The sequence below is a fragment of the Rhizobium sullae genome, from assembly GCF_900169785.1.
Classification (GTDB): Bacteria; Pseudomonadota; Alphaproteobacteria; order Rhizobiales; family Rhizobiaceae; genus Rhizobium; species Rhizobium sullae.
Map to the genome: position 1 here is coordinate 1 of NZ_FWER01000001.1, position 113,180 is coordinate 113,180.

Sequence of the window (113,180 nt, forward strand, 5' to 3'; positions counted from 1 at the left end):
GCGCTACGTCGAGACGTACTGGCGCGCGTCTGCCCTGCGGTCCGCACTCACAGACGCCGGCTGGATCGTCAGCGAGGTCCGTCGGTGCGTCGGAAAGCCCCATGATCGGTGGCTGAGCGTTCGGGCGAGTCGGGCGTGACGCACACAGAACTTGTGGGCGTGGCCGGTTGTGTGAAGGGTTTCGGATGCCGGCTATCCACGTGTTGGCCTGGCGCCGGGCCGGCGTCCGAAAGCCTTCACAACACCGGCCATTGAACGTCAGAAGGAAATGATGATTTCACCCATCGGGCGGCTTTTAAGAAGGACCGCGTGATTGCCTGGCGCGTTGCCTTCGGCCAACTTGAACTTCAAGAGCTTCCCGGTCTGTCGCACGTCAATATTCTCAGACCTATACGAAACGAAACAATTCCCTACCCCACAAGAGACGATCGGACGGACGAAAGCACCGTCATCGCTGCTGAGTGAACGATTAAAGTCGGGTGCTTTGTGATTGAGCAATTGGCATGGATATCCACCTCGCCGTAAATTGGCTCTTGTTGATTGATGAGGATGGCGTACCGAAACGTTCTGGCGAGAGCAGTCTCTTCGGCAGAAGCCACACCTCCGGTGACCACCATGCCTGCGCACAGCAGAAATGCGTTACGAGGCATGGGACAATCTCCGACTAGCCGGATTTCTGATTTCATGAAGATTCAACAAAAATATGGCTTTCGTAGAGAGGGATGTGCGGAACGGCCGGCGGTCCGAGAGCTTGCGGCCGGAAAGCTGACGGGCAACCGAATGAATCATCGAGACCTCGAGAAGCTCGACAGCCGAAAGCGGCGGCAGAATGGAGGGCAGTCGCGCAGCAAGCATCGATTTTCCGGAACCGGGCGGACCAACATCAGCGAGTGGAGCCGCCGCCATGGTTCTAAATGACTGTAGTGGACGGGGAGCGGAAGTTCGCGCCACGCCGCGAGTGCTGACACCACCTTGTCAGAACCAGCCTATATATTATTTTCAGTGGTGTTGTTGAGCGTCTCGTCTAATACCTTTTGCGTGCCGTGCTTCAATGCAGATCGCGGGCACCCCTCGGTCGTCAGCGCATGATAGAGCCACGTCGACAGCGGCCCCGTCTCGAATACGACGCGCCTAGCGTGCGGGGCATGCTTGCGGATCATCTGCGCCAGAACCTTCGAATCCGAGGGACACTTTCCCCGCCAGATCCGCTTCCCGTCCTCTCGGATCGAGATCGCGGTATCTTTCAATGAACCATCAAGCCCGATATATTGGTCCATGTTGCCTCCATTCGATGTTTGGGCCCGGTTCCAATCGTGAGCCCGTTTTTCCATCTTATCGGGGCAACCACCCCAGCCAGCCATCATCGTGTAAAAAAGTGGCCTGGGACGATCGCGCCGCGATCAGCTCATGTTTTGGAAAAACGAGTGCGCGGAGGAGCCGAGCATGACCAGATCGTTCCTTTTCTGGCATCGGACAGATTTCGAGGGCCTTGAGCGTCTGGAACTTCTTGTTGAGCCTGAGGGAGTGACGGCCGACTCAACCGTGATATGCCTGGAAGCTGGCGGCTTTCGCCTCGACCACCGCTGGCGGCTCGACTCGGATTGGCACGCGCAGTCCGTTGTGGTTGAGCGCTGGAATGCGCAAGGCCGCGGGATGCTGAGCCTGGAGCGTGCCGGGACCGGCTGGCGGGTGAACGGCGAACCGCGGCTAGACCTCGAAGGCGCGGAAGAGCCGGACCTGTCGGTCACGCCCTTCTCCAACACNCGGCGAACCGCGGCTAGACCTCGAAGGCGCGGAAGAGCCGGACCTGTCGGTCACGCCCTTCTCCAACACCTTTCCCATCCGCAGGACGCCCACTGCCGCCGGGGAAAGCCTTACGCTCGACACCGCTTTCATCGATGGGCCAGCGCTGACGGTCGCCCGTTCGAAGCAGCGCTACGACCGGCAGGGTCCCGGGCGAGTACGTTACGTCGACCTGGGCCTTTCCGCCGGTTTTCAAGCTGACCTAGCGGTCGATGAGGAGGGATTGGTGCTGCAATACGAACACCTTTTCGAGCGGTTGCCGGTGCCTGCCTGACACTGCGCCGAGTCCTACTGGAGAAGGGGTTCAGGGATCATAGCACCACCACATGGCCGCGCTCGTTCTTAAGAAGCGTATATCCCAAACGGTCTCGAAGTTCCGGTTTGGTGTAGGTTTTTCGATGCGGGCGGCGGCGCGAGGGTTCGGACTGGAGGCTTGCCCGTTCAATGGGAGTCAAACACGCCGCAGACCTATATGGATTAATGTCCCCGCAACCTTTTACATGCCCCTTTGCGACTTCTCATCGTCGCCAATTGCAATCTTGCGTAGAAAAAGAGTAAAACAAGAGCAATAAAGGAACAGATTCACGCCGCCGCTGCAGTTGCAGCGGGTTGCAAAGCGTGAACGAAGAGGAACAGAAGCCGGAACGCTTAAGGCCGTTTGCGCTCGATTGCATCCCAGAGAAGGCTTGCGATATCCGCGCCGCCGAACTTGCGAACCTCACGAAGTCCGGTCGGCGAGGTAACGTTGATCTCGGTCATATAGTCGCCGATGACATCGATGCCCACGAGCAGGAAGCCACGTTCCCTGAGCGCCGGACCGATGCGCTTGCAGATTTCCTTTTCGCGCGCAGTCAACTCAGTCGCTTCCGCGCGGCCGCCGACATGCATGTTGGAGCGGCTGTCGTGCTCCGCCGGCACGCGGTTGATTGCACCCGCCGGTTCGCCGTCGACGAGGATAATGCGTTTGTCGCCCTTGCGGACATCCGGGAGATACTGCTGGGCGATGAAGGGTTCGCGGAAGAGCTGGCCGAACATTTCGAGTAGCGAGGAGAGGTTGCGGTCATCCCTCGTCGAGTGAAAGACGCCGGCACCGCCGTTTCCGTAAAGCGGCTTCAGGATGATATCGCCCATCTCGTCGCGGAAGCGACGGACTTCGGCAGCGTCCTTGGTGATCAACGTCTTCGGCATGAGGTCGGCGAATTCGGTGACGAAGATCTTTTCCGGCGAATTGCGCACCCAGGCAGGATCGTTGACAACGAGCGTCTTCGGGTGAATGCGCTCCAAAAGATGCGTCGAGGTGATGTATGCCATGTCGAAGGGCGGGTCCTGGCGGAGCAGCACGACATCCATGGTCGAAAGGTCGACACGCTCGGGCGCACCGAGCTCGAAATGATCGCCCTTCACGTCGCGCAGCAGCATCGGCTCGACGGAGGCATAAAGCTTGCCGTCGCGGAGGCTCAGCCGCTCAGGAGTATAATGGAAAAGCTTGTAGCCCCGGGCCTGCGCTTCGAGGCTCATGGCGAAGGTGGAATCGCCTGCGATATTGATGCCCGCGACATGGTCCATCTGGACCGCTACGTTCTTGATCTTGGCCATTTCCGTCCCTCAGTGAGTGCCGGACAGATGTAGGTCGCAAGCAGAGCAAACGCAACGGCCAACCAAGGCCTTCCGAGCGCTGGCATCAAGGATTTTTCAGGCCGCGAGCCCCTGCTGGCCGCCGCTGCGCAACAGGTTGCGAAGACGGTAGAGGATTGCCACCGGCTTGGGGAAGGGCTTGCGCAGAAACGCTACCTTCCGGACGTAGTTGTCCACCCGCCAGCTCGCCCATGTGCCGCCTGCGAAGAAGGCAACATCGCCGGCTCGTAGCATGCGCTCCGTTCCATCTTCGGCCGTGATGTGAACCTCGCCTTCGAGGATCATCACCGTCTCGTCCCAGCCGAAGAACCAGCGGAATTCGCCGGCTGTGCAATCCCAGATCGCCGTCAGCGACGCGTCGTCATGGCCGCGGGAATGTTCCGCCGTGCGCGCCTGCGGGTCGCCGCCGACGATCCAGTCAGGATTGATCGGCGTCGATTTCATCGGCAGATGGTCGCTGGAGTGCGCAACGAAATTCTTGCCGCGCGTTGGCGCAATGGCATACGGCACCGAACGCGCAGCCATTGCGACCGCGCTTGCGAGCATGAGCTTCATGGCCATGGACCCCCCAATTTGCTACCCCAATCATTGCGAAATAGCAGAGAGTCGTAACGGAGGCGTTCAAGCGGCCGCTAAAATTTTAACGACGCGTTTCAAACCTTTACGACATCAGCAACTGTCGAATGATGGGCAGTGACCACAGCACCGGCACCGATTCGTTTGCCTGTGTCGTGCGCGAAGAAATGCAGCTTCTCCGGCGGGATCACGAAACGCAACTCCGATGGCAGCGCTGTTTCCGGGGTAACGACAGCCGTCAGCGGCTGATCGCCCAAAAGACCATGCACGAGGCGCTGCGAGCCGAGTTCTTCAACATATTCCACCGTCAATGGCATCGCATATTCATTTGAACCCGCCAGCCGCAGATCCTCGGCGCGAATGCCGATAGTCACAGGGCCGGAGGCAGGCGCGTTACCTGCGAGACCGATCAAGGTCGGGCCGAGCGCCAGCTTGTCGCCATGCAGTTCGCCCTTCAAGAGGTTCATGGCTGGCGAGCCGATGAAGCTTGCAACGAAGGTGGAGGCAGGCGTGTGATAGACATCGAGCGGCGCGCCGATCTGCTCGATCCTGCCGCCATTCAGCACGACAAGGCGATCGGCCAGCGTCATCGCCTCCAGCTGGTCGTGGGTGACGTAGATCGAGGTGGTGCCGAGACGGCGCTGCAGGCGTTTGATCTCGCCGCGCATCGAAACACGGAGCTTGGCATCGAGGTTCGACAGCGGCTCGTCGAAGAGGAAGACAGCCGGCTTACGGACGATAGCTCGGCCCATGGCAACGCGCTGGCGCTGGCCGCCGGAAAGCGCCTTGGGCTTGCGCTGCAGATAGGGCTCGATCTGCAGCATGCGGGCAGCTTCCGCAACGCGCGCTTCGATTTCCTCCTTTGGCGTGCCGCGGTTCCTCAGGCCATAGGCGAGATTGTCATAGACAGACATATGCGGATAGAGCGCATAATTCTGGAAGACCATGGCGATGTCGCGGTCGGCAGGCTCGACATTGTTGACGACGCGATCGCCAATCTTTACCCGGCCTTCCGAAATGGTCTCAAGACCCGCGATCATGCGCAGCAGCGTGGACTTGCCGCAGCCCGACGGACCGACCAGCACGATGAATTCACCATCCCTGATATTGATGCCGACGCCGGAAACGGCCTTAACGCCACCGTGGTAGATCTTGCCGACGCTTTCGACCTCGATGGAAGCCATTGTCATTTCTCCGTTTCGACCAGGCCTTTAACGAAGAGGCGCTGCATGACGATGATGACGAGAACCGGCGGCAGGGTGGCCAGGATGACACCGGCCATCACCAGGTTCCATTGGGTATCGCCGTCGAGCACCGAGGCGAGGCGCTTGATGCCCATGACGGCCGTGTAATATTGCGGATCGGTGGTGATCAGCATCGGCCAGAGATACTGGTTCCAGCCGTAGATGAAGAGGATGATGAAGAGCGCTGCAATATTGGTGCGCGACAGCGGCAGCAGGATATCGCGGAAGAATTTCATCGCGCCGGCACCATCAACGCGGGCCGCTTCCATCAGTTCCTCAGGGATGGTCAGAAAGAACTGGCGGAACAGGAAGGTCGCGGTCGCGGATGCGATCAGCGGAATGACAAGACCGGGATAGGAGTTCAGCATGCCGAGATCGGCAACGACCTTGTAGGTTGGCAGGATGCGGACTTCGACCGGCAGCATCAGCGTCAGGAAAATGATCCAGAAGGCCACTAGGCGCAGCGGAAAGCGGAAATAGACGATCGCGAAGGCCGAGATGATCGAAATTGCGATTTTGCCGACGGCGATCAATATCGCCATCAGCAGGCTGTTTGCGAGCATCAGTGCGAAGGGTGGAGCGCCTGCCACCGAATTGCCGACGTTCAACAACTGGCTGAAATTCGACGCCAATTGATCGCCCGGAAGCATCGGCACGAGGCCGCTCATGAAATCGCTCGCACCGTGGGTGGAAGCAATGAAGGCAAGGTAGACCGGGAATACCACGGTTGCGGCGCCAATGATGAGGATCAGATGTGTGAAGAAATTCAGATAGGGACGATTTTCGACCATCGCATGAGCCTCAGTACTGCACTTTGTTTTCGATCCAGCGGAACTGGACGACAGTGAGCGCGACGACAATCAGCATCAGCACGACGGATTGGGCGGCGGACGGCCCCAGGTTCAGCCCGACGAAACCGTCGGCATAGACCTTGTAGACCAGCGTGTTGGTCGATTGCGAAGGGCCGCCGGAGGTCGTCGAATCGACAATTGGAAAGGTGTCGAAGAGCGCATAGGTGATGTTAATGACCGCCAGGAAGAACGTCGTCGGGGAGAGCAGCGGGAAAATCACCGTCCAGAAGCGCTTGAAGGGACCAGCGCCATCGATCGCTGCCGCCTCGATCACCGATTGCGGCACGGACTGCAGGCCGGCGACGAAGAACAGGAAGTTGTAGGAAATCTGCTTCCAGGCCGAGGCAACGACGATCAGCACCATGGCATCGCCTTCATGCAGCCGATAATTCCAGTCATAGCCGAAATAACGCAGCCCATAAGGCAGGATACCAATGCTGGGGTTGAACATGAACCACCAGAGCAGACCGGCGGCGGCCGGAGCAACCGCATAAGGCCAGACGAGCAACGTCGTATAGAACCGGCCACTCCGCAGCACGCGGTTGACACAGACGGCAAAGAGCAGCGACAGGCTCATGGACAGTGCCGTCACCGAGACAGCGAAGATGAGCGTCACCCATAGCGCATTCAGATAATCCGCATTCTCGAAGAGCCTGGTGTAGTTGCTGAACCAGACGAAAGTGGTCTTCATGCCGAAGGGATCTTCGCGCAGGAACGATTGCCGAAAAGCCTGGAATGCGGGCCAGATGAAGAAAATGAGAGTAATCGCGAGCTGCGGCGCCAAAAGAACGTATGGCAAGACGCGGTTCGAAAAAATGGTGCGTTTTGTCTGCATGGCTCGCTCGCATGGAAAGGTCCTCCCCGTGTGGGGAGGACTCAGGGGTCAGCTCGCGAACCTAGTTCGAATTTGCGGCTTCGAATTCGCGCAGCATGGCGTTGCCCTCCTTGACGGCTGCGTCGAGCGCCTGCTTTGCCGTCTGCTTGCCTGAGAGCACGGTTTCGAACTGCTGGTCGACAACGTCGCGGATCTGCGTGAAGTTGCCGAAACGAACGCCTTTGGAATTGTCGGACGGCGTGCCACGGGTGATTTGCTTGATGCCGACGTCGGAGCCCGGGTTCTTTTCGTAGTAACCCTGCGACTTGCCGAGATCGTAAGCAGCATTGGTAATCGGCAGGTAGCCGGAGAACTGATGCCAGTCAGCCTGAACTTCAGGCTGGCTGAGATAGGTGAAGAACTTGGCAACACCCTTGTAAACCTCCGGCTTCTGACCGTTCAGCGTCCACAGCGTTGCGCCGCCGATGATCGAGTTCTTCGGATCCTTGGTGACGTCGTCGTAGTAAGGGAGCGTCGAGAAGCCGACCTGGAAGTTCTTGGCGTTGGCGATGACGCCGGCGCGCGAGCCCGAGGAGCCCATGTAGATGGCGCATTCCTGCGAATAGAACTTCGGAGCAGAGTCAGGACCACCGCCCGGACCGCCGTACTGGAAGTAGCCGGCGTCCTGCCACTTCTTCAGGTCGTCCCAGAGACGAACCTGGGTCGGGCCGTTGAAGGTGAATTCGGCAGCCGGACCGCCGAAGCCGTTCTGAAGCGTGCCGTAAGGCAGGTCATGGATGGCCGAGAAGTTTTCGAGGCCGATCCAGGTTGCAGCGTAGGTGATCGTAAAGCCGCACTTTGCAGCACCGGAGGAAACGATCTTCTTGGAGAAGTCTGCAAGTTCTGCATAGGTCTTCGGGGCAACGTCCGGATCAAGGCCGGCCTTCTTGAAGACGTCCTTGTTGTAATAGAGGATCGGCGTCGAGGAATTGAACGGGAAGGACAAGATGTTGCCTTCCGGATCGGAATAGTAGCCGACGACGGGAGCGATGAACTTCGACGGATCCCACGGCTCGCCTTCATCGGCCATAAGCTTATAGACAGGGTAAATAGCGCCTTTAGCGGCCATCATCGTGCCTGTGCCGACTTCGAAGACCTGAACGATGGCAGGCTGCTGACCGGCGCGGAAAGCGGCGATCGCGGACGTCAGCGTTTCCGGATAGGTGCCCTTGAAAACCGGAGTGACGTGATAATCAGACTGGCTGTCATTGAATTTCTGGACGATCTGCTCGAGCTTCTTGCCGAGTTCGCCACCCATGGCGTGCCACCAGGTGACTTCGGTCGCAGCAAAGGACGTGGATGCAGACAATGCGACCGCAGCGGCGGCCAAAGAAAGCTTTTTGAACATGGATAAAATCCTCTCCACCAGTCGTTGGGGTGAGGACACGCAATAGAGGCCTTGTATGACGCCTCCTTAACAGTTCAGTGACAGAAAGATTACAAAAACCGGACGTTTTGCACGCCTATGCAAAGCAATCAAAAAGCGTCCGGAAAATGCCGGGGCAGACGGTCGGGCATTACTGCTACAATATCATCTCGTTGCGACAAACGGCCATCATCCGGCTGGTGCGAAAGCCAGAGATCGCTGGCGTCACGGATGCGTTTTTGGGCAGCGTAACGAACCGCATCTATGGCGCCTATTTCGTCGCGCCGGGCCTTTACCTCGACGAAGGCTGCCAGGTCGCGCTTCCCGGCGATGATATCAATCTCGCCGAGGTTGATGCGATGGCGGAGCGCCACGATGCGATAGCCCTTCAGCATCAAAACGAGTGTCGCGATATATTCCGAGACGTGGCCGCGGCGCTGCGCGCCTTTCGCCGGCTAATGATCGCGCCGGCTATGACTCATTCCTGACCTTCATATCGAGCAGACGCTGGTAGAGTTCCTTGCGTGGCAGACCGGTGAGGCGTGCGGCTTCCGCGGCCGCCTTTGCCGTCGGCATGGACGTGACGAGGTCAGCAAGGATGGCCGCGACATCCGCTTCGTCCGCCGGCCGCTCTTCCGGAGGGCCTATGACGAGCACGATCTCGCCCTTCACGTTGTCGTTTTCGGCATAATGCGCCGCAAGCTCCGCGAGCGTGCCACGGCGGAATTCCTCATAGGTCTTCGTCAACTCGCGGCAAACGGACGCCCTGCGGGTAGACCCGAGCACGTCGGCAGCGGCAGCCAGCGTCGCGCCGATCCGGTGCGGCGATTCAAAGAAGAGGAGCGTCGCCGGCGCGACGGCAAATTCCGCCAGCCGGTCACGCCGCGCCTTGTCCTTCGCCGGGAGGAACCCCGCGAACAAAAAGGCGTCGTTCGGCAGACCCGAGCCGACGAGCGCGGCAAGCGGCGCCGATGCTCCAGGAATGGGAACGACGCGGTAACCGGCTTCGATCGCCGACTGTGCAAGGCGATAGCCGGGATCGGAGACAAGCGGGGTCCCGGCGTCAGAGACGAGTGCGACAGACTTGCCTGCTTCCAAGGCCTGTAGCAATCGCGGACCCGCCTCATCCGCATTGTGTTCGTGATAAGCAAAGGGGCGGTTATGGATACCGTATCGATCGAGCAGAACGCGGGTCACGCGCGTGTCCTCGCAGGCGAGCACATCGGCACCCGCCAGCGTTTCCAGCGCCCGCAAGGTGATATCGCCAAGGTTACCGATCGGCGTCGCGACAAGATAAAGTGCCGCTTCCAGCGGGCGGGCCGGGATGGCGACATTGTGCAGGCGATAGCTGTGCCGGCTATCCCCGGGTGATGCTTCCCTGACGGTCACCGTTCTTATTCCCTCGTTGCTGTCTGGCTGGAAACTTTGACGTTTCGGAATGCCGTCGTCACCTCGCAGCTTGCTAGGCTATGAGCGGTACCGCCCTGCCGTTCACTACTTTCAAAGCATCCCGCGGCGCAAGACGCACCTGCAATCCGCGCTGACCGCCATTCATGTAAACCAAAAGTTCATTGAGTGCTGCTTCCTCCAGCGCCGTGGGAACCAGCTTTCTCTGGCCGAATGGACTGATGCCGCCGACATGATATCCGGTCAGCCGCTCGGCGTCCGCCGGCTTCATCATATTTGCCGACTTGCCGCCGAAGGCGCTCGCAAGCTTCTTCATGCTGACTTCACGATCGGACGGTACAACGACGCAGACCGGCTTACCATCCACTTCCGCCATTAATGTTTTCAGCACGCGATGCGGCTCCTCGCGCAGCGCTTCGGCGGCTTGGAGACCGACACGGTCTGCATTCGGATCATAGTCGTAGTTATGTACCGTGAAACCGACGCCGGCTTTGAAAAGAACCTGTGTGGCGCGCGTCGTTTTTGACATCTTATGTTCCGAATTCTGTCCCGTAATTCTCAGGCTTGAAGCCGATCAGCAGCTTGTCGCCCGCTTCAAGAACCGGCCGCTTGATCATCGACGGCTGGTCAAGCATCAGGGAAATCGCTTTTTCTCGTGTGAGGTTTTCGCGGTCGGCGTCCGGCAGTTTGCGGAATGTTGTGCCGGCACGGTTGAGCACGATGTCCCATCCGGCTCTGTCGACCCATTGCTCCAGATGGGCGCGGTCGATACCCACGGCCTTGTAGTCGTGAAAATCATAGGCAATGCCATGCTCCTCCAGCCAGGCGCGCGCCTTCTTCATCGTGTCGCAATTCTTGATACCATAAATGATGGCAGTCATCTTAGTGCTCGAGGGTTCCGGCTTTGCGTACTATGCCACTGGGCTGGCTGCAGGCGATCTTCATCAGGTCGGCGCGTCGGCGCACCAGCCGGTCGGATGTGCGGGTGACGATAAGGCCGGCTTGCGGCGCACGAATTTCAATGCTGCCGTGCGCCATGCCGGGACGCGTGATAATCGTTGCCAGCAGATCGCCTTCGGTAACCTCTTCACCGATATTGCAGTGAAAGAGGACCGTGCCGGACTCCGGCGAGCGGATCATCTCGATATTGTCCAGCGGCACGGCCGGACCAGCGAACGTGCTCGGCGATATGCTCTCGTCTCTGATGATCCCGCGTGCCGCGAGGAAGCGCCACAGGCCTTCTGCATCCGCTTTGGCCATATGCGGATAGACATCGCGTTGGCCGCGAAGCTCCACGGTGACAGAAAGCTTGCCAGGAAGACGGGCGTGCCTCTCGCCGGGCACTTCATATTTCCAGGCAAAGCCAATTGCCTCCTCAAACGCCGAGCTCTCGCCGTCTGAAAGCAGCACCGCGTCCATCGCCAAGGCGGCGGCAAGGTCGCTTGCCTCCGGCCAGAACGCCTCATCGATATAGGCGTATTGCAGGGATTCGTCGTCGCAATGCAGATCGAGCACGAGATCGGCGCCAAGCGCCACATGCATCAGCTGCCGCTTCAGCTGGTCGGTTGCCGGGTAACGATCGAGATCTTCGATTAGGCTGTTGCGGTCCCGCAGCGAAATCAGCGGGAAATCCCGGTTGAAATTGGTCCGTGAGCCGAGATCGAAACGGCCCTGCAGTTCGCCGAAATGCGACTGCGCTGCGCCAATCGGATTGGCCTGCGGCGCGATGGTGATGTCGCCCGCGATGCTGCCGGTACTTTCTGCATCACGTAGCTTCTCGCACAGGAAGTGCAGAAGCGCTGTGCCCGGAACCTCGTCGGCATGGAGAGCCGCCTGGATATAAACCTTCGGCGCCGCCGGGTCGTCACCCTTGAACCGAAAAACCGGCAGACGCCACTCGATGCCGGGTGTGTCGCCGGGAATGATGATTTCGGAAACATTCATGCTACGTCGCTCCGCAAATTCTGCTCAACGGAGCTTTATGCGAGTCCGGCGGACAAGTGCAAGGCGGCAGAGCGCCGCTCTTCGCTTGAGGTAGGCTTTCCCATTGCCGACGCGATACAGCGAAACATGAAGCAGATCGCGCGGTCGCGGCCGCCCCTGTAAACCAAATCTATTTTGAAGATCTGACGCAATGCTGGCGGCACGAACGCCAATTGCCAGTCAGGCAAAATCGCAAAATGCAGGTTGGAGCTTCCGTTCCGAATGTCCCCGCGAGGCGGCGGACGTCCGGTTCCTACGTGGGCGAAAGGAAGTTCGAATTGTTCCGGGACAGGCATGCGTCGCGGTCGCCTCCTTCTTTCCTGGATCTCGAAGTCTACCGAACTGAAGTCGAAAACAAGAACAGAAATAGAACATCGATCTCTTGGCCAACGTTGCACGAAATGGCAAACTACGGCAAGAATCGGGTTGAATTGTCGGTGCGGCTGCACGATTTTCAGGTGAAGTAAAAAGCACGGAGGCGATATCATGGCTGAGAAAGCGCACCAGTATCTGATCTTCGAAACGGCTGCCGGCTTCTGTGGAATTGCCTGGAACGATGTCGGCGTCACACGTTTCCAGTTGCCAACAAAAGCCGCGGATGCGACGGAGCGGCTGCTGTTGCGCCGCCTTCCGGCGGCCGAACCAGGCATGCCGACGCCTGAGGTTGACGAGGTGATCGCTGCTGTAAAGCGCTACTTCAACGGCGAAAAAACAGATTTTTCAGGCGTAAAGCTCGACCTTGAGGGACAGGATGCATTCTTTAAGAGCATCTATGCTGCTGCGCGCCACGTCGGCTGGGGCCGAACGACTACCTATGGCGCGCTGGCGAAGGAGCTTGGCGCCGGCCCGGAAGCGGCGAAGGATGTGGGTCAAGCGATGGCAAAGAATCCAATTGCCCTCATCATCCCGTGCCACCGGGTGCTCGCCGCAGGCGGCAAGATCGGCGGATTTTCGGCGCCGGGCGGCTCGAATTCCAAACTCAGAATGCTCGAACTGGAAGGTGTCCGCCTCGCCCCGCCGGAGCCGGCGCAGCAATCGCTGGGATTTTAAGCAGTGGGAATGAAAAGTCATTCCCATTCGACTGTTTTGAGCGATCCTAACACTTTGATATAACAGCGCATTTTTTCGAACGCCACGAAGAACCGACTCTACGATCCGTCAGAAATTTCCGCTCTTGATTTCAAACGGGAATTTCTGCGATTCGCGATCTGCTTGGTTCAGCGATTATCGGCATCGATCGGACGATTTTCGAAGTCTCGAGCGATAAGAGCGCCTTTGGCCTGGAGCACAAAAGACCGTCAGCTTCGCATCCGTGTTATCACTATCAAGCTTACTACGATGACTTTGGCTCAGAATTGCAAGCGTGTTGTCGCACCCGCAATGACTTCGACGGGCAGACAAATACTGCTTGGAACTCTGGAACCTCTGATGCGCGCCAGCAGGTTGCGTGCCCCCATTACGCCCATCAATCTGCGTGGGGTGGAAACGGTCGTTATCGGCACGGATAGCACTTTCGTTAACCCGAGCGCGTTGAAGCCGACTACTCCTATGTCCCGCGGAATCTGCAATCCAAGCGCTTGGCAAGCCGTTGACCCGCCGAACGCAAGATGGTCATTGAGATAAAAGATGACGTCCGGCTTATACTCGCTCGATTCAGCGAGCAACGTTAGCGTGCCAGTGCGACCGGCCTCAAATGCATTTGTCTCGACGGGACGCGCTATCGAAGCCTCTCTCCTTGAAGTAGTTCCGAAGGCTGCCATGAAGCCAGCCAGGCGCTCTTCGGCTCGCGGATCCCGAAATTCCGGGGCGCCGACGAAAGCGGGCCGCCGATAGCCAAGCCTGAAAACGTGCCTCCCTATCGCAAGGCCGGCGGCATAGTGGTCGATGCCCACGCAAATATCGATAGGATCGTCTGTGTATTGCCACAACTCGAGAGTGGGCACGCCTCGTACTTTCAGGCAATCGCGAAGTTGTGGATCGGAGTGGGCGCCCGTGAGAATCATAGCAGCCGGTCGCCAGGACAGGACCCGTTCAACCCATGCCAGCTCGGCTGCCGGACTGTAGTCGGTTGTATCGATTACTGTCTCGTAGCCAGCGGACTGGAAAGTGCTGCGCATTCCCTCCAGTATTTCCGCGAAGACGTCATTGAACAATGTCGGAACGGAAATACCAATCAAGTTCGAGCAAGGTTGGCTGAGCGCCCGTGCCGTGCTGTCGGGAACGTAATTCATCGCTTCGGCCATGCGCAAGATTGCGGACCGGGTGCTCTCTGACACGCCTTCGATGCCTCGCAGCGCGCGTGATACACTCATTGTGCTCACCCCGAGTGCCCTCGCTATATCAACTGTCGTACAACCACGCTTTCTTCGCACCGGCGCCCCCCCAGCAACGTTATCGGTAACGCTGATTCCCCAGATCAAAATCTTCCTCGTGTTCAAAATATACGCCATTGGTATCGATAACAAAACTGCTGGGGGAGCGCTGTGCCGCAGATCGTATTTGAACACGTCACTAAGCGATTTGGGTCGCTTGAAGTTCTGCCGCCAATCGACCTAACCCTGGAGAACGGCGAGTTTACCGTTCTCGTCGGGCCCTCCGGTTGTGGAAAGTCGACCACCTTGCGGATTCTTGCCGGATTAGAACAGTTGAGTGGCGGCGAGATCTATTTTGATGATCGCGCCATCGGTCGGCTGGAGCCGAAGGAACGCGACATCGCGATGGTGTTCCAGGACTACGCGCTGTATCCGCACATGAATGTCGCGCGAAATATGTCTTTTGGTCTGCGCCTGGCACGCGTACCCAGGCCTGAGATCGACGCCCGCGTCCAACGGGTAGCTAAGATGCTGAGCATCACGCACCTGCTCGAGCGCAAGCCGGCGGAACTCTCTGGGGGGCAGCGTCAGCGCGTGGCGATGGGGAGAGCCTTGGTGCGCGATGCGTCGACTTTTCTCTTTGACGAACCTCTGTCTAACCTCGACGCCAAATTACGGGCCCAGATGCGAACTGAGCTCGGCGAAATGCGCGACCGGCTGGAAAAGAACATGGTCTATGTCACGCATGACCAAGTCGAAGCAATGACGCTTGGCGATCGCATTGTTGTGATGAACGAAGGAGTCGTTCAGCAACAGGGAACGCCCGAAGAGCTCTTCAAGCGGCCGAACAACAAGTTCGTGGCGGGTTTTATCGGCAGTCCGGCGATCAATTTCATCGATGGCATGCTCGTCGAGGAAAAGGGCCGCCTTTGGGCTCGCGGAGCCGGGTTCCTTCTGCCTTTGTCCCAGGAGACTGCAAATCGGGTCCGCCCTCACAAGGCAAGCGACGTCACACTCGGCATTCGGCCCTCTTCTATCAACTTGGACACCGACTCCGGCGCACCCATCGAGTTGCAGGTGGTCGTTTCCGAATATCTCGGAGCGCAGACGACCCTCGTTACCAAGTTGCCGAGCGGCGAGGAAGTACTTGTCGAATTGCCGTCTGCCGTGTCCCCACGACCAGGGACCTTGGCGGCGTTCGGAGTCGTGACCGACGACATCTTGATCTTCGACCGCACGACCACATTGAGACTTTGATGACTGCAAAGGGAGGACGAACATGCGCAGACTACCCATTCTAGCAGGGGCATTCGCCGGTTTCTTGCTACAAACCATAGCGGCCAGTGCGAACCCGTATGAGGCATACAAAGGCACCACGCTCGTGGTGAATTTCCCTGCCCACCCACACTACGACGCCGTGGTGAAGATCCTGCCGCAGTTCACGGCCGAGACCGGGATCGAGGTCGAGGTCGATCAACTCGAGTATCTCAAGATGCGCGAGAAGCAGACGCTTGAGCTCACCAAAGCCGAGGGTGATTACGACCTGATTTCCTATGTCGTGTTCTCGAAGGCCGACTATGTGTATGCCGATCAGCTTGAGAACCTCGCAAGATATTTCATGAACCCGAGGCTTGCCGATCCGACCTATGATGCTGCCGACATCATAGACGGCTATATACAGAACATCGGTATCGCAGGTGGCATCAAGGGATATTTGCCAGGGCCGACGGGTTCGCTGTTCGGGCTCCCGTTCGGCGCGGAGACCTCAATTCTTGGCTATCGCAAGGATATTTTCGAGAAGCACGGCCTGAAGGTGCCAGAGACTTACGAGGAGCTCCTCGAGCTGGCTTGCCGAATTCCCCAGCTTGAGCCAGGCATGGGCGGACTCGCCAGCCGTGCGGCATCCGGGCAGCATGCGAGTCATGCCTTCCTGTTGCACCTGGCGCCGCTGGGAGGCCGCATCTTCGATGAAAACTGGAACCCGGTCGTCAACAACGAGAAGGGCATAGCTGCGGCCAATGCTTTGAAGAAAATCGTCGACTGCGGACCAGAGGGGGCCAAGACCTTCGGCTTCGCTGAAGCGGGTACGGCTTTTCTACAGGGCAAAACTGCGATGTATTTGGACAGCACTGTTTTCGCGGGACAGGTCAACGATCCGACGAAAAGCCAAGTCGTCGGCAAAGTGGGTTGGGCGCTGCATCCGAAGAGTGTGCGAAGAGGTTCCCAGACGGGCGGCTTCGGTCTGGCTATTCCAAAGAATGCCGCTCACAAGGAAGCGGCGTTCCTGCTCCTACAGTGGCTCACCTCCAAACATGCCGACAAGCTAATTGCGCTGGAGGGCGGAAACCCGATTCGCCGATCGACTCACGATGACCCGGACGTCAACGCCACGTTTCCCTACATGGCAACATTCGGCGAGGCGCTCACCTACGCGGATCCCGACTGGCGACCCATCATCCCAACCTGGGGAAAGATCAATGGTGATCTCGGAACGGCACTGAGCAAGGTGCTCACGGAGGGACTTGACGCAAAGACCGCTCTCGACGGGGTTGCCGAACGCGCCCGGTCTTCCATGCAGGAGGCCGGCTATTACAGCTGGCAGTAATCGCCGATTTCGCGCTGCGCGGGCCGGGTGCCGGCCCGCTTAGAATCTACCTGGAGGACATGATGCAGGCTGCCAACGTGAATCGGCTGACCCCTTACTTATTTCTCGCGCCAGCTACGCTCATTCTTGGCGCTGCGTTGCTCTACCCGATCGGCTACATGATCTATGCCAGCTTCTTGAACTGGAATCCCAGTCAACGGATCGGTGAGGCGGACTGGGTAGGGCTCGGCAACTATGTGAAGCTTCTCAGCGACGCACAGTTTCACGAGAGCGTCGCAGTTACCATCACTTTCGCCGGGGTAGTCGTGGCTGCCGAGATGGTGCTGGGCGTAGGCCTCGCACTTCTGCTGGATCGCAATATCCGCGGATTGTCGATATTGAAAACCTTGTTCATCCTGCCGATGATGATCGCGCCAATCGTTGTTGGATTGATGTGGCGGTACATGTACCATCCGACAGTCGGCGTCTTCAACCGAGCGTTGGTGTCTCTCGGCTTCGAGCCGGCCCCCTGGCTGTCCGAGAGCCGATGGGCTCTTACCTCTGTCATCATTGCAGACATATGGCAGTGGACTCCGTTCATCTTCATTCTATCGCTCGCTGCCCTTCAATCACTGCCCCGCTCCACATTGGAAGCTGCCAGGATCGATGGTGCGACCGGCTGGCAGCAAGTGCTCTATATCAAGCTGCCGCTGATGCTTCCTGTCTTGGTTGTTGCGACGTTGCTTCGGCTGATCGATGCGTTCAAGGTTCTCGAAGTGATCCTGGTACTGACGAACGGAGGGCCAGGTCTGTCCACCGAAATCCTTTCGCTGCGCATTTCTCGAACAGCGTCAGAGTTTCGCGAGCTTGGGCTGGCGGCTGCAATGTCGAACCTGTTGCTTGTCCTCCTCCTCGGGCTGACGCTTGGGATGTTCACTTACAACAAGATGATTGAAGGCCGTGCGGCGCGACTGCGGTCCGCAGCCCTGAAAGGCGAATAATAGATGATCGCGCGTGACCAGAAAACGAACCCCTCTTTTTATGCTCTTCTGGCAGTCCTGGTGATGATGGCTGTCGGGCCGATCGCGCTGATGCTTCTTACTTCACTGCGGCTGAACGTCGATATCATGTCCGACGGCGCTAGCCTGTTTTTCTTACCGACATTACACAACTACGAGAAGGTGTTGTGCGACGTGCTCTGGTTTTCGCCGCAGAATGTAGGTCGTTGTGACCCGACCTTCGCGCGTTCGCTCGGAAATTCCCTGATCGTCGGCTTGGCGTCGACCGCCCTGACGCTCATTATCGGTTGCATGGCAGCGTACGCGCTCGTCCGCTTTCGGTTCATGGGCCGCGACGTCGTTTCTTTGACGACGTTGATCATGCGCATGGTGCCGCCAGCGGTACTCCTCGTTCCGGTGTTTGGAATATGGACCTACCAATTCGGGCTCGATGGAACCCTCACCGGACTTGTTCTGGTCTACGTCGCGATGAATCTTCCCTTCGTGATATGGATCCTGCAGAGTTTCATCGTGCAGGTTCCGATCCAGCTCGAAGAAGCGGCCCGGATGGACGGCGCTGGCCCATTGCAGGTGTTTTTCCTGGTGGTGTTGCCGGTCATCCGGCCAGGACTTGCAGCAGCGGCGATATTCACTTTCCGCATCGCCTGGAATGAATTCCTCCTTGGCAACGCGTTGACCAATAGGCACACCCGAACCGTGCCGGTGACGATCGTCAACTCGCTTACCGAATACGATATCGATTGGGGCGTCGTCATGGCTACCGGCATGTTGCTAGCGATCCCTCCGATCATCTTCACCTTCGTCGCTTCAAGACAAATCATTACAGGCATGACCGCCGGCGCTGTGAAAGGGTGACAATGTTCGAGTGGCTGCTCGCGCCCTGCGATCCGACAAGAGTTCATGAAGTCGGAATGCACCTGTCATGGCACGCGCGATCAATGGTGATGGCCTGGTCGGTACTCGTCCCCATCGGCGTGATCGCAGCGCGATTCTTCAAGATCTTCCCTGGCCAGGACTGGCCTCGTGTGTTGGACGATCGCCGATGGTGGCACCTTCATCGTGGCGCCCAGTACGCCGCGTTGGCGCTGATGCTGATTGGCTTGCTCCTGATACTTTCCGCTCCCGCGGCAACCAAATCGATTACCGCCTCGTCTTGGGCGCATCAGCTGACAGGATGGGTGGCCCTGGCACTCGGCGGCATGCAGTATCTTACGGGATGGCTCAGAGGAACGAAGGGCGGCCCGTCGGCACCGACCGCAGACGGCAGCTGGAGCGGCGATCACTACGATATGACACGCCGCCGCCGTCTCTTTGAGCGCATTCATAAGTCAATGGGATATCTGGTGCTGCTGGTCTCCATGGCCGCCGTTTCAACAGGTCTGTGGCAGGCGAACGCCCCGCGGTGGATGCTCCTGTTCATCGGCACATGGTATCTGATGGTGGCGGTGGTGTTTGCCATGCTGCAGCGGAGCGGGATGGCGTATGACACGTATCAAGCCATCTGGGGTCCAGATCCGCGCCATCCGGGCAACAGCCTTCGGCCGATCGGCCTGGGTGTCAGAAAGCTACCGTCTGAAGTCGAATAGTCTAAGGACGCGAGACGTCTCAGGCGTCTCGCCCACGCGGCATCATCATCCAGTTCAGCCTCGGCGACATGAGCCTGCCGATGAGGCGATCACCGCCAAGGAGCTCGAACTACAACCGGCGTCGAGCTGATGCAGAAGTCCGCTGACTTCTCGAATTCGGAAAGGCCGTTGCCATAGCCGCGTTCGAGAAGCCTGCGGCCCCAGCTTGGCGTTCTTGAGGACTTGACTCATTGGAACTCAATTGGTATTTCGATTGGGTAATCGATAACCCAAGGCGAACCCCTGTGACCGCTTCCCTCAGCGACATAGCCGAACGTGCCGGCGTTTCGGTCAAGACGGTGTCAGGCGCATTGCATGGCGGCTCGGCGCGGATGTCGGAGCAGACCAAGCAGCGCATCAAGGAGATTGCCGAGGAGCTCGGCTATGTCACCAATCTGGCCGCGCGCAGCATGCGCCAGGGCTGGATGCCGCTGATCGGCGTTGTCGCCGACGAATTGATCACCTCGCCATTTGCGACTGAAATTATTCGCGGGCTCGATGGCGCCGCGCGGACGGCACAGATGGCCGTCTTCGCGATGACGTTGAGCGGGCGGCGCGACGTGGCCTCGGTGATCGAGGAGGTTCGGCGCTTCCGACCGCGGGCGATCGCCTATGCCGCCATGTACCATAAGGTCGTGGCGTTGCCGGAGGCGTTTGTCGATACGGTCGGCGTGATGATCAATTGCCGCGAGGCAAACGACCGGGTAACCGCGCTGGTGCCGGACGAAACAGGCGCTGCGCACGAGATCGCCAGTTACTTGATCGGTGCCGGCCGGCGCAACATCGCCTTCGTCAATCTACCGGGCCTGCTCGCCGGAGATCTACGCGAGGCGGGTTTTCGCCAAGCGTTGACCGAAGCAGGCCTCGACGGCGCCGGCGCAAGAGTCTTGCCGGCCGTGCGCCGTGGCATATACAGCGACAGGGCGCCGAGCCTCGTTCTGTCGCATATCACCGAACTGATAGGCGGCCCCGAGCGCCCCGACGCCATCCTGTGCGGCAACGACCGGGTTGCGATGGAGGTCTACGCGGCGCTGCGCCGGGTCGGCGCCAAGATTCCGGACGATGTCGCCGTCGCCAGCTTTGACAATCAGATCGAAATCGCCTCGCGCCTCGATCCGCCGCTGACGACCATGGCGCTGCCGCATCGCGCCATGGGTCGCATGGCCGCCGAGATCTTGCTTGTGGGCGATGCGACACCCGGCGACGTGCGAAAGCTGCCGTTCCAACTTGTGGAGCGATCATCCGTATAAATGCAATTGGAAGTAGAACCTATTGAGGAGGAGTGAAGCAAATGGGTAATCGTTTACTTTCTATGCTCGTAGCATCCGCGGCGCTGGGATTCGCCATAAGTCCGGCCGAATCAAAGACCGTCATCCAGGTCATGCATCAGGGCGATCCCGATACGGTCTCGGCCTATGGCGCGGTGGCCAAACGCTTCGAAGATGCCAATCCGGACGTGGATATCGAACTGATCTACGCGCCGCACGACGCCTATAACGAGAAGTTCAGCGCCGCCGTCATGTCCGAGCAGATGCCTGACATCATGGAGCTCGACGCGCCGTTTCTCGCAAACTACGTCTGGTCCGGCTACCTGCAGAAAATCAAACCTTTGATCGATCCGGGTGTCCTCGACGACATGACAGACTCCAACATCGCCCAGGGCACCTACCCCGTCGACGAGGACCTCTATGCGCTCGGCCTGACGGACTCCTCGGTCGTCCTTTACGGCAACAAAAAGTATCTCAAAGCGATTGGCGCCCGGATTCCAAAATCCGTCGACGACGCCTGGACGCGAGAGGAGTTCGAAGGCTACCTCGAAAAGCTGTCGAAGCTCGAAGGCGTCAAATGGCCGATCGACACGTTTCGCGGCTACGGCATCAAGACCGAATGGATCACCTATGCCTATAGCCCGATCCTGCAATCGGCAGGCTGCGACCTGATCGACCGGAAGACCTGGAAATCCGTGGGAACGCTCGACAGCGAACCTTGCGTCGATGCGCTGACGTTGATGCAGACTTGGGTCAAGAACGGCTGGGTCGTGCCGCAATCCTCCGGTACCAACCAGTTCTACGCTGAAGGGCATCCGGCTGCTCTCGCGCTGGGCGGCCATTGGGTCTACGCGGAAGCCGCCGCCTCGATGAAGGACGACATCGTCGTCATGCCGCTGCCCAAATTCGGACCGAAGGGCGCAAGTCCGAACGGCACCTGGATCTGGGCCATCACCACTGCCTCCAAGCATCCTGATATCGCCGGCAAGTTCGTAAGCTTCATGCTCAAGGACAGGCAGTTTCGCGAACATGCGCGCGATACGTCTGCCTATCCGGGATTGAAGAGCTTTGCCGCGGAATCTCCGCTCTACGCCACTGGCGGCCAGATGGCCATTGCCTTCGAGCAGGCCTCAAAGACGGCGATCGCCAGGCCGCCGCATCCCGCTTATCCGACGATCACCTCCACCTTCATGCAGGCGGTAGATGAGATCTTCAATGGCGGCGACGTCAAGGCGGCGCTGACCGCCGCGGCCGAGAAGATAGACGAGGACATCGAAGACAACGACGGCTACCCGCCCTTCAACGGACAATAATGACGCGATGAGGCCACCGCGCGGTGCCAATCCGCGCGGCCACCCGATGCGGTCGCCGCATGGCGATCGACCGGTCCGCGATCGAGTGAGGAGGAGGAGATCATGACCTTGCAGCAACCAGCGCCCATGACGCGTCCCGTGGGGCGCGGAGACAGAGTCCGAATGTTCCAGGAGATCGGCATGCTGGCGCCCGCGCTCGTGTTGCTGACGATCTTCCTGGTCGTGCCGTTCCTTCTGTCGTTCTGGACGGCAATGACCAATCAACCTTTGGTACCGCGCCCGACACCGGTCCGCTTCGTCGGCTTCACCAATTTCCTGCGCATCTTCAAGGACGATCTCTTCTGGATCTCGCTTTGGAACGTGTCGCGCTTCACCTTCTGGATCCTGCCCGCTCAATGCGGCCTGGCATTTGCCACCGCATTGCTGCTGCACCAGAAGCTACCGTTCCGAAATTTCTTCCGTGGCCTCTTCTTCCTGCCCGCGATCACCTCGATCGTTGTCGTCTGCGTCGTCTGGGGCACATTATTCCAGTATCCCACCGGACCGCTTAACCAGATCCTCGGCTTCGCCTCGGGCGGATATATCCAGCCGATCGATTGGCTCGGCGATCCGCAATGGGCGATGTTCTCGATCGTCCTGCTTTCGGCATGGCAGGCCTATGGCTTCCAGATGATCGTCTACCTCGCTGGTTTGCAGGGCATTCCCGACGAACTCTACGACGCAGCCAAGATCGACGGCGCCAATGTCCTTCAGCGCTTCTGGCACGTGACCATGCCGGGTCTCAGGCCGACGCACATCTTCGTGTTGGTCATCACCACCATTCAGGCCTTCAAGCTCTACACCCAGGTCGCGATCCTGACCCAAGGGGGTCCGAAGAGCAGTACCGAAACCGTGGTGCATTACATGGTGCGCGCCGGCTTCGAGGAACAAAAGCTTGGATATGCGTCCGCCGTATCGGTCATCCTCTTTCTGATCGTTCTCGTCATCGCGCTCGTGCAGCGCCAGCTCCTGAGGCGTTACGATGTCTGATCTCGCTCTTTCCGCAATGAATGCCGAGGCAAAGCGTGAGCGCTCGGCGGCCGGTTCCCTGCGCATCGTGCAGACCGCCTGCATCTTCGTCATCGCGCTGGTCATCATCTCGCCACTGTTCATGCTCGTCATCGCCAGCCTGAAGGACGACCGGTTCCAGATTCTGGCCGACATGGGCAGCTTCAGGGCCTTCTGGGTATCGAATCCGACGCTCTCGAATTTCGCGGAGGTCGGAAACCTCTCAGGCGAACTCGCCTTCGGCCGCTATCTCGTCAATTCGCTAATCATTCTGGCGTCGACCGTGAGCGCCGGCCTCATCGTCAATTCGATGGCCGGCTTCGTGCTGGCCTGGGGCTCGCTGCGCGGGCGGGCGCTGATCCTGTCCCTAGTGATCGCTCTCTATGTCATCCCGCAGGAGAGCATCATCATGCCGCTCGTCATCATGGTGTCGCGCGCCGGCATGACCGACACCTTCGCCGTCCAGATCGTGCCGTGGATCGCGAGCCCGCTCTATATCTACCTCTTCTACCAGTTCTTCGCGCAATTGCCCAAGGAACTGTTCGAAGCGGCCCAGATCGATGGCGCCTCGGTATTCCGTATCTACCGGTCGATCTTCCTGCCCCTGAGCCTCCCGGCGCTTGCCACCGTCTCGATCCTCATGGGGATCGAGACTTGGAATCAGTATCTCTGGCCGATCCTGGTGACGCAGACCGACTATGCACGGCCGATCTCCGTCGCCATCGCGACGTTCTTCGGCCAGGACAGTATCTACTGGGATCGCGCCATGGCCGCCTCCGTCCTTATGATGCTCCCGATCCTCGCCCTCTATCTCGTTTTCCAGCGTTGGTTCGTCAGTTCCTTCGTGGGCTCCGCCGTGAAAGGTTGATAAATGACACCTCATGCAAACCCCGCTTCGCTTGTCGATGGCACCACCGAGACGCTGAGCGCTGTGCTGCCTGCCGGTACCATGCTGCATGCGTGGCTCAAGGCCGCCCATCCGGGCAGGCCCGCGGAGCTGAAGGTAGCTCAGGGGGAACGCGAGCTCGCTTGTCTCATAGCCAAAAACGCCGAGGAGTTCGAGCTCCTGACGCTGGCGGTCGAAACAGGCGGTGAAATGTTATTCAGTTATGACACCGCCACCACTGTCATCTCGATCATCTATGCCTACGCGCCGGCCGACGTCCTGGATACGGGCATGACCGTACTTTACAGCGCTGACGCCAATGCGGCACCTGACGTCCCCGACGGCTATCATTTCCGGCCGCCCTTCGGCTGGATGAACGACCCGAACGGCTTTGGTCGCTTCGGCGACAAGGTGCACCTGTTTTATCAGCACTATCCGCATAGTCTGCGCTGGAACACGATGCATTGGGGCCACGCCGTCTCCGACGACCTCCTCCACTGGACGCATCTACCGATCTTCCTCTTTCCCTCGGCGGAGCTTTCGGCGCGGGCCGATGGGCGTGGCGGCGCCTTTTCCGGCACTGCAATTCCGCTCGGAGAAGACGCACCCGGCGTCCGCGTCTTCTTCACCGAGCAGGTCAGGGATCGCGTGCCCGAGGAGCAAATCCAGCTGACAGCGGTCAGCAATGACATGGTCACTGCAAACCCGCCGGAGGTCATCCTCCCGGACCGTCCAGCAGGCCTCGAGCTGACGCTCGATTTTCGCGATCCCTATGTCGTTAAAGGTCCGGATGGGCGCTGGAAAATGCTGCTCGGAAGCCGAGACCATGCCGGCGGCGTCATCCTGCTCTACGAAACCAACGATCCAGGGGCTGCGGGCAGCTGGACGTTCGTGGGCATTCTTCACCGCGAGGATCGTTTCGGCATGACGGCGGCCGAATGCCCTTGCCTCGTGCCGCTCGATGGCCCGGCGAACGACCCTCAAACCCGTTGGGCACTGACTTTTGGACTTCTCACGAGCCGTGATCCGGCAACCGGCCGGCGCAATATCACCATTGCCACTGTCGGCCGTTTCGACGGCCGGAACTTCATCAAGGAATTCGAACAGGAACTTGATTTCGGAACCGACGCCTATGCCTTCCAGGCCTTCGTGGACGGCTCCGGCCCGGTTGGTATCGCCTGGCTGGCCAATTGGACTGATGTCTCTAACAAGGCGAATTTTCCCTCGGCGATGACGCTGCCACGACAGGTCCTTCTTCGGGACGGCGCGCTTCTCACACCACCGGTCGCGGCTGTCGAGCGTCTGCGCCAACGACCTGTCGACGACATCATGCTGCGTTCCGGCGAAACGGTCGGTCTCGGCAATGGCGCCGTCGAGATCGTGATCGATCTCGCAGCGCCCGGCGCGGTGTTCGATCTCGAGCTTGATCATCCCGATGTCGAGCTCGGTTTAAGGGTCGGTCAGGAAGGCTTGAGCATCATCTACGACATCCGCAACGGCAAATCGCCGCCGCGCTACATCGCGGCCGGCGCGCGTCCTTCGACGCTTCGGGTCTTTCTGGACGTTGGCTCCATCGAGGTCTTCGCCGACGGTGGCCGCTGGACCGGGACGAAACGACTGCCGGGGTCGGGCGCTGTTCGCTCGGCGCGCCTCGTCGCCCCCCAAGACAATGTCGCAACCGCGCGCATCTGGCAGCTCAAGCTCTGACCGAACCGAGGAGGAAATCATGGCATCCATATCGATCGAAGAGGTTCGCAAGCAATATGGCGCGGTGCCCGTAATCCACGGCGTTTCCGTCGACATCCAAGACGGTGAATTCGTTACCCTCGTCGGCCCCTCCGGCTGTGGCAAGTCCACGCTGTTGCGCATGCTTGCGGGGCTCGAGGATATCAGCGCCGGCGAAATCCGCATCGGCGGCCGCATCGTCAACGATGTCGCGCCGAAAGAGCGCGACATCGCCATGGTATTCCAGAGTTATGCGCTCTACCCGCACATGACGGTCGCGGAAAACATGGGATTTGCACTCAAGCTGAAAGGTCAGGACAGGGCGACGATCCGAAAACGTGTTGGAGAGGCCGCTGATATTCTGGCGCTTGAACCGCTGCTCGATCGGCTGCCCAGGCAACTGTCAGGCGGCCAACGTCAACGCGTTGCGATGGGGCGAGCCATCGTTCGTCATCCGCAGGTGTTTCTCTTCGACGAACCGCTTTCGAATCTCGACGCCAAGCTCCGCGTCACGATGCGTGCGGAGATCAAGGAACTTCATCAGCGGCTGAAGACCACGACCGTCTATGTCACCCACGACCAGATCGAAGCCATGACCATGGCCGACAAGATCGTGGTGATGCGGAATGGTCGCGTCGAGCAGATCGGCAAACCGCTCGAATTGTTCGATCGTCCGGTAAACACCTTCGTGGCAACATTCATCGGCTCGCCCTCGATGAATCTCTTTGAGGGCAAGGTTTCGGCGGGCAAATTCGTCACAGGCGGCGCAGCATTGCCGCTGCCGCCTGGTCAGGACGGTGCTGCTGCCAAAGCCTATGGCATTCGGCCAGAGCATCTCTCCATCCACGAAGGCGGAGCATCCGCGACCGTGGTCGTCGTGGAACCGACCGGGTCCGAAACGCAAGTCATTGTCAGGCTCGGAGATGTGGATGTGACCTTGCTATTCAGGGATCGTGTCGAGCTTCGTCCGGGACAGACGATATCGATCGCTCCGGATCTGACCAAGGTTCATCTGTTTGGTGGGGATGGAAGGCGCGTGAATTGAGGTCCGTGCGGGACGGAGGTTGCACTCAAGGTGTCTCGAATGATGGTTGTCGTGCGTGCTCCGAGAGGGAGCTATTTGGTGGAGCGGAATGTCTCCAGACTGCCGGCCTGAGCAGCGTGTGGAACACAGCTCTTGATCGTTTTAAGCTCGGCCAAAAGCGCAGCTTCGGGCCAGTCAGACGACCAAGAGCAGCAACCTGCGCTACAATCGAAATCCCCTGTTCGGAAGCAGGGGCCGTCGGGAGCTTCGACGACACTCTCGCTTTGCGGAAACGGGTCTTCCTTCCCGAGTCTGTCGAAATGGAGAAGACGAACGAGCGCTGGGTGAAGAAGAAGACAGCCGAGCCGGAAAACGCCACCTTGTTTTGAGGCTTTCCGGCTCCGCATCAGTCGGCGCGTGCAAAAAGCTGGCGATCGCGCGCGCGTACCGGATCGGTCCAGTCACGCTCGAACCAGGCCGCTTCGCCCGCCTGCGGCGGCAATCGCAGCTCAAGGGGCTGTCCTGTTTCTTCCCCATCTTCGGATGCCACGCGGAATCGATAATGGTCGTACATGCGCAGCGCTTCGATCATGTAGCTGGTCGCCACCGTGCGATCGCGGACGAGCACCAGATTTTCGCCGTTCTTGAGGTCGGCCGGTTCCGAGAAATTGTAGGAGCCGAGGTAAACCCGCGCCGTCGGCTTGTCGAAATCCAGCACGACAAATTTGTGGTGCATCCTCGTCCCGCGCTGATTTCCATGGACACCGGCAAGACCGGACGGTTCCGTCAGGAACGGCGGAGGGACGTTGCCCGTCAGTGCTGCGGCCCGCACGACGCGGCGGCGATTGTCGGGACTAAACACGGTCAGTCCGAGGTTTTCCGCTTCGACCCGGCCGTCTGCAATGCCCATGACATGCACATCCGGCTTTCGCATCGCCCGCCCCAAGGCCGGACCGATCGGCCCTCTGGTGGTCTGGCCGAGGAAAGCAAGTGAGAAGAACACGCTCGACCCGGCCACGTCGATGTCGGCGCCGATCTCGTTGAGGAGGCCATTGGCTTCGCTGTGCGGAGAAAAGGCGACCTTGGCGTCGACGCCGTCCAGCCCCAGGTCATGCCAGCCGACGGAACTGGCCGAGGCGATGAAATCCGCAGCGCCTCCCGCCGTGAAGTAATTCTCGAAGGCGGCAAAATAATCTTCCACCGCGCTTGCGCTGTGAACGACAAGGCTATTGTTCGACTGAACATAAAAGCCCCGCCAACTGTGGTTCGTCGAACCGTAGACGACCGTATCGATATCGCCGCCGCGGACCGCGATCGACTTATGGTGCTGCAGGTTTGCCATGTTCTGGCGCTTCACGTTTGCCGCGCCCGCCGAGTCGATCAGGCGTTCGGCCGCATGGGTCTCGGGGGAGTCCGGTCGTCCGTGTCCCTTGGTTCGCGCGCTGTCATCGATAATGATCTTGAGATTTGGCCCAAGCGCTTCCAGCCGTTCGACCACTTCCGGCAGGTTGAGGTCGTAAGCAATGATGCGGACCTCCGCGCCTTCATCGCCTGCGCGTTCGAGCAGCGAAAGCGTTTCCGCGCGCGCTTCGAACCCCATCCAGGCGAGAGCTCTGTCGGCATCGGCGTGGGTGGGCACGAAGTCCAAGCCCTCATCCCCATCGGGCGGCACTAGCGTGATCAATGGCCCGCCGGCTGCGAAGTTGCGCACGAATGCCTGCGATGAGACAAAGCCCCGGGTGAAGGCGACGTTGAGCTTACCGGGAATGGTTTCGCGCATCAGCGCGAGTTCCGCTTCCTGCGCCTCGCCGGCGGTCAGCGCGCCATCGGCATCCATGAACATCGGCATCACTCGATAGACAAAGGCGCCCGGCAGATCTGCATTGAAGGGAAAATGCACCCAGCGAAATTTTTGGATCGGCGCATCAGTGGTGCGAATGCCGTCATCAGGGACATCCTGGCCAGGGAAACCGATGCGATTTCGAACGTTCTTGAAGAAGTCGGTTCCAGGCTCACGATACTGGATCGCAAAGCCGACGAAACTGGCCGGGGGCCGGCCGTCCTTCCAGTCCATTCCCAGAAGCAGCATGCCATCGCCGCGATGGATGGTGAGAGAAAATACCGCCGCCGCATTCTTGCCAGTGACCCGATAGTTCGTATCCACACCCGCCTCCCTCCGTTGACTGGCCGAAATCTACCACGGTTGTGCGACAGTATGGAGATGCGCGATAAAGTTTCAGTCCGAAAATAGTACGGTTGAGAGCAAATGGATTCTGGCGATGCGGTTCATAAAGCAAGTGCGAGCTGCGGTTCGTCTTTCTCATCATCATGGTCGAGGGACGAGAGGGTCACGCCCCAGCGGTCGGAACAGGAAAGATCGGAAAGAGCAACAGCTTCGCAATGGCAGCGATTTCGGCCGCGTTCGTAGCCGGTACGGCTGCGGTCTCACTCCTAGTAATCTGCGTGAAATCTCCCCACTTCACCTTCAGCGTCACGGTCTTGCGCTGGCGGCCTTCACATCACTGCGCGCCAAATGAATGCTTCGAGGACGACAACAACGAAAGATACCGAACAGCGCTAGCACTCTGTGATTGGCTCCGGCACGGAACCGGATTTCGCTAGCGCTGATCACCTTCGAGCGTCGGGTCGCAGCGGCAGTTAGTCGTGTCGTGCGACGACATCCGCATTTTGCATCACCCTACCTGCTCGACGTGCAGCATGCCGGGCGAAAGCGGCTTTATCAGTGACTTTGCCGGAACGGACGGGTCGAGCCAGTCAGCCCATGCGTCGCGAGCGAGAATGACGATCTGCCGATCATGGTATGGCGCAATGTCAGGCCCGGGCTCCATGGTCAGCATCGTGAAGGCTTCCCCGACATCCTTGGTCTCACGCCAGATGCCCGCGATGCAGAAAATCGGCTCGTCCTTCTTCGTGAACAGCCATTTGTCCTTGCGCTTCTTTTCCTTCTCGGTGGGATCGGTAAACTCGTAGAAGCCGTCCGCCACGATCAGGCAGCGGTTCGACGTGAACTCACGACCGTCCGAGCGGAAGTTGTAGACAGGCCGCTTGTTCTGCCCGGGCCAGCTCCAACGCCGCTGGACCAGTTCGCCTTCACCGCGAACGTCGTCGACCGTTCGGACGATCGGCCCCATATCGGTAATTTTGATGTCGTCGCGGGGCTCGAGGTTAGGCGCGCCCTCCCCAAACCGGATCTTGATCTTCAGGTCAGCGAAGTCCTCGACGATCGTCGCGACATCGACCTTCAAGCGATAGTCATTGCACATCGGACCTCCTTCTCGATCACGGTTGCCTCTCGACAAGGTTCTTGTTATGTTCGCATGCTATGAGCGCGAAGGTTTTCGATCCCGACGCAGAGCTCGACGAACGCCGCGTCATCATAAGGCGCGAAGGCAGCAATGTTGAGATGGTCGAGCTACCTTGGGGCCTTCAGCCCCGTGAGGCTGGCGGCAAGCCCTTCGCTGTGATCCCTTCGGAAGGCCGCACGTTTCCAAGCCACCGTTGCCTCGTTCCAGTCTCGGAATTTCGTCGTCGCAGGCACGGCAAGCTCTTGAGGTTCTCGCTGTCGGACGGGGACTGGTTCTATTTTGCTGGCATTTGGAGACCTGCGACCCGGGATTGGCCGGAGGCCTATGCCATCCTGACGATCAGGGCGAATGAGGACATTGTCCCCTATCACGATCGCCAGATGGCGGTGCTTCGCCGGGATCAGCGAATGGAATGGCTCGACCTGACCAAGCCGGAAGCCGAGTTACTACAGCCGTTGCCGATAGGTACTTTTCGTGTCTTCACCCATGAGCCCAAGTCCGACCAGATGATGCTGATCCTCTGATCGCATGGAGGAACAACAGTGCCGGTACAGTGCGCAATTGATTAGCATCGGGAGGCCATTGCGTTCAGCGTGTCCGATCGAAAATTTCTCTCGCGCGGTGCACCCCACTCGACGTCCGCCGATTTTTCGGTATGATATGATATGTTATAACATTGCATTGAGTCGAATAATCGGTGGAAGCGTCCTTGGCGTCAAAATTTACAAATGATCGGAGACCGACTGAGCGGCCTCCCCGCATCACTATCCTTCAACGATCTGCCTTCGACAGAATCGCGATGGCCTTCGTAGTCTGCGCGCCGCTTTGGCTCGTCGTCGGTTGGGCGCTGGACTGGTGGGTGCGCGCATGATGAAAGCACCTTCTGTCTGCATCCACGATCTGACGCTAACCTATCGTCGGCACCCGGCTATCCATCATCTGAGCGGAGCTTTCGAGGCCGGTTCATTGACGGCTATTGTCGGACCCAATGGCGCCGGGAAGTCGACCTTGCTCAAAGGCATCGTCGGCGCGCTGCGGCCGGATAGCGGACGCATCCACCTCGACGGCGTCAAACGGCACGATATCGGCTACCTACCGCAGCTCAGCGAACTCGACCGGAGCTTCCCCATTACGGTTCTCGATCTCGTCTCACTTGGCGCCTGGCGTCAGATCGGGACGTTCCGGCGGCTCACCGGTCCTGGTCGTGACAGGACACTCGCCTGTATCGCGGCGGTCGGATTGACGGGCTTTGAACAGCGCACAATCAGCACATTGTCGGGTGGTCAGCTACAGCGCGCGCTCTTTGCCCGCCTGATGCTCCAGAACGCGCGCCTTCTGCTGCTCGATGAACCATTCACCGGGATCGACACACGCACGACGGCGGATCTGATCACACTTATCAAGGAATGGCACGGCGAGGGCCGCACGATCATCGCGGTCCTGCACGACATGGCGCTGGTCCGCGATCACTTCCCATCCACCCTGCTCATCGCCCGCAAGCAGATTGCTTGGGGTGCGACCATCGACGCTCTCGCTCCTGGGAATCTGGAAGCGAGCCGTCGGCTCAGCGAGCGATGGGATGACGACGCCGAGCTCTGCGAGGTCGTTGCCGCATGACGTTCGCCGACTATCTGATCGCCCCGTTCCTGGACTACAGCTTCATGCGCCGTGGGCTTGCCGGCTGCTTAGCGCTGTCGATCGGCTGCTGCCCGCTTGGCGTCGTTCTCGTTCTTCGCCGCATCAGCCTGATGGGCGACGCCATGTCCCATGCCATCCTGCCTGGCGCCGCCATCGGCTTCCTGATTGCGGGCTTCTCACTTACCGCGATGACCATCGGTGGGTTTGCGGCTGGCCTGATTGTTGCGGTCCTGGCGGGATTGGTCACGCGCTTCACCGCCTTGCGCGAAGACGCGAGCTTCGCTGCTTTCTACCTAGCCTCGCTCGGCCTCGGGGTCCTGCTGATCTCGATGCACGGGTCGAATATCGACCTTCTCAACATTCTCTTCGGCACCGTCCTTTCCCTGAGCGACCCGGCGCTACTCCTGATGGCGACGATCGCGAGCCTGACTATGTTCTCGCTCGCGCTCCTCTTTCGGCCGCTCGTCGCGGAATGCCTCGACTCCGGATTCCTCCGCTCGGTGAGCGGCGCGGGCGGGTTCATCCATCTCGCATTCCTGATTCTCGTCGTCCTCAATCTCGTCGGCGGCTTCCATGCGCTCGGCACCCTGATGGTGGTCGGCATCATGATGCTGCCGGCAGCCTCGGCGCGCTTCTGGGCCGAAACCGTGGCCGGCCAAATGCTGGTCGCCGTAACCTTCGGCATCGCCTCATCCATCGTCGGGCTCCTCATTTCCTATCACGACGACCTTCCCGCTTCGCCCGCGATCATCCTCTCGGCAAGCGCGATCTATGTCTTCTCGTTCCTTGCCGGCCCGCAGGACAGCATCGGCGCACGCGCGCTGCGCCGCCGCCACTTCAAACGCTAACCCCCAAACCAAAGGCTAGAACATCATGATAAACCGCCGCAAACTCCTCGCACTCTCTCTCGGAGCAACGCTCCTCTCGCTGCCATTCACCGCAACGCTTATCGCCCACTCAAGCCCCGCACGGGCCGCCGAGAGGGTGAAGGTCGTGACCAGCTTCTCCATTCTCGGCGATATGGTGCGGGAGGTCGGCGGAGACCGGGTGGATCTGACGACGCTGGTGGGTCCTAACGCTGACGCCCACACATTCGAGCCAAGGCCGACCCACTCGCGCGCTGTGGGCGCCGCCGACATCATCTTCATCAATGGTCTTGGCTTCGAGCCATGGTTCGCGCGCCTCGCAGCATCAGCCGGCGCGAAAGGCAAAATCGTGACCGCATCGGAAGGCGTGAAAGCCCTCGCATTCCAAGGTGACGAAGGTGATGGCCACCAGCAAGACCCGCATGCCTGGCAGAACCTGGAGAACGGCAAGCTCTATGTCCGCAACATCGCCGCAGGCCTTGCCTCGGTCGACCCGGACCATGCGGCCGAGTACAAGAGCCGAGCCGATGCCTATTCCGCCCAGATCGAGTCCTTGCACGCTTCGATCAAGGCAGAACTTGACGCCATTCCCGCCGACCAGCGCAAGGTCGTGACCTCCCACGACGCGTTCGGCTATTTCGCCGCGGCCTACGGCATCGAGTTCATCGCGCCGCAGGGGGTGTCGACCGAAGGCGAAGCGTCCGCCAGCGACGTCGCGAAGATCATCGACCAGATCCGCGCACAAGGTATCCGCGCCGTCTTCCTTGAGAACATCGCAAATTCGCGCCTTGTTGAGCGTATCGCCAAGGAGACCAGCGCAAGGGTCGGAGGCACGTTGTTCTCCGACGCGCTTTCCGATCCGAGCGGCCCCGCGCCGACCTATGTGAAAATGTTCGAGCACAATGCCCACGAGCTCGTGACGGCGCTGAAGCCGAGCTGATCAGACGGCACTGGAAGATCGGCGACGGGTGCGATTGCCGATCTTCCATAGGCAGGGGGCCACTGTTTCCGTATCCACGCCTCTCAGGCTTTCCGGATTCCTCCTTGGCGACGTAAAAGAGGAAGAGTGCGGATGGGTTTTCCGTGACGGGTTTGAAGGCTGGGAGAGAGGCTTCCGGCGCCCGTCGCGGAGAACTGCGATGTCGAGGAAAGACCACCCGAGGGCTGCCGGAAGCGACTGGAAGCTACGATGAAATAATCGACAAGGTCATTGCTCGAAGCTGGGCGCGTGCCGTCGACCCTGGGGAAGCACAGCGGCGAAGGAACCGCTCGCCATGCCGAGGAACGCCGCGACCAGCCGGCAGTATTCTGGAATCAATGTCCTGATCCTTTGGGGCGCCGTCATCGAGCACGGCTTCCCGAGCCAAAGTTGGCTCACCTTTCGCCAAGCCGTCTCGCTTGGCTGATATGCGCAAAGGGGCGAGCGCGGCACGAGCGCATGGTGGACACGTTGCCCTTCCCTCTGCTTGTTGTGTTGACCGCGCCCGTTCTATCTGCATAGATAGAATGCATGATGCATGATGCATCAAGTAGTATCTGGAATATAGATAGATGCACGTTTCTATGGATCAATTGGAAGCCTTCGTTGCGGTCGCCGAACACGGGTCGTTCTCCGCCGCAGGCCGGGCTTTGCGAAAAGCGCAGTCGGCCGTCAGCACGCAGGTTGCAAATCTTGAGGAGGACCTCGGTCTCGCGCTGTTCAGCCGATCAGGACGCAATCCGGTACTGACTTCGGCCGGAGAACGGCTCCTGCTTGAGGCCAAGGTGATCCTGGATCGCCGCGAGCACCTGATCGGTGTCGCCAGCAGCTTCGAAGCCGGTGCCGAGACGCGTCTGGTCGCCGCGATCGATGAGCTCTACCCGGATCGGGAATTGGGCGCAGTTTTCTCGGAGTTTGTGTCTCACTTTCCGCACGTCGAGCTCGAGCTCTTGTTTCCGATGATGGAAGATGTCAGCCGCCTTGTGTTGGATGGAAAGGCCGACGTGGGTGTTACGTGGCGTCAGTACTCTCGGCCCGCTGAACTTGGATTCCAAATCCTTGGATCGGTTCCGCTCAAAATGGTGTGCTCAAAAGATCACCCGCTGGCGAAGGCTGATGTCGGCTGGGAGGAACTCAAGCGCCACCGGCAGATCATGGTTGCCATGAGGAGCGAAGGGCGAGCAAAACAACGATTGCGAATGGCTGCGGAAGTCTGGTGGGTCGAAAGTCAATGGGTCATATTGCGGTTGGTCAGGCAAGGGATCGGTTGGGCGCTTGTTCCCGACCACATCATAGAACACTCGCGGTGTGCCGCCGATCTTGTTACTCCCGCGCTGCAGTTTGGCGACGGCCAGTTTCCCGTCGTACTGGAAATGGTCTGGCACAAGCAACGGCCTTGCGGGTCAGCTGCGAGGTGGCTTCGCAAGCGCCTCGCCGCCACAAAACTCAATGCCTCCACGCGGATGGCACTCAGTTGCAGTCCGAAGACTAATCTGGCTGGCTGAGGCCCTGGCGGCCATCGCCGTTCATCTAGCACTCTTGCGCGCCCCATCCGCCCTTCCCGCCATTTGCCGGTGCCGTAGCAGCCTTCGACGCGATCCGGTCTGCTGGCACCGCCGCGCCATGTAGGCGTTCGTACCGAAGACACCGACGAGCAGGTCCAGGATCGAATGGGCGACATCCACAGCCTCCCAATGCAGGCCGCAGCCGCGACCAAGAATTTCGATCGCTGCAAGCTGATCGTCCGTCGCTTTCTCCAGCCCCTGCGGCAGACGCGGCGGAACGCGGAGGTGCAGCCATGCGATCGCGCTGCTTCTCGTAGCGTTCCCGACGCCGCGCGGTTCCGTCTCGCGGCTGCGCCTCATCGCGTCATCCGTCAGTTCAATCATGGATTTCCCCCCATCTGTCGAGGAAGAGCCGTTGCTGCTCGGGGTAAGGCGGCCTCACCTGGAGCAAGCCACGACCTTATCCCTCTCGGCGATGACGCTCCGCCGGTGGGTGATCGCGAGCACAGTCACATCCGTGGCGAGCACGCGAATATGCTCCATGATGTCGCGTTCAGTCGCCTCATCGAGCGCTGAGCTGGCCTCGTCGAGAAAGAGGATCGCCGGATCGCCGTAAAGCGCGCGGGCGATGGCGATGCGCTGACGTTCGCCGCCCGACAGCTTCAAGCCCCGTTCGCCTACGGTCGTCTCGAGGCCCTCGGGCAGAGCCTCGATGAAGGGCAAAATCGCCGCCTTCTCCGCCGCCCGGCGCAAGCGCTTCTCATCGCGCGGCCGGCCGAGAAGGATGTTGTCGGCCAGGCTCTCGTTGAGCAGCACGACGTCCTGAGGCACGACGGCAACCGCACTGTACCAGTCGGCCCGGTCGATGGTCGCTAGATCGACGCCATCGACAAGGATGCGACCCTGATCCGGCTCGACCGATTTCAGCGCCAGCTTGAAGATGGTCGACTTGCCGGAGCCGGTCTCGCCGACGAGGAAGGTGATCCCGCCGCGCTCGGCCGTGAAGTCGATATCCTTCACGCCACGCCCGTTGCCATAGACGTAGCCGACACCCTCGGCGACGATGCGCCCCTCGCTCGGCACGAAGGCCGGCGCATGCGAGACCTGCCGCTCCTCGGGCGCCGCCCACATGGTTGCGAGCGGGACGAGGGTCGCCCGCGAGCGCGCCACGTCGTCGATGGCGTGGGCGATCATCTCGAACGGCATGTTGAGCTGCAGCAGCAGTGTGTTGAACAGCACGATGTCGCCGATGGTCAGCGCGCCGGCCTCATAGCGCGGCACGAGCAGCAGGAACGTGACGGCGAACTGGACGGTGAGACCGAGCCCGAGGAGCGCGATGTAGCCGACACGCTGCAGCACATAGGCACGCCAGTTGTCGCGTACCTCTTCGGCCTTCGCCGTGAAGCGCCGACTCATCCAGCCATGGCTGCCGAAATGCCTCAGCGTCTCCATGGCGTTCATGGCGTTGCCGACGAAGCGGGCATTCTCCTGGCCGGCCTCAATGGCCTTGTCGAGGAAGACGCGGGCCCGACGGGCGGAGATCAGCGTGAATGTGACGGCGGCGACGCCATAAATCACGACGACCGCAGCCACCTCAATATTGATCAACGCGCCAAGGGTGATGAGCGTGAGCAGGATCTGCGTCGCGCCGGGGATGAAGACGATGAGGCCAAGCTGCACTAGCGTTGTTAGCGCCTCGCGCCCACGCGAACTCGCATTCTGGATCTCTGCCGGATTGTGCTCGACGAAGAACGCGCTGGTCTTCCTCAGGATGCGTTCAAAGAAGCGCGTGCCGCTGATGAAGCCGAGATTCTCCGCGCTCATGAAGGAGAGGTACTGCATCATGTCCTGTAACGCCGACGAGAGCCCCAAGAGCACCGCATAGCCCACGAAGCCCCAGGCCAGCACGGCAACCGCACCTTCCTGTGGCAGGCGATCGACGAGACGCGAGAAGAGATAGGGTGCAGCGACACTGGCGACACTGGAGAGCAAGACGACGACCGCCACGACGAGCAGCATCCAGCGGTCGGACTTCCAGTAGGCACGGAGGATTTCGGAGATCGGAGCGAGAACGGCAGGTTCGGTCATCGGTCGGCACGGATCGGGTTCGGGGACAGCCAGACTCTCGACCGCCGAACGACGCGGGGCCTAGCGGTGGCGGGCATACCTTAATGGACTGTGCTCTCCGGCCGTTGAGTATATCAAGTTAGGTGGTATCTGGAATTTAGATAGATTTCCGTGTCCATGGATAAGTTGGAAGCCTTCGTTGCGGCCGCCGAACGGTCGTTCTCAGCCGCGGATGGAAGTTAGCGGTTTCTATTGACGTGATGTCCGGCGCCGCGCGCCAGATAGCGCGGGCCCCGTGGCTACCGCTTGCGTCATTTGACCCGCACAACAGCGAGTACAGTACATCGCTCCTATATGTGAGCTTTGAGAGCGGTTCTTAAAGCGCCAGGACTCGTTTCCGGTTGCGACAATCTTGCAGTGATGGGTCAGAAGGAATGGCGACGATTTCATTGGACTCTGCGCCACCTTGGCCTGCCCGAGCACCAGGCGCTGACGGGCGGCGAAGCCCGAGACCATGTGAATGGGGTTCAGGCCGCCTTCTTGACGGATACTGTAACGTAGGATGGCGGGCACGAGAAATTCCAACATTCGTCGACGATGTAATCAAAGCGGGGTTGTTACATCTGCGCCGTCGGTCACGACATGTACACCTATTAGGAGATGCTGACCTCCCGCCCGGCCCGCCAGCAAGTGCGCTTAACCGGCCGCGATCTATCTATTCTGCAGATACTTCCTAACTTGAAAGCAGCACCAGAAGCGTCGAGAAAGCGCGCTTAACGGGTGAAAAAGGACGGGTGTCAGAGATGCGCCATTTTCGCGGTCACATGCGCCGGAACAACATAAATACGAGCGCGGGTTCAGAAGATGTTCTGCTGCGCTCGCGCTTCTTGCTGGCGGAGAGCCGGAAGGACCGGCTGGCTGGTAGACATTGTCGAACGCTTTGGACTCCCGCAACCGCTCGAGCGGCTGGATAGAGAATACAACCCTTGACTTGCCGGCACAGGACTCCTGCTGTCCGGCGGTCGTCAAAGTCATGTGGCGGGAATTGGTTCCGTTGCAAACTCTTCAGTAGTGCACCGATATTTCAGGACCGATTATTTGACGACGCCGCTTGTTCGCCTGGTAGTACTCACGGCCTTTCTGCCCTTGATGCCAGCGTGTGTAGCCGTTGGTCCCGACTATCAAAAGCCTGTCGTGTTGACGCCGTCCAAATGGAACAGCAAGGTCAGCGCCGCAACACCGCGTCTCGGCGACTGGTGGAAGAATCTCGACGATCCTGTACTCAATCAGTTGATCGCGGATGGCATTGCAACAAGTCCCAATGTTGCCACCGCAAAGGCGAGGGTGCGGAAGGCCAGGGCCAATTATGCGTCCGCAGGCGGCATGTTTTATCCCTCGCTCGACGGTAGTGGGAGCTATACGCGCTCCGATGCGTCGAGCCGGTCGAACCTCGGCTTCAAGACTCAGTGGGAACTCGATCTGTTCGGCGCCAATCATCGAGGCGCGGAGGCTGCTTACTACAGTATGGAAGCGGCCAGTGAGCAGCTTCGCGGGGCACTCGTCACACTTATAGGCGATATTGCGACGAATTATGCGCAATTGCGCGGTGTGCAGTCGAACATCGCAATAGCGCAGCGCAACGCGGCATCGCAACGCCAGACCGTCGAGTTAACACGCACTCAACTGGAGGCTGGTCACGTATCGCAGGTCGATCTGCTCAGGGCAGAAACGCAAGCCGGATCCACGGAAGCTCGGATACCCAGCCAGCGCATCACCTATGCGAAGTATCTCAACACCCTTTCTGTTTTGACTGGCAGTTCCTCGTCCGCTCTTGCGGCCATGCTCGACAAAACTCGCCCCATTCCTTCCGTGCCGCGCAGTGTCTCCGTCGGATTACCCGCCGGAGTACTAGCGAGTAGGCCAGATATTCGTGCGGCCGAACGTGAATATGCGAGTTCGACAGCAGGCGTCGGACAGAAGCAAGCCGCTCTTTATCCCAGCATTTCGTTGAGTGGTGATATCAATGCGGACGGCACAGACTTCGGCGATCTGGCTCTGCGATCAACGATCGGGTGGAGTTTCGGTCCAAGTCTCAGCGTACCGCTTTTCCAAGGCGGCAAGCTGAATGCCGCTGTCGATGTGGCCAGGGCCACACGCGACCAGTCATTTATCGCCTATCGCAAGGCAGTATTGACGGCGCTGAGCGAAGTTGAAAACGCAAGCGTATCGCTCAACCAGAACCGTTTGCGTGTGGCGCAGCTGCAGAAGATCATGAGCAACAGCTGGAAAATCAACGAACTAACGTTGAGTCAATACAAAGCTGGCAAGAAGAGCTTTATCGACGTGCTGACGGCGCAGCGTGACCTCTTTGACGCGGAGACAAGTCTTGCTGAAGCCAGAACGGATCTTGTGACCGATTACGTCGCCTTGCACAAAGCACTTGGAGGCGGCTGGAATGGCCGCGTCGATGTCAGCGAACCGGAAGTCGTTGACGGTTACACAGGACCGCATTTCGTCAGGCCAACCATACCGGCCTCGCCGACACCAGAAAAGAGGCCGCTGTGAAACCCAGATCGAGACGACGTTTCCGCTGGCGTCTTTGGTTCGCCGTTGTGGCGGCATTGCTGATCGTGGCCTATTTCGCAGTCCGTCACTGGACGAAAGGAGCGCCGCTTCCGAGCACGACGACCATCCGGCGTGGCGACATAGAAAGCTCGGTTCTTGCTACCGGAACCTTGAGACCGAAAAGCCTCGTCGCCATCGGCGCGCAGGCGACAGGCCGGATCCTGTCACTCAACGTGAAGCCAGGACATCAGGTTAAGGCTGGTGATGTCATTGCACTCATCGACTCGACCAACCAGCAGAATAAGCTCAACAAGGCCCAGGCGACCTTGCTGCAAAATCAGGCTACTCGCGATCAGTGTATCGCGGATCTGGAACTGGCGCGGCAAGACCTTGCCCGCTATCAAATGATGATCGACAAGAACGCTGTCGCCAGATCCGAGTATGACAAGGCTGTCGCCACGCTGAAGGCGAAGGAAGCGCAGCTTGCCAACAGTGAAGCGGCCATCGCTGCTTCCAAAATTGATGTGCAAATTGCCGAGACCGACCTCGGCTATACGCGTATCACCGCTCCCATCGACGGGACCATTCTCGCCACGGTGGTCCAGGAAGGCCAGACCGTCAATGCGGAACAAAGCGCGCCGACGATCGCAATTCTGGGTCAGGTGGACATGATGACCGTCGAGGCGGCTATCTCCGAAGCGGACATTACGCAGGTGCACGAAGGCCTGCCGCTTTATTTCACCATTCCCGGTCAGAATTCAACGCGTTACGAAGCGACGCTGGAAAAGATCGAGCCCGCGCCGGGCTCCATCGTCAACGATAAGAGCTTCAGTTCGAGCCGCGGCAGCAGCAGCGCATCTTCATCGAACGGGGAGACGGCTTCGGCTATTTACTACAAGGGCATATTCAGCGTGCCAAACCCGGGCGGGCTGCTGAGAACCTATATGACGACTGAAATTCACATTCTGCTTGCCCAGGCTAGGAATGTGCTTCTGGCTCCTGTGTCGGCACAGCGGATATCGGATGATCCAAACAAGGCGACCGTTCGCGTTGTTACGAGTAGCGGCACTATCGAAGAGCGAACCGTTGAGACTGGCATCACAGACAAGATCAATGTGGAAATTCGTTCGGGCTTGAAGGAAGGCGACAAGATTGTCACCGACAATCATACACCCGTTCCAACCCCTGCCGGAACGTGACAATGAGCGAAGCGCCCCTGATATCGCTCAAAGGCGTCACCCGACGATATCCGTCGGGTGACGCCGTGACCACAGTCCTGCATCATATCGACCTCACCATTCATCGCGGAGAGATGGTGGCCATTATCGGCGCTTCCGGGTCGGGCAAGTCTACGCTGATGAACATTCTCGGATGTCTGGACCGACCTTCCGAGGGAGAATATCAGATCTCGGGACGACCGACCTCGGAGCTTGAGGCCGATGAACTGGCGGAACTGCGGCGTGAACATTTCGGCTTCATTTTCCAGCGCTATCATCTGCTGAACGAACTCGACGCCGTCGGCAACGTCGAAATCCCGGCGATCTATGCCGGACGAAGCCGCGACGAGCGGCGCGAAAAGGCCGAAGCAATTCTGCACCGCCTTGGGATGGGAGAGCGCACGCATCATCGACCAAACCAGCTTTCAGGCGGTCAGCAGCAGCGTGTTTCCATTGCGCGCGCGCTGATCAATGACGCCGATGTCATACTTGCCGACGAACCGACCGGCGCACTGGACAGCCATAGCGGGGAAGAGGTCCTCGGGATACTTCAGCAACTGAACCGCGATGGCCGGACGATCATCATCGTTACCCATGACCGCTATGTGGCGACGCGCGCGCAGCGGATTATAGAGATCAGAGATGGTGAAATTATCGCTGATATGCGGAACGACGCTGCCGCAGATGCGCGCGCAAGCAATGATCTCCCGATAGATAGAAAGCCAGAAAAGCCTAAATTGTTCAACGGAATGCGGGATCGCTTCAACGAAGCCTTTGCAATGGCGTTGCGATCCTTGAATGCGCATCGTATGCGGACATTCCTCACCATGCTGGGTGTCATCATCGGGACGGCGTCGGTGGTCTGCGTGGTAGCACTCGGCCAGGGTTCGCAGAAACAGATTCTCGATCAGATCAGCGATCTCGGCACCAACTCACTCGATATCCGTCCCGGCCGCAGTTTCGGCGACCTGAAGGCCGCACAGATTACCACGCTGACGGTGGGCGATGCGAACGAACTCGCCAAACTGCCCTATGTGGTAGCAGCTACGCCCATGAGTTCATCGCCATCGACGGTACGGGTTGGCGACAAGGAAGTCAGCGTAATAGTGAGCGGGGTCGGTTATCAGCATTTTGTCACGCGCAACAGCAAACTGCTGGAGGGGCGCTTCTTCGACGAGAAGAGCGTCGACGATCTGGCGCAGGATGCGGTTATTGATGCGAATGCGAAGAAGACCCTTTTCCCACACGAATACGGTTCGGTCATTGGGAAGATCGTGCTTCTGAAAGACATGCCCGTGCGCATCATCGGCGTCGTCAAGGAAATGGGAGAAGCACAAAATCTGGAAGTGCTCCTGCCATATACGACGGTGCAAACGCGGATGACAGGTTCGCGCTCACTGCAATCCATCGTGGTGCGTGTCAACGATACGATGGACGCCGCCGAAGCGGAGAAGATGGTAACGACGTTTCTAACAAAACGTCATGGCGAGCAAGACTTCGTCATCTTCAATATCGCCAGTTGGCAGAATAGCATTCAAGTGACGACGGAAACCCTTGCTCTGCTGATCGCCTGCATTGCCGGCATATCTCTGTTCGTCGGCGGTATCGGCGTTATGAATATCATGCTCGTCGCGGTCTCGGAAAGAACCAACGAGATCGGCGTGCGCATGGCGATCGGCGCACGCCAGAGCGATATCCTGCAGCAATTCCTTATCGAAGCCGTTCTGGTCTGCCTGATAGGTGGCCTGCTCGGCCTTTTCATCGCCGCCGTGTTCGGGGTGCTGTTCGCGCAATTCAACACCATGTTTCCTCTTATCTACTCGTCGGCTTCCATTGTCCTGGCGCTGGTGTGTTCGAGCCTGATCGGAATCGGGTTCGGCTTTATCCCCGCCCGCAACGCCTCTAAACTCGATCCTGTTGTGGCGCTGGCACGTGATTAGGCGGCGGTTCCTGTAGATGACCGGGATGGTCATCGCTCTGGTGCATGTCTTCGAGTCTCTCGTCGTGATCGCGGTCTGGGCCTCGCTTCACGATAGTCCTCTCCGCTGCTTGGGGGAGTGGTTGAACTTGCTTCGCTGAGTGCCTTGCGCCGTAAGCCCGGAGCGGTCCCGGTGTGGAGGATGACGGGCAAGGGCGGCGAAGTCGGCGCAACGGACAGGACGCTATCCAGCATTGACTTCGGCTGGAGAACAACTCCTGCTTGAAGCCAAGGTGATTCTGGATCGTCTATGAACTTGTTCTCGAACCGTCAAATACCCGCAACGATCCGCGTTGCCTTACCGTCCGATGCCACGGCTATAGCCACGGTGCATGTAGCGTCGTGGAAAGAAACGTATGATGGCCTCATGCCTGAGGCGATACTCGCCGGCCTCTCCGTCACCGAACGTACACTAAGATGGCAGAAAATCCTTGATCAAGCCGAGCCCACTCTCGGAACAACATTTGTGGCCGAGCATGATGGATCGATCGTCGGATTTGCACACGGCGCGGACCAACGGTCACCATCCCTGCGGGATCTTGGCTTTACCGGTGAGATCACCGGCATTTACATGCTGAAATCCTTCCAACAACAGGGAATTGGCACCGCCCTGATGAGAGCAACGGCTGAAATGCTACAAGCTCGCCGTCACCGCGCAGCGAGTTTATGGGTGCTGCGCGAAAATGCGGTGGCGCGCAGGTTTTATGAGAGGCTCGGCGGAGAATTAGTCAGCGAGAAAGAAGATCGCAGAGACACGATGACACTGGTCGAGGTCGCGTATGGTTGGCGCGATCTAAGCCCACTTTTATAGGAGGTCTTTCTGTTTCGCATACTGGAATAGATTTAATGCTATCGAGACCTCCTCCGAGCCCATTCTTTGGACCGCTGGAGGCTGGAGTTTTCTGGCTTCTCTTGGAAAGCCCGATCTTTTCGAGATGGGAACCGTCATCCAGTCGGCCGCGAAGCCTGTAATCGACAGTGAAGCCCCGGCGCTGATAGAGCGGCAGTCCGGTGTGCCTAGTCGTCGTCACGAGCCTCACGTCCAGAAGGTCATTTATGGCCGCCAGCTTCTCGGCTGTGTCAAGCAGGCGGTCTCCGATCCCGCGCCCCCTATGATCTGCGTCCACCCAGAGCTTTTCGATATGCATCCATCCGAACCGGCAGGACGTGACGCAGCCGCCAAGGCGCTCGTCATGATCGTTGCTTCGGGCCACGAAAATATGTTGCGCGGCCACAACTGGGCCGAACGCTGTAGCTTGATCGAACTCCGACAGGCGCTGCGATATCCAGACATAATCCTTCATGTCTTCGCGCAGGATGGCGTAGCCCTCGACACTAAATTCCATCGGAATTTCGGGTCTCGACGTCATCGTCCGGCACATATTCGAGGATGTCGCCGGGCTGGCAGGACAGGTGCTTGCAGATCGCGTCCAGCGTCGAGAAACGCATCGCACGAACGCGACCGGATCTCAGGAGGGAGATATTGCTTTCCGTGATGCCTACGGCTTCCGCAAGATCCTTTGACCGGACCTTTCGCTGCGCCAGCATCACATCAAGTCGAACGACAATTGCCATACCATCAAACCGTGAGTGACTGCTCTTCTTCCAGCTTGCGTGCCTCTTCCATAACCCAGGCGATCACGACCACGACGAATCCGACACCCAGGGCCACGGCTGCGCCGGAGCTGAACGAGATGCTGATGGTGCGCTCACCCGGAGAGCCGAATCCTGCTGAGGCCAGCGACGAAAGCGGAAAATAGGCCAACTGCGTGAGGCCGAACAACAGGAGCGCCGATCCGAATTTACCGATCCGCGCGACGTTCTCCCTTCCGAACATCTCGCCTTCGCCGAAAAGGGCGAACAGGCGCCGAAGATGAACGAGCCCCAGCACGAGCGGCCCGCCCGCGAGAAGAACGACAGCGAGTTGAAGGAAATGGGGGCTAAGGTTGCCCCTGTTCGCCGGCGGCAGCGTCAAGTACCAATGCGCGACGATCAGGATGGGAACGATGCAGGCCAGCACCCCCCAGAGCGTGGAGAAGAGGCGCCCCACCCGTCGGATTCTCCAGAGATTGTCGTCTGTCTTCAAGGCGCTCATGACAAGTCCTTCAGGTGCTCATTTGCTTGTTGTAGGTCAGCAATTTATTGTTGGCAAACAGATAACCTTGCGTGAGACTGGTGCCGAATGCGCGTCTTCCCAGAGTGCCGCTATGGTATCTTTCCCTGTCCAATCGGCGGCGCACGGTCCCCTACGGTCGAGATCGTCTGCGATCTCTGGGACGAAGCGATCAGTGAAGGATGCGACCGTCTTTCATCGAGACCATCCGATATGCCCGGCTGGCCTGTCGATCGTCATGGGTTACCATGATGACCGTTTTTCCGGTCGCGGCGATATTCTCCAGCATGTCCAGGACCTGCTCGCCATTTCCGCTGTCGAGGTTCCCGGTGGGCTCGTCAGCTAGAACGATGGCGGGATCGCCAACGAGAGCCCTCGCGATCGCTGCCCGTTGCTGCTGGCCGCCCGAGAGCTGCGCCGGATAGTGGCGGGCGCGGGCGTCGAGCCCTACCGCTTTCAGGACGCTCATACTGCGATCACGGCGTTCGGCCCTGGCGATACCGCGATATTTCAATCCCAACTCCACATTCCGCTCGACGCTGAGATGGGGGATGAGGTTGAATGCCTGGAAAACGAAGCCAATATGCTTTCGGCGTAGATCGGTCAGCAAGCGATCGTTGCCGTCACTGATGTCGATGTCGGCGAACTGCATGATCCCCTCGCTTGGCGCGTCCAACAATCCCATAATGCTTAGCAAGGTTGACTTTCCCGAGCCGGAGGGTCCCATGATAGAGAGAAATTCGCCCCTTCCGACATCGAGATTAATATCGGCCAGCGCCCGTGTTTCGAGATCTTCGGTGCGGTAGGTTTTTCCGACTTTTCTCAGCTTGATCATGTTGGTGGTTCCTAGTTGATAGAGAGGCTTTGGTAGTCCCCAAAGCCTTGGTAGCTTGAGGTGATGACGCGATCGCCTTCCTTCAGACCGCCGACGATTTCGACGCTTTCGACCGTCCGACGACCGACCTGAATATTCCTGCGCTCGGCGGTCGAGCCGTTGACGACGAAGATCCAGTTGCCCCCTGTCGTTTCCCAGAAGGCCCCGAGAGGAATCGTCAGGACGTCGGTTTCCCGCTGCGCCAGATCAAGCCGGCCGGTGATCGCCTGCCCCCTAGTGACGTTCGACATCGGAACCGATGGGTCAAACTCCGCCTCAATCTTGAATTTTCCATCGGTGATCCGGGGCGAAATGCTCGCCACGGAAAGCGTGACGGCCACGCCATCTACAGTACCGGAAGCGTGCTGCCCAACACGGACTCGGCCGAGGTAGAATTCGTCAAGCATGGCCTCAACCTTGAAGCCCTCGTTGTCGTCGATCTGCCCGATCGATTGCCCTGTCGCGAGATGCCGGCCAAGGCTCACGTCGAGATGGGTGAGATAGCCAGTGATCGGCGCCCGTATCACGAGCGCATCGAGCTGAGACCGGGCGGCGGCGATGGTTTCCTGAAGCCGGCTGGAGGTCTCACTGACCGAACGTTCGATGCTTTCGGCCTGAGAATTTACTCGATCTAGGGTGCGGCGCCGTATCTCAAAGATCGACTTCCAGTAGGCCAGATCCTCATTGAGGCGCTGTTCCTCGGCCGCAGGACCAACCCCGCGCACCACGAGCCGCGACTGCATGGTGTGCTGACGCTGTAGCTGCTCGACGCGATACCGCGCCTCTTCGAGGGCCGCTTCCGCGCCGGTCATCGTCTGCGAAACATTCAGCCGGAGCGCCATCTGACTGTTGAGATGATCGATGGCGCTGGATTCCTGCGTAGCGATCGACAGTTCCAGGTTGGGATTGGAGATCCTGACCAGGGGCGCTCCCGCCGCAACATGATCTCCGGCCCGATGGAAGATCTCTTCAACCCGGCCATCCTGTACCATGTCCAGAAAGACCGTTTCCTGCGGAAGGATACGGCCCCTCAGTGGGATGAACTCAGTAAATGCGCCTTTCGTGGCGGTCGCGATCGTCAGGCCCTCGGTCGGGACTGAGAGCGTGAAAGCGGTTCGGGCGGATATGATGTAGAGCGCCACTAGCGCGGCAGCCAGGAGTGCGATCCCCGTCGCGAGCGCATAGGGCCACACCCGCCGTCGGCTGATGGGACGATCAGTCGCGAGCAGGACAACCTTGCTCGGATCGCCTTCCAAAAACTGATCGTGCGAGAATGAATGACGCATCGCGCGGCCTTATGTCCGTAGAACCGCTGCCGGCTCGGTTCGAGCCAACTGGATCGTGTGCTGCAAGACAGCCAGCATTCCGACTGCCACCATGCCGACGGCGGTCGCCAGAAACGGATAAGGGCTCAGGGCGATGCGGTGGCTGTAACCACTGAGCCAGTACACCGCGATGAAAGCCGATGCGGGAAGACCGAGCAGAACCCCAGCAAGGATCGGCATGAAGAACCGCATTGAGACATAGGTTGTGACATTGCCGCGCGTGGCGCCCAACGCCCGCCGAATACCGATCTCCCGGCGCTGCCGTACAGACAGAAGAGAGGTGAGCGCATAGATGCCGAGGCATGACGTGACGATCGCGACGATGCTAAGTGCGACGAGAACGCGTCTGGACTGCTCAAGGGGCCGATAGAGGTCAGCAAGCCTGTCGTCGAGAAAGCGCCCATTCATTGCCCTCTCGTTGGTCACTTCCAGCCAGACTGAATTGATCTGGTCGATCACCGCCGGGTCCCTTGGATTGTCGATCGCAATCGATACGAACCGGCCGCGCTCGGCCACCGGGAAGTAGACAATGGGCTCGGGCGGCAGATCGACGGATTTCATGGTGATATCGGGCACCACGCCCAGGACCTCGAACGGAACCGGCCCTTGGGGTCCAATCATGGCGATCGACGTGCCGATCGCGGATCGAGCGTCGCGGAAGCCCAGAACGGGAAGCGCCGCTTCGCTGAGAACTGTGACCTGTCCTCCTGCCTGCGCGGCATCGGTATCGGGGAAGAGCCTGCCGGCAACAGGGGCGAGGCCATAGGTGTCGAAGAACGCCGAATCGACCGCGTTGGACGGGAAACCGCTCGGCGCTGCCTGGCCCAACTCCTGGTTCATCAGGCCGACCATCGAAGTCGTGAAGTTTGTCGGAACGATCTGCGAGACGGATGCGGCCCGTACCCCTGGTATTCTGGACGCCTCATCCCGGAATGTCGCAAGCACGGAAGGCGACAACGCCGCGGTGCCGCTCTCGATGATGTACACGCCGGTTCCGATCGCTTGAAGGCTCTTGCGGACAGCGAAAGTCGTCTGCCCCGCGACAATGAAAGAGAGAACCACGATTACCGTCGAAAGACCGAACTGCACGACGATAGGAATCGACTCCCAGGCCGCCTTCCGCTTTGGCATCTCCTGTTTGAGGGCGACGACCGGCGGCATGCGCGCGACCGCACCCGCTGGCAGCATCGTGGCGGCGGTGGCGCCCAGGGCCACGATGACAGGCGGTGCAAGGAGGAACAGGAGATCCGGCGCGGTCACCAGAATTGTGACGCCCAGCACGGCCGAGATTATCGGATGGGCAGCCAGAATGAGCGAGGCTGCAAGCGTCATCGACGCAACTGTTATGGCCGCGCCCTCACGCAGGTTCCCGAGCATGATCTGAAGCCGCGTTGCTCCGAACGACCGGCGAACGCCGTATTCGAGTGTCCGAGCCTCGGCCCTCGAAATCATCAGCACCGAGAAGTTGATGCAGACGATGACAACAATCATCGTAGCGATGGCAACCAGAACGCCGATCATCGTCCGGCTTCCCCCCGGCTTCAGCTCGCCAGACGGGAAATTGTTCAGGTGGATCTCCGTGACGGGCATCATCCCAAGGACCGGATTCACCACGGACGCCTGTTCTGGCGGCATGATAGGCGTCGTCACAAGCAGATTGGAGAGCTGCACCGCTACCTCTTTCGCCGCGATGCCGTCATCCAGCCAGAAATAGGTGTACGCGATGCTCTCGCCAGGGCCTGCGGATTGGAACTGCCGGTTCAGAATGGTGAAAGGCGATGCACTGCTAACAAGCAGATTGAGATTGAGATGGGTGTTCTCTGGCACCGATCGCAACACGCCTGTCACCTGGAGGCTGTCGCCCGTGTCAAGCTCAAGCGTCTGGCCGATCGGGTTGGCCGTGCCGAAGTATTTCTGCGCAGCCTGCTGCGAAAGCACAGCGTTACCCGGTGCCTGAAGTGCGTGTGCGAGGCTCCCCGCGCGCAACTCCAGACCGAACGCCTCCAGGAAATTCTCGTCTACGACCTGCACGGTTTCGGAAAACCTTTCCCCGTTTCGCGAGATGACCATGTTCTCTCGCGAAAGGCGGGTGACCGCTTCAACGCCCGGCAAACCCTTCAGCGAATCGGCCAGCCGGGGGCTGATGGCGGGCAGAGATATCTTTCCCGCGCCGGGCGGCGAGATCGTTACGAAGAGCCGATACGCTTGGCCGCTGTTGCGAACCCAACTGTCGTAAGAGAGATCGGTCCTGACAATCAGGATGCACAGTCCGACGGCCACAAACGCAACCGTCGTGCCAATGAAATTGACGATGATCGGGACGAAATCCTTTGCCGTCCTTATGCCGAAGAATTCCCGGAATCGATGCTGCATCCCAACCTCGCAGTCTCATGCTGCGCCGAAGAGTCCCTGGGCGCGGGCTGAACTCACCTCGGCAAACGTTCATAAGATAGTATTATTCAGCAATTTCTTTCTGTCAAACAGAAACTCTCCTCGGGTTGGCCGCGCCCGAGGAGAGCTGAATCGCGTGGTTCACGTGAAGATGCCTATGAATTTGGCCGCCCGTCGGCGGGATCAGATTTGGTATTTCCAGATGTTGAAGATCCACATTGTCGGCGCGGTGCCGTCACGGAAGGCTTCATCGAACTGCGCATCGACCATATCGGGCTCGAGCTTCGTCGGCTCGATGGGCAGGCGGTCCAGCGCGGTTTGAAGCATCCGCGAGACCAGCTCCTGCTGACGAGGCGAAAGGCTCTTGCTGTGGTCGCGAACGCGCTTCGCCATATCCTGGCGCGCGTCAAGAAGTGCAGCGTCCATGCTGTCTCTCCTTTTCTGGGCGGGGTTCCATAGATCGCGGAACGTGTCGTCGGACGCCCAGAATCCGGCGGCTCCGCGATTCAAATGAGCTAAGGCAGGCAAATGGTGCCGCGCGCAGTGTCCTTTTCCATGAGGGACAGCAGCGGCCCAAGCCCGCAGCAGCCGGACGTGTCGTTCAGGAGCCTGCGCGAGGTTTTACGATCGTGCGGACAACCGCCCGTGCAGACCGAGTACCATTGGCATTGCGAGGATCCTGTCTTGTAGCCGTCCAGTTCGGCCTTCGCTCGCTTGAGATTTTGCGATCCCGCCAACGACCGGTTCAAACTGCCTTTGAAGATGTTGCCGTAAAGATAGTTGTCATCGCCGACATATTTGTCGCAAGCGGCAATATTGCCATTGCTTTCGATCGTCAGATATTTGCCCTGGCAATCACCGGCGAAAATGCACAGACCATGTTCCCTGTTGGCGACTTTGTTCAACAGTGAGATGAAGGTGCGTATCTCAAGCCTGTCCTGATACTCATCCCGCCAGACTTCATAGAGGCGGCACATGAATTTCACGTATTCAGGCCAGGGGATATAGGTGCCGATAACATTGCAAGATTCGTCGTTCTCCGGCAGGGCATTTAGGATGTCGAGGGATCTGGCGCCGGTCAGGACAAAGTAGTCCAGGAGCTCTCGCGGCGGCATGGCGGCGACCTCGGAATCGATCACGGCAAGCAAGCCATGCTTGATGCCGTTCTGCCGGAGCTGTCGCAGCGTAGCAAGTATACGCTGTGAGGTGCCGGCCCCGTTCACATCGACCCGGCGCGTATCATTGATAGCGGGAGGACCGTCAATGCTCACACCGATAGAAATGCTGTAGTCCCGAAGGAACTTCAGCATGTCATCCGAGATGTCCACGGCATTGGTCTGGATCGCATTCGAGAAACTGACACCCTTGGACGTATATCGCTGTTGAAGCCACAGGGCCTTGCGATAGAACTTGACGCCCAGAAGGGTGGCTTCCCCACCATGCCAGACGAACTCAATATGCCGCGCGCCGGGCGCCTGCAGCGCGTCCCGTATCGTGCGGGCCAGGACGGCGAACGACATCACATGGCCCGGCCCCTCTCGCCAGGCGTGGCAATAGGTGCAGCGCAGGTTGCACAGCCGGGTCGCCTTCATGACGATGATCATGCTCGACGACTGCGCTGGCGTCTTATCCACCGGGATTTGTTCGATCTGGCGGAGCATGGCGCGCTCGCGCCTGTTCAGAACCGCTTCCTCGGGCAGGCTCAAGCGCTGGTGAAGCGTAGGCTTTGGATCGGCGAAGAGCAGGCTTCCGAAGATCGATTTCTCGTCATCGTTCAGCGTGTCCATGAAGCTCTTCAGGCCCGCGCGCAGCGCCACGACATCATCGCGGCTGGTGATAGTGAGGCCGGTAGGCTCGACACCATTGGCCGGGCTTGCGTCGCTTGCCCCTTTCTGAAGCTGCGAGTCCAGGCGCACAGCGCTTACCCTCCGAGACATATTGACTGTGCATATCCTATCTGCAACTTGGAGCGCATCAAGTTAGACACTATCTGGAATGCAGATAGGTGCGCCGTTTGCATGGATCAAATGGAAGTCAAATCTTGAGGAGGATCTTGGTCTCGATCTGGTCAACCGATCGGGGACGCAGGGTTCCACTCAAAAATCGTGTGCGCGAAGGATCACCCGCTGGCGAGCACTGATGTCGGCCGGAGGAACTTGAGCGCCATGGCAGATCATGGCTGCCCTTCGGAGCGGAGGGCGGGCTCAAACGATCACCTCAAGGTATGCACCTTGCAGCGACACGCATTGCACTGAGCATCACGTGGAAGCGTTGACCGGCGCGTGGTCACTCCAGTGTCAGTCACGTTGTCTCCCAAGCTGCCACGACACCGATCCTCCTTGCACTGCACTGCGCCCGTGACGTCGCGGCAGAACTGGCGGTCAATGACAGGACGCCAGGGACAAGGGTGAACTCATGGCCTTTCTCGACGATGGCGAACTTGCCGCTCGATAGCTGGACCGTGCCGGTGAACTTGCCGCTTACGGTTTCACCCTCTGCGGTCCCCGAAACGGCATGGGGCTTGCTAGCCGCCAACTCCGTACCCGGCGCGGGCGACCTCGCGCTCGCGTAACCCAGCAAAATTGCCCGCACATGCGCAAATTTGGCTGAACGAGGATCCAGCTTAGCCGCAAGCGCTCAATCGGCCGCGATCTATCTATTCTGCAGATACTTCCTAACTTGAACGCAGCACCAGAAGCGTAGAGAAAGCGCGCTCAACGGGTGAAAAAGGACGGCCTCAAGGTGTCAGAGATGCACCATTTTCCCGGTCACATGCGCCGGAACAATGTAAATACTGTCGCAGGTTTGAACGTTGATCTTCGTTTCACGCATACATCTGAATTCTCAGAAGATGTTCTGCTCTTTCCGCGCTTTCAGGGTGCCACGATGCGTGCGAGGCTATATTGCTTTAGGTCGACAAGGACCATAGTAAAGCTTGCGAAAGACCGTGCGAGTCGGATGGCAAATGCACCAGAAACGTCGCTTGATGATATTGCCTGCTTGATTGTGGCATACAACCGCTTGAAAGCCCTCCGCCTATTCCCTCTAAGTTGCGTTCTGGACTCTTTGGCTTGTCTATTCTTCTTCGCCGAAGAGGGATGTAGCGCAAATCTTGTGATTGGCGTGAAAGAAGCCCCCTTCGCGACTCGCACCTGGCTCGAAATAAATGGAGTGGTAGCGAATGACGACGATGCACTCGTCTTAAGCTACCTCCCGGTTCTGCAAACGAACAGCGAAAGCGATCGACATCAGGCTTTGGGAGGGACCGCTGCTGGCACATGCATTGGATCAAAGACCAAGGATGCTCCGGCCAAGCGACGGCTGAGGCATCATCCGCAAATTGGAGCGTTTTCAATCGGAGCGACCCAGGCGCTCATCTCGTCCTGGCGTCGATTTTCGTAGTGGCAAGGCGCTTGCAAAGCCATTTTGCAGCCGCCCCGCAAGGCCGTTGCTTGTGCCAGATCATTCCCAATGCGACCTGAAACTGACCGTCGCCAAACTGCAGCGAGGGCTAGTAAGGTCCGGCTCACATGGGGGGTATGCAATGACATGGTCGGGGGCAAAGGCTCAGCCGATCCCGTGCTTGACCAGGGTGGGTATACAAATACGCGAGAAGAAGTTGATAGGTTGGCGAGTTCGCCGAAATGCTGCTCAGGCATGGTCTGGGCGGAAAGGTCGTCCAGATGGCAGCGGGCCGCGGCCGCGATGCCCTGATCGTCCTCGCCGGCGTATTCATCGATCCAAACGCGATAGAGGTGCCCATCGAGGACCCAGACGCCGTGCGGTGCCAGGGCACGGCCAAGTTCAGCATATCCGACGGCGCAAGGGGCGAGAGCGACATGCAGGTCGAGCAGATCGGCGGCCGCCCCGCAGTCCAGCACGAAACAGGTATAGGCGATGGTCGCCTGGTGCTCGGGCGCGGCCTCAATATCCTGCGGCGACGGGCCCCCTCGCCCGTGTAACCGCACATGGAGTTCGGTCGCGTCGAGGATGGCGGCAAGGGCCAGCTGCGCCGCGCGGATGTCGGCAACGGTGCGGCTCTTGTAGGCGGCGAGGGCATAGGCGCCGGCGAGCTGCCTGAGGAACTGGCGGTCCAGCACCAGATAGGCGCGGAAGGTCGCCGCGGGCAGCGTTCCCGCGCCGAGCCGGCGCACGAAAGGCTAGGCGCTGCACGACGTGGAACCGCACCCGTCCTTTGAGCCTGTTCGCAGTCGAAGAGCGCGGGCATTGGCATCACGCGTCATTTGCAGGAAGATGCCTCCGGAAAGGATCGAGCAATATGAACCTGCGCTTCGTCGAAACGTTCCTCTGGATCGTCCGCCTCGGCAGTTTTAGTGCCGCTGCGGAGAAATTGAATACAACTCAGGCTTCGATTTCCAACCGCATCGCTACACTCGAGCGCGAGCTTGGTGTTCAGCTGTTTGATCGCGATATGCGCACTGTCAAACTTACACCGGTCGGGCAGCAAGCGGTCTCCAAAGCGGAAGAGATCGTGAAGGCGGTTGGAGAATTTCGCGAGACGATAGCCGATCCGACCAGCCTAAAAGGTTCAGTCAGTATCGGCACGATCGACTCCATTGTTCACTCGTTTCTGCCACGCCTTGTCGAGCGGGTGCAGGAGCGCTATCCGGGGATCGCCATCGATCTCAATGTCGACACGAGCCTCAACATGGCGCGGGAAATCATTGAACGGAAAATCGACCTAGCGTTGATCATGGGCCCAGCGCTTGATCATGGATTGGTCAACATCAATCTTGGGACGTATGGCTGCGTCTGGGTGGCAAGCCCGAAATACGGCTTGGCAGGCAAAAAACTGACACTTGCGGACCTTGCAAGCTACCCATTGCTGGCCTTTTCAAAAGGAAGCGTTCCTCATCATGGGCTGTTGCAGCAGTTTCGCGAAGCAGGGCTTGAGGTGCCGGCGATCTCGAATTCCAACTCGCTTGCCACCATCATGCGCCTTGCCAAAGATGGTCTTGGTGTCGCGCCTCTGCCGCGCGTCATCCTGGGCGAATATATTGACGCAGGTGCATTGGAGATTCTTGACGTTGCACCGGCATTTCATCCGCTTACCTTCCATGCGGTCTATGCCGATCACCCGGACAGTCTTCTGCCGTCGATCATTGCCCAGATGGCAGCTGAAGTATCACTCTGCATGGCGGATGCCTGAGAGTCATTTCGATCGAATGCAACAGCCAGCCACGAATGCATAAGAAAATTCTATAGGACTGCTCAATTATTTCGAGTTTGTCTCACCACGATATTTTGCGCACGATCCCTTCACCGCAATGGAGGTATGAGCGTGAAAGTCAGCCTGGTGCAAATGAACTCGCAAGACAGCAAGGCCGCAAATCTGGAAATCGCGGCACGTTTGATCAACGAAGCCGTTGAGAATGATGCCCCTGATCTCGTCGTGTTGCCCGAATACTATGCCTTCCTTGGCGAGGGCCGGGACAATATCTACGCCAATGCCGAGACGTTTCCGGATGGCGACGGCTACCGGCTGATGTCGGGACTGGCCGCAAAGCATAGTGTTACGATTCATGCTGGCAGCATCGTCGAACAGGATGGCAACAAATATTACAACACGACGATCGTCTTTGGCCCTGACGGCAAGGAACTGGCGAAATACCGCAAGATTCACTTGTTCGATGTGGATACGCCAGGCGGCACGGTCTACCGCGAGTCAGATACGATCAGCCGCGGCGATGAGGTCGTCACATATCAAGTTGGCAGCACAAAAGTCGGTTGCGCTATTTGCTATGATGTGCGCTTCCCCGAATTGTTCCGCAAACTGCGCGACGAGGGTGCCGAAGTCATCGTTCTTCCTGCAGCGTTCACGCTGATGACCGGCAAGGACCATTGGGAAGTGCTTGCCCGCGCCCGCGCCATCGAAACGCAGACCTATTTTCTTGCGGTGGGGCAGACACTTTCCCACGCCGAGGGACGCAAATGGTGCTGGGGTCATTCCATGGTCATCGACCCATGGGGGCATATAGTAGCGCAGTGCTCAGATGGCGTCGGAACCACCAGTTCCAAACTGGATCTCGGCTATGTCACAAAAGTACGCGGCGATGTTCCCGTTGCCCGTCACCATGTCCTTTGAGAGGTCAGCCCATGTTTGAAGTCAACGAAATGCCGCGTCAGATCGATGCTGATTTGATCAAGCTCATGGAACAGGTCGAGACAGCCACGATTGGACATTTCCTGCATTCGGGTTTCGTCGATCGGGAAATTCGAGCTGTTCTGCCGGAAAAACGTGTCGCTGGAACTGCTGTCACTATTCGCATTCCGCATGCGGATTCGACTATCCTGCATTACTTGACCAAGATTGTCCGTCCTGGCGATTTCGTTGCAATCGAACGGTGTGGCGATGATCGCCATGCCTGCTGGGGCGGCGTTGTGACGCACGCCATGAAGCTGGCCGGCGTTGTCGGCGCGGTAATCGATGGTCCCGCGACGGATTTCTCCGAGATACGCAAGGTGCAAATGCCAATGTGGTGCCGCGGACCGTCACCGATAACAACCAAAATTCTGGGTCTGGAAGGGGCGATCAACGTCTCGGTCACGGTCGGCGGTCAAGTCATCAACCCAGGTGATGCTATCATCGCCGATGAAAGTGGCGTCGTTGTCCTGGCACCATCCCAAGCCCAGGCTGCCGCTGAGAAAGCGCTCGGCATGCAGGAAAACGAAATCGTATTGCTCGAACGCTTGCGTAAAGGTGAATTCCTTCCCGACATTTCGGGGGCAACGAAAATCGTGGAGGGCCAGAAGCGCCAAGTCGCCTGATCGATAACATTCAACTCATAAAAAACAGGGAACGAGATGATGTTTGCAAGACTTTCAATTGCTGTTTCAGCGCTTACGATCGCCGCGGTCACCAGCGCATCGGCGGAGACCGTAACGCTGACGGCCTATAGCGGGATCTTTCAAGAACACTATACGAAGGCCGTCATCGAGCCGTTCATGAAAAAATATCCTGATATCATCGTGCAGTTCTATGGGATGCCGAACTCGGCGCAGATGCTCGGGACCTTGCGTGCGCAAAAGAGCAGTCCGCAAGTAGATGTGGCGATACTTGATGTGAGCGTGGCGAAGGCGGGCACGGATGAGGGCCTGTTCGACAAGGTCGATGAAAGTGTGTCTGCAAACGTCAAGGATCTTTATCCGAACGCTCACGCCGAAGGTGTTGCAGGCGTCGGCGTTACCTTCGACAATCTGGTGATCATCTACAACACTGACCAGGTGAAGACAGCCCCGACCTCATGGAACGCCCTTTGGGACAAGCAGTATGAAGGGAAGGTGATCATACAGGCTGCTCCGGATATTCAAGGAACAACATTTACGATCATTTCAAACAAGCTTGCCGGCGGCGGAGATTACAAGACCGACGTTTCGGCAGGCATCGCCAAGATTGGTGAACTCGCTCCGGGCGTGCAGACCTGGGATCCGAAGCCGGATGTCTATGCTCCAATCGCCAATGGACAGGCCGCCTTGGGTATCGGCTGGAATGCGCGCGCTCAGATCTACTCCGGAACCTCTGGTGGCAAACTGGGCGTTGCCCTGCCGCAAGAAGGCAGCGGTTTCCAGATCAATACGATCAATCTAGTGAAGAATGCTCCGGCGAGCGATGCGGCGAAGAAATTCATAGATTACGCACTCAGCCCTGAAGCCCAGGCGGCTTTCACCGGCGAAATGTTCTATGCTCCAACGAATTCCAAAACTGTCATCGCACCAGATGCTTTGAAGCGCACCGCCGCAGACGATATGGACAAGATGATCGATATTGACTGGCTGGCAGTGGCGAAAGTCCGTGATGGCATCACCGAGCAATGGCGTCGTCGCATCATTCCGCTCAGCCGCTAAACTTCAAGCCGTGAAAATTTGGAGGCTACCATGATGCATCAGACCATCAAACGCGATGACGTTGAAACGATTGGCGATCCGTATCTCAGGCTGGAAGGTATCAAGAAGAAATATGGTCCTGTCGAAGTTATCTCAAATCTGAATCTCGAGGTCCGCAAGGGCGAGCTGATCGCTCTGCTTGGCCCTTCTGGATGCGGCAAAACGACAACTCTGCGTATGATTGCGGGATTGATTTCTCCCTCTGCCGGAAAGATCGCTGTCGAGGGACGCGACATTACCCAAATCGCACCTCATGGCAGGGACATGGGGCTTGTCTTTCAAAGCTATGCCCTGTTTCCGCATATGACCGTGGCGAAGAATGTCGCTTTTGGTCTCGAAATGCGCGGCCTGTCGCGTTCCGATATTGCCAACAAGGTGGCCAAGGCGCTGGCCATGGTCCAGCTTGGCCATCTTGCCGAGCGAAAACCACGCGAGCTGTCCGGTGGTCAACAGCAACGCGTTGCCTTGGCTCGCGCGCTTGTTATCGAACCGTCCATTCTGCTGCTCGATGAACCACTCTCGAATCTCGACGCAAAACTGCGCGATGAAATGCGCACTCAGATCCGGGACATACAGCAGCAGCTGGGCATCACAACAGTTTTTGTGACGCATGATCAGGTGGAAGCCTTGAGCATGTGTGATCGTATCGTGGTCATGAAAGGCGGACTGATTGAACAGGTCGGCACGCCGCATGAGATCTACGAGCGGCCGGCGACGCCGTTCGTGGCCTCCTTTGTCGGTCGCACGAACCGCGTCAAAGGCAAGCGCACGGCAGACGGTTCTATACGAATTGGTTCAACGGCCATTCGGTCGACAAAACCGGCGGCGCAGGACGACGTTGTGGTGATGGTGCGCCCACACCGCCTTCATATCGATTGGAACGCAACGTCACCGGAACAAGATGAAACGGCAAACCGAACGGCCGCTATGCTTTCGCGTATTACTTTTGTCGGCGACGTCATCCAGTATCATTTTGATGTCGACGGTTCCGAGTTTATCGTCGAAGAATCGACCAAAAAAACTCAAATCAGCCGTCGCCAGGGTGACAAAGCCGTTCTCTGCTGGAGCGTCGAGGACACGCTCGTCTTCGGAGCGGATCAATGACGACGGCAACTCTTGATATACCTCTCAGCGACCAGAAATCATCCAGCGCTGCCGGCATCGCTATTACCTTGCTGTTGCCAATCGCTCTGGTCAACGCCATCGGATTTATTCTTCCGGTTCTCAATCTGGCAAGAATGTCCTTTAACGAAGCTCTGCCTGGCGGCGGGATTGCAGAGGCGTTCACTGCAGCCAACTGGACGGGATTGCTTGAGGATAGTTTCTATATCGAGCTGATCACGAACTCGATCGTGGTCAGTTTGGGGATTACCCTCGCGACCCTGTTGGTGAGCTATCCCATCGCCCTATATCTTCATCGCGCGTCCGGTGCGTGGCGGACATTCTTGACGGTTCTCGTCATCTCACCGCTCCTCACCTCAGCGGTCGTGCGGACCTATGGCTGGATCGCCCTACTGGCCGAACAGGGGCCGGTTGCCAATGTGATTGCGTCGATGGGGTTTGAGCCGCCGCGTATGATGTTCAACACCACCGGCGTCGTCATTGGACTGACCGAGATCCTGATGCCCTACATGATCTTGTCGTTGATGGCTGGATTTGGGCGGCTCGACCCCAAGGTAGAGGAGGCAGCACGAACTCTCGGTGCGCCACCATTCAGGACGTTCTGGCGTGTGATCCTGCCTCTCACTCTACCAGGTATCGCCCTTGGCTGCCTTCTTTGCTTTGTCCTCGCCATCTCTTCCTTCATTACGCCGAAGCTGATGGGCGGCGGACGGGTATTCTTGCTTGCGACGGAAATCTACGATCAGGCAATCGTAACATTGAACTGGCCGCTGGCTGCGACGTTGTCGATGCTGGTGCTCGTCATTTTCGGTGCTGCATTGGCTGTCTACTCGCGCATCCTGCATGTAATCGAAGGGTAACGGTATGGAAGAAAATCCCACCTCCTGGTTTATGCGTATAGCCGTTACCATCCTGTTCCTGTTTCTTCTGGCGCCGGTCCTGCTCGTGTTTCCGATCTCTTTCAGCGGCGATCAGATCCTCGCCTTTCCGCCGAGCTCGTGGTCGCTGCGATGGTATGAGGCCCTGCTCGGAAACAACGTTATGATGTCGGCGTTTCTGACAAGTCTCGGGCTTGCAACGGTTGTTACCGTTTTGTCGTTGATTATCGCGATTCCCGCGTCTTATGCGATCGTCCGGTTAAAGGTCACAGGGTCGGAATTCCTGTTCAACCTTTTCACCGCCCCATTGCTGTTGCCGACAATCGTTCTCGGGTTGGCCATACTGATTATTTTTGCATCGATGGGTCTGCTGGCGACATTCACAGGTCTTGTTATTGGCCATCTGGTGATCACACTTCCCTATGCGTTGCGGGTGCTCTCCGTCTCTCTCGGCAACCTTAACCTTGCGTGTGAAGAGGCGGCTTCGTCGCTAGGAGCCAAGCCCCTAGCCGTTTTCGGGAAGGTCACCCTGCCGATGATGGCACCGGGTATCGTTGCGGCTACTGCGCTCTGTTTCCTCGTTTCATTTGATGAAGTGGTCATCACGCTGTTTCTGACAGGACCGAGAATGACCACGCTGCCCGTTGAGCTATTCCATCATGTCGAGAGTCAGGCGGATCCGTTAGTGGCAAGTGTCTCAGTTCTGTTGATCCTGATGACGCTGGCAGTGGTTATTATCGTGGACCGGACAATGGGTCTGACGAAGGCCTTCGTGAAGTAGTGGATTTCTCACGCGTGACTTGCCCGCCGCGAGGGCGGAGCCCTTAGCGACTTGGCTGGGCGTGAGCGCCAACGGGAGCCGAACCCAAAACTGGATCAGGATATAAGGGATCGGAAAGCTAGCCGGTGCGGCATCCAGATCGCCGTATCATACGTTCCACCAGGCTCGGCAACCACTCTCACTCTTCCACAGCAGGTCATATGATCGAGACCTCGCCAAGGCTTTCGCCTGCCGCGGCGAGCGCAAGCGGCCGCGAACTCCGTTCGCAAGAGCATTCGCCTGGCCGCCAAGCGTGCCTGCAGATCGCTCGCCCTTCGACCGCAGTTCCTGCCGCGACAAACCTACCTCTGTCGCCGCGCAATCCCGGGCCTGGCCTGCATTCAATAAATTTCTAACCAAATGCTTTCACCAAAATGAAGGCCAAGTACGCTATGGAGTTTGTCGAGACATGCCGCTTAGCGATGTCGTAGCATCAATCGAAAACGCTAACGTGCTGGTCAGTTCATTCACATGCTGAAGAGCTTCATTCCACTTAAATTCAAGTTAGACAGCTCTATTATTGATAAGCACTCGGCTGGCCGCACCCAGGCTCGGTTCACTCAAGGATTCTTCCAGCGTAGCTTTGATCGCAAACTGTTAATCCGCGTCTTCCTGGCCATTATTTGCACAACGATTCTCGCTTTCTCGATCGTTGCGCCAACCTATCGCGACTTCACCCTTTCGCGACAGAACCTCCATGACATCCGGCAATATCGGCTCGTCCTCGATACGGCAAACTTCCTGTCCGCCGAGCGCGGTCCCGCCAACATCGTCATGTCCGAGGAACCGTCTCTCGATAGTGCGGGGATGAAGCGATTGGTAGAATTCAGGCAGCGTATTGATGCCGCCTTAGCGCAGCTCGCCGATGTGTCAGACGTTCCCCTCGGACTGCACAACCACACCGTCCCACCGGACATGCTGCAACGGATCCGCTACCAACTCACCCTTGCACGAAGCAAGGTTGACAGAATCGCGGCAATCCCGAGAGCTGCGCTGAAAACGGCCGAAATCCAGGACGCGATCGAGAGCATGTTCGAGGCATCAGAGCTATTCCGGGCGGTGATCGCCTGGAATGCCGACGAACTCGTCCAGCACGACACAGGGCTCTCGGCACCTGCCCTTCTGGGGCAGATGCTCAGCGATCTCCGCGAATACGGCGGCAGAGTCGCCTCTCAGATCATCGCCCCACTTACGACAGGGCAGAGATTGCCGCTGCAGAATGTGATCGAGAGCCGCCGCAGCCAAGGAAGGCTCCTCGAACTCTGGCAACTGATCAATAGCCAGAACGCCCTCTACAATACGCCGTCACTGATAAAGAGCCGCGACGAAATTGAACGGCTCTTCTTCCGCGGCGGTCTTGATCTGGTCGACCAGGTTATCGACGAGGGCCGGCGCGAGTCGCGCTACACCCTAACCGCGACAGAATTCACTCAACGCTTCGTCCCAACAATGCGGCCGATCGAAACATATCGAAGCGAGTTCCTCGACGCCGTCGTCGAAAAGTTTGCCGACGCAAGAACAAACGCCCTCATCGGCCTCGCGATAGTGGTGCTGGTGACGGCGATCGTTCTTGCGACGCTCATTGGTATCATCCTCTCCGTGCGAACACATGTGTTTCGTCCGCTCATGCAAGCGCATGACGACGTCCTTCGACTGGCAGAAGATCGCCCCATTGCCACAGCGACTAGCCCGACGCAGGCCGGTGAGATTCGCGACCTTTTCCAGGCGATCGAAGTCCTTCAGGGCAAGCTGCAAGAGCGCGCCTCCCTCACCAGGGAATTGAAAGTCCAGGCGGAAACTGACGGACTGACGGCGCTCCTCAACCGGCGGATGCTCGACCGCTTTGCCCAATCATCGCCTATTGGAGAACGCACGAACGAGAGCATGTGCCTTATCCTCATGGACATCGACCATTTCAAAAAGGTGAACGACACCTATGGACATGTCACGGGCGATCGCGTGCTCATCCAAACCGCGGAACTCTTGCGGTCCCAACTGCGGGCCGGCGATCTGATCGCCCGCTTCGGCGGCGAAGAATTCGCGGTTCTCGTCTCCAGCAATGATCTCTCCGGCGCCATTTCGATTGCAAGAAAGATCCGCCTCGCTATGCAACGAGAGACGTTCACGACACCCGATGGAACACCCTTCCGCGTGACAGCGAGCTTCGGCGTCGCGTCCGGCCGACGTGGCGAACGCGCGTGGTCGGAGTTGATCGAGCTCGCAGATACTGCCCTCTACCGCGCGAAATCAGACGGTCGCAATCGTGTTCGCTTCGCGCGAAACACGCTCTCAGCGCCGGCCATAATGTCTACGATACGCGATAATCTGGCACTGGAACGACGTTCACCCAAATAGCTAAAGCACGGAACCTGCGGTGCAATCCGCTTCATAACGCGAGTTCCGTACATGAGGTGCGCGATGCGTGGGACTCGTCACAACTGCGTCGGGTTCGGTGCGTGCCCGTAGACGGCGACCGGATCGAAGACCTTTGCCTTCTCCTCCAAGGTGAGAATAATCGGGGTCTCGCCGAGAGGTCCAACGGGGATCGAGCGATAGAAGCACGACCGGTAGCCCACATGGCAGCTCGCGATGCCCGCGATCTCGACCCGCAACCAGATCCAATGCGTATCTGCATGACTTTCTGAACAAGCCCGCTCTTCGCCCCCTTGTGCCACAAGCACTGCCGGCTACGACTCCAATAGTGCGCTTCGCCCGTCTCGATCGTCTGCAGCAATGCATCCGCGTTCATCACGCCCATCATAAGGACCTCGCCCGATGAGGCACCGGTCGTCACGACCGGGATCAAACCTTCAGCGTTGAACTTCGGCGCAAGAAGTAAGCCCTCCTCGACTCCTTCGATCGTCAACCGCGGCGCAAACTGCTTCGGCCGATCACCGCCACGATCAATCCTACTCATCCGAATGCCTCCCGCGATCCCGAAATCGAACCGAGGAAGTCGCGCCGAAGCTCGGTATCCGTCTCGAAGGCGCCTATCAGGCGGCGTGTGACCATGGTGACACCGGGCTTTCGGATCCCACGTGTCGTCATGCACATGTGTGCCGCTTCGATCATCACAGCGACACCCTTCGGCTTGAGCACCTGATCGATGGCGTCGGCGATCTGCGCCGTCAGCGTCTCCTGAATTTGCAGCCGCTTGCCGTAGACCTCGACCAGCCGGGCGAGTTTGCTGATCCCGACCACGCGACCCGAAGGGAGATAGGCGACATGGGCCCTGCCGATGATCGGAACAATGTGGTGCTCGCAGTGCGATTCTAAGCGAACGTCGCGCAGCACGACCATGTCTCCATAGTTCTGCGTCTCCTCGAAGGTTCGGCCAAGCAGATCCACCGGATCGATGCGATACCCTTCGAAAAACTCCTCATAGGCCCGCACCACGCGATCCGGCGTTCCGACCAAGCCTTCGCGGTCCGGATCATCGCCCGCCCATTCGATCAACGTCCGAACCGCGGCCTCGGCGGCCTCGCGCGTCGGGCGCTTTCGTGGCGCATGAGATTGCCCCAAGCCCGCGACGGGCTCACTCAACAAAACGTCACTCATGATTTCTCCAGTCAGCTCGTTGCGAATGCATGCATACGTTATAACGTATCGTTCAAGAGACTATCTCGCTCGCCATGAAATGATGGAGAAATCCATGGCCCACGCTTCACCCCAGCGCTTCGTAGCAATCCCAACATGCTTGAGGAGAGAGCGGATGAGTCAAGGCCCGTAGTAGCATCACGGAGACGATTAGACGGCAGCACCTTCGCAAGATCGTGCCGCTTTCCGTACATCGAGCGCCACCAGGCATCCTCGTAGGATCGCCCTGCCGGAAACGCGCGAAGACTTGCCGCGCCGGATTTCCCTTCACGACGAAGACGTCAACCATGCGCGTATCGTGTCATGTTGCTGGGTTCCCCAGCCCTTCCACCAGCGTGCTCAGTGCCGCATCCAAGGGGGCCAATCCCACCTTCTCGGGGACCAAGAGCCCATCGATCGCAAGCATGGTCATACCGTGGATGAGGCCCCAGCCGGCCGCCGCCTGACCTTCTATAGGCCGCTTGCGAATGCTCCCCGCGGCTTGGCCGCGCCGGAGGATCTCGAGGAGAACATCGAATACCGCCAGCGCCCGCTCATTGAGATGCATTCCCACCGCCTTCCCCTCCTCCGCGCTAAACATCAGGCGGTAGAGAGCCGGGTTGTCGGTTCCAAACGCGACGTAGGCACGAGCTATCGGGGTAATTTCGTCGCGCAGCGTTGTGGGCGCTTTGGACTTCGCAGCGGATAGAGACTCCCGCAGCCGGTCGAAGCCAATCATGGCGAGTTCTGCAAGCAGCGAGGCTTTGTCCGGAAAGTGCTTGTAGGGGGCCGCGTGGCTTACGCCAGCCCGGCGGGCGACTTCGCGCAGCGTGAACTGCCAGCCCTTCTCCTCCCGAAGCATGTCCAGCGCCGTCTCGATAACCGCACGACGGAGATCACCGTGGTGATAGGGGCGGTTGGGTGCGTCCTGCATGGTACCTCAAAGTTTCTTGTGATTACATTGTTGACAGTGACTACTTAAGCGCCTATGTCAAGGGCATAAGTTTCTCCTGTCTACATTGGGGTGGACCATGAACGCAATCGAAAAAATCACCGACGCTGATCGGCTAGGCAGTCTCCTCGCGGCCCAGCGTGCTGCCTTTCTGCGTGACGGACCGCCTTCGCTGGCGCAGCGGCGCGCTGATCTGGCTAGGTTCAGGGCCACGATAATCGGGCACCGCAAAGCGATCGAAGATGCCATCAATGCCGATTTCGGGCATCGCTCGAGGTATGAGACGGCGATCATGGAGGTTGGAGGGGTCGCCGAGGGCACGAAGTACCTGATCCGCAACCTTCACAAATTCATGGCGCCGACCCGCCGCCACGTTGCTCTGCACATGCGGACGGGCAACGCCCGCATCGAATATCAGCCGCTTGGCGTCGTCGGCGTGATGTCACCGTGGAACTATCCGGTGAACCTCGCGCTGATGCCGGTCGCAACAGCCATCGCTGCCGGAAACCGGGTGATGCTGAAACCCTCGGAGTTTACACCCGTCACCAATGCGCTACTCGCAAAAATGTTCAGCGAGATATTCTCAGAGGACCAGTTCGCGATCGTGACCGGTGATGCGGCGGTAGGGGCGGCATTCACTGCCCTGCCGTTTGACCATCTCATCTTCACCGGCAGCACCGCAGTGGGGCGGGCGGTGATGAAGGCTGCTAGCGCCAACCTCGTCCCGATCACCCTTGAACTTGGGGGCAAATCGCCGGTCATTGTCGCCAAAGGCCACTCCCTCGACCAAGCGGCGGCGTCCATTGCTTTCGGCAAGCTGCTCAACGCTGGCCAGACGTGCATCGCCCCGGATTACGCGCTTGTCCACGAAAACGACGTCGAGTCGTTCGTTGGGGCGTATGACCGGAAAGTCGCGTCCTTCTATGCGGACGGGCCGACGAGTGAACACTATACTTCCATCATCAATGAGCGGCACCACGCTCGGCTCCAGGGCCTGATCGAGGATGCTGGCGCCAGGGGAGCGCGGATCATCGAGGTCGGCAACCGGCCCGGTGATGCATCTCGTCGCCCCAACACGCTGGCGCCAACCGTCGTGCTTGGCGTCACAGACACCATGCGCATCGCTCATGAGGAGATCTTCGGTCCGATCCTGCCGGTCTTTCCCTACCGCGACATCAGCGATGCGATTGCCTATGTGAACGCCCGGCCTCGGCCGCTCGCGCTCTACTATTTCGGCGCTGATGATGAAGACCGACGCATGGTGCTGAGCCGAACAACCTCAGGAAACGTCACTATCAACGGGACGATCATGCACATCGCCCAGGATGACTTGCCCTTCGGCGGCGTCGGGCCCAGCGGCATGGGCGCTTACCATGGCGTCGAGGGCTTCCGTACGCTCAGCCATGCCAAGGGGATCTACGAGCAGGGTCGCTGGAACCTCTCCAACCTCCTCCATGCCCCGTTCAGACAGCCGATCGATATCATCCTCAACATGATGCTTCGGTGACCAGCATGCCGTCATCAAATCAAGCTCAGGAGCATCCGCACATGACCGCCCATACATCGTTGCCGCTACGCGGTTCCTGCGAGTGCAGCGCTTGCTCGTTCGAGGTGCATACGTCGCCGAAAGCCAGGTTCCGGTGCCACTGCCTGATCTGCCAGGAGTTCAATGGTAAACCGTTCGCGGATGTGGTCGCTGTTCGCGCCAGGGATGTCGTGCTGAAAACCGCCGGCAACATCTCATTCAAGAAGCACCGTCCGCCGCCGAACTTCAATCGCGGGATCTGCCGGACCTGCGGCAGGCCCGTTGTGGAGGTTGCGGGCGTCTGGCCGTTCAAAGTGATGTTCATCCCGGCCAGCAATTTCGAGCCCGAGGCCCGTCTCCCGCCGGTTCGGATCGACATATTCTATCACCGTCGTGTGCTGGACATGCCCGATAGCGTGCCCAAATACAGCGGTTATTTCGCGAGCGAGTTGGCCATCGGGAAACTGATCATGAGTGGCTTGTAGGGCGCCGGCTAAAGTACCGTTCGCGCGGAAACGCCCCGTGAAGGGGAGCTTTCACATTAGATTTCAAGCCTTGATCTGCAAAAAGTACCGTCAGACAGATCCGCCGCACTTTCGCCCGCGATTTGCTCGGTTTCAAAGGCTATCGATTTCGGTTGGTCTATTTTCCTCGGAGTTCTCCGCAAAAGCGGCGTCTCCAGCCTTGCCAAAAAGACCGTCGGCGATGGTGAAGTCCGTCGCCGTCAGTAGTGTGACCCCGCGCCGGTTGCGATACGGCGCAACATTCGCGGAATGAACGACGCCGCTTCAAGCGATCGCAGCTCGGCTTCCGACCGGATTACGGCAAGCGTCGCCGGCGACCTGCCGGGCGTCAGTCGCGCGATATGGACGGCCCCGCGATAAGCGAAGCGTACGCGGCGAGCCTGCGGGATACGAACTCCGTGAAGAGCCGCACGCGCTTCGTCTTGCGTGTCTCCCCCTGTGTGAGAAGCCAGAGCGTTCCGTACATGTGCAGGTCGGTGCCCGGCACCCTCACCAGTAGGGGGTCGGCATCGCCAACGAAGCATGGCAGTGTCGTGATCCCGAGCCCTTGCCGTACAGCAACGATCTGCGCCTCGGCGTCCGTGGTCCTGAATGGAACCCCCGTGGTGCGAACCTCACCCTCGCCGGCCCAATCCGGAATTCCATGAATGCTTATGACGATCCACCGGATGGGATCAGGCGCGCCCGCACGCCATGCGGCTAGTCGATCGCAGGACATGTAGACGCCGCCGAACAGCTCCGGTCCCTTCAGGCCGTGAAGGTTGAGCGGCAGGGTTTTGCGGTCGTAGACGACGCGGATCGCCACGTCGGCCTCTCGGTTGGTCAGATTTGCCAGCTCGCCGGACGACAAGACTTCCATCTCGATGTCCGGATGCAGACGCGCGAAATCGGCGAAGTCCGGCATGAGCAGGTGTGTCGCGAGGGTCGGAGCCAACGTCACCCGCAGAAGCCCGCGCACGCTCTGGTCGCGCCCGAATACGCGCGTCTCCAGCTGGTGCGACGACGCTTCCATCTGGTTCGCGAGCTCGAGGACCTCCTCGCCCGCAGCCGTCAAGCGGTAGCCCGAAGGCAGCTTTTCGAACATCTGCGCCCCGAGGCGTTCCTCGAGCTGTGCGATGCGTCGCAGCACGGTCGAGTGATACACCCCGAGGCGCTCGGCAGCACCCCGCACTGAGCCTCCGCGCGCCACGGCAAGAAAGTAGCGAATGTCATCCCAGTCGATCATGGTGCAATCCGGCACCGCGCGGTGCGCCTTCCAAAGCCCGAATCTAACGCATCGTATAGCAGTACTGGCGGTCATCATAGCTTATGGCGACGAGCGCGGGCCAATTTCGAACGGCGGACACCGATCGTCGCGGCTGGCGTCAGTCGTCCAGCCGGATCGATTTTGCACCACCGATGTGCGCGCTTCCGCACTCAACAACTGATGCCGGCGGGCCCATTTCGAGGTCTCGGGGGCAAGATGCTATCCCGACACCAGGACAGGAGAAGGTATGGGAAAGCTTGAAGGTAAGGTTGCAGTCATCACGGGTGGTACCTCCGGTATGGCGCTTGAGACGGCGAAACTATTCGTCGAAGAAGGGGCCTATGTGTTCATCACCGGCCGGCGGCAGGAGGTCCTCGACGAGGCGGTGAAGGCGATTGGCCGCAACGTGACCGGCGTGCGCGCCGACTCCGCCAACCTGGCGGACCTCGACCGGCTCTACGAGAAGGTGAAATCCGTAAAGGGGCACATCGACATCGTCTTCGCCAGCGCCGGCGGCGGAGAAGTCGACAAGCCGATCGGGTCGATCTCGGAGCAGTTGGTCGACGATACGCTCAATCTCAACGTCCGCGGTACGCTGTTCACCGTCCAAAAGGCGTTACCCCTGATGCGCGAGGGCGGCTCGATCATCCTCAACGCCTCGAATGCGCACCTCAAGGGATATGCTGGAGCAAGCTTGTACGCGGCTGCCAAGGCGGCAGTCAGGTCGTTCGCGCGAAGCTGGACGAACGACCTGCAGGACCGAAAGATCCGGGTGAACAGCATCAGTCCGGGAGCGATCGGCGACACGGCCGCCTTCGCCGGAATTTCCAAAGAGTTGACGGACTACTTCGTCTCGCTGGTTCCGTTGGGACGCTTCGGGCTTTCTACGGAGATCGCGGCTGCGGTCCTCTATCTCGCCTCGGACGACAGTCGTTTCACGACGGCCATCGATCTCGTTGTCGACGGGGGCATGTCGCAGGTCTGACCCCGACGCCGTCCCGCGGTTGGCCCTCCAATGGCGGGATCACTAGGCGCGGAGCCTAGAGCGCTGATGCAACTCGTTCCCAGGCGTGCGCGCAAAACTTGATCGATTGGGCGAGCAACCTAGCCAACGTTCGCTTTGCGAACTTTAGTTCTAACACAACATCGGAGAAACATTATGAGCTACGCAATTGTAGGATTCGGTAAGATAGGCCAGGCTCTCGCCCACGCCTTCGCCCGTAAAAACATCGAGGTGACCGTCGCGAGCCGCCGGCCGCCCGAGGCGTTGACGCCGCAGGCTCAGGCGATTGGACCCACGGTCGTCGCCAAGTCGCTGCGGGAAGCACTCGAGGCCGACACAATCATCTTGGCGGTCCCGTTCGGGGAGCACCGCGCGGTTGCGAAGGCCCTGCCGAGTTGGGAAGGCAAGACGGTCATCGACGCGATGAACGCGTTTCCTGTCCCTGAAGAGCTGGACGGCCTCCCGTCCTCTGCCTTCGTTACGAAGTCGTTCACCGGCGCCAAGCTCGTGAAAGGTTTCAATCACCTGATTGCGGCCACCCTGGCTACCGATCCGATCGTCGAGGGCGGCCACCGGGTCGTCTTTCTGGCGAGCGACGACGAGGACGCGATCGCTCCCGTAGCGGCCTTGGCCAAACAACTCGGGTTTGCGCCCGTCGAGCTGGGAAAGCTCAACGAGGGTGGCACGCTGGTGCACGCACGCGGCCGCACTTGGGGCCAGCTCATCTTCCAGGATTTGTTCAAGAAAGAGCAGTAATCGATCTACGACCGTGTGATCGACGCCGAGAACTGGTCGCGCGCGCCAACTTCTTCGAGCGCGCGACCGAATATTTGAAGGCCACAAAGTCGCGAAGGTTGGGGTGAGCCCGACGGCCTATGGGCGCCGTTCGAAGAGCGGGGAGACGCCCGACAGAGCGGCAGATCTGCGGGTCGCCTCGAATCTATCGACTGCTATCGCTGGCCTGGGATTCGCTCGAGTGTCCTCTGCTATCCGATACTACTCCACGGTACTCCCCTTCACTCCCATTCGATTGTTCTGAGCGATCGTAGAGCGTTGATCTAGCGGGGCAACGTTTTTCTGTGCGCCACGAAGAACCATCTCCCCGATCCGTCAGAAATTTCCGCTCTTGAATTGAAAGGGGAAATTCGCCGGTTCCAAGTCGGCCCGGTTTCAGGGACTATCGGCGTCAATCGTTCAATTTTTTGTTCTTCGGCTGCGCGTTCACGATCAGCCCTGCCAGCAAAAGACCGTCACGACCAGCGAGAGCCCTACGATATCGCTAGTGTCCACATCGACCTCCCTCCTTGCGATCAGCCAACGATCTCGCGTGGCGGGACCTGACCGTCGCGGTCCGGGCGCGCACCAAACCGCCAGATATGAGCAGAGCTCCATCGACATGCGCCGGTCGGCCCGAGTGCCGCGGCTCTCGGCTGAAAAATTTGCCGAGGTCGATGAATCCGGGCTGGTCCCCCCGTCTACGTACATGAGGCGGCGTTTGAATCGGCTGCCCGCGGCCGGAGAAAACTGAGGAGAACAGCCATGAGTAGCGAAAAAATCTTCGAATACGATCTCGATATCGTGGGCGTCACCGACTACGGCGCGAAGATGGAAGCCATCTTTACAGGGCAAGAAAATGTGCCGCTGCAGGGGGCTCAATTCGATGTCACGCTTGCAGGATCAATCAAGGGGCGCGTGGCGGGATCGCTGCGCGGCATTGATTACCTGCGGGTGCGCGCCGATGGCCGCCGGGAACTCGATCTCCGCGGCACCATCGAAACCGACGACGGGAGCAGGATTGCGTTTTCCGCCGACGGCGTCGGCACACCGCGCGAGGGCGAGCCGATCGTCGACCTGGCTGTGAAAATCCATCTCCTCACGGCCGCAGCGGATTACGCCTGGGTCAACGCGCGACCGGCCTGGGGTGCCGGCTACGCGAACGTCGCCACCGGGAAGATCCATATCGACGCCTTTCTGCATTGACGTAGAGGCGACCGATGATTTTTCGAACATCGGATCGTCCTTAAGAAACAGGGACGCCTTCCGCGCCCCTCGCCGAGGAGGATGAAGATGGCAATCGAGATTTTTTGGCTGAGCGGCAGCCCTTATTCGTGGCGCGTGCTGTTGGCGCTGGAGATCAAACAGGCTTCCTACGTCGATCGGCGCTTGGATGGCTCCAAGGGTGATTTGAAGTCACCGGAATACCTCGCCATCAATCCCCGCGGACGCGCGCCGGCGCTGCGCGACGGCGACTTCGTTCTGAACGAGTCCGTCGCCATCATGGCCTACCTGGATCAAGCCTGCCCGGGTCCCAAGCTGTTCGGCGCCTCGGCCGGGGAGACCGGTCAAATCTGGCGGGTCATCTGCGAATGCTCGGACTATCTGGCGGATGAAACGATAGCGGCCGTTCTGCCTGTCTTTAGTGGGCAACTGCCGGAAAAGCGTGAAGCGGTCTTTGCGTCTGTCGAGAAGGTCCGCGCGGAGTTCGCCCGGATCGAGCGGGTCCTAGCGGACCAGGACTGGTTCGTGGGGGACGCCATCAGCGCCGCCGATATCGCGGTCTACCCGTTCGCCGCCCTCGCCCTCCGCGGCGCGCGGGCGGCCGAAAAGCAGGGCGTCGATCTGGGCTTCTTGCCGTTCGTCGGGCGCTATCCGGCGGTCGGACGCTGGATGGACCGGATCGAGGCTCTCCCTAGATACCAGAAAACCTATCCGCCGCATTGGCGCGCCGCGGACGTCGCACCAGGGAGCGCGGTCTGACGTCCTGGCTCGGATCGCTACGCAATGACGTCATTTCCTCTCGCACAATGGGTCGGATAAGACTCTGCGATCGATCTACGGGGCAGCTCTTTCGCACATACGGGTTGATGCCCAGCTACTCCATCTTCGCGCGAACCCCGCAAGGTCGGGGCCTGCAAGCGCGTCTCCTCGTTTGAACTTTGGCGTGGTCAGCCCGTTCTATCCGATCTTGCGACAGTCCTAGGTCGACGGACTCCACATTCGGACGGATAGCGCCAGTGACAAGCGTCACTGGCGCTATTGGAGTGTCTGCCACGAGCGGGCGTCAATCGACGATCAAACCACCGGTGAGATTGGCGACCGTGCCGGTCATCGCGCTGGCCTTGTCGGAAGCGAGGAAGGCCGCGAACTCGGCCACTTCGGCGACCGACGTGGAGCGCTTCCGGTGCGTCATGCCTTCGACGAAGCCCTGAAACTGCTGCGGCGTGATCCCCAGCGCCTTCGCGTGCAGGCCGAAGACGACGTCGATCGTCTGTGTCTCAGGCATGCCGGTTGAGCGCAGGACGATCGAGCGGACGCCGCTCGGCCCCAATTCCGCGGAGAGGTTGCGGCTCAGCGCCTCCATCGCCGCCCAGGCCGGGCCCATGCCGCCGACAAGCGCCGCGCCGATACGCGCCGGCTCGGGCGTGTTCATCAGGATGACCCCGGAGCCCGCCTTCGACATGCGCCTGGCTGCGGCCCTCGCCGTGAGGAACTGCGAGCGCATGTAGAGGTTGATCGGCGCCAGGAAGCTATCGACCGGCAGTTCGGCGATCGGGATGCCCTGAGTTCCCGGCTGGGGCACCGCCGTGATGGCGTTGAACGAGATGTCGATCCTGCCGGCCTTCTCGGCGACTGACGCGATGTGGGCCTCCACCGCCGCTTCGTCGAGGGCATCGACCAGGGCCGCGTCGGCAAAACCGCCGTGAGAGGAGATCTTGTCCGCGACGGCGCGGACCGTTTCGAGCCGCCGACCGGTCAGGTAGACCTTCGCGCCCTCGCGAGCGAACCGACCGCCCACCGCGCCGCCGATCGCGCCGCCTGCGCCATAGATCACGGCGACTTTGTCCTTGAGCAACATCTTGATTTTCCTAAAATTCATTGTGCTGACGCAGCGCCGTCGGCTCATCCATCGGCATTCGGCGTCACCAGCGATGACGCTCCCGACCGGGCAAATTCATCGGTCATGGCGACTGGCCGACGACGGCCGCGGTGTCTGCTGACGACGAGGCGTCGCCAGCGCTCGAAAATTTTCAGAGCGGCCGATGAATCTCGATCCGGCGGCCCGTCCTAGCAGACAGGACCCTCGGTGGAGATGAACATGCCAAGCCTGATGGACAAGAACGTGATCGTGCTGGGCGCGAGCCGCGGACTCGGCGCGATGATTGCGCGGCGGGCCGCCGCGCAAGGCGCGCGCACCCTGGCCGTTGCACGGCGCCGTCACGGGCTCGACGAGCTTGCCCGCAGCGCCGGCGACGTCGACGTCCTGGAGCTCGACGCCTCGGACGAGAGCGCTCCCGAGAAGGTGTTCAGCGATCGTGTTCCGAGCCTGCTGGTGGTCTGCGGCGGAGCCCGACCTCATGCAGCGGCCATCCACGAGATGACCTGGGAGCAGTTCTCGGCCAACTGGGAGAACGACGTCAAAACCTCTTTCCTGTTCTGCAAGGCCGCGCTTTCGAAACCGTTGGCGCCGGGCTCGGTGGTCGTTCTGGTCTCGAGCGGAGCGGCGCTGGGCGGGTCGCCGGTTTCGGGCGGATACGCGGGCGCGAAGCGCATGCAGATGCTGATCGCCAACTATTGCCAGAAGGAGTCCGACCGGCTGGGGCTGGGAATCAGGTTCCTCGCGGTCGCACCGGCGACGATCATGCCCGGCACCGAATTCGGCAAGCATGCGGTCGAGGGGTATGCCGAGTATCTCGGTATGTCGGTCGCCGACTTCGTCAAAAGCATGAAGTCGCCTCAGAGCCCGGAAGACGTCGTCGCGGCAGTATTCGAGCTTGCCGCGCACCCGAACGCTTGGGAGGGAAGCGTCTTCAAGGTTTCTAGCGACGGCATCGCGAGGGTATAGTGATGCTCATGGCTCAATCAGACCGCACCTCTCAGCCAATCGCCGGCGTGTCGGCTATCGAACCGGCCGTCGCAAGCCCCGGTGGGCCCGACGCATTCGCCCGGCTTGCCGAACCCTATCGGCGGCAGATCAAGGCGCACTGCTATCGCATGAGCGGATCGCTGCACGAGGCGGAGGACCTCGTTCAGGAAACCTATCTGCGCGCCTGGCGTGCCTTCGCGAGCTTCGAGGGGCGCGGTTCGCTCAAGGCCTGGCTATATCAGATCGCGACGCGCGTCTGTCTCGACGCCATCGCCCAGCGCAAGAGGCTCCAGCGGATTCTGCCGGAGGGAAGCTTCCCACCCGCGACCGAGATGCCATCGGGACAGCCGCCGGCGGACATCGCATGGCTTGAGCCGTATCCGGACTCGGAGCTGGACCAGCTTGCCGACGAGTCACCCGACGCAGAAACACGCTACCTACAGCGAGAGTCTGTGCGCCTCGCATTCGTCGCCGCGCTCCAGCATCTCCCGCCGCGTCAGCGGGCAGTGCTGCTGCTCATAGACGTGCTCGGCTGGTCTTCCGCCGAGACCGCCTTGCTGATCGGCGGCTCTACCGCATCCGTCAACAGCGCCCTTCAACGGGCGAGATCGACGCTGGAGCGCCACAATCGCGCCGGGATGGACGGCCCTATTGTCGCCCCGCCAGACCAACAGGCGCTGCTCGACCGCTACGTTCGCGCCTGGGAAGACAAGAACCTCGACGGCTTCGTTGCGCTGTTGAAGAGCGAGGCGACTTACGCCATGCCGCCTTGGTCTCACTGGTATCTGGGTCGTGAGGCCATCGGCCGGTTCTTCGGCGCGGTCTGGAAGCACTACGGTCGCTTCCGCCTGCTGCCGACGCAGGCCAACGGCCAGCCCGCCTTCGTGCTCTACACCCAGGCCGACGGCAAGCGTGCGTGGCGCGCCCACTCGGTGCAGGTGCTGGGCATCGAGGGCGATGCCATCTCGAGCCTCACGGCCTTCATGCGCCCGTTGGCGCCGGCGCTCATCCCATCCTTCGGCCTTCCTCTCGCCTTCGAGGACTGATCCGCGAGACCCGACTGGTCAGCCAACCGCACCCCATTCACAAATTCGTGGTTTTTGCGGCCACGATTTCCGCTACTGCACCAAATTTCGAGCAATAGCGGTCAAGGCTGCACAGAAACCGATGCCATCGGGTCTCGGCATCCGCTGTGCCTAGAAATCCATCTGCAACCTTGAAATGCTATCCGTCGTTCCAGGGACCGCCTGGCGCCCAATGCGCATTGAAAGGCGCAGTCTCAGTCGTTGCGATCATCGGCGGCATGACGAGTTCGGCGATACGCGCCTGGATTTCCGGAAACGGTTCAGGTGCAAGAGCGATCTCGGTCCGCCTCAAAAACGCCGCCCACTGGACTTCCTTTGCCTCGGCGAAGCCCGCCGTCAGCGCCAGTGGCGTTTTCGGTGGGAAGCCGCGTCTCGCGGCGCTCGAAGGTCGTCTGGATCGCCCGCGCCAGAACCTCTCCTTCAAAGGCGGGGGCGCCGGCGATGGCCCAGAGATCGAAGAAGTCCTTCATGCGCGAATTGAGCATGTCGAGCGCCACCATGGCCTGGAATTTCTCCGCCACAACAGTTTCAGGTGGATAGGCTCTCAGGTGCGGCGCCGGTTGCCCCAGAAGCGAAGGATATTCTGTATCGACCGGGTCCGGCGTGATCACGTCGCCGTATCCAATGTCGACATGCATGGGCAGGCGCGCGCCAGCAAGTTCCGCCACGAAGTCCAACCGAACGCCAGCGATGGCAGCAGGAGCATTCTCGCCAAAGCCGAGGAGATCGAGGTCGCCGGTAGCACGGTAGGGCACAGGCGCCCACAGGGTGAACAGCATCGCGCCCTTGAGGACGAAGCGATCCCGGTATGGCGAAACACTCAGACGATAGAGCACACGCTCTCCAGCCCCGCAGCCTCCGCCATCAGCCAGCCAGTCTTGCGCTCAATCCCGCACAGCAACCCATCCAAAAAGGCGCAACCCGTCTCCTTCAACTCGCGCCGCCAGAACACGGGCGAAAGTCGCTCCTTCAGCGCCGAAAGCTCCCGCTCCCATGCCAACAGCGATCCCGACCAAGTCGCAACCGACATCCAATTCCCTCCTGGTTTTCAAAGGAGGGAATTACATCAAACTCAAAACGGCAACTGTAGTACTAGTTCACCAGATGCAGGCTTGGAGCCTGCAAGAATCGGTCAGGATACGGACATGAGCCGGGCCGCCAGGCGCACACCTGAATGGGCGTCGAACAGAAAGCCTCGATCGAGCGGAAAGTGCACGGCAACGGCCTTGTCGAAGTCGATGTCGTAATCCTTCGGCATCTTGACCGACAGGCTCTCCTTGCCCACCACGAGCGTGACCAACGTCACGTCGCCGGTAGGCTCAGCGGCATAGACCGTAGCATCGAACAGACCAGCGCCGGGCTTGACGATGTCGGCGTCTTCCGCGCGGAAGCCCATGACCACATCCTTGGTCATGATTCCCTTTTCTGCTGCCACCGGCAGGCTCACACCGTGGCTCTCGAAGCGATTGTTCTCGATCCACCCGCGCAGGAAATTCATCGGCGGCGAGCCCATGAAGCCGGCGACGAACAGGTTCGCCGGGCGATCATACACCTCGCGGGGGGTGCCTAGCTGCTGCAGCACACCGCGGTCCATGATCGCAACGCGATGCGCAAGGGTCATGGCCTCGACCTGATCGTGGGTGACGTAGACGGTGGTCACCCCGAGCTGGTGCTGCATGCGCTTGAGCTCGGCGCGCATGAAGCCGCGGAGCTTCGCATCGAGGTTGGAAAGCGGCTCGTCCATCAGGAAGGCCGAGGGCCGCCGCACGATGGCCCTTGCCAAGGCCACGCGCTGACGCTGGCCGCCGGACAGCTGGCGCGGGTATCGGTCGAGGAGATCCTCCATATGGACCTGCGCAGCAGCGTCGCGGACAGCGAGCTCCCGCTCCTGCTTCGACACACCACGGACCTTCAGCGGAAAATCGATGTTCTCGGCTACGGTCTTGTGCGGATAGAGGGCATAGGACTGGAACACCATCGCCACGTCACGGTACTTCGGCAGTATGTTGGTGACGTCGGTATCGCCGAGCACCACCTGCCCCGAATCGGCGGTTTCCAGGCCGGCTATGATCCGAAGCCCGGTGGTCTTGCCGCAACCGGAGGGCCCGAGCAGCACCAGAAACTCACCCGGCGCAACGTCGATACTGAGATCTTTAACAACGTGAACCGCACCGAACGATTTGTTCAGGCTGCGCAGCGACAGCCGCTGCGCTTGATGACCGGTGTCGATGCCCCTATCCACGTTCATCCCTTCACCGCCCCCAACAGTATCCCCTTGGAAATGAAGCGCTGAAGCACGAGCGCCATCAGTACGACCGGAATGATCATGACGATAATGACCACCGCCATGCTCCACCACAGGATGCCGCGCTCGCCCGCATTCATGGCGGCGACCAGGATAGGCATGGTCTGCGCATTGGACGTCGAAAGGAACAGCGACAGCAGATACTCGTTCCAGCACAGGATCAGCACCAGTAGCGTCGTCGCCGCGAGACCGGGTTTCGCCAAGGGCAGGATGATCTCGACGAAGGTGGTAAAGCGGGTGGCGCCGTCGAGCTGCGCGCTCTCGTCGAGGTCGGTCGGAATGGTGACGAAGAAGTCGTACATCAGCCAAACGACGATCGGCAGGTTTACTACCGTGTAGGCGAGGATCTGCGCGATGTGGGTGTCGAGCAGCCGAATGCTCTGAAACATCATGTAGATCGGAATGACGGCGACGATCGGCGGCAGAATGCGCTGCGAGATCATCCAGAACAGGATATCTCCGTTCCCCAGCGTGGCCTTGAAATGGTGACCAACAGCGCGGGCGAGAACGAAGAAGACCGCGAGCGCGACGGCAAGCGACAGACGCCAATCGACCCCCCAACGGCCGACCACCACCGCCATCGCGACCAAGCAGAGAACGAAGAGAACGATCGTCGCGAATTTGGGCTTGTACTGAATGCGCGCCAAGGCATAGGCGGCCATCGAGCCGATGGTGACGCAAAGGGCTGTGGCGAGAAGCGCGATGATGATCGAGTTGATGTAGGCCCTCAGCGTGTCCTCGTAGTCGAAGACGAACAACTCGCGCCATGCATGCAGGCTCGGCGTGAAGTCGATCCAGGGCAGGTAGACTGGGCCGGCGTTGACGTCGGCTGGCAACTTGAACGACGTAATCAGGAGCCAATAGAGCGGAAACAGGACGAACACCGCCCAAAGGATCAGCAGGCCGTAGACGATGACGGCCGTGGCCGGCGCCATCTCCTTGATCGACTTCGGCTCGAACCACCGCCTGAGCAGGGATCTCTGGGGTGACATCCGGATGTCTTGCGTGATCATGCCGGCCTCAATCGCTTGAGGACGAGGAGATTGAAGAAGGAGACGCACAGCACCACCGTCACGAACAGAAGTAGGTAGGCGATCGCCGCAGAATCCCCGAGGTTCAGCGCCCGCCATGCAAAGAATGAATGAAGCGTCATTGACTCGGTCGCGATGCCGGGGCCCCCGGACGTCATGATGTTGGGGAGGTCGACCAGCTTGAAGGCCTCGATGATCCTGATCAGCATCACCGTGGCGGCAACCGGCGCAATTTGCGGCCAGGTTATTTCCTTGAACACCTGCCAACCGCTGGCACCGTCGACCTGGCCGGCCTCCACCTGATCACGGGAAACATTCTCAAGCGCAGCAAGCAGGATGACGAAGATGAACGGGATCCACTGCCAGGAATCGCCGATCACGATGAACAAGCGGGCAGTCCAGGCATGGTTAGCCCAGCCGAAGTCACCGAGGCCGACCCACTGCCAAACCGGCGAGAACGGACCCTTGGTCGTGTCCGCCAGCATGCGGAAGCTGTAGCCGATGCCGATCGGCGTTATCATCAAGGGGATGAAGAAGACGACGCGGAAGAAGGTCCGGCCCTTGATCGGCTGGGCGCAAAGAACGGCGAGGCCAAGGCCGATCAGGAACTGGATGGTGCACCCGACGAGCACGTAGAAGATGGTCACGCCGAGCGTGCCGAACGGATTGCCGCTGAACAGCGTCGCGGAAAAGAGAAGCGCCAGTCCGAATCCCACGCTGGCGGTGATCAGCCGGCCAATAAAGCCGAGGATCGCGAATCCTCGCTTGGCGTAGAGGTAGAGCCACCAGATGAGGCCGGCCGCGCTCGCGATCGTGACGATCCAGCCAAGCAGGCTGATGCTGGTGAAGGTCCCGAGGAAATGGAACTGCTCGGTGCCGAAGAACTGCTTCCGGAAGTTCCTCAGGCCGACGAACTGGACCTGATAGGAACCGGCCCTGAGGCGGATGTTGGAGAAGGCGAGCACCAGCGACGCTATCGTCGGGAATACCGAGAAGATGAGAATCATGATCACGGCGGGGGCGATGAAAAGCTGGCGCGAATGGCGGTCGAGCCACTCGTTCAGCCTCGCCCTCGTCGTGACGGAAGCATTGAGGCCGGCCGGGGCGACACGCCCCAGCTGACTAGTTGTCGTTGGTCCATTACCGGAGGTCACTGACTCTCACCCCTCAGTTGGTGATCCCGAGCGAGGACTTGTACAGGTCCTTCTGCTTGTCCCGGTCCAAACGCTCGGTGATCTCTTCCCAGCCGGTCTCGACGTTCGCCACCGCCTCTTCAGCAGTGATCTCGCCTGCAAGGAAGCGAGCGAGCTCGCGGTCGAGCACGACACCCTGATACTCGGCGGTCCCCGGGATTTTGAGGTCCGAGGCCATGTTCGGGTTGTTCAGGCTGTCCTTGATGGCGCCAAGATAGTTCTTGGCTGACTCCTGTGTGAACCCGGCCTTGATCCACGGCTCGAGATTGTCGAGCTGCGAGTTGCGGTACGGGTTGTAACCAGTCCAGCCCATCGTCACGTCGACATTCGATTGGGCCGCCTGGTTCATGTAGGACAGGAAGTCATAGCCGGCCTGCTTCACCTTGTCGTCAGCCTTGGCGTTGATACCGCCGGTCCAGCCACCGAACGCCGCGAACGGCGAGTAGTTGATGCCGTCGATCGCATGCGGGCAACGGGTGGCATCGCAGTCGACTAGCTTGCCGGTGGCCTTGTCGAGCACCTTTTTGGTGCCCATCATGACGGTGGCGCCCATCTTGTTCTTGATCGCCTCGCCGCCGTGGTCGAGAGACAGGGGGCCGATGTCGCCCCAGTCGATGGCCAATGCACAGCGACCGGTGGTGACGAGCGCCCGGGTGTCGCCGATGTCGTGGTTGAGCTCATCGGGTGGTCCGTATTCGCCGTTCTCCTTGTAGACCTTGAAGGCCTCAGCCCAGGCTTCGTTATTGACCAAGGGCTTCATGGTCGCGGGATCGAAGAACATGCCCTCACCGGTGCCCTGAGTCTGAACGTAGGCGGCAGCGATCGACATGACGGCGAAGTATGACTGCGCGTTCCGCTTCTTGAACATGCAGGAGCCGAAATCCGGCATGCCGTCGCCGTTCAGGTCCTTGCCGTTGGTCGCGGCAGCAACCGCATGATACTCGTCCCAGGTGCGCGGCGGCTTCAAGCCCACCTGGTCCAGAATGTCCTTGCGGTAATATACCATCTGGAAGTCGCCATCGACGGTGATCAGGTAGGTCTTGCCGCCGACCTTCTGGTTATACTCGCGGAAGAACGGAGCAATGTCGTTGATGTCGATCTTGGTGTCCTTCGCGACATAGTCGGTCAGGTCCTGGAGTAGACCGGCGTCGACATATTCGGGCGCCCAGCTCGAAGCAAATACGCCGATGTCGATGGAGTTGGTGGCGGTCGCCCAGTCGGTGAGAAGTTTCTGGAACAGTTCCGCGAACGGGACTTCGGCGACCTCGATCTTCGCCCCGGTCATCTCGGTGAATTCCTTGCCGCGCTCGACAAGACGCTGGGCAATAACCGGTCCGGGCCGGGTCATGATCCTGACCGTGACGCCGTCATACATTTTCTGCGCTGCCGCAGGCCCGCTCGCCGCGACACCGGCCATGGCCATTGCACCGAGAAGGAGTGGGCTCAAAAGTTTTCCAATGTGGTTCATTCGTTACCTCCCTTTGTTGGTTCGCTCGCCCTGATGTCATTGATTCCTACGCCAATGCCTTTTCAAGGACATAGATACCGTCGGGCCTGGATATGGTTAGGTTAGCCGTGTCTTTCGCCTGGCGGTTCCCCTCCTGACAGTTGTGGTCTTCGAACCGTAAGCCTGTCCTTTCGCCGATCCTCCATCATGGCCAGGTTGGCTCGACTCCATAAGCCGCATATTCGGTTACTCCCTTTGCATGGCGGGGCAACTGCACCAGCTTGCCAAGGATTCCAAACCGGGTCGCGCCGGAAGCAGCGGGTATGTTGTTGGCGAGCTGGTTGACCGTGGCGTAGGCAAGCGTCGCAAACTTGATCGCCTCCCTGAACTGTGCCGGAACGCCAAACTCGCCAGATGTCGTCAGGCGCAGACCCCTCGGCATGTATTCCCGCGGCCTACTCATCAAGTAATGATTCCGGGTGCCTCTGCCACTGGCCATGATCACCGATATTTCGCTGAGCATTTTGACGCTGTCGGTGATCGAACGCGTGATCGCGTACGCGGCAAACTCGGTCAAAGTCGCCAGCAAATCCTCTGTCGAAAGATGACTGAACTCCTCCATCTGGCGGTCGAGATAGGAGGAGCCGAAGTCGAGACGCGAGGCGCTCCGCGGGATCGGTCGCTTGAAGAAGTCGTGCTCTTTCAATCTCCCCATCAGCATGTCGGCGACCTTGCCCTTGGAGGCGACTTCGCCGTCCTTGTCATAGGGCCTGCCCAGAGATTGTAGAACAACTTCGCAGGTAGCGTGAGCAAATTTGTGAATATCTGTTGGGTTACGTAGGTTGCGTCGGTGCGACTCTCGATGAATTGCTGGAAACGAGCGTGCGCAAGGCCAACTAATATGTCTTAGACAGGCTCAACAGCGCGGCATGATCGGAGGCGGACCTCATGCAGCCCGGTGTCCTCGACACGCGTTGGGCGCTCGCGCTGCACTTTTCGCCACCCCCTCACGGCACTTTCAGTCGTCGACGCGGCTCCTGCAATTGCTTTCTGTCGTAATTGCCGGCCGCTCGCGCTTCAGCCATTGTGAAGGGGCATGCCCATGCGTGCAGCAAATAGATGCATCGAGGCGGCCAGCCGTCGTGGCGCTCGCACCGTGGGCATCCATACGGCCGCCTTTATGAAGGTTGCGTGCCACCTGTATGAGAAGCGGCTTTGTCCGCTGCCGCAGATACGACCTGCTCGTATCTTCACCTTCGACAGGGCGTCGGTGACGAGCAGCTTATCGCCTGTCGGCTGGACCTAGCCGCGCCCTCGTTCGGCGACATCTGAAGGGCTCTGAGAGCCTCAGACTTGCACTCCATAGTACGTCAGAGCACCCCACAAACTCGAGCTCTATTTACTTCCCGAGCGACCGCATCCAAATTGAAGCGAAGAGAGCGAATGCGCCACCCCTACTCCCACTCGATTATTCAGGGTCATCTCAACCTGTTGAATTTGCTAGAGAAAATATTCTCTCATCCAATTACTACCGGCCCGGGACCCGGCAGAAACCTACGATCCTGATTTCGTTCGCGAATTTCTGCTGACCTCCGCAAGCCATCTATCGACTACTATTGGCTCTTTGCGCGCCATTCCAGGTCTGACGCTCGAACCGAAATCACGGCCAAAAGTACCGTCAGCGTGGACAAGATCGGACGCCTACGCGAGGGCGGCCTCAATCAGCGTAAGCGAGCGCACGGCGTGCGGGCGGCGGGCAGCCGCGAGCAACGCGCCAGCTCATAATACTTTCCGATCCGTGTTGATATTGATTCCCCGGCACTAAACGGAGCTGGGATTATCCGTTTCGCTGCATGGCGATCTTCGCATATACGTCCCGACGTCAACGACTTCCGCGCGGCCGGACTGTGACCGTTCAGCGCGGAAGTGGTCCACCATGGACACGCTAGAGCAGGATGCAATTAAGAGGAATCGGACATCATGCTCTAAGTTTTTGTTTTTAACGCATGATCTTATCCGAAAAGTCTGCAACTTTTTGGATCATGCTCTAGTTCCCGCCGGTTAACCGCTCCTGCGATCCGGCGCGATTTCAGATGGCCGAGAAGCCGCCGTCGACATTCAACTCCATCCCATTCACGAAGCTCGAATCGTCTGAAGCAAGAAACAGCGCGACCGCCGCAATTTCCTCAGGACGGCCCATCTTTCCGCGCGGGATCAGGGATTCGAACATCTGCTTCGCCTCCTCGGTGAGAACCTGGTCCTGCATCGGTGTGGCGATCGGCCCCGGGTGCAGCACGTTCACCCGGATATTCCTGCCCTTCAACTCGTTGAGCCATCCGCGTGCGAATGCGTGCAGCGCCGCCTTGCTCGCCGCATACACGCTGTAACCAGGAAACCCTTTCAGCGAAGCGACTGACCCGGTCATGAAGATCGATCCGCCATCGTTGAACAGCGGCAGCGCCTTCTGAACCGTAAACAGCGTGCCCCGCGTATTCAGGCCGAAGGTCGCATCGAAGTGCTGCTCGGTAATCTCACCCAGTGGGACGGCTTCGCCCGTGCCAGCGCTCGCATACAGGATGTCGATCTTGCCCTTTTCCCGTTTGACTGTATCGAACAGGCGGTCGAGGTCGTCGAGGTTGGACGCGTCGCCGCGCACGCCGGTCACGTTCCGGCCGATCAGCTTGACGGCCTCGTCCAGCGATTCCTGTCTCCGGCCCGTGATGAAAACATAGGCGCCCGCTTCAACGAACCGCTTGGCGCTCGCCAGCGCCAAGCCGCTCGATCCACCGGTGATGACTGCAACCTTACCTTCAAGCTTTCCCATGACTACTCCTTATCGTCGTGTTGGACAGCGCCCGTTGCCATTTACCCACATGCACTGTATTGTATGGATCACTGATCCGTTTTGGCAATCGGATCGCCGATCCACATATACGGATCATTGATCCGCTTATCAAGGCAGTCCATGCGAGCCGACGCAGAAAAAAATCGCAGCCAAATTCTCACGGTCGCGCGTGACGTCGTCACCGAGCATGGTACCGACGCGTCGATGCGCGATATTGCCCGCCGCGCCGGCGTCGGCTTGGCCACGCTGCTTCGTCATTTCCCGACGCGGGAAGCCCTGTTCGAAGCGTTGCTGTGTACCAATCTGGACGCACTGACGCAGAAGGCAGACGAACTCGAAGCGTCGACTTCGGCTGACGAAGCACTTCTCTCCTGGTTTCGAGAATTGGTGGCATTCACCCAAAGCTATAGGGGCGTTGTCGCCATGATGGCGGCCGCCCGCACGAACCTGGACTCCGCTCTTTATGCTTCATGCGCAGCGGTGCACGCAGCAGGCGCGCGACTACTGCTCCATGCTCAGGGCGAGGGAACGGCGCGCGCCGATATGAGTGGGGACGACCTGTTCGCCCTGATAACGGCTCTCGGCTGGGCGGTCGACCAACCCTCATTCGCGCCACGGGCAGATCATCTCGTTCACCTCATTACGAGCGCCATCCTGACAAGCCCTTCAAGCAACGATGCCAAGCAGGCAGCGTGTTGAATCAGATCAGCAATCGGATGATCGAAGTTATTTTTCGGAATCATCCCGGATGGGCGTGAACGTCGCGATGTGGGCACAAAGGAGACTCGCGCACCGTTCGCACGCGTTGTTCCGCGATTACCGGTGCGGGCAACGTCGGTGCCCGCGCTGATGCTCCGCACCACGGCATGCGCCTCTCGTTCTTTGTCACGCTTGCCCCGGCTCAGCCGCCAGCGATTTTGTAAGGCGCGCCGCCAGCTGTTCTCCCGCTTGCTTGGCGGCGGCGTGCGCCTGCTTAAGATTGGACGCCGCGAGGTCCCGCAAAGAGGCCATAGCGGGATTAACATCAGCGAGGGTCAGCTCGACATCGATGAGTTGGAGGTCCAATCCCCAGTTGTCTTCGAAGATGCGCCTAAGCCAGGGCGTCGCGTGGTCCCAGCCTTCCTTGGGCATGCCAGGGCCGTACGCGCCTCCACGCGCTGAGATCAGATAGGCGGGACGCTTCGAGATCGGCGACGGCACCTTAACGGTGAAACGCGGTTCGGTGACCAGAAGGTCAATCCACGCCTTTGCGTGTTGCGAAACAGCGTAATTGTAGAGCGGAACCGAAAAAATGAAGGCATCTGCTGCCAGCATCTCATCGGCCAATTTGGTTGCCAGCGCTGCCGCCTCCACCTCCTCCGTCGTGCGTTCGCTGAGGGCCTTTGGACCAGCCTGCACGGCACGGGCCCAAGCTGTTGCAGGCAGGGGTGAAAGGCCAACGTCCCGCCTCACGACATCCAGCTCTGCCAGTTGCGTTCGGATAGAGTCCTCGAGCGTGGAAGCTAGAGCGCGGCTTTGAGAGCCGGCGGCACGAATGCTTGCATCCAAACGAAAAATCGACGTCACGGCTCAAGCCTTCCTCTTGTTGAGAAAGGCGACCAGCGCCTCATTCACTGCCTCAGACGCCTCGAGCTGTGGCCAGTGCCCGATCCCCTCAAGTGGTAGGAACCCCTGGAGGTTTGGCACGGCCGGCTTGAGATCTTCCTCGTTCAAAGCTCGCATCTTAACCATGCTGTCTGCTGTGCCATACGCAAAGAAGGCTGGCTGTTGGATCTTCGCCCCGGCAAATGCTTTTGCTTGGTCGAAATAGGGCTGCATGCCGCGATAGATATTCAGTGGGCAGTGGAAGCCATCACGCTGGAAGCCTGCGATCATCGCCTCGGCGTCCTCACGGTCAGCGAAGGGCGGGATGCCGATCGGGGATGGCCGGTGCATATCTTTGCTTGGGTCCATCGGACCCCACGCTTCGGAAGCATTGGGCAACCCCGACATCCAATAGAGAGCGCCCGGGAAAGTCGTGGCCGCATCCGCCCACTCCTGGTCGGCCTCCGGCTTCATGTGGCGGAACATATAAAAGGCTCCCTCCTTGCCGGCGGCCTTCAGCATTTCGAGCATGCTGGGCCCCGCACCTGGTAGCACCGGAGGGACACTGAGGCCGAAGACCGCGTCAAACAGATCCGGACGCATCACCGCCGCGTTCCAGCTCACTGTCGCACCGAAGTCGTGGCCGACCAGGGTAGCGCGCTCGATCCCGAGTTTCGCGAGGATGCCGACAAGGTCTCCTACATGGTAGAGAACCGTGTAAAGCGCGGCGTCTTCAGGCTTGGAGCTATCGCCGTAACCACGCGTATCGAACGATATCGCACGGTAACCCGCGGCCGCGACTGCCGCCATCTGCCGGCGCCAGCCCCGCCATCCGTCAGGAAAGCCGTGAACGAACAGCACAGCCGGGCCATCGCCTTCCTCGACAACGTTCAGCTTGACGCCATTGGTTTCTACAAAGGTCTGCTTCAGCGATCTATTCCGATCCACGAAAGTCATCTTTCATGCTCCATTTGAATTGTGAAATTGACGCACGCGATGCGGCGACCGCTGAGATCGATCTGTGAAGTATACAGTTCGATAATAGTTCGCGTGCGATCGAGATGGTGTTCGGGTTACTTTGAACTCTCTGTCATCCGTCTCGGAGTCAGTCGCAGACTAACCGCTGCCTGACTCCGAGAATTGATGTCAGCACCGGATCGAGTTACTTCCCTGCGAACTGGATCTTCGGGATCGGCTCGTGTTTGCGCACAGCCGCGACCGCAATGGCCATTCCCTCTGCGCCATCCTTGGTGTCGAGGATGCCAGCGCCGAGCTGGGTGGAGATTATGTCGGCAGCTGCAACGCCGCCGGTAGCCCAGGTGCGGATGAGCGTGCGCGCCTTGCCGTACGCGAGGGTCGGCCCTGTCGCGAGATGCCGCACGAGTTCGTCGGAGACCTCCTCCAACTTGCCGTCAGGCGCTGAATGGGTTGCGATACCCAGATCGACTGCGACCTTTCCGAAAATTGGCTCCGAAAGCAGGACGAAGCGAGTAGCGAGTGTTTTGCCGACGCGATCGGCGAGCCGCTGCACCCCGCCTGCCATTGGAATGCCGCCGACCGACACTTCCGGGAGGACGAGCATCGCCGACTCTGCGACGACCAGGAAATCGAACGCCAGGAGCAGTTCGAAACCGCCGCCCAAGGCCATCCCTGCTACCGAAGCAACCGTGGGGACGGGCAGTTCCTCGATGAGACGGATCGAAGCCAGGATGTCGGCCGCAAACGCTTCGAGAAATTTCGAGCCCTTGTCACCGATGGCGCCCAGATCGTCTGCCACGGCGATGTTGCCGGACGCGGACGTCAAGTGAAGGACGCGGATGTCGCTTGCATATGCCTGGCGAACGGCGGCCCGCAGCGACGAGGGAAAGTCGGACCCTGGCTCGCTGTCTGCATCACCGAGCAAGATCAGTTTGCCCACCGCACCGTGTTGCTCGAAGCGGAACGAACTCATGTTTTACCTCCTAGTTTGCTGACTATCTAGCCAGGCAGGCCTAACACCTGCTACAAAATGGCCCGTCTCTCACGTCGCGATTGGCGGATAACCAAACCAGTTATGTTATGTACGTTACAGAATGGAGTGCTGTCAATGGCCCGCCCCCGTGCGTTCGAAGAAAGCGAAGTGCTAGATCGCGCGGCGGACGTCTTCGGTCGCCGGGGCTACGACGGCTCAACCATGGCGGAACTGACGGCCGCAATGGGCTTGAACTCTCCCAGCATCTACGCGGCTTTCGGAAGCAAGCGCGGGCTTTTCGACGCTGTTCTCGGCCGCTGTAGTGCCCGCGAGGACGAGCACTGGGAGTGGGCGCTCACAGCCCCCACGGCCGAAGAAGTCGTCAAGCGCTTGCTGACGACCTCGCCAGCGCAGGAGTCCAGCCGCATACTCGTTCATGCGGGCTTGGCGATGGGCAGTGAGAATGCCGACATTCCCGCTGCCCTGCTTCATCGCCGCCAATCGGCAGAACTGAAACTGCGAGACCGGTTCGAGGAGGCGAAACGGAGTGGCGAACTCCCTGTGGACGCTGATGCCTCAGGGCTGGCGAGCTATGTGACGTCGGTTCTCGGCGGCCTCGCCATGAAAGCCGCCGGCGGCGCGCCGCACGACGACTTGCGAGAGGGTGCCGAACAGGCGATGGCGGCCTGGCGGGCGATCAGCGACGTTGCGGCCGCCGCGAGCGCTTCAACGAGGGGGGCGGCACCGGCAGGCGAGTTAGGCCGCGACCCGCGAAGGTTCAGCGCCGACACAGCGCTCGATGCTGCCATGAAGGTCTTTTGGACCAAGGGTTTCGCGGGCGCATCGTTGAATGATCTCACTGAGGCGATGGGAATCACTCGACCCAGTCTCTACGCCGCATTCGGCAACAAAGAAGCATTGTTTTTCAAGGCCCTCGACCTCTATCAGTCACTTCGTAAAGACTACCTAACTGAAGCGCTCCAAGCTCCGACGGCGCGAGACGTTTTCGAAGCGCTGCTCAGGGGAGCGCTACGCGATCAGCAGGCAGAGGGGCAACCGCGCGGCTGCCTCATGGTTCTTAACGCAATGCAAGGCGGTGATGAGGCGCAGCCCATCCGCAACGAAGTCCTCAGGCGCCAGGCCATCGGGCGCGACTTGCTCGCGGCCCGGTTTGAGCGGGCCAAACGCGACGGCGACCTGTTGCCGACCGTCAATGTCGAAGGTCTCGTGCGCTTTGTCCAATCCCTGATGCACGGCATCCTCATGCAGGGAGGGGCCGGCGCAAGCCAACGTGAGCTTGAGGCGTTGGTTGAGAGCAGCTTGACCATGTGGACCGCATCCGCCGAATTACCGGTCAGTAAAGATTAGGCACAGCTAATCTGTCAAGATCTTTACCGATCGGTAGATTGTCCTTCGCTGTCTGGGGCCCGCCGGGGTGGGAGTAGCCATCGCGGACGCCACAATTCCCGAAGACGACCGCTCGCTGCGCTCACGATTTCCGTGAACCAAGCACGCGCGCGGCGATTAGTCTGAAACACCGGTAGGCAATTTCTCGTTTGTTGACTCGAAGGACCGCTCATGGGTGCAGGTGCCCGACGCGATAGCTGGCCTTCTCGGGAAGTTCTTTGGCTTTGTGAATCGAAACTCGGCGACCGATCTCAGCGAGGCCCAAGCCACGTTCAATGATCGACAGAAGCGTGGCCTCGAAACGCTGATCCGCTTGATTGGTCGATCGAAGAGTGCCCGGCTTTCGTTCACTATGTGGTGTCGCTGGAGGATCAACAACGACGGGCGAGCGTGCTTGGCTTCTAGCCGCCATCACGGTGGGCTCGTGAATGACCGCTTCTGGAGTTGGCATGGAGAGCCCGGAACGGCTTACTTGAGGTCGGCTGCAGAACGGCGGCTTCTCGCATTACCCAGCCGATACCGGACAGTCCGTACCCGGCCCCTATCCGGTCGTCCGTACCAGAATATCCCTAGATCGATACCTACCGTTCCTATCGCGGACGCTCAAGAATGTGGCGTCGCCGGGCGGCATACCACCGCTTCAAGCGATCGCAACTCCATCGCCGACGAAACGTCCGCGACCACGGGCGGCCGATGGACAACTATACAGCCGGCACGGCTGTCCTCGCGGCCAAATTGGCCCGGTGGTGCGAATATGCACAACGGATGTTGAGGATTCAGGGGTCCTTCCCCGGTCGCGCACTTCCTAAATAATTCTGCAGAGGAACCGGCCCGCGCAAAGCCTGTGGGCGGGAAGTGAACGAGTGGTGCACAAAAGCGCGGCCAACAGTTCCTCCCAGCCGCCGTGCGCGAAATCGCACGCGTCCGTTCAAGGTCAATCGAGAAGAAAGAAGTCGACATGTATGAAGCAATCAAGTGGCCCGAGGACATGACGCCCAGCCGGTCCCCGATCCATTTCACAAACGAATTGGAAGTCGCAGCATCCCCTGAAACCATCTGGTCGCTGCTCGTGGACCATACCGCCTGGCCCAGCTTCTACCCCGGGGTCAAGTATGTCGAACTACTCGGCGGACACGAGTCGTTGCGCCTTGGCACGCGGTTCGAGACCAATCTGGCCGGCCAGGACGTCTACGCGTCTGTGCAGGAATTCGAGCCGATGACGCGCATCGCCTGGGGCGGCGGCCCCAAATCGTCCCTCGAATCCAAGGCCTATCACGCCTGGATCATTACCCCCACACCGAACGGAACCCACCTCTGGACCGAAGAAACAATGCAGGGGCCGCTGTGGATCGAACTGGCCAAGGAAGCTCCAGACATCTTCTGGCGCACGCACGAGAAGCTTCTGCAGGATCTCGCGAAGGTCGCTACGCAGCGCGGTAAGCCTGCCGCCAGATAAGGCCCGAGCCGACGACGTCCGGGCATCAACATAGATTGGAATAGCAACATGAGTTACACAATTGTCGGTTTCGGTGCAGTGGGCCAGGCGCTTGCCCGCGCCTTCGCTCGCAATAATATCGAAGTCGCGGTCACCAGTCGGCGAGCGCCCGAGGCGCTGGCGCCGCAGGCTCGCGCGATTGGGCCCACGGTCGTTCCCAAGGCGTTGCAGGATGCAATCAAGGCCGACACCATCGTCCTGGCGGTCCCGTTCTGGGAGCACCGAGAGGTTGCCAAGGTCCAAGTTAGCTGGCGAGGCAAGACAATCATCGACGTCACGAACGCGTTTGGCGTTCCCGTTGAAGACCTAGGCAGTCTTCCATCCTCCGCCGTCATCGCCAAGGCCTTCCCCGGCGCTCACTTCGTAAAGGGCTTTAACCACTTGCCCGCAGGCGTCCTCGCCGAAGACCCGGTCATCAACGGTGGGCGCCGCGTCGTCTTCCTGTCGAGCGATGACGTAAGCGCAACTGCGACGGTCGCCGCGTTGGTCGAGCGGCTACGCGCCGGTTAGCCTCGGCAAGATCGCGGAAGGCGGTCAGCTCGTGCAGGCGCGGGACAACAGCTGGGCACCATTGATCTTCCAGGATCTGTTCAAAAGGGACAAATGAACCATGTACGACCATGTAATCTGGCCGGAGCGGTATGACCCCAGAACGTCGGCCATCTATGCGCTGAACGACATCGACATTAAGGCGCCGCCTGAAGTGGTCTGGAAGCTGCTCGTCGATGCCGAGAATTGGCTGAGCTACTTTCCTGCCGAAGATCAGGTCAAGATTCTGACAGGTGAGGCAGAACTGGCGCTCGGAACCAAGTACAGGCGAGTCACCGTCGGATTCCCTATGAGCCTTATCGTGACCGAGTTCGAGCCCTTGCGCCGGCTCGCTTGGGCGACGACTGTCGACGGCGATGAGACCGGCTCGAGCGCATTTCACGGCTGGGTTATCACGCCGACCAACGATGGCTGCCATGTGCTGACCGAGGAGACGCAACAGGGAGCCTGGTTTCTGGACTTGCTCGGGCACAAGCATCCCGGCGCGCTCTACCGCTATCACCAGGAGTGGGTCGAAAGCCTCGCCCGCGCAGCGGAGGCTGAAGCAGCAAAGAAAGCGAGCTGACGCCCCTGTCCTATAATTGGAGATGAAATAACATGAATATCGAACTCAAGGGCCGCACAGCGATCATTACGGGGTCAACGGCTGGCATCGGCCGTGCTACCGCGGAGGGACTGGCCCGTGCCGGCGCGTCGGTCGTCATCAACGGCCGTGGAGAAGCCCGGGTCGACGAGGCGGTGCGGCAGATGCGACAGGCCTTTCCCGGAAGCGACATCTCGGGCATCGCCGCCGACCTCTCGACAGCAGAGGGCGCCGAGACCTTCTTCGCGCAAGCGCCGGAGGCCGACATCCTCGTCAATAATCTTGGAACGGCGGTTCTGAGAGACTTTGCCGACACGACCGACGAGGACTGGCTCAGCATTTTCCAGATCAACGTCATGAGCGGCGTGCGCATGACGCGCCACTACCTGCCGAATATGGTGCGGCAGGGCTGGGGTCGCGTCGTGTTCGTCAGCAGCGAGTCCGCGCTCAACATTCCCAAAGAGATGATCGACTACGGGGTGACGAAGACGGCGCAACTCGCGGTTTCCCGCGGTCTGGCCGAGTCGGTCGCGGGCACCGGCGTCACCGTCAACGCCGTCGTGCCAGGTCCGACCAGATCCGAGATCCTGTCGAACTGGATGGCAGGACAAGCCAAAGACCAGGGAATCACGCAGGAAGAAGCCGAGCAAGCGTTCTTGAAAGCGGCCCGCCCGACGAGCCTTATCCAGCGTTTTGCGACGACCGACGAGGTCGCCAACATGATCGTCTATGTGTGCTCGGAGCAGGCTTCGGCGACCACCGGGGCGGCTCTGCGGGTCGATGGCGGCGTGGTCCGCTTCGTCGCCTGATTCTGCGTTCGCACCGGCGGGAGCGTGAAACAACCGTGCCCTGATCACGAAATACACCGATGAGGCATTTGCTGCAGAACCGGCTAGCGTCGCAATAAATCATGACCGTCCGCTGCCTCAACCAACCGACCAAAACGGGCTAGAACCACAATGATCAATAGACGCAATTCTCCAAAGCTCTCGTGGCCGGCGCCGCCGTCTCTCTTGCGGCCACAGACGGCTTTGCGACAACCGCCAAGCCGGATCAGGCGCGCAACGTCGTTCTCGTTCACGGGCTTTTTGCCGACGGCTCCTGCTGGCTCGACGTTCTCGCCCGTCTGCAAGGCCATGGCCTCAATGCGACATCAGTGCAAAATCCGCTGACGACGCTCGAAGAGTCGGTGGAATCCGCAAAGCGCGTGCTCGACCGGCAGGATGGTCCGACGGTTCTGGTGGGGCATTCCATCAGCGGCATGCTCGTTTCCGAGGTGGGCGTCCACCCGAACGTTTCGGCACTTGTCTACATCGCCGCACGCGCGCCCGACGCCGGGGAGGATTTCGCTGCACTCGCAAAGACGTTCCCCAAGCCGCCAGCATCTGCCGGCATCGTGTTCGAAGGGGAGGAAGGCCGTCTCGGCGAGGAGGCTTTCCTCAAGGATTTCGCGGGCGGCCTGCCGGCGGAAAAGGCGAAGTTGCTCTATGCGGTTCAGGAGCCGTTCCAGAAGAAGCTTTGGCAGGTCGAACAACGCAAGCTGCCTGGCGCTCCAAGCCGAGCTTCTATGCGGTGTCCACGGAAGACCGCACGATCAACCCCGAGCTTCAGCGCTTTCTCGCCAAGGGGATGGGCGCAAAAACCATAGAACTGAAGGCAAGCCACGTTTCGATGATTTCCCGCCCGGACGAGGTTACGAACCTCATTCTGGAAGCCGCCGGTTACAGCAGCTGAAGGCATCCGACCGGCTCCCGTCCTTCCTGCCGGAAGAGAGCGCCCGATCGTGGAGACGAAAACCTCCATCGACAGGAAGACGGATAGGGCAACTCTTCCGATTGTCGTCTTAAAGATTATGGAAACTTGATTGAGTGGCCTACGTGTCGCGCTCACGGCAGCGCGTCGTCACCTCACTCGGCAAGGCTCGGTTGAGATCGGAGCGCCCCCGTCCTTCCGAACCGCACATGCCGTGATGTGACGCCTGCCCCCCGCCCTGTCTTCAACCGCGCAAGACAGTCGCGACGAGGCTCTCCATCGGAATGGTCGGGCGGCCAATCAGCCGACCAAGGGTACCTCCGTCATCGAACAAGGCTCCGCGCGAGGCTGCAGCGTCGGCATCCGCGAGAAGAGCGGCGAGATCGGCCGGCAGCCCGGTGCCCGTCAACACATCCCGATAGGCGACCTCGGAAAAATCGTTGTAGACGGTCGCCTTGCCCGATTGCCGCGAGACCTCCGCGGCAAGCCCGGCAAGGGTGAAGGCCTGGTCGGCTGCAAGCTCATACGTCCTCCCGGCGTGCCCATCAGTCGCCAACACCACGGCTGCGGCCTCCGCATAGTCCTGCCGCGCCGCCGACGAAAAGCGCCCGTCCTTCGCGGCGCCGACAAAGGCGCCGTGCTCAAGCGCTGCCGGGAGCGCCATGAGATGGTTCTCGGTGTACCAGCCGTTGCGCAGGATCACGGCGGGCAGGCCCGAGGCCGCGATGACCTCCTCCGTCTGCCGATGCTCGATCGCAAGCGTCGCGGGCGATGTGTCGGCGTGCAGCATGCTCGTGTAGGCGATCAGCGAAACCCCGGCCACCTTCGCCGCCTCGATTACTGCCCGATGCCGCGGCAGGCGACCGCTGACTTCGGTCGAGGAAATCAGCAGCAGCTTCTCGACGCCGTCCAGCGCCGGACCGAGCGTGTCGGGCCGGCTGTAGTCGGCCTCGCGCACGATCACGCCGCGTTCGGCCAGATCGCTGGCCTTTACGGTGTTGCGAACCGCCGCGACGATACGGTCGGCGGGAATGGTCTTCAGCAGTGCCTCGATTACGAGGCGCCCCAGTCGTCCTGTTGCTCCAGTTACTGCGTACATCGTTCAGTCCATTTCGTGGTTGGATCGATTCGAGAGCCTTTACATAGCGGCCATCGTTACCACGGGAAACCACGTACCTTGCGGTTACCTCCATTTTCCAGTAACCAGTTGGAAACTCACTCTGGACGATGCGCGATGGTTCTCAAGGTACGAAAGGCGGTGAAGGCGCCTCCCGGCTGCCCCATGTCGAAGTGCATGGATCTACTTGGTGGCTGCTGGACGCCGGAGGTGCTCTGGTCCTTGAGCGAAGGCCCGCGCCGGTTCTCCGAACTACGCCGCGACAACCCGTTGATCTCCGCGAAGGTGATGACGAGCAGGCTGCGTGATCTCGAACAGCGCGGCGTCCTGACACGCCACGTGATGCCGACATCGCCGCCGACCGTGGAATACGAACTGACCGATTTGGGGAAGGAATTACTCCCTGCGATCAGGTCGATCGTAGAAGTGGGATCGCGCCTGCTGCTGCGTGATTCTTCAAGCTAGACGATCCGGAGCACATCTTTTCGCGGCTGGCCGCACCTTAATCGAACGCGAACCATTTGCGTGGCTCCAAGCAGCGCCTGGCCTCGCGATCATCGACGCGAGGGAGATAGCGGCGGTGGCTGGCGCTGCTCACCCTTGCGTCTCCGCGACAGAAGTATCGGCGAGATCGGACTAGCGATCGGCTTCCAAACTCCTCTCTGCAGTAGTCGTCGGTGTGGCCTAACAAGAGGAGCCGCCGGGCAACCGTTCGCAAGGGCGCGGAATATCCCTCTTTCATCTCCGTGATAAGACGGTAGCTGAAGGTATCGGAGTGCCGAATGAGTGGAAGCGCTGCGCTTTCGGCATCATCTTCGTCCGCAGCGTAGAAATACGGAATATCAGTGAGGTCGCCCGGCCGAAACAGGGCGCTATGGTTTTGAAAGCCGCCGTTCTTGCCCCAGTCAAGTTCAATGCGACCAAGCGTCAGATGAATCATTGATCCCAAGCGGCGGCACTCCAGATTTGAGAGCGTGAAGCCCGACTTGTTTAGGTTATCACGTGCTTCTACGAGTTGTTTTCTTTGACCAGTGGGGCGCGGTCGAAACTCCTACCACTTCGTGCCGCGATCTTCGTCTCCCTCCGGCCATTTGGCTTACGACTGAACCCATCCCACTCGCGGCTTCCAACGCCAATTGCCATCAAGGGACTCCGTCAAGGGCAGCAGAAGGTTCCCGAGATCCCCCACTACCGTGGCCAAGCCTGGCGGCGCGGCCGCCATACGTTCGCGACCAAGAAAGGCCCGCCACTGACGATCCCATACTTCGGCATAGGCATCGCTGAGACCCATCGGCCTCTCCTTCGGAAAATCTGTCCCTCTTCTAGCGAAAGTCTGGCGCACGGCCTCCGCGAGGGTGGACCGCTCAAGCTCGAACGTTTCGGCGATCAGCCAAAGATCGTAGAAATCCTTCAGACGGCTATTCGCCATGCCGAGTGTCACCAGCGCCTCGAATTTCTCGGCGATCACGGTTGCGACCGGATAGGCTCGAAGGCGCGGCGCCGGCGCATCGAGCAACGATGGATATTTTATATCGACCGGTCCCGGCGTGACGGCGTCGCCGAAGCCTATGTCCACCTGAATCGGAATGCGGGCGCCTGCGATGGTGGCCGTGGTGCGGACGCGAACGCCGCCATACTCGACTTCTTCTCGGATCGGCGCGGCTTCGAGCCCATCCACGTCGAAGACAACGCCGTCATCCTCGACCGGCTGTGTGCAAATAGCATGGAAAGTCTCTGCGATTGCCTTAGGACTGTTCTCGCCGTAGCCCAGCAGGTCGAGGTCCCGCGTTGGCCGAAAAGGGTCGGCGACCCAGGTAACGAACAGCATCGCGCCCTTGAGGATGAAGCGGTCGCGATGCGCGGATAGGCTCAGCCGGTACAGGAGCCTTTCGAGCGCATAGCGCGTCAGCAGGATCTGAAAGTCCGTGCGTTCCGCGCGAGACCGATCCAGGAGCCGGGCGCGCACCGATGCCCCGACGTTTTTCTTCGGTTCACGCGCCATCAGCCACCGTCGCTTCGACATAGGGGCGCATGGTCGACCAAATTCGGGCCCTCTTCGCATATGTCCAGAGTTCGTCGCTTGTGGTCTTGCGCCGCCGGAGCCCCTCGCGCAGCCCCTCCATCGCAACATCGAGGCCGACTTTCGTCCGATAGCGGAAGCAATCGACGATCGAACGCGCCGGATTTGTGATCGGCACCTCGACCCCCTCGATGCGATGCCGTTCGACGCCCTCGGTGAGAGCGGCGCCGGTGAAGCGTACGAAGCGGATAGGCGGATAGTCGATTTTGGGGCGCCAAGCCGTTCGATCGATGGCCATCCAGACCGCCGACGGCATTTGCAGCGTCAGCTCATGAAATTGCAGCGCCGAGGTCAGGCAGACGATCCCTTTCGGCACAAGCGCCGATGCCTCGGCCAGGGCATGTCGTGCGTCGGCCGCTGCGTCCGGAAGCTGGTAGAGGCCGCGCGCCGGACGAACGACTTCTTCATCTCGCACGAGACGCGCGAGCGTCTCCGAGCCAATGCCGTGCGCGGCGAAATCCTTCAGCCGCAGCATATGCCGGGCTTTCAGGAGTTCCAGCGCGCGAGCCCGTTGGGTGCCAGCCGTGTCCACTTCCGTGATGTTTCCTCTGCCGAGACTCATAACAGCAGAGGTTTTAACACATCCATTCTCTGAAAAACACCCACTCATCTGCTCCCTTTGAGAATGGCACGTCCATCGGCGCCATTGCCGTCTCCTCGACCGATCGAGTGCAGCGAAACCCTGCTTTCGACAAAGGAGCAGCAGGCGATAGTGAAGCAGACAGGTGAAGGGCGAAGGATGTTTCTTCAAATGACCGCCAGCTGCTAACGCAAGGCGTCCTCCAAGTGCACCTTTCGGTCCTCCCAATCGGGCATCACCGTATCAAGTAGCGCGCGCCAGCCCTCCCCATGATCGGGATAGAAGGAGTGCGCTAGTTCGTGACAGATGACGTAGTCAATAAGACGAGGGCTTGCCCTTACTAAATCCACATTAAGCACCACACGCCCGCTAGGAGTGTAGATGAAGCCGTGAGCCACTTCTCTCCGAACTCGCCAAAGCTCTTTGCCTCTTTCAAGCGGCGCTTCTCGCGCTGCTTCTCTATCGCGGGCGACCGTCCTTCTCCGATGGCGCGCCTCGCGTCAATGCATTTCTCTCGGGCCCGGGCAAGCGAGATTCCATCGCGTCCGTACCTCCCCAGATAGACGGTCTCCCGACGGCCGTTGAGCCTGTAGTCCAGGCGAAACGAGATCGCACCACTCGGCATGACGCGAACATACATCCCGTCGCGGTCCGAAATTTTGTATATTTTATCTTTTGGTTTCAATGCCTTGAGGGCGGCGTCCGTCAGCATCCCTGCTACCTCCTGAAAAGTACCATCAGCACAATTTTGGGGGGTCGCGGCAGATATTTCCTTTTATTTTCAATGCGTTAAAACGAAAAAAGTACCGTCACGACCCTCATTGATCGTGACGGTACTTTGAAAAATTCGTCCACGCAATATCACGGAGGTCCGTCAGGCGGGCCGCCAGAGCCAAACTCTACGTGCCGATAGCCACCGAATGTCGATGGCTATTTTAATTTTTGTTTTCAATGGCTTGCGTCGCATTTTGGCGCAGTTTCGGCGGCGTTCGGATAGGCCTGAATCATTCCCACTCGATCGTCCCAGGCGGCTTCGACGTTACGTCATAAACCACGCGGTTGATGCCGCGCACTTCGTTGATGATGCGGGTTGCGGCGCGGCCAAGGAATTCCATGTCGTAGTGAAAGAAATCCGCGGTCATGCCGTCGACCGAGGTGACGGCGCGGAGCGCGCAGACGAACTCGTAAGTGCGGCCGTCGCCCATGACACCGACGGTCTGGACCGGAAGCAGCACCGCGAAGGCCTGCCAAATGGCATCGTAGAGACCGGCCTTGCGGATTTCGTCGAGATAGATGGCATCGGCTTCCCGCAGGATGTCGAGCTTCTCGCGATTGATGCCGCCCGGGCAGCGGATCGCAAGACCCGGCCCTGGGAAGGGGTGACGGCCGATGAAGCTGTCGGGCAATCCGAGCTCCTTGCCGAGCGCGCGCACTTCATCCTTGAAGAGTTCACGCAGCGGCTCCACGAGCTGCATGTTCATGCGCTCCGGCAGGCCGCCGACATTGTGGTGCGACTTGATGGTGACCGACGGGCCGCCGGTGAAGGAGACGCTCTCGATGACATCCGGATAGAGCGTGCCCTGGCCCAAGAAGTCGGCGCCGCCGAGCTTCTTCGCTTCTTCCTCGAAGGTTTCGATGAACAGGCGGCCGATGATCTTGCGCTTGGTTTCCGGATCGCTGACGCCTTCGAGCTCGCCGATGAACCTGTCCGAGGCATCGACATGCAGCAGATGCAGATTGTAATGCTCGCGGAACATCGCAACGACGTTTGCCGCCTCGTCTTTCCGCATCAGACCGTGATCGACCAGGATGCAGGTGAGTTGGTCGCCGATGGCTTCATGGATCAAGAGCGCTGCGACCGAGCTGTCGACGCCGCCAGAAAGCGCGCAGATGACGCGCTTGTCGCCGACCTGCTGGCGGATCTGTTCGACCGCCTTCTGGCGATAGGCAGACATCGACCAGTCGCCCTTGATGCCGGCGATGTTGTGAATGAAGTTGCCGATGAGCTTCGCGCCATCCGGGGTATGCACGACTTCCGGATGGAACTGCACGCCGTAATATTTGCGTTTTTCGTCGGCAATGAAGGCATATGGCGCGTTGGAGGAAGTCGCGACGACCTCGAAGCCCTTGGGCAGCGCCGTGACGCGGTCGCCATGGCTCATCCACACCTGATGGCGCGATCCGGAGGACCAGAGGCCCTCGAAGAGCTGGCAATCCTTGTCGACGTCCAGAAAAGCGCGGCCGAATTCGCGGTGATGACCGCTCTCGACCTTGCCACCGAGCTGCATGCACATGGTCTGCTGGCCGTAGCAGATGCCGAAGACCGGCAGGCCGCTGTCGAAGATAATCTGCGGCGCGCGCGGCGAACCCTCATCGACCGTTGAAGCCGGGCTGCCGGACAAGATCACAGCTTTCGGTTGAAGGCGCTTGAAGCTCTCTTCGGCGGACTGGAAGGGAACGATCTCGCAGTAGACACCGGTCTCGCGCACGCGGCGTGCGATCAGCTGGGTCACTTGGCTGCCGAAATCGACGATGAGAACGCTGTCGGGATGTGCTGTCTGGGTCATGGCGAGCCTTTAATGAAAAGCACCCGTTCTGGCAATGCAGGAAATCGGCCGCGTCGGGATTTTATTGTCCTGATTGTCCCTGCTTCAAGGCGTTTTAGAACCAAAAGACACCGTCTTCCAATGCTGTGAACAGACTGTCGACGGCATAGGAGAGCTTACGGTCGATCACGTGCAGATATTCCGTCCAGCCCGAAATATGCTGCAGCTCTTCGACGCCATCGGAAATGCCGCGAAGGCCGATCAATGGCAGGCTATAGCCTTGGCAGGCGCGGAGGATCGCGAATGTTTCCATGTCCACCATGTCAGCAGCGATGTTCTTGTAGGCCGGTCCCGATATGACGTTGCCGCCGGTCGAAAGGCTGGCCTCTGGAATGCCGGGAATGCGGAGCGGCAGATCGATGACGGCAGGAAGGTCGAGGAAGGGCGTGCTGCCCTTCTCGAAGCCGAGCGGCGATGCATCCATGTCGCGATAGGAAACGGACGAAACCTGATAGACCTCCGTCTGCTCCAGCGTTGCGGAGCCTGCCGAGCCGAGAGAAACGACAAGCTGCGGCAGGTCGTCGGCCTGATCGAGCCGTGAAAGCGTCTTCGTCATCGCGATCGCAGCCTCGACCGGACCGACGCCAGTCATCAGCGGCTCGAAGCGGGAGCGCAGGAAGGGACCGTATTCGGCTTCCGCCGCCATGACGAAGAGGATGGACTTGCCGGCCACCGGCTTCAGTTCGAATTTCATCCCGTAATTCCTTCTCTGCCGCGGACGACCATCATCGTTCCCGTCATGGAGGCGATCAGCTTGGCCGGTCCGTCGTCAATCGCATAGCCGCGCCCATCGGCAACGATGATGTTGGAGCCGGGTTTGGTGATCTCGCCGCGAAACAGGAAGCGTTCCCCCCGCCCAGGCGACATCAGGTTGACCTTGAATTCGATCGTGAGGATCGAGGCATCGGCGTCGATGACGCTGTAGGCGGCAAAGCCGCAGGCGCTGTCGAGCGCTGCCGAAATGACGCCGGCATGAAGAATGCCATGTTGTTGCGTTAGCTTGACGTCGAAGGGCAGCTCGATCTCCACCACGCCGTGCTCGACCCGCGTCAGTTCGGCGCCGATCGTTTCCATCGCCGCCTGGCGCGCGAAGCTCTGCCGGATCCGCTCGCGGAAATCACCGCTTTCCCTGACATTCATGCATTTGTCCCCTTGCAACCGCGAAAGTGGCACGGCACGCCGGATTCGACAAGGATGAGCAGGCGAAATCAGTTCAGACAGACGGTCGCGCCTTGACGACTGCCGCACCGAGGATTCAGCCGCGCCCGCGTGCAATCCCGACGATATGCTGGTCCCATGCCACATCGCTGCGCGTTGCAAGGAATTTCCCGCCATAGGAAGAAACCGCAAATCCGTGCCGAGCGGGTGCGATGCCGGAAGCATCGGAGATCATGTCCTCGGCCAGTACCTTGCCGGAGCGGGCGTCGATCGTCACGGAGGCACCCTTCGGCGAGGTCACACCGACGAGGCCGTCCTTGCGGTTGACGGCGATGGCGCCGACGTAGTTGCCGAGCCGGCGGGTCGTTTTCTCCGGCAGGTCGATGAAGGTCAGCTCCTCGCCTTTGGCGAAGCGGCCGACGAGCGGTGGCAGGTCGTTGCGGTGGCCTTCGTACTGGCATGCGAACCACACGCTGCCACCGGCGTCGATATCAACGTGACGGGTCGAGACCTGCGACCATTGCGGCGGCAGAACATGTTTTTCGACGAGCATGCCATTCGCCGCATCGATCAGCGTCAGTGACGGCTGCATGTTGCCGAGGTTGAGCTTCGTGCGACCGGAATCCGGATGGGTTTCGATGCCGCCATTGGCGACGACAAGCCAGCGGCCATCGTCGGAGACAGTCATATCGTGAGGGCCGACCCCATAGGTCTCGAACTCGCCGATGCGGGCGAAGCGGCTTGTCGCATCGTAAAGACCGATCATGCCGCGATTGCCGTCGAAATCGTTCTCGCTGGCGTAGAGAACGCGTCCGTCCGGCGAAAAGGCGCCGTGCCCGTAAAAGTGGCGACCTTCGGCGGAGGTGATGACGATCGGTTCGCCCTTATTCCAAGGGTCGAAGATCATTGCGTAGGTTCCGGGGCGACGGGCAAAGGCAACCGTCTTGCCTGTGGCCGGACTGAAGGCCATGCCATGGGCGCGAGCGGGGAGTGTTACCTGATCGACGATTTCGCCACGCTCGGTCACGGTTGCGACAGCGAAGGAGCCGTCGGCGGCGCGGATGCCCGAGGCATAGACCGCATCGGCGCGCTCAAGTGCCAGCAGCGCGCGCGGCTGCAATGCGGCGAGAAAGCTCAGCCCCGCTGCCTTGACTAAACTGCGCCGGTCGATGGCAGCGCTCCGCCACATCGGCTCAGTCCCCGTCGGAGAAGGAGAAGCCGGCGGAAAGGCCGATTGCGCCGCCATATTCGTCGCTTATGCGAGTGATCAGCGCGCGGCTTGTTGCCAGAAATGCGTCAAGCTTGGCTTTTTCCGCATCGCTGGTGGCCATGTCGATATCCGGATTGAGTTTCGGGACTGTGTCGAGCAGCGTTTTGAAGTTCGCCTCGATCGCATCGGCGATGGGCTTCTTGTCGATAGGCAGGAGCTCCGCCATTCCAGCCTTCTGCCAGAGCGTGCGCAGTCCCTCGATGTTTGCCGTCATCGATTTCCAGGTGTTTTTCGAGCGCCAGTAGATAGCCATGCGCGGCCGCGGCGCGGTGTCCCGGCCTTTGTAGAACAGCTCCAGCCGCTGATCGCGGACGGTTTCGGCGCCGTGGACAAGAATTCCGAGAAGCGCGGTCGCCGCTTCCTTGTTATCCATGAAATCTTCGCTTTGGGGACCGGGACGTTTCCAGCTTGCCTGCACACCATCCGGCTTCTCCCAAGCCGCAACGACTTCGCCGGCCTCCCGCTGGATATTGCCCGCGACAGCCGCGCCGAATTGGCAGCGGAACCCGTTCTTTTGACCAACCAGCTGATCGGAGCCGTTGCCGTAAAGCACGTATTCCAGTGCCGTGAGACCCTGCAGGGCAACGCTTTTTCCGCCAATCGCATCGACTGTTGCATCCTTCGGGTCGGCCTTGGCGAGCAGCGCCTGCACCTGCCTGAGGCCCACGCCCTTGCGGTCAGGAAAGAAGAGGATGTGTTCGAAGAGGTTGTCGTGCATCACCGGGCCGGTCTGTACGATTTCGATGATCGACCAATAGCGGATCGCATCGTCGAAGGCAGATTTAGCCTTGTCCAGAGTCTGCTGGGTCCCGTTGTCACAGAGATCCTTCATCGCCGTCGTCAGGCGTGCTGCAGACTGCTGCATATTGCGGTAGCCGGGCCGGATCACCTCATCGACGGCGCGCGCCATTACGGCCGGGACAGCCTCCTCGTTCAGCCCCGCCGGCGTCGACGCGGTCTGCGCAGTTACCGATGTCGCAAGCACGAGCGAAAGCAGGAGAGGTTGCCAAAGGCGCATTACAGGGACTCCAGGAATCTGATCAAGGCCTCTCTATCGTCATTCGGCAGAGAGGAGAATGCATCGCGGGCCTTTTCTGCTTCGCCGCCGTGCCAGAGGATCGCTTCGGTGAGATTTCTGGCGCGGCCGTCGTGAAGGAAAAAGCTGTGCCCGCTGACAGTCCGGGTCAGTCCTATACCCCATAGCGGCGGCGTGCGCCATTCACGTCCGCTTGCGCGGCCAACTTGCTGGCCATCAGCAAGGCCCTCACCCATGTCATGCAGCAGGAAATCCGAATACGGCCAGATAAGCTGAAAAGACTGAGCCTTTTCGGCCGCATCCCGACGGGTGACGAATTTGGGCACGTGGCAAGATATGCAGCCGGACCGATAGAAAAGTTCCTTGCCCCGCAGCGTCTCCGGGAAGCTTGCCTTTCGCCGCGCTGGCACGGCGAGGTTAGCGGAATAGAAGGTCACGAGATTGAGGATAGGCCCGGGTGCCTCTTCATTGCCGAGGCGCTTTTGAATACCGGTCGGCATTTTTTGGCATTTCATCTCGGCCTGCGTGCAATCACCGTGCGCATCCGGCCGGTCGGGCGTCGATATGCCGATGTCGCTCAAGAAAGCAGCAGCGCTCTGGTCGCGCACTGTCGCATTCTGCGCCTTCCAGCCGAAGCGGCCAAGGGTGGCTGCGCCGATGCGAGAATCTCGAACAATGGCAGCCTTGCCCGAAATGCCGTCGCTATTCTTGTCGTCCGGATCGGCATGCGCAAGGATATCGGCTGTCGGAATGGCTTCAATGAGGCCCAGCCCGATCATCGCCGGGGCAACACGCGGCGATATCGTCGTTGCCGGGTGGAGCGGGCCGTAAGCTAGATCCTTGATTTCGTAGGTCGGCGCGCGCAGTGAGACTGTTTCTCCACCGGCAAGCGTAACGGTCTTTGGCGTATAGCGGATTACCATCTTGCCTTCGGCGGCGAGACCGGGCACGGCAAGGTCCTGCAGCTGATGGCCATAAGCGGGGTCGGGGAAATTGACGGCGTTAGCATTTGCGATCGCCTCTCTTTCTTCCAGTGTCGCCGCTGCTCGTGCAAGGCGAAGGAACATCGAAGTGGCGCTGACGCCGCCTTCAGGTGGCTTGCCGCGCCCGTCGTTCACGTGGCAGCTCATGCACGAGCGCGCATTGAAGAGCGGCCCGAGTCCGTCCGATGCCTGTGTCGAGGATGGTGCGGAAACCCAGAGCTTCTTGAAGAGTGCGTTGCCGAGATTGAAGTTCTGCTCTTGCTCGAAGGAGATGTTCGCCGAGATATGCGAGAAGGAATCCTGTGTAACCGGATCAATCGATGTGGCGGCACCCGCCTGCATCGCTTCATATGGCTCGGCCTTGGAAAAATCACTCGCCGGGCGCGTCACGGCCTCGGCGCGCTTCAAATCGGCATCGGAGAGGTCTGTCCGTTTCGCCGGAAGATCGAAGTTGGCGGCAATGGCCGCTGAAAGGCCGGCAAGCGTGGCGCAGAAGGCTGCGCTGAAGTATAGGCGGCGAGCCGGATTATGCGGCATTTTCGGGGTTCGGGCCGCTTCGGTTCGGAAGCGACCCGCCTTTTTGCTTATTGGAAGACAGCGTTAGGATTATCCAGGCTGTCGGAACCTTCAAGCTGAACCGTACCCAGATCGAGTGCGGCAATAACGCGTTGGATCGACTTGGTCTGGTCGATGAGGCCGTCGATGGCGGCCTGAACGGCGGCGTTGCCATCCTTGTTGCCTTCGGCGATCATCTGGTCGTATTTCTCGACCGTCTCGCCGCGCTTTGCCATGGCGTTCATCGCATCAAGCGTCGTCTTCAGCTTTCCCGCCACCTCGGCATCAAGCGCCTTGTCCTTGGCGACAACGAGATCGTGCAGTGATGCGCCGGTCAGTTTCGTTCCGTCGACGCGGGTGTAATCCCCGGTGTAAGCGGCGGCGATGCCGACCGCATCGTTAAGGTGCGAGTTATAGGTGTTGTCAGAGAAGCAATCATGCTCCTCTTCCGGATCGTGCAGCAAAAGGCCAAGCTTCATGCGCTCGCCGGCGAGTTCGCCGTAGGAAAGTGAGCCCATGCCGGTCAGGATCGCGACGAGGCCGGCCTTCGGATCAGCTTCGACGTTCTTCGTCGCAGCACCGTCAGCCGTCCAATTGTCGGTCATTTCCTGCAGGTCGGAGACGAGCAGCGTGGAGGCCGACTTCAAATACTCGGCACGCCGGTCGCAATTGCCATGCGTGCAATTCTTGAGGTCGTAGTCCGTTGCCGGGCGGTCGCCCGACCCAGGACCCGTACCGTTCAGGTCCTGGCCCCAGAGCAGGAATTCAATAGCATGGTAGCCGGTCGCGACATTGGCTTCGACACCGCCTGCTTCCTGCAACGTGCCGGACAGGAACTCCGGCGTCAGCTTTGAAGCGTCGACATCCTTGCCGTCGATCTTGATCGTCTTGTTGGCGATGACGTTTGCGACAAAGAGTGCGTTTTCGTCGCTCTCCGTGCCGTAGGACGCATCGACGTAATCGATCAGACCCTCATCGAGCGGCCAGGCGTTGACCTTGCCTTCCCAGTCATCGACGATCGCATTGCCGAAGCGGTAGACTTCCGTCTGCTGATAGGGAACACGGGCCGCAAGCCACGCATCCTTGGCGGCCTTCAGCGTCTCGTCGTTCGGCGCCTTCAGGAAGGCATCGATCGCCTTATCGAGCGCCTTCGCGGTGATCAGCGAATCTTCGTACTTGGCATGGGCCACTTCGGCATAATGCTTCACGACGGCGGCAGCGTCGGTGTCTGCGAGGGCCGCGGCGGGAAATAGAGGGGCTACCGCCAGCGCCAATGCTGCGCAGAAATTCTTGTTGAGCTTCATGATCCTCTCCTGTGACGGATATCCGTCTGAAATCACCCAAATCTCTTCGCGCAAAAGAAAACCAGTGTCAAACACTCTAGTTTGGAATGATTTTAAGGATGGAATTTGTCTGAAAGCGCGTGATTAGAAAGGACTTTGCTTGGAAAAAGGCAGAAGGTTGATCTATTAGTGTGCAATTGCTCAATTTCTGATCTGGATCCCCCGCGTGCGCCATCACATCAGGCATTTCATCCATCGTCACGAACAAAAAGGCGAGACTCATCACCATCTGAAATCCGGCATAGGCGCGATGGTGGGTATGCTTTCCGTTGGAGCGTTGACGATCGAGACGGGCATTCCGCTGCTGATTGCACCCTTCGGCGCAAGTGCTGTCCTGCTTTTCGGCCAGCCGCAGAGCCCCCTTGCTCAACCGGCAAACGTCATCGGCGGCTATCTGCTGGCGGCGCTGATTGCTGGTCTGGCCGCCTTCTTCTTTCCGGGCATCTGGTGGGCTGGGGCAGTCGCGGTCGGTCTTGCGATTGCCGGCATGCTGCTGTTGCGGATCACGCATCCACCGGCGGGTGCGGTGCCGCTTGTGGCGTTCGGCTCGCATCTCGGTGGACTGACGCTCTTTACCGTCGTTTTCCTGGGCGGCGTCCTGCTGGTGGCGATTGCCGTCGTGCACCACTTTATCCCACCGCGCCTTCAATATCCGCTGCGTGCGCCGGAGGCGCCTTAAGCTTTCCGCTGCATCCGGCAGAAGAAAAAGCCGTCCGTATCAGTCGATGCCGGTGTCAGCGTAACCGTTTCACCGTCTGACGAACGCGGGCGCGGTGCATCCTTGCCGAACAGATCGTTCCAGGCAGGCAGGGCGCTTGCGATCGCGAATTCCGGATTTTCCGTGGTGAAGCGACGGACCTGCGCCTCATTCTCCTGCGGCAACACGGAACAGGTGACGTAAATCAATTCACCGCCGGGGCGAACGAAGGCGCTTGCCTGTTTCAGCGCATCCTGCTGCTGGCTGGTGCGTTCATCGAGATTTTTCGCCGTCAGCCGCCATTTGGTATCCGGGCGGCGGCGCCAGGTGCCGGTGCCGGTGCAGGGTGCATCGACCAGCACCTTGTCGCAGCGAGCGCGCAGGCTCGAAAGCGCCTTCGCATCGTCGTGCACTTGAACATTGCGCGTACCGGCGCGCCTCAGACGCTCGATGATCGGCGCGAGGCGTTTGCGGTCGGCGTCATAAGCATGGATCTGGCCTTTGTTGTGCATCGCTGCCGCCATGGCCAGGGTCTTGCCGCCACCTCCGGCGCAATAGTCGAGCACCTGCTCGCCATCTTTCGGCAGCACCAGATCGGCAACGATCTGCGATCCCTCATCTTGAACTTCGAACCAGCCTTTTTGAAAGGAAAGCTCAGCCGTGACATTCGGAAGCCGCGAGGCGCCTTCACCGGCAGGAATCCGGATGCCGTACCGCGCGATCTTCGCTTCATGCGCGCCGGCTCTTTCAAGCGCCTTGACCGCCTTTTCGCGGCTGGCCTTCAGGATGTTGGCTCGCAGGTCGAGCGTCGGGCGGGAGGCGAGTGCTTGCGCTTCGGCAAGCCAGCTGTCGCCGAATGCCATCTCGAAGGAGCTTTGTACCCACTCGGGAATATCAGCCTGGGCATGGGGAGGCGCGGAGGAAAGAGCCCGGCTCTGGAAGGCTGCGAGCGCTGCATCGGGCAGAGAAGGCGGCGCGAACTTGTCGTCGGAAAGTTCGGCGGCAAGCGCTTCCGGCGTGAACCGCCATTGACGGAACATGACGGCATAGGCAATCGCCAGCGGGCTGTCATCATCCATCAGAAACGAATGCGAAAGCCGCATGCGCAAAGCATCATAAACGATGTTGCCGATTGCGGCGCGATCGCCGGACCCTGCGAAGCGATGCGCGAGGCCCCAGTCCTTCAGCGCGTCGGCGACAGGTCTTTTGCGCTGATCGATATCAGCAAGAACCGAAATCGCCCCCTCGAGGCGGCCGCCCAAACGCATTCACAAAACTCCTGTTGCCACGAACATGTAAACGATCCGCGGGAAGCGTGACTGACGCTGCGGATAATTTCACAAGTCTCAACCGCGTGGTAACCGCGATTGACGGCAAGAGCAAGCGCCGTCGGGCGCTGGTAGCGGACGCCTTAGCTGGCGGCGACGACTTCGTAGCAGACCTTGGCAGTACCGGAGCGGACCATACCGATGTTCTGTGCGGCGGCGCGCGAAAGGTCGAGAACACGGCCGCGGATGAACGGGCCACGGTCATTGACGCGAACGATGACGCTACGGCCATTGTTGCGGTTGGTGACTCTAAGCTTGGTGCCGAACCGAAGCGAACGGTGAGCGGCAGTCAAAACGGCAGGATTCATACGTTCGCCGGAAGCTGTTTTGGAATGCAGTGCGTACCACGAAGCGCCGCCACATCCGGCTGCAGCAAATCCTTCGGCAGGAAGGATGAAAGAACTAGCTGCAATAGCTGCGACAATGACTATAGAACGGCTGATATTCTTCAAAACGGATTACCCCTCAACTATTGAATTGCGCCTTTACGGGCGGCGGGGCTTAAATCCGGCGAAAAGTGGCAAAAAAGTGCCGCCGATTATCACGGAATGTTACAAGCTGTAACACTTGTGAGTCCGGTGGAATTCGAGTGGAAAAAGTTCGACTGCCGGAAAAGTGGAAAAAAGATAAGAGAATCAGGTAAAATTAGAACAAATTTTTCTGCCGCAACGCGTCGTGACGCTTTGTTAAAAAAGTAACAAAAATAATTTTCCGATCCCGCCACAATTGACGCCTCATTTGCGCAAATTTAGAGGCCATTAACCATAATACGAGCGAAAATCAGATCGCAAAAATTCCGAAGTAGGAATTTTCTACTCATTTCGAATGGTGCTGGGATCGCGTGTTCGGGTTAACCGCGCCACCGTCCGCTCTGCCACAATTGTGCAAGCGACATCGGGTAATTCGGGAAGGAAAAGGTGTAGCCCGCGGCTTTCAATTTGGCATTCGAAACGCGCTTATTTTCGCCGTAGAAGGAGCGTGCCATCGGCGTCAGCTCGGCGGTTTCGAAGGGCTGTTCCGGAGGTGGCTCAACACCCATCAGCCGCGCTGCTTCGACGATGACATCCTGGGGCGGGCCAGGCAGGTCATCCGTCACATTATATATGCCACCAAGGGACCGGTCCGCGAGGTAGCGCGCCGACGCGCCGATATCCTCAACGCGGATGCGATTGAAAACCTGATCCTTCTTGATCAGGCGCCGGGCCGTGCCTCGGTCGAGATTGATGAACGCATTGCGGCCCGGGCCGTAGATGCCCGACAGCCGCAGTACGGCAGCCGGAATACCGAGCTCCCTGCCAAGCGCCAGCCACGCATCCTCCGCCTCGAGCCTTTCCTTCGATCGCCCGGAAACAGGGACGCAGACCGTCTCTTCGCTGACCCACGCACCCTTGTGGTCGCCGTAAACGCCAACAGTGGAAAGATAGCCGATCCACTGCAGCGCCGGCATCATCTTGCCGAGCTCGCCGCCTGCGAGATTGATCAGCGGGTCCCCGGCTTCCCGCGGAGCGATCGACTGGACAAGGTGTGTGACGCTTCGCATGGCCTCAAGCAAGGCGTCGCTGATGATCTCGCCGTCGAAAATGAAGGCTTCGATCCCTTGGCTGCGGAGCAGGTCAGCCTTGTCAGCCGATCGGGTTGTGCCGGAAATGCGGACGCTTGCGGCCGAGAAAGCCTTGGCAATCGCCGTGCCGGAATAGCCACAGCCGAAAATCATCACATGCATCACACCACTCCCGCCAATTGCCATTCCGCACGCACGTCAGCGTCCGACTCATCCGGCCTTTGTGCCGCAAAGGCGGCGAATTCGCCAGGCTCCATCAATCGCGAAAGCGCCCAGATTGCCATGGCGCGAACAACTGGAGACGCATCGGCCGCCAACCGCCGGCATTGACCGATAAGGCCGCGATCGCCGGAATTTCCGGCGGCGATCAGCACGTTGCGGATAAAGCGGTTCCTGCCGATGCGCTTGACCGGAGAGCCACTGAAGAAGATCCGGAAAGCCGCGTCATCCAGCGTCAGAAGAAAGGCGATCGACGGCTCTTTCAGGTCTTTGCGCGCCTGCAGCTTCATTTCGGATGCCGAGGCAGCAAACTTGTTCCATGGACAAGCGGCAAGACAGTCGTCGCAACCATAGATACGATTGCCGATCAGCGGCCGGAATTCGGGATCGATCGGGCCTTTGTGCTCGATCGTCAGGTACGAGATGCAGCGCCGCGCGTCGATCTGATACGGCGCTGGGAACGCATTGGTCGGACAGGCATCGAGACAAGCGCGGCAGGAGCCGCAATGATCGATCTCAGCGCCATCTACATTGAGATCGGCTGTCGTGAACATCGAGCCGAGGAAGAGCCATGAACCATGGCTGCGGCTGACCAGATTGGTATGCTTGCCCTGCCAGCCGAGACCTGCTGCGGCGGCGAGCGGCTTTTCCATCACAGGTGCCGTGTCGACAAAGACTTTGACGTCGACGCCTGCCCGTGCCGCAAAGCGGGTCGCGATCTCCTTGAGCCGTCCCTTGATGACGTCGTGATAGTCGCGATTGCGTGCATAGACGGAGATTGCCGCCTTGTCCGGCTTTTCAAGAATCTGGCGCGGGTCTTCCTCGGGGCCGTAATTGAGGCCGAAGACAACGATGGACTTCACATCGCTCCAGAGCGTGCGAGGATCGCCACGGCGATCGCGCGTTTCCGCCATCCATTCCATCGTGCCGTGACGTCCGGCATCGATGAATTCGCCAAGCCGTTCCTTCGCTTCGGGTATCGAATCGGGCCGCGTGATGCGACAGAGATCAAAGCCGAGTGCTGCCGCCTCGGCATGAACAAAGGCGGTCAAATTGTCGCGGCGCTTGCGTTCCTTATCGTCTGTCATCCGTTCGGGCATCGAAAGCCCTCTTCAGAAATCCAGGTCTGCGTAGTGAGAGACCGGTGTCAGTCCACGCACCCGCTCCGTCAGCAGCGGGCGGAAGGATGGCCGTGATTTCATGCGCTGATACCAATCCTTGGCGATCGGCGATTCAGTCCAATCGATCTCGCCGAGATAGTCGAGGATCGAGAGCGAAGCGGCCGCCGCAAGGTCGGCATAGCTCATGCGGTCTCCTGCCAGCCACTGCCGCGAACCGGCAAGCCAGGTCAGGTATTTCATATGCTGGCGGATATTAGCACGCGCCGTGCGCAGGATTTTTGAATCCGGTGCACCGCCGCCCTGATCTGCGCTCATCTGCAACTTATACACGCGCTCCCGTGCCAGAGGCCGGGTTACATCCGTCTCCATCTTCTGCATGAACCACTCACCGAGGCGGCGGATCTCCGCGCGCTGGAAAGGATCTTCCGCAAGAAGACGCCTGTCGCGCTTCAGCACGCCGTGCGTTTCATCGAGATATTCCGAAATGACGGCCGCCCCGCAAAGCGCGCGCATACTGTCGTCCACATAGACCGGCAAGGTACCGGCGGGGTTGAGCGCCAGAAAGTCGCGCCGCTTTTCCCAGGTTTGCTCTTCAATAAGATCCGCCTGAAAGCCATACTCGCTCAGAATCAGCCGCACGAAGCGTGAAGCGGATGACATAGGATGATGATAAAGCGTCGGCATCGATACCCGAATTGTTGATTTGTCGCGGCATGCTCGGGGGCATTCATACTCATAGCGCCCTAGTCATGACTCATTCGTTGCAGCTATAGGAGCTTGGCCCCTTCAATACAAGCAAATCGGGTCCCACCCCGTCTCACAAGGGATAAAACATGGCTGATATCTTCAGTGCGCTCATTCTCGGCCTTATCGAGGGCCTCACGGAATTCATACCGGTCTCTTCGACAGCCCATGTCCTGCTGGCAGGCCACTTCCTGGGCTTTCGGTCCCCGGGCAATACATTTGTCGTTCTCATCCAGCTCGGCGCAATCCTTGCAATCCTTCTCGTCTATTTCAAGCGACTGCTGAGCCTTGCCCTTGCTTTGCCGCGCAGTGCGCGGGCGCGGCATTTCGTCCTTGCCGTTCTTTTTGGCTTTCTGCCGGCAGCCGTTATCGGCGCCATTGCGCATGACTTCATCAAGAACGTGCTTTTCGAAACACCGATGCTGATCTGCGTGGTCCTCATTCTCGGCGGCCTCGTCCTCCTTGCCGTCGACAAGATCCAGTTCAAGCCCAAATATCATGATGTGACGGAGTTTTCGCTGCCGATGGCCGTGAAGATAGGTTTCTTCCAGTGCCTGGCAATGATCCCGGGGACATCCCGCTCTGGCGCCACGATTGTGGGCGCATTGCTGATGGGCGCCGACAAGCGTTCCGCAGCAGAATTCTCGTTCTTTCTGGCCATGCCGACGATGGTCGGCGCCTTTGCGCTGGACCTCTACGAAAACCGCAATGTGCTGAGCTTTGATGACGGAATGCTCATCGTCGTCGGCTTCGTGGCGGCTTTCGTCTCGGCGCTCTTCGTTGTTCGCGCGCTGCTCAATTTCGTCTCGATCCGCGGCTATGCGCCCTTCGCTTGGTGGCGAATCTTCATCGGCGCGGCAGGCCTGATCGGCTTGACGTTGTTCGGCTGATTTTCAGGGAGTTGACATCCGGGGCGGCTCCGGAAAGAGCCGGCCTTTGCCCTCAGTGGTTGAGGGAGGCGGTGGAGCAGGGATCGATGCCATAAGCCGGCGCGCAACCGCCCTTCACCGCTGCGACCGAGCCGGGCGCAATGAAGGAGCCTGCGAGGATAACCAGTGCCGCACACGCAAATAGAAGCGCGATTGACTTGCCCATCGATAAAGCCTTTCAAAGTCGATTTAGCGCGCCGCAAAAGGCGCTGAGTCCATCTCAGGACGCGCGGGGTGTGTAGTCAGTGGAGTAGCAAATAGCAATAAATGTTCCTGCTAAATGTGGCGTTAATTTCACTAATTTTTTGATGCGTCTTTTATGCAACGCCCTTTTGGCGTGGCGCCATGGACAACACGCTAAACTTGCGCCGGATTTGTCTGAAAGACGCAAAATGAAAAACACCGCCCGTGGATAAACACAAGCGGTGTTCAACTGTTGCCGTCGTTCCTCAGGCTGCTTTTCCCGAACCAGTGTACTGGCCATGCGGGCGATAATGCACCAGATAGGACGGCAGTACGGAGGCCAGCATTGTCGGCGTAACTCCGAGGGCCTTCAGCGTGTGGCCATCCGCTTCGGCCTTCGTTGAAACGATATTGTCGCGCTTCAACAGGCGAACCTGATCGGCCGTGATCGGGGGCTTAATGAAGGGAACGAGCGACGCGACGCTGCCGATTAGCGAGGCGATGCTGAAGGGAATGGAAACCAGCCGGTTCTTGCGGGCGGTAATCTTCAGCATGACCTGAAGACATTCGCGGAAGGTCAGCACTTCCGGACCACCGAGTTCATAGATCGCCCCGCCCGCAGCCTTACCCTCGATGGCACGT

At 59.6% G+C, this 113,180-nt stretch carries 106 protein-coding genes and 12 pseudogenes (1 of these 118 running past the window's edge); 52 read left to right on the top strand and 66 right to left on the bottom strand.

Annotated features, from left to right (window positions below; all coding sequences use genetic code 11):
* Positions 1-139 (top strand): annotated as a pseudogene (locus BN1800_RS42135) (class I SAM-dependent methyltransferase); the annotation flags it as partial.
* A 584-nt stretch (positions 140-723) separates the two neighbouring features.
* On the opposite strand, the pseudogene BN1800_RS00015 reads toward BN1800_RS42135, so the two are convergent.
* Positions 724-882: pseudogene (locus BN1800_RS00015) on the bottom strand (ATP-binding protein); the annotation flags it as partial.
* Between the two features lie 150 nt (positions 883-1,032).
* A pseudogene (locus tag BN1800_RS00020) lies at positions 1,033-1,277 on the bottom strand (IS110 family transposase); the annotation flags it as partial.
* Between the two features lie 166 nt (positions 1,278-1,443).
* On the opposite strand from BN1800_RS00020, the pseudogene BN1800_RS43770 reads away from it, so the two are divergent.
* Positions 1,444-1,683: pseudogene (locus BN1800_RS43770) on the top strand (putative glycolipid-binding domain-containing protein); the annotation flags it as partial.
* 94 nt (positions 1,684-1,777) lie between these two features.
* Positions 1,778-2,077: pseudogene (locus tag BN1800_RS43775) on the top strand (putative glycolipid-binding domain-containing protein); the annotation flags it as partial.
* A gap of 374 nt (positions 2,078-2,451) precedes the next feature.
* Here the strand turns inward: BN1800_RS43775 and gshB are convergent.
* The 11 genes and pseudogenes from gshB to BN1800_RS00080 all read right to left on the bottom strand — a co-directional run bounded on the left by gshB (position 2,452) and on the right by BN1800_RS00080 (position 11,700).
* Positions 2,452-3,399, bottom strand: coding sequence for a glutathione synthase (gene gshB / locus BN1800_RS00030; RefSeq protein ID WP_086993311.1), 948 nt, complete (start codon positions 3,397-3,399; stop codon positions 2,452-2,454).
* Between the two features lie 96 nt (positions 3,400-3,495).
* Complete coding sequence (locus BN1800_RS00035; RefSeq protein ID WP_086993313.1) at positions 3,496-3,999, bottom strand: cupin domain-containing protein; 504 nt, start codon at positions 3,997-3,999, stop codon at positions 3,496-3,498.
* A gap of 92 nt (positions 4,000-4,091) precedes the next feature.
* Positions 4,092-5,198 carry an ABC transporter ATP-binding protein gene (locus BN1800_RS00040; RefSeq protein ID WP_086993315.1) on the bottom strand — a complete coding sequence of 369 codons (1,107 nt, stop codon included), beginning with the start codon at positions 5,196-5,198 and terminating at the stop codon, positions 4,092-4,094.
* Between the two features lie 2 nt (positions 5,199-5,200).
* Positions 5,201-6,049, bottom strand: coding sequence for a sn-glycerol-3-phosphate ABC transporter permease UgpE (gene ugpE, locus BN1800_RS00045; RefSeq protein ID WP_086993318.1), 849 nt, complete (start codon positions 6,047-6,049; stop codon positions 5,201-5,203).
* Positions 6,050-6,059: 10 nt separating this feature from the next.
* Positions 6,060-6,944, bottom strand: a complete 885-nt coding sequence (gene ugpA / locus BN1800_RS00050) for a sn-glycerol-3-phosphate ABC transporter permease UgpA (protein ID WP_027510691.1) — start codon at positions 6,942-6,944, stop codon at positions 6,060-6,062.
* Between the two features lie 61 nt (positions 6,945-7,005).
* A complete protein-coding gene (gene ugpB, locus BN1800_RS00055; RefSeq protein WP_086993319.1) occupies positions 7,006-8,331 on the bottom strand; it encodes a sn-glycerol-3-phosphate ABC transporter substrate-binding protein UgpB in 1,326 nt (441 codons plus the stop codon).
* 128 nt (positions 8,332-8,459) lie between these two features.
* A pseudogene (locus BN1800_RS00060) lies at positions 8,460-8,792 on the bottom strand (YraN family protein); the annotation flags it as partial.
* A 28-nt stretch (positions 8,793-8,820) separates the two neighbouring features.
* Positions 8,821-9,738 (bottom strand): 16S rRNA (cytidine(1402)-2'-O)-methyltransferase, encoded by a 918-nt coding sequence (gene rsmI, locus BN1800_RS00065; RefSeq protein ID WP_086993323.1) that lies wholly within the window; start codon positions 9,736-9,738, stop codon positions 8,821-8,823.
* A 73-nt stretch (positions 9,739-9,811) separates the two neighbouring features.
* A complete protein-coding gene (ybaK, locus tag BN1800_RS00070) occupies positions 9,812-10,285 on the bottom strand; it encodes a Cys-tRNA(Pro) deacylase (RefSeq protein ID WP_086993325.1) in 474 nt (157 codons plus the stop codon).
* Between the two features lies 1 nt (position 10,286).
* The gene (locus tag BN1800_RS00075) at positions 10,287-10,637 is read right to left on the bottom strand and encodes an ArsC family reductase (RefSeq protein ID WP_027510687.1); all 351 of its coding nucleotides are present in this window, start codon (positions 10,635-10,637) and stop codon (positions 10,287-10,289) included.
* Between the two features lies 1 nt (position 10,638).
* Positions 10,639-11,700, bottom strand: a complete 1,062-nt coding sequence (locus tag BN1800_RS00080; protein WP_086993327.1) for a M14 family metallopeptidase — start codon at positions 11,698-11,700, stop codon at positions 10,639-10,641.
* Between the two features lie 525 nt (positions 11,701-12,225).
* Between BN1800_RS00080 and BN1800_RS00090 the strand changes: the two genes are divergently transcribed.
* Positions 12,226-12,789 (top strand): methylated-DNA--[protein]-cysteine S-methyltransferase, encoded by a 564-nt coding sequence (locus tag BN1800_RS00090; RefSeq protein ID WP_086993331.1) that lies wholly within the window; start codon positions 12,226-12,228, stop codon positions 12,787-12,789.
* A 299-nt stretch (positions 12,790-13,088) separates the two neighbouring features.
* Here the strand turns inward: BN1800_RS00090 and BN1800_RS00095 are convergent, their stop codons facing one another.
* The gene (locus BN1800_RS00095; RefSeq protein WP_086993333.1) at positions 13,089-14,189 is read right to left on the bottom strand and encodes a LacI family DNA-binding transcriptional regulator; all 1,101 of its coding nucleotides are present in this window, start codon (positions 14,187-14,189) and stop codon (positions 13,089-13,091) included.
* A gap of 33 nt (positions 14,190-14,222) precedes the next feature.
* On the opposite strand from BN1800_RS00095, the gene BN1800_RS00100 reads away from it, so the two are divergent.
* The 11 genes from BN1800_RS00100 to BN1800_RS00150 all read left to right on the top strand — a co-directional run bounded on the left by BN1800_RS00100 (position 14,223) and on the right by BN1800_RS00150 (position 26,563).
* Positions 14,223-15,308 carry an ABC transporter ATP-binding protein gene (locus BN1800_RS00100; protein ID WP_086993335.1) on the top strand — a complete coding sequence of 362 codons (1,086 nt, stop codon included), beginning with the start codon at positions 14,223-14,225 and terminating at the stop codon, positions 15,306-15,308.
* 22 nt (positions 15,309-15,330) lie between these two features.
* A complete protein-coding gene (locus tag BN1800_RS00105) occupies positions 15,331-16,656 on the top strand; it encodes an extracellular solute-binding protein (protein WP_086993337.1) in 1,326 nt (441 codons plus the stop codon).
* 59 nt (positions 16,657-16,715) lie between these two features.
* On the top strand, positions 16,716-17,636 hold the full coding sequence (locus BN1800_RS00110) for a carbohydrate ABC transporter permease (RefSeq protein WP_244564409.1): 921 nt from the start codon (positions 16,716-16,718) through the stop codon (positions 17,634-17,636).
* Positions 17,637-17,639: 3 nt separating this feature from the next.
* The gene (locus tag BN1800_RS00115) at positions 17,640-18,509 is read left to right on the top strand and encodes a carbohydrate ABC transporter permease (protein WP_086993338.1); all 870 of its coding nucleotides are present in this window, start codon (positions 17,640-17,642) and stop codon (positions 18,507-18,509) included.
* A gap of 2 nt (positions 18,510-18,511) precedes the next feature.
* Entirely contained in the window at positions 18,512-19,240 is a 729-nt protein-coding gene (locus BN1800_RS00120; RefSeq protein ID WP_086993340.1) for a cytochrome b561 domain-containing protein, read from the top strand.
* Between the two features lie 284 nt (positions 19,241-19,524).
* On the top strand, positions 19,525-20,529 hold the full coding sequence (locus BN1800_RS00125) for a LacI family DNA-binding transcriptional regulator (RefSeq protein ID WP_086993342.1): 1,005 nt from the start codon (positions 19,525-19,527) through the stop codon (positions 20,527-20,529).
* Positions 20,530-20,570: 41 nt separating this feature from the next.
* Positions 20,571-21,860 carry an ABC transporter substrate-binding protein gene (locus BN1800_RS00130; RefSeq protein ID WP_179213722.1) on the top strand — a complete coding sequence of 430 codons (1,290 nt, stop codon included), beginning with the start codon at positions 20,571-20,573 and terminating at the stop codon, positions 21,858-21,860.
* Positions 21,861-21,962: 102 nt separating this feature from the next.
* Positions 21,963-22,889, top strand: a complete 927-nt coding sequence (locus tag BN1800_RS00135; protein ID WP_027510675.1) for a carbohydrate ABC transporter permease — start codon at positions 21,963-21,965, stop codon at positions 22,887-22,889.
* A complete protein-coding gene (locus BN1800_RS00140; RefSeq protein WP_086993346.1) occupies positions 22,882-23,775 on the top strand; it encodes a carbohydrate ABC transporter permease in 894 nt (297 codons plus the stop codon). The genes BN1800_RS00135 and BN1800_RS00140 overlap by 8 nt, the downstream gene beginning before the upstream one ends.
* 3 nt (positions 23,776-23,778) lie before the next feature.
* Positions 23,779-25,500, top strand: a complete 1,722-nt coding sequence (locus BN1800_RS00145; RefSeq protein WP_086993348.1) for a GH32 C-terminal domain-containing protein — start codon at positions 23,779-23,781, stop codon at positions 25,498-25,500.
* 19 nt (positions 25,501-25,519) lie between these two features.
* A complete protein-coding gene (locus BN1800_RS00150) occupies positions 25,520-26,563 on the top strand; it encodes an ABC transporter ATP-binding protein (protein ID WP_086993350.1) in 1,044 nt (347 codons plus the stop codon).
* A 385-nt stretch (positions 26,564-26,948) separates the two neighbouring features.
* Here the strand turns inward: BN1800_RS00150 and BN1800_RS00155 are convergent, their stop codons facing one another.
* From BN1800_RS00155 to BN1800_RS00160, 3 genes are all read right to left on the bottom strand, one after another.
* Complete coding sequence (locus BN1800_RS00155; protein WP_086993352.1) at positions 26,949-28,706, bottom strand: phospholipase D-like domain-containing protein; 1,758 nt, start codon at positions 28,704-28,706, stop codon at positions 26,949-26,951.
* Between the two features lie 184 nt (positions 28,707-28,890).
* Positions 28,891-29,037, bottom strand: a complete 147-nt coding sequence (locus BN1800_RS42140) for a DinB/UmuC family translesion DNA polymerase (protein WP_342210292.1) — start codon at positions 29,035-29,037, stop codon at positions 28,891-28,893.
* 198 nt (positions 29,038-29,235) lie between these two features.
* Positions 29,236-29,826, bottom strand: coding sequence for an SOS response-associated peptidase (locus BN1800_RS00160; RefSeq protein ID WP_086993354.1), 591 nt, complete (start codon positions 29,824-29,826; stop codon positions 29,236-29,238).
* 59 nt (positions 29,827-29,885) lie between these two features.
* Here BN1800_RS00160 and BN1800_RS00165 point away from each other — a divergent pair, with 59 nt between their 5' ends.
* The 6 genes from BN1800_RS00165 (at position 29,886) to BN1800_RS00190 (ending at position 34,856) form a co-directional block, all read left to right on the top strand.
* On the top strand, positions 29,886-30,392 hold the full coding sequence (locus tag BN1800_RS00165) for an SOS response-associated peptidase family protein (RefSeq protein ID WP_086993356.1): 507 nt from the start codon (positions 29,886-29,888) through the stop codon (positions 30,390-30,392).
* A gap of 343 nt (positions 30,393-30,735) precedes the next feature.
* On the top strand, positions 30,736-31,485 hold the full coding sequence (gene aztA, locus BN1800_RS00170) for a zinc ABC transporter ATP-binding protein AztA (RefSeq protein WP_086993857.1): 750 nt from the start codon (positions 30,736-30,738) through the stop codon (positions 31,483-31,485).
* Positions 31,482-32,354 (top strand): metal ABC transporter permease, encoded by an 873-nt coding sequence (locus tag BN1800_RS00175; RefSeq protein ID WP_086993360.1) that lies wholly within the window; start codon positions 31,482-31,484, stop codon positions 32,352-32,354. Before aztA ends, BN1800_RS00175 begins: the two co-directional genes overlap by 4 nt.
* Positions 32,355-32,379: 25 nt before the next feature.
* Positions 32,380-33,312 (top strand): metal ABC transporter substrate-binding protein, encoded by a 933-nt coding sequence (locus BN1800_RS00180; protein ID WP_086993362.1) that lies wholly within the window; start codon positions 32,380-32,382, stop codon positions 33,310-33,312.
* A gap of 334 nt (positions 33,313-33,646) precedes the next feature.
* The gene (locus BN1800_RS43780; protein WP_425298944.1) at positions 33,647-33,778 is read left to right on the top strand and encodes an ArdC-like ssDNA-binding domain-containing protein; all 132 of its coding nucleotides are present in this window, start codon (positions 33,647-33,649) and stop codon (positions 33,776-33,778) included.
* A gap of 145 nt (positions 33,779-33,923) precedes the next feature.
* The gene (locus BN1800_RS00190; RefSeq protein ID WP_086993364.1) at positions 33,924-34,856 is read left to right on the top strand and encodes a LysR family transcriptional regulator; all 933 of its coding nucleotides are present in this window, start codon (positions 33,924-33,926) and stop codon (positions 34,854-34,856) included.
* Between the two features lie 21 nt (positions 34,857-34,877).
* Here BN1800_RS00190 and BN1800_RS00195 read toward each other — a convergent pair whose 3' ends face one another.
* Entirely contained in the window at positions 34,878-35,240 is a 363-nt protein-coding gene (locus BN1800_RS00195) for a DUF2442 domain-containing protein (protein ID WP_086993366.1), read from the bottom strand.
* A 54-nt stretch (positions 35,241-35,294) separates the two neighbouring features.
* On the bottom strand, positions 35,295-36,944 hold the full coding sequence (locus BN1800_RS00200; RefSeq protein ID WP_086993368.1) for an ABC transporter ATP-binding protein: 1,650 nt from the start codon (positions 36,942-36,944) through the stop codon (positions 35,295-35,297).
* Between the two features lie 1,128 nt (positions 36,945-38,072).
* Here BN1800_RS00200 and BN1800_RS00210 point away from each other — a divergent pair.
* From BN1800_RS00210 to BN1800_RS00225, 4 genes are all read left to right on the top strand, one after another.
* Positions 38,073-39,488 (top strand): efflux transporter outer membrane subunit, encoded by a 1,416-nt coding sequence (locus tag BN1800_RS00210; protein ID WP_425298945.1) that lies wholly within the window; start codon positions 38,073-38,075, stop codon positions 39,486-39,488.
* Positions 39,485-40,687 carry an efflux RND transporter periplasmic adaptor subunit gene (locus BN1800_RS00215; RefSeq protein WP_086993372.1) on the top strand — a complete coding sequence of 401 codons (1,203 nt, stop codon included), beginning with the start codon at positions 39,485-39,487 and terminating at the stop codon, positions 40,685-40,687. The genes BN1800_RS00210 and BN1800_RS00215 overlap by 4 nt, the downstream gene beginning before the upstream one ends.
* Positions 40,688-40,689: 2 nt before the next feature.
* Entirely contained in the window at positions 40,690-42,645 is a 1,956-nt protein-coding gene (locus BN1800_RS00220) for a MacB family efflux pump subunit (RefSeq protein WP_086993374.1), read from the top strand.
* Between the two features lie 288 nt (positions 42,646-42,933).
* A complete protein-coding gene (locus BN1800_RS00225) occupies positions 42,934-43,494 on the top strand; it encodes a GNAT family N-acetyltransferase (protein ID WP_086993376.1) in 561 nt (186 codons plus the stop codon).
* Here BN1800_RS00225 and BN1800_RS43785 read toward each other — a convergent pair.
* The 9 genes and pseudogenes from BN1800_RS43785 to BN1800_RS00270 form a co-directional block, all read right to left on the bottom strand.
* A complete protein-coding gene (locus BN1800_RS43785; RefSeq protein ID WP_086993378.1) occupies positions 43,412-44,065 on the bottom strand; it encodes a GNAT family N-acetyltransferase in 654 nt (217 codons plus the stop codon). The genes BN1800_RS00225 and BN1800_RS43785 overlap by 83 nt on opposite strands.
* Positions 44,019-44,258, bottom strand: a complete 240-nt coding sequence (locus tag BN1800_RS00235) for a helix-turn-helix domain-containing protein (RefSeq protein ID WP_086993380.1) — start codon at positions 44,256-44,258, stop codon at positions 44,019-44,021. Before BN1800_RS00235 ends, BN1800_RS43785 begins: the two co-directional genes overlap by 47 nt.
* A 4-nt stretch (positions 44,259-44,262) precedes the next feature.
* On the bottom strand, positions 44,263-44,733 hold the full coding sequence (locus tag BN1800_RS00240; protein ID WP_179213724.1) for a DUF2975 domain-containing protein: 471 nt from the start codon (positions 44,731-44,733) through the stop codon (positions 44,263-44,265).
* 235 nt (positions 44,734-44,968) lie between these two features.
* Positions 44,969-45,631, bottom strand: a complete 663-nt coding sequence (locus BN1800_RS00245) for an ABC transporter ATP-binding protein (RefSeq protein ID WP_086993385.1) — start codon at positions 45,629-45,631, stop codon at positions 44,969-44,971.
* Between the two features lie 11 nt (positions 45,632-45,642).
* Positions 45,643-46,956 (bottom strand): efflux RND transporter periplasmic adaptor subunit, encoded by a 1,314-nt coding sequence (locus tag BN1800_RS00250; protein ID WP_086993387.1) that lies wholly within the window; start codon positions 46,954-46,956, stop codon positions 45,643-45,645.
* Positions 46,957-46,965: 9 nt separating this feature from the next.
* A complete protein-coding gene (locus BN1800_RS00255; RefSeq protein WP_086993389.1) occupies positions 46,966-49,368 on the bottom strand; it encodes an ABC transporter permease in 2,403 nt (800 codons plus the stop codon).
* Positions 49,369-49,569: 201 nt separating this feature from the next.
* The gene (locus BN1800_RS00260; RefSeq protein ID WP_086993390.1) at positions 49,570-49,812 is read right to left on the bottom strand and encodes a DynW-associated RiPP peptide; all 243 of its coding nucleotides are present in this window, start codon (positions 49,810-49,812) and stop codon (positions 49,570-49,572) included.
* 89 nt (positions 49,813-49,901) lie between these two features.
* Positions 49,902-51,047 carry a radical SAM/SPASM domain-containing protein gene (locus tag BN1800_RS00265; protein ID WP_179213725.1) on the bottom strand — a complete coding sequence of 382 codons (1,146 nt, stop codon included), beginning with the start codon at positions 51,045-51,047 and terminating at the stop codon, positions 49,902-49,904.
* Positions 51,048-51,683: 636 nt separating this feature from the next.
* A pseudogene (locus tag BN1800_RS00270) lies at positions 51,684-51,964 on the bottom strand (DUF3363 domain-containing protein); the annotation flags it as partial.
* A gap of 308 nt (positions 51,965-52,272) precedes the next feature.
* Here BN1800_RS00270 and BN1800_RS43790 point away from each other — a divergent pair.
* Positions 52,273-52,788: a lasso peptide biosynthesis B2 protein gene (locus BN1800_RS43790; protein ID WP_425298946.1), complete on the top strand. Its 516-nt coding sequence runs from the start codon at positions 52,273-52,275 to the stop codon at positions 52,786-52,788.
* Here BN1800_RS43790 and BN1800_RS41960 read toward each other — a convergent pair.
* A complete protein-coding gene (locus BN1800_RS41960; RefSeq protein WP_210191265.1) occupies positions 52,716-53,540 on the bottom strand; it encodes a thiaminase II/PqqC family protein in 825 nt (274 codons plus the stop codon). The genes BN1800_RS43790 and BN1800_RS41960 overlap by 73 nt on opposite strands.
* A gap of 125 nt (positions 53,541-53,665) precedes the next feature.
* On the opposite strand from BN1800_RS41960, the gene BN1800_RS00285 reads away from it, so the two are divergent.
* From BN1800_RS00285 to BN1800_RS00320, 8 genes are all read left to right on the top strand, one after another.
* Positions 53,666-54,556 carry a LysR family transcriptional regulator gene (locus tag BN1800_RS00285; protein ID WP_086993396.1) on the top strand — a complete coding sequence of 297 codons (891 nt, stop codon included), beginning with the start codon at positions 53,666-53,668 and terminating at the stop codon, positions 54,554-54,556.
* Positions 54,557-54,688: 132 nt separating this feature from the next.
* A complete protein-coding gene (locus BN1800_RS00290; protein WP_086993862.1) occupies positions 54,689-55,492 on the top strand; it encodes a carbon-nitrogen hydrolase family protein in 804 nt (267 codons plus the stop codon).
* 11 nt (positions 55,493-55,503) lie between these two features.
* Positions 55,504-56,175, top strand: coding sequence for an RraA family protein (locus tag BN1800_RS00295; RefSeq protein ID WP_086993398.1), 672 nt, complete (start codon positions 55,504-55,506; stop codon positions 56,173-56,175).
* A gap of 36 nt (positions 56,176-56,211) precedes the next feature.
* On the top strand, positions 56,212-57,252 hold the full coding sequence (locus tag BN1800_RS00300; protein ID WP_086993400.1) for an ABC transporter substrate-binding protein: 1,041 nt from the start codon (positions 56,212-56,214) through the stop codon (positions 57,250-57,252).
* A 30-nt stretch (positions 57,253-57,282) separates the two neighbouring features.
* Positions 57,283-58,395, top strand: a complete 1,113-nt coding sequence (locus BN1800_RS00305) for an ABC transporter ATP-binding protein (protein WP_086993402.1) — start codon at positions 57,283-57,285, stop codon at positions 58,393-58,395.
* Complete coding sequence (locus BN1800_RS00310) at positions 58,392-59,273, top strand: ABC transporter permease (protein WP_086993404.1); 882 nt, start codon at positions 58,392-58,394, stop codon at positions 59,271-59,273. The genes BN1800_RS00305 and BN1800_RS00310 overlap by 4 nt, the downstream gene beginning before the upstream one ends.
* 4 nt (positions 59,274-59,277) lie before the next feature.
* Positions 59,278-60,072: an ABC transporter permease gene (locus tag BN1800_RS00315; RefSeq protein WP_086993406.1), complete on the top strand. Its 795-nt coding sequence runs from the start codon at positions 59,278-59,280 to the stop codon at positions 60,070-60,072.
* A gap of 510 nt (positions 60,073-60,582) precedes the next feature.
* A complete protein-coding gene (locus BN1800_RS00320; RefSeq protein ID WP_086993408.1) occupies positions 60,583-62,466 on the top strand; it encodes a GGDEF domain-containing protein in 1,884 nt (627 codons plus the stop codon).
* 77 nt (positions 62,467-62,543) lie between these two features.
* Here the strand turns inward: BN1800_RS00320 and BN1800_RS43580 are convergent, their stop codons facing one another.
* The 4 genes and pseudogenes from BN1800_RS43580 to BN1800_RS00335 all read right to left on the bottom strand — a co-directional run bounded on the left by BN1800_RS43580 (position 62,544) and on the right by BN1800_RS00335 (position 64,621).
* The gene (locus BN1800_RS43580; RefSeq protein ID WP_342210293.1) at positions 62,544-62,723 is read right to left on the bottom strand and encodes a phosphoribosyl-AMP cyclohydrolase; all 180 of its coding nucleotides are present in this window, start codon (positions 62,721-62,723) and stop codon (positions 62,544-62,546) included.
* Between the two features lie 68 nt (positions 62,724-62,791).
* Positions 62,792-63,028 (bottom strand): annotated as a pseudogene (locus tag BN1800_RS43585) (phosphoribosyl-AMP cyclohydrolase); the annotation flags it as partial.
* On the bottom strand, positions 63,025-63,669 hold the full coding sequence (gene folE / locus BN1800_RS00330; RefSeq protein ID WP_086993411.1) for a GTP cyclohydrolase I FolE: 645 nt from the start codon (positions 63,667-63,669) through the stop codon (positions 63,025-63,027). The gene folE and the pseudogene BN1800_RS43585, both read right to left, overlap by 4 nt.
* 340 nt (positions 63,670-64,009) lie before the next feature.
* Positions 64,010-64,621 (bottom strand): TetR/AcrR family transcriptional regulator, encoded by a 612-nt coding sequence (locus BN1800_RS00335; RefSeq protein WP_086993413.1) that lies wholly within the window; start codon positions 64,619-64,621, stop codon positions 64,010-64,012.
* Positions 64,622-64,718: 97 nt separating this feature from the next.
* Between BN1800_RS00335 and BN1800_RS00340 the strand changes: the two genes are divergently transcribed.
* Both BN1800_RS00340 and BN1800_RS00345 read left to right on the top strand, forming a co-directional pair.
* Positions 64,719-66,146, top strand: a complete 1,428-nt coding sequence (locus BN1800_RS00340; protein ID WP_086993415.1) for a coniferyl aldehyde dehydrogenase — start codon at positions 64,719-64,721, stop codon at positions 66,144-66,146.
* Between the two features lie 5 nt (positions 66,147-66,151).
* A complete protein-coding gene (locus BN1800_RS00345; RefSeq protein WP_244564418.1) occupies positions 66,152-66,649 on the top strand; it encodes a GFA family protein in 498 nt (165 codons plus the stop codon).
* 367 nt (positions 66,650-67,016) lie between these two features.
* On the opposite strand, the gene BN1800_RS00350 is transcribed toward BN1800_RS00345, so the two are convergent.
* Positions 67,017-67,913, bottom strand: coding sequence for a LysR family transcriptional regulator (locus tag BN1800_RS00350; protein ID WP_086993419.1), 897 nt, complete (start codon positions 67,911-67,913; stop codon positions 67,017-67,019).
* A 268-nt stretch (positions 67,914-68,181) separates the two neighbouring features.
* Between BN1800_RS00350 and BN1800_RS00355 the strand changes: the two genes are divergently transcribed.
* From BN1800_RS00355 to BN1800_RS00370, 4 genes are all read left to right on the top strand, one after another.
* Positions 68,182-68,919, top strand: coding sequence for an SDR family oxidoreductase (locus BN1800_RS00355; protein ID WP_027510633.1), 738 nt, complete (start codon positions 68,182-68,184; stop codon positions 68,917-68,919).
* A gap of 174 nt (positions 68,920-69,093) precedes the next feature.
* Positions 69,094-69,693: an NADPH-dependent F420 reductase gene (locus tag BN1800_RS00360; RefSeq protein ID WP_086993421.1), complete on the top strand. Its 600-nt coding sequence runs from the start codon at positions 69,094-69,096 to the stop codon at positions 69,691-69,693.
* Positions 69,694-70,476: 783 nt separating this feature from the next.
* Positions 70,477-70,917 carry a DUF3237 family protein gene (locus tag BN1800_RS00365; protein WP_051336593.1) on the top strand — a complete coding sequence of 147 codons (441 nt, stop codon included), beginning with the start codon at positions 70,477-70,479 and terminating at the stop codon, positions 70,915-70,917.
* 87 nt (positions 70,918-71,004) lie between these two features.
* Positions 71,005-71,694: a glutathione S-transferase family protein gene (locus BN1800_RS00370; RefSeq protein WP_179213727.1), complete on the top strand. Its 690-nt coding sequence runs from the start codon at positions 71,005-71,007 to the stop codon at positions 71,692-71,694.
* 304 nt (positions 71,695-71,998) lie between these two features.
* On the opposite strand, the gene BN1800_RS00380 is transcribed toward BN1800_RS00370, so the two are convergent.
* Positions 71,999-72,793, bottom strand: coding sequence for an SDR family NAD(P)-dependent oxidoreductase (locus BN1800_RS00380; protein ID WP_179213728.1), 795 nt, complete (start codon positions 72,791-72,793; stop codon positions 71,999-72,001).
* A 240-nt stretch (positions 72,794-73,033) separates the two neighbouring features.
* On the opposite strand from BN1800_RS00380, the gene BN1800_RS00385 reads away from it, so the two are divergent.
* The gene (locus BN1800_RS00385; protein WP_086993428.1) at positions 73,034-73,780 is read left to right on the top strand and encodes an SDR family oxidoreductase; all 747 of its coding nucleotides are present in this window, start codon (positions 73,034-73,036) and stop codon (positions 73,778-73,780) included.
* An 8-nt stretch (positions 73,781-73,788) separates the two neighbouring features.
* Positions 73,789-74,847: a sigma-70 family RNA polymerase sigma factor gene (locus BN1800_RS00390; RefSeq protein ID WP_086993865.1), complete on the top strand. Its 1,059-nt coding sequence runs from the start codon at positions 73,789-73,791 to the stop codon at positions 74,845-74,847.
* Between the two features lie 299 nt (positions 74,848-75,146).
* On the opposite strand, the gene BN1800_RS00395 is transcribed toward BN1800_RS00390, so the two are convergent.
* The 8 genes and pseudogenes from BN1800_RS00395 to BN1800_RS00430 form a co-directional block, all read right to left on the bottom strand.
* The gene (locus BN1800_RS00395; protein WP_244564410.1) at positions 75,147-75,722 is read right to left on the bottom strand and encodes a nucleotidyl transferase AbiEii/AbiGii toxin family protein; all 576 of its coding nucleotides are present in this window, start codon (positions 75,720-75,722) and stop codon (positions 75,147-75,149) included.
* A gap of 11 nt (positions 75,723-75,733) precedes the next feature.
* A pseudogene (locus BN1800_RS42150) lies at positions 75,734-75,916 on the bottom strand (IS701 family transposase); the annotation flags it as partial.
* Between the two features lie 102 nt (positions 75,917-76,018).
* A complete protein-coding gene (locus BN1800_RS00405; protein ID WP_086993430.1) occupies positions 76,019-77,134 on the bottom strand; it encodes an ABC transporter ATP-binding protein in 1,116 nt (371 codons plus the stop codon).
* On the bottom strand, positions 77,131-78,204 hold the full coding sequence (locus BN1800_RS00410) for a carbohydrate ABC transporter permease (RefSeq protein WP_086993432.1): 1,074 nt from the start codon (positions 78,202-78,204) through the stop codon (positions 77,131-77,133). Before BN1800_RS00410 ends, BN1800_RS00405 begins: the two co-directional genes overlap by 4 nt.
* Complete coding sequence (locus BN1800_RS00415) at positions 78,201-79,376, bottom strand: carbohydrate ABC transporter permease (protein ID WP_086993434.1); 1,176 nt, start codon at positions 79,374-79,376, stop codon at positions 78,201-78,203. Before BN1800_RS00415 ends, BN1800_RS00410 begins: the two co-directional genes overlap by 4 nt.
* A 13-nt stretch (positions 79,377-79,389) precedes the next feature.
* The gene (locus BN1800_RS00420; protein ID WP_086993436.1) at positions 79,390-80,883 is read right to left on the bottom strand and encodes an ABC transporter substrate-binding protein; all 1,494 of its coding nucleotides are present in this window, start codon (positions 80,881-80,883) and stop codon (positions 79,390-79,392) included.
* 184 nt (positions 80,884-81,067) lie between these two features.
* Positions 81,068-81,763: an anhydro-N-acetylmuramic acid kinase gene (locus BN1800_RS00425; RefSeq protein ID WP_086993438.1), complete on the bottom strand. Its 696-nt coding sequence runs from the start codon at positions 81,761-81,763 to the stop codon at positions 81,068-81,070.
* 1,188 nt (positions 81,764-82,951) lie between these two features.
* Complete coding sequence (locus BN1800_RS00430; RefSeq protein ID WP_086993440.1) at positions 82,952-83,686, bottom strand: SDR family NAD(P)-dependent oxidoreductase; 735 nt, start codon at positions 83,684-83,686, stop codon at positions 82,952-82,954.
* A gap of 141 nt (positions 83,687-83,827) precedes the next feature.
* Here BN1800_RS00430 and BN1800_RS00435 point away from each other — a divergent pair, with 141 nt between their 5' ends.
* Positions 83,828-84,406 (top strand): TetR/AcrR family transcriptional regulator, encoded by a 579-nt coding sequence (locus BN1800_RS00435; RefSeq protein WP_086993442.1) that lies wholly within the window; start codon positions 83,828-83,830, stop codon positions 84,404-84,406.
* A gap of 186 nt (positions 84,407-84,592) precedes the next feature.
* On the opposite strand, the gene BN1800_RS00440 is transcribed toward BN1800_RS00435, so the two are convergent.
* From BN1800_RS00440 to BN1800_RS00450, 3 genes are all read right to left on the bottom strand, one after another.
* Positions 84,593-85,273: an FMN-dependent NADH-azoreductase gene (locus BN1800_RS00440; protein WP_086993444.1), complete on the bottom strand. Its 681-nt coding sequence runs from the start codon at positions 85,271-85,273 to the stop codon at positions 84,593-84,595.
* A 3-nt stretch (positions 85,274-85,276) separates the two neighbouring features.
* On the bottom strand, positions 85,277-86,248 hold the full coding sequence (locus tag BN1800_RS00445; RefSeq protein WP_086993446.1) for an alpha/beta fold hydrolase: 972 nt from the start codon (positions 86,246-86,248) through the stop codon (positions 85,277-85,279).
* A 205-nt stretch (positions 86,249-86,453) separates the two neighbouring features.
* Positions 86,454-87,242, bottom strand: coding sequence for an enoyl-CoA hydratase/isomerase family protein (locus BN1800_RS00450; RefSeq protein ID WP_086993448.1), 789 nt, complete (start codon positions 87,240-87,242; stop codon positions 86,454-86,456).
* A gap of 135 nt (positions 87,243-87,377) precedes the next feature.
* On the opposite strand from BN1800_RS00450, the gene BN1800_RS00455 reads away from it, so the two are divergent.
* The 6 genes and pseudogenes from BN1800_RS00455 to BN1800_RS00480 all read left to right on the top strand — a co-directional run bounded on the left by BN1800_RS00455 (position 87,378) and on the right by BN1800_RS00480 (position 93,010).
* Entirely contained in the window at positions 87,378-88,610 is a 1,233-nt protein-coding gene (locus tag BN1800_RS00455; RefSeq protein WP_086993868.1) for a TetR/AcrR family transcriptional regulator, read from the top strand.
* Between the two features lie 997 nt (positions 88,611-89,607).
* Positions 89,608-90,105 (top strand): SRPBCC domain-containing protein, encoded by a 498-nt coding sequence (locus BN1800_RS00460; RefSeq protein WP_086993450.1) that lies wholly within the window; start codon positions 89,608-89,610, stop codon positions 90,103-90,105.
* Between the two features lie 48 nt (positions 90,106-90,153).
* Positions 90,154-90,751, top strand: a pseudogene (locus BN1800_RS00465) (NADPH-dependent F420 reductase).
* Positions 90,752-90,754: 3 nt separating this feature from the next.
* Positions 90,755-91,258, top strand: a complete 504-nt coding sequence (locus BN1800_RS00470) for an SRPBCC domain-containing protein (protein WP_086993451.1) — start codon at positions 90,755-90,757, stop codon at positions 91,256-91,258.
* Between the two features lie 32 nt (positions 91,259-91,290).
* Positions 91,291-92,085: an SDR family NAD(P)-dependent oxidoreductase gene (locus BN1800_RS00475; RefSeq protein WP_086993453.1), complete on the top strand. Its 795-nt coding sequence runs from the start codon at positions 91,291-91,293 to the stop codon at positions 92,083-92,085.
* Positions 92,086-92,235: 150 nt separating this feature from the next.
* Positions 92,236-93,010 (top strand): annotated as a pseudogene (locus BN1800_RS00480) (alpha/beta fold hydrolase).
* A gap of 262 nt (positions 93,011-93,272) precedes the next feature.
* Here the strand turns inward: BN1800_RS00480 and BN1800_RS00485 are convergent.
* Positions 93,273-94,127 carry an SDR family oxidoreductase gene (locus tag BN1800_RS00485; RefSeq protein WP_086993456.1) on the bottom strand — a complete coding sequence of 285 codons (855 nt, stop codon included), beginning with the start codon at positions 94,125-94,127 and terminating at the stop codon, positions 93,273-93,275.
* Positions 94,128-94,262: 135 nt separating this feature from the next.
* On the opposite strand from BN1800_RS00485, the gene BN1800_RS00490 reads away from it, so the two are divergent.
* Entirely contained in the window at positions 94,263-94,610 is a 348-nt protein-coding gene (locus BN1800_RS00490) for a winged helix-turn-helix transcriptional regulator (protein WP_086993458.1), read from the top strand.
* Positions 94,611-94,647: 37 nt separating this feature from the next.
* Here BN1800_RS00490 and BN1800_RS43795 read toward each other — a convergent pair whose 3' ends face one another.
* The 12 genes and pseudogenes from BN1800_RS43795 to BN1800_RS00550 all read right to left on the bottom strand — a co-directional run bounded on the left by BN1800_RS43795 (position 94,648) and on the right by BN1800_RS00550 (position 105,717).
* Positions 94,648-95,085, bottom strand: a complete 438-nt coding sequence (locus tag BN1800_RS43795) for a HEPN/Toprim-associated domain-containing protein (RefSeq protein WP_086993460.1) — start codon at positions 95,083-95,085, stop codon at positions 94,648-94,650.
* Positions 95,086-95,241: 156 nt separating this feature from the next.
* Complete coding sequence (locus BN1800_RS00500; RefSeq protein ID WP_086993461.1) at positions 95,242-96,147, bottom strand: nucleotidyl transferase AbiEii/AbiGii toxin family protein; 906 nt, start codon at positions 96,145-96,147, stop codon at positions 95,242-95,244.
* The gene (locus BN1800_RS00505; protein WP_280173936.1) at positions 96,137-96,757 is read right to left on the bottom strand and encodes a type IV toxin-antitoxin system AbiEi family antitoxin domain-containing protein; all 621 of its coding nucleotides are present in this window, start codon (positions 96,755-96,757) and stop codon (positions 96,137-96,139) included. Before BN1800_RS00505 ends, BN1800_RS00500 begins: the two co-directional genes overlap by 11 nt.
* A gap of 233 nt (positions 96,758-96,990) precedes the next feature.
* Entirely contained in the window at positions 96,991-97,203 is a 213-nt protein-coding gene (locus BN1800_RS43800; protein ID WP_086993465.1) for a M48 metallopeptidase family protein, read from the bottom strand.
* Positions 97,188-97,517, bottom strand: a pseudogene (locus tag BN1800_RS00515) (Arm DNA-binding domain-containing protein); the annotation flags it as partial. The pseudogene BN1800_RS00515 and the gene BN1800_RS43800, both read right to left, overlap by 16 nt.
* A gap of 292 nt (positions 97,518-97,809) precedes the next feature.
* Positions 97,810-99,372, bottom strand: a complete 1,563-nt coding sequence (guaA, locus tag BN1800_RS00520; RefSeq protein WP_086993469.1) for a glutamine-hydrolyzing GMP synthase — start codon at positions 99,370-99,372, stop codon at positions 97,810-97,812.
* Between the two features lie 94 nt (positions 99,373-99,466).
* Positions 99,467-100,105, bottom strand: a complete 639-nt coding sequence (locus BN1800_RS00525) for a 5'-methylthioadenosine/S-adenosylhomocysteine nucleosidase (protein WP_027510612.1) — start codon at positions 100,103-100,105, stop codon at positions 99,467-99,469.
* The gene (locus tag BN1800_RS00530) at positions 100,102-100,551 is read right to left on the bottom strand and encodes a PaaI family thioesterase (RefSeq protein WP_027510611.1); all 450 of its coding nucleotides are present in this window, start codon (positions 100,549-100,551) and stop codon (positions 100,102-100,104) included. Before BN1800_RS00530 ends, BN1800_RS00525 begins: the two co-directional genes overlap by 4 nt.
* 115 nt (positions 100,552-100,666) lie before the next feature.
* A complete protein-coding gene (locus BN1800_RS00535) occupies positions 100,667-101,758 on the bottom strand; it encodes a DUF1513 domain-containing protein (protein WP_086993471.1) in 1,092 nt (363 codons plus the stop codon).
* Between the two features lie 4 nt (positions 101,759-101,762).
* Entirely contained in the window at positions 101,763-102,857 is a 1,095-nt protein-coding gene (locus BN1800_RS00540) for an imelysin family protein (RefSeq protein ID WP_086993472.1), read from the bottom strand.
* The gene (locus tag BN1800_RS00545) at positions 102,857-104,395 is read right to left on the bottom strand and encodes a di-heme oxidoreductase family protein (RefSeq protein WP_086993474.1); all 1,539 of its coding nucleotides are present in this window, start codon (positions 104,393-104,395) and stop codon (positions 102,857-102,859) included. Before BN1800_RS00545 ends, BN1800_RS00540 begins: the two co-directional genes overlap by 1 nt.
* A gap of 47 nt (positions 104,396-104,442) precedes the next feature.
* The gene (locus BN1800_RS00550) at positions 104,443-105,717 is read right to left on the bottom strand and encodes an imelysin family protein (protein WP_086993476.1); all 1,275 of its coding nucleotides are present in this window, start codon (positions 105,715-105,717) and stop codon (positions 104,443-104,445) included.
* 205 nt (positions 105,718-105,922) lie between these two features.
* On the opposite strand from BN1800_RS00550, the gene BN1800_RS00555 reads away from it, so the two are divergent.
* A complete protein-coding gene (locus tag BN1800_RS00555) occupies positions 105,923-106,435 on the top strand; it encodes an HPP family protein (protein ID WP_027510606.1) in 513 nt (170 codons plus the stop codon).
* Here the strand turns inward: BN1800_RS00555 and BN1800_RS00560 are convergent.
* The 5 genes from BN1800_RS00560 to BN1800_RS00580 all read right to left on the bottom strand — a co-directional run bounded on the left by BN1800_RS00560 (position 106,432) and on the right by BN1800_RS00580 (position 111,366).
* Positions 106,432-107,721: an RsmB/NOP family class I SAM-dependent RNA methyltransferase gene (locus BN1800_RS00560; RefSeq protein ID WP_086993478.1), complete on the bottom strand. Its 1,290-nt coding sequence runs from the start codon at positions 107,719-107,721 to the stop codon at positions 106,432-106,434. The two genes, BN1800_RS00555 and BN1800_RS00560, sit on opposite strands and share 4 nt — an antisense overlap.
* Positions 107,722-107,864: 143 nt before the next feature.
* Positions 107,865-108,233 (bottom strand): septal ring lytic transglycosylase RlpA family protein, encoded by a 369-nt coding sequence (locus BN1800_RS00565; protein WP_027510604.1) that lies wholly within the window; start codon positions 108,231-108,233, stop codon positions 107,865-107,867.
* Positions 108,234-108,631: 398 nt separating this feature from the next.
* Positions 108,632-109,504, bottom strand: coding sequence for an SDR family oxidoreductase (locus tag BN1800_RS00570; protein ID WP_086993480.1), 873 nt, complete (start codon positions 109,502-109,504; stop codon positions 108,632-108,634).
* A complete protein-coding gene (queG, locus tag BN1800_RS00575) occupies positions 109,504-110,661 on the bottom strand; it encodes a tRNA epoxyqueuosine(34) reductase QueG (RefSeq protein WP_086993482.1) in 1,158 nt (385 codons plus the stop codon). The genes BN1800_RS00570 and queG overlap by 1 nt, the downstream gene beginning before the upstream one ends.
* A gap of 12 nt (positions 110,662-110,673) precedes the next feature.
* Positions 110,674-111,366: a glutathione S-transferase family protein gene (locus tag BN1800_RS00580; protein WP_027510601.1), complete on the bottom strand. Its 693-nt coding sequence runs from the start codon at positions 111,364-111,366 to the stop codon at positions 110,674-110,676.
* Between the two features lie 149 nt (positions 111,367-111,515).
* Between BN1800_RS00580 and BN1800_RS00585 the strand changes: the two genes are divergently transcribed.
* Positions 111,516-112,316, top strand: coding sequence for an undecaprenyl-diphosphate phosphatase (locus tag BN1800_RS00585; protein WP_086993484.1), 801 nt, complete (start codon positions 111,516-111,518; stop codon positions 112,314-112,316).
* Positions 112,317-112,368: 52 nt separating this feature from the next.
* On the opposite strand, the gene BN1800_RS41210 is transcribed toward BN1800_RS00585, so the two are convergent.
* Complete coding sequence (locus tag BN1800_RS41210) at positions 112,369-112,521, bottom strand: hypothetical protein (RefSeq protein WP_027510599.1); 153 nt, start codon at positions 112,519-112,521, stop codon at positions 112,369-112,371.
* A 283-nt stretch (positions 112,522-112,804) separates the two neighbouring features.
* Positions 112,805-113,180 carry the final stretch of a complex I NDUFA9 subunit family protein gene (locus BN1800_RS00595; protein WP_086993486.1) on the bottom strand. It continues 605 nt past the right edge of the window, so the window shows 376 of its 981 coding nt (coding positions 606-981); the start codon falls outside the window, past its right edge — the gene reads right to left on this strand; the stop codon is at positions 112,805-112,807.

Excerpts from the sequence above, each read along its gene's own strand:
- gshB (WP_086993311.1), bottom strand. The coding sequence starts at position 3,399 with ATGGCCAAGATCAAGAACGTAGCGGTCCAGATGGACCATGTCGCGGGC.
- BN1800_RS00035 (WP_086993313.1), bottom strand. The coding sequence starts at position 3,999 with ATGGCCATGAAGCTCATGCTCGCAAGCGCGGTCGCAATGGCTGCGCGT.
- BN1800_RS00040 (WP_086993315.1), bottom strand. The coding sequence starts at position 5,198 with ATGGCTTCCATCGAGGTCGAAAGCGTCGGCAAGATCTACCACGGTGGC.
- ugpE (WP_086993318.1), bottom strand. The coding sequence starts at position 6,049 with ATGGTCGAAAATCGTCCCTATCTGAATTTCTTCACACATCTGATCCTC.
- ugpA (WP_027510691.1), bottom strand. The coding sequence starts at position 6,944 with ATGCAGACAAAACGCACCATTTTTTCGAACCGCGTCTTGCCATACGTT.
- ugpB (WP_086993319.1), bottom strand. The coding sequence starts at position 8,331 with ATGTTCAAAAAGCTTTCTTTGGCCGCCGCTGCGGTCGCATTGTCTGCA.
- ybaK (WP_086993325.1), bottom strand. The coding sequence starts at position 10,285 with ATGTCAAAAACGACGCGCGCCACACAGGTTCTTTTCAAAGCCGGCGTC.
- BN1800_RS00075 (WP_027510687.1), bottom strand. The coding sequence starts at position 10,637 with ATGACTGCCATCATTTATGGTATCAAGAATTGCGACACGATGAAGAAG.
- BN1800_RS00080 (WP_086993327.1), bottom strand. The coding sequence starts at position 11,700 with ATGAATGTTTCCGAAATCATCATTCCCGGCGACACACCCGGCATCGAG.
- BN1800_RS00090 (WP_086993331.1), top strand. The coding sequence starts at position 12,226 with ATGGCTGAGAAAGCGCACCAGTATCTGATCTTCGAAACGGCTGCCGGC.
- BN1800_RS00095 (WP_086993333.1), bottom strand. The coding sequence starts at position 14,189 with ATGGCGTATATTTTGAACACGAGGAAGATTTTGATCTGGGGAATCAGC.
- BN1800_RS00105 (WP_086993337.1), top strand. The coding sequence starts at position 15,331 with ATGCGCAGACTACCCATTCTAGCAGGGGCATTCGCCGGTTTCTTGCTA.
- BN1800_RS00110 (WP_244564409.1), top strand. The coding sequence starts at position 16,716 with ATGATGCAGGCTGCCAACGTGAATCGGCTGACCCCTTACTTATTTCTC.
- BN1800_RS00115 (WP_086993338.1), top strand. The coding sequence starts at position 17,640 with ATGATCGCGCGTGACCAGAAAACGAACCCCTCTTTTTATGCTCTTCTG.
- BN1800_RS00120 (WP_086993340.1), top strand. The coding sequence starts at position 18,512 with ATGTTCGAGTGGCTGCTCGCGCCCTGCGATCCGACAAGAGTTCATGAA.
- BN1800_RS00130 (WP_179213722.1), top strand. The coding sequence starts at position 20,571 with ATGGGTAATCGTTTACTTTCTATGCTCGTAGCATCCGCGGCGCTGGGA.
- BN1800_RS00135 (WP_027510675.1), top strand. The coding sequence starts at position 21,963 with ATGACCTTGCAGCAACCAGCGCCCATGACGCGTCCCGTGGGGCGCGGA.
- BN1800_RS00140 (WP_086993346.1), top strand. The coding sequence starts at position 22,882 with ATGTCTGATCTCGCTCTTTCCGCAATGAATGCCGAGGCAAAGCGTGAG.
- BN1800_RS00145 (WP_086993348.1), top strand. The coding sequence starts at position 23,779 with ATGACACCTCATGCAAACCCCGCTTCGCTTGTCGATGGCACCACCGAG.
- BN1800_RS00150 (WP_086993350.1), top strand. The coding sequence starts at position 25,520 with ATGGCATCCATATCGATCGAAGAGGTTCGCAAGCAATATGGCGCGGTG.
- BN1800_RS00160 (WP_086993354.1), bottom strand. The coding sequence starts at position 29,826 with ATGTGCAATGACTATCGCTTGAAGGTCGATGTCGCGACGATCGTCGAG.
- BN1800_RS00165 (WP_086993356.1), top strand. The coding sequence starts at position 29,886 with ATGAGCGCGAAGGTTTTCGATCCCGACGCAGAGCTCGACGAACGCCGC.
- aztA (WP_086993857.1), top strand. The coding sequence starts at position 30,736 with ATGATGAAAGCACCTTCTGTCTGCATCCACGATCTGACGCTAACCTAT.
- BN1800_RS00175 (WP_086993360.1), top strand. The coding sequence starts at position 31,482 with ATGACGTTCGCCGACTATCTGATCGCCCCGTTCCTGGACTACAGCTTC.
- BN1800_RS00180 (WP_086993362.1), top strand. The coding sequence starts at position 32,380 with ATGATAAACCGCCGCAAACTCCTCGCACTCTCTCTCGGAGCAACGCTC.
- BN1800_RS43780 (WP_425298944.1), top strand. The coding sequence starts at position 33,647 with ATGCCGAGGAACGCCGCGACCAGCCGGCAGTATTCTGGAATCAATGTC.
- BN1800_RS00190 (WP_086993364.1), top strand. The coding sequence starts at position 33,924 with ATGCACGTTTCTATGGATCAATTGGAAGCCTTCGTTGCGGTCGCCGAA.
- BN1800_RS00195 (WP_086993366.1), bottom strand. The coding sequence starts at position 35,240 with ATGATTGAACTGACGGATGACGCGATGAGGCGCAGCCGCGAGACGGAA.
- BN1800_RS00200 (WP_086993368.1), bottom strand. The coding sequence starts at position 36,944 with ATGACCGAACCTGCCGTTCTCGCTCCGATCTCCGAAATCCTCCGTGCC.
- BN1800_RS00210 (WP_425298945.1), top strand. The coding sequence starts at position 38,073 with ATGCCAGCGTGTGTAGCCGTTGGTCCCGACTATCAAAAGCCTGTCGTG.
- BN1800_RS00220 (WP_086993374.1), top strand. The coding sequence starts at position 40,690 with ATGAGCGAAGCGCCCCTGATATCGCTCAAAGGCGTCACCCGACGATAT.
- BN1800_RS00225 (WP_086993376.1), top strand. The coding sequence starts at position 42,934 with ATGAACTTGTTCTCGAACCGTCAAATACCCGCAACGATCCGCGTTGCC.
- BN1800_RS43785 (WP_086993378.1), bottom strand. The coding sequence starts at position 44,065 with ATGTGCCGGACGATGACGTCGAGACCCGAAATTCCGATGGAATTTAGT.
- BN1800_RS00235 (WP_086993380.1), bottom strand. The coding sequence starts at position 44,258 with ATGGCAATTGTCGTTCGACTTGATGTGATGCTGGCGCAGCGAAAGGTC.
- BN1800_RS00245 (WP_086993385.1), bottom strand. The coding sequence starts at position 45,631 with ATGATCAAGCTGAGAAAAGTCGGAAAAACCTACCGCACCGAAGATCTC.
- BN1800_RS00250 (WP_086993387.1), bottom strand. The coding sequence starts at position 46,956 with ATGCGTCATTCATTCTCGCACGATCAGTTTTTGGAAGGCGATCCGAGC.
- BN1800_RS00255 (WP_086993389.1), bottom strand. The coding sequence starts at position 49,368 with ATGCAGCATCGATTCCGGGAATTCTTCGGCATAAGGACGGCAAAGGAT.
- BN1800_RS00260 (WP_086993390.1), bottom strand. The coding sequence starts at position 49,812 with ATGGACGCTGCACTTCTTGACGCGCGCCAGGATATGGCGAAGCGCGTT.
- BN1800_RS00265 (WP_179213725.1), bottom strand. The coding sequence starts at position 51,047 with ATGCTCCGCCAGATCGAACAAATCCCGGTGGATAAGACGCCAGCGCAG.
- BN1800_RS43790 (WP_425298946.1), top strand. The coding sequence starts at position 52,273 with ATGCGTGCGAGGCTATATTGCTTTAGGTCGACAAGGACCATAGTAAAG.
- BN1800_RS00285 (WP_086993396.1), top strand. The coding sequence starts at position 53,666 with ATGAACCTGCGCTTCGTCGAAACGTTCCTCTGGATCGTCCGCCTCGGC.
- BN1800_RS00295 (WP_086993398.1), top strand. The coding sequence starts at position 55,504 with ATGTTTGAAGTCAACGAAATGCCGCGTCAGATCGATGCTGATTTGATC.
- BN1800_RS00300 (WP_086993400.1), top strand. The coding sequence starts at position 56,212 with ATGATGTTTGCAAGACTTTCAATTGCTGTTTCAGCGCTTACGATCGCC.
- BN1800_RS00305 (WP_086993402.1), top strand. The coding sequence starts at position 57,283 with ATGATGCATCAGACCATCAAACGCGATGACGTTGAAACGATTGGCGAT.
- BN1800_RS00310 (WP_086993404.1), top strand. The coding sequence starts at position 58,392 with ATGACGACGGCAACTCTTGATATACCTCTCAGCGACCAGAAATCATCC.
- BN1800_RS00315 (WP_086993406.1), top strand. The coding sequence starts at position 59,278 with ATGGAAGAAAATCCCACCTCCTGGTTTATGCGTATAGCCGTTACCATC.
- BN1800_RS00320 (WP_086993408.1), top strand. The coding sequence starts at position 60,583 with ATGCTGAAGAGCTTCATTCCACTTAAATTCAAGTTAGACAGCTCTATT.
- folE (WP_086993411.1), bottom strand. The coding sequence starts at position 63,669 with ATGAGTGACGTTTTGTTGAGTGAGCCCGTCGCGGGCTTGGGGCAATCT.
- BN1800_RS00335 (WP_086993413.1), bottom strand. The coding sequence starts at position 64,621 with ATGCAGGACGCACCCAACCGCCCCTATCACCACGGTGATCTCCGTCGT.
- BN1800_RS00340 (WP_086993415.1), top strand. The coding sequence starts at position 64,719 with ATGAACGCAATCGAAAAAATCACCGACGCTGATCGGCTAGGCAGTCTC.
- BN1800_RS00345 (WP_244564418.1), top strand. The coding sequence starts at position 66,152 with ATGCCGTCATCAAATCAAGCTCAGGAGCATCCGCACATGACCGCCCAT.
- BN1800_RS00350 (WP_086993419.1), bottom strand. The coding sequence starts at position 67,913 with ATGATCGACTGGGATGACATTCGCTACTTTCTTGCCGTGGCGCGCGGA.
- BN1800_RS00355 (WP_027510633.1), top strand. The coding sequence starts at position 68,182 with ATGGGAAAGCTTGAAGGTAAGGTTGCAGTCATCACGGGTGGTACCTCC.
- BN1800_RS00360 (WP_086993421.1), top strand. The coding sequence starts at position 69,094 with ATGAGCTACGCAATTGTAGGATTCGGTAAGATAGGCCAGGCTCTCGCC.
- BN1800_RS00365 (WP_051336593.1), top strand. The coding sequence starts at position 70,477 with ATGAGTAGCGAAAAAATCTTCGAATACGATCTCGATATCGTGGGCGTC.
- BN1800_RS00370 (WP_179213727.1), top strand. The coding sequence starts at position 71,005 with ATGGCAATCGAGATTTTTTGGCTGAGCGGCAGCCCTTATTCGTGGCGC.
- BN1800_RS00380 (WP_179213728.1), bottom strand. The coding sequence starts at position 72,793 with ATGTTGCTCAAGGACAAAGTCGCCGTGATCTATGGCGCAGGCGGCGCG.
- BN1800_RS00385 (WP_086993428.1), top strand. The coding sequence starts at position 73,034 with ATGCCAAGCCTGATGGACAAGAACGTGATCGTGCTGGGCGCGAGCCGC.
- BN1800_RS00390 (WP_086993865.1), top strand. The coding sequence starts at position 73,789 with ATGGCTCAATCAGACCGCACCTCTCAGCCAATCGCCGGCGTGTCGGCT.
- BN1800_RS00405 (WP_086993430.1), bottom strand. The coding sequence starts at position 77,134 with ATGAACGTGGATAGGGGCATCGACACCGGTCATCAAGCGCAGCGGCTG.
- BN1800_RS00410 (WP_086993432.1), bottom strand. The coding sequence starts at position 78,204 with ATGATCACGCAAGACATCCGGATGTCACCCCAGAGATCCCTGCTCAGG.
- BN1800_RS00420 (WP_086993436.1), bottom strand. The coding sequence starts at position 80,883 with ATGAACCACATTGGAAAACTTTTGAGCCCACTCCTTCTCGGTGCAATG.
- BN1800_RS00430 (WP_086993440.1), bottom strand. The coding sequence starts at position 83,686 with ATGGGAAAGCTTGAAGGTAAGGTTGCAGTCATCACCGGTGGATCGAGC.
- BN1800_RS00435 (WP_086993442.1), top strand. The coding sequence starts at position 83,828 with ATGCGAGCCGACGCAGAAAAAAATCGCAGCCAAATTCTCACGGTCGCG.
- BN1800_RS00445 (WP_086993446.1), bottom strand. The coding sequence starts at position 86,248 with ATGACTTTCGTGGATCGGAATAGATCGCTGAAGCAGACCTTTGTAGAA.
- BN1800_RS00450 (WP_086993448.1), bottom strand. The coding sequence starts at position 87,242 with ATGAGTTCGTTCCGCTTCGAGCAACACGGTGCGGTGGGCAAACTGATC.
- BN1800_RS00455 (WP_086993868.1), top strand. The coding sequence starts at position 87,378 with ATGGCCCGCCCCCGTGCGTTCGAAGAAAGCGAAGTGCTAGATCGCGCG.
- BN1800_RS00460 (WP_086993450.1), top strand. The coding sequence starts at position 89,608 with ATGTATGAAGCAATCAAGTGGCCCGAGGACATGACGCCCAGCCGGTCC.
- BN1800_RS00470 (WP_086993451.1), top strand. The coding sequence starts at position 90,755 with ATGTACGACCATGTAATCTGGCCGGAGCGGTATGACCCCAGAACGTCG.
- BN1800_RS00475 (WP_086993453.1), top strand. The coding sequence starts at position 91,291 with ATGAATATCGAACTCAAGGGCCGCACAGCGATCATTACGGGGTCAACG.
- BN1800_RS00485 (WP_086993456.1), bottom strand. The coding sequence starts at position 94,127 with ATGTACGCAGTAACTGGAGCAACAGGACGACTGGGGCGCCTCGTAATC.
- BN1800_RS00490 (WP_086993458.1), top strand. The coding sequence starts at position 94,263 with ATGGTTCTCAAGGTACGAAAGGCGGTGAAGGCGCCTCCCGGCTGCCCC.
- BN1800_RS43795 (WP_086993460.1), bottom strand. The coding sequence starts at position 95,085 with ATGATTCATCTGACGCTTGGTCGCATTGAACTTGACTGGGGCAAGAAC.
- BN1800_RS00500 (WP_086993461.1), bottom strand. The coding sequence starts at position 96,147 with ATGGCGCGTGAACCGAAGAAAAACGTCGGGGCATCGGTGCGCGCCCGG.
- guaA (WP_086993469.1), bottom strand. The coding sequence starts at position 99,372 with ATGACCCAGACAGCACATCCCGACAGCGTTCTCATCGTCGATTTCGGC.
- BN1800_RS00525 (WP_027510612.1), bottom strand. The coding sequence starts at position 100,105 with ATGAAATTCGAACTGAAGCCGGTGGCCGGCAAGTCCATCCTCTTCGTC.
- BN1800_RS00530 (WP_027510611.1), bottom strand. The coding sequence starts at position 100,551 with ATGAATGTCAGGGAAAGCGGTGATTTCCGCGAGCGGATCCGGCAGAGC.
- BN1800_RS00535 (WP_086993471.1), bottom strand. The coding sequence starts at position 101,758 with ATGTGGCGGAGCGCTGCCATCGACCGGCGCAGTTTAGTCAAGGCAGCG.
- BN1800_RS00540 (WP_086993472.1), bottom strand. The coding sequence starts at position 102,857 with ATGCGCCTTTGGCAACCTCTCCTGCTTTCGCTCGTGCTTGCGACATCG.
- BN1800_RS00545 (WP_086993474.1), bottom strand. The coding sequence starts at position 104,395 with ATGCCGCATAATCCGGCTCGCCGCCTATACTTCAGCGCAGCCTTCTGC.
- BN1800_RS00550 (WP_086993476.1), bottom strand. The coding sequence starts at position 105,717 with ATGAAGCTCAACAAGAATTTCTGCGCAGCATTGGCGCTGGCGGTAGCC.
- BN1800_RS00560 (WP_086993478.1), bottom strand. The coding sequence starts at position 107,721 with ATGCGTTTGGGCGGCCGCCTCGAGGGGGCGATTTCGGTTCTTGCTGAT.
- BN1800_RS00570 (WP_086993480.1), bottom strand. The coding sequence starts at position 109,504 with ATGCATGTGATGATTTTCGGCTGTGGCTATTCCGGCACGGCGATTGCC.
- queG (WP_086993482.1), bottom strand. The coding sequence starts at position 110,661 with ATGCCCGAACGGATGACAGACGATAAGGAACGCAAGCGCCGCGACAAT.
- BN1800_RS00580 (WP_027510601.1), bottom strand. The coding sequence starts at position 111,366 with ATGCCGACGCTTTATCATCATCCTATGTCATCCGCTTCACGCTTCGTG.
- BN1800_RS00585 (WP_086993484.1), top strand. The coding sequence starts at position 111,516 with ATGGCTGATATCTTCAGTGCGCTCATTCTCGGCCTTATCGAGGGCCTC.
- BN1800_RS41210 (WP_027510599.1), bottom strand. The coding sequence starts at position 112,521 with ATGGGCAAGTCAATCGCGCTTCTATTTGCGTGTGCGGCACTGGTTATC.